The sequence below is a fragment of the [Mycobacterium] fortunisiensis genome (genome assembly GCF_019050325.1).
GTDB classification, from domain to species: domain Bacteria; phylum Actinomycetota; class Actinomycetes; order Mycobacteriales; family Mycobacteriaceae; genus Mycobacterium; species Mycobacterium fortunisiensis.
Map to the genome: position 1 here is coordinate 173015 of NZ_VOMB01000010.1, position 113102 is coordinate 286116.

A 113102-nucleotide genomic window follows, 5' to 3' on the forward strand; every position below is an offset into this window, starting at 1 on the left:
CCGCCTCGGCTACGACATCGTCGCCGACCATTGGTTGGAGCTGCTGCTGCAATCACGGTCCACCGCACTCGATGTGACGTGCCTCAGGCTCACCGAGACATTTGGCGAACAGCCGGAGATCCTGATGATCAGGTCCAGCTGTCGAGCCATGGCCGGTGACGACGTCACGGCCGCGCTGCTGTTCAACCGGGCGGCAGCGATGCCTTCATCGGTGACAACACCGGGGCGGCTGGAGTTCATCGCGGATCTGACCACGCTGCTGATCTCTGATGACCGCGACGCGATGGCGCAGGCGGCCGGTCGCGTGGAGACCGCGCTGACGAACCGGGAGCTGGTCGGGCCGCGCATCTACGCGTGTGCGCTGTTCGTGCTCGGCTGGGCGGATTCCCGATTGCGCCGGGGACCGACGCGCGGTGCCGCCTACCTGGAGGCAGCGGTGTCGGAGTGCGCCGTGTTGGGGCTTGCTGAGGTCGCCTGCCGAGCCCGGCAGAATTTGGCCTTCGCTCTCGGCCACGCCGGCGAATTCGGCCGAGCTCAGCACGCGCTCCAACTCGCGGTGGCGTCCGGAGCGCCGACGCCAGAACTGTGGTTGTCGCACGACGGAGACGGCATCGATCGCTTCACCGCCGGCTGGATCGAATTCTGGCATGGCGAGATCAGTTCGGCCAAAGAGCATTTCCTCGCCGCCAACACTGCGGCCGGCATCGGCTACCCGGATATGGCGCGAATGATGCTGGCGTTCAGCGCAGCGACACTGCGTGACCGGGACATGATGAACCTCGCCGAGGCCGCCGTGGCGCGCATGCCCGACACCGATACCCATGGTGTGCCGTGGGTCAGCTACAAGACGGCGGCCCGGGCCCGGCTCGCCGAAGCCCGGGGGGACCGCCGTCAGGCGCTCATGCTTGCCGATGCCGTGGTCGGCGCTGCGCACGTGCCGATGGTGTCAGCGGTACTGTCCGGGATGTGCCGACGCCTCGACGCACCGGAATTGGCCGAGCGCTTGGCCAACCAGGCGCTGGAGCCGCAGCTTCCGGGATACATCGGGGCCTACGCGCTGTGGACCCTGGCGTTGTTGGCCTGGCGGCGTGACGAGTCCGAATTGGCTCATCAGCGGATGGAACGACTGGTCAGCATCGCCGGTCCAGAGCGGGTGCGGTATCAGTTCGTCGACAATCCCGGCCCGGAAGGCAAGGAACTGCTCGCCGCGCACCTGTCGTACACGTCCTACCCGGACTTTGTCGAAGACGCCCTGGTGGCCTCCGACCGTGACCAGCCGGACCTCGGGCGGCTCACCCCGCGCGAGCGGGAGATCTTGGCCTTCCTGCGCACGCCGATGACGATGCAGGAGATCGCCGACAAGATGTCCATCTCGCTGAACACGTTCAAGACTCACCAGCGGTCGATCTACCGCAAGCTGGGTGCGGCGAATCGTCGCGAGGCCATCCGGCGAGCGGCCCGCTAGCGCGGCTGCTCGGCGAGGTAGGGAGGGACATGACCGACGAACTCGTCGCGGTGTACGACGCCGAGGGCAATGCCATTGGCGCCGCACCACGTTCACGGGTCTACGCCGAGGGACTGTGGCACGCCAGCGCCGGGGTGCTGGTGCGCTCGGTCGACGGCCGGGGTATCTATGTGCACCGGCGTTCGGACACCAAGGCGGTGTTCGCCGGGATGCACGATTGCCTGGCCGGTGGGGTCGTCGACCCGGGGGAGAGCGCGCTACAGGCGGCCACCCGGGAACTGTCCGAAGAACTCGGCATCGGTGCCGTTGCGCTGACACCGTTGGCCGCGGCGGCCTGGGACGGGCAGTGGGCCGGAAAACCGATGCGCTGCCATCTCTTTGCGTTCGAGGCGCGCTGGGATGGCGCGATCCGGCATCAGCCCGAGGAGGTCGTCGACGGCTGGTGGTGGACCGATGCCGAACTCGCCGCGCACCTGGCGGACCCGCACTGGCCGTTCGTTCCCGACACCCGGGTGCTGATCCCGCAGTTGCTCGGGCCGAGCGCGGCGGACGACAAAGCACCCGTATTCCCGGCAAGCACCGATCGGCGGGTGTAATCTCCGCCTCGATTGCTCCTGTCGGAGCCGAATCGCCAACCGGGAGTGAGGCTCAGCATGGCCAGCGAGTTCAACGGCAGGATCGAGTTGGACATCCGGGATTCCGAACCGGATTGGGGTCCCTACGCGGCGCCCACCGCCCCCGAGGACGCCCCGAATGTCCTGTACCTGGTGTGGGACGACACCGGCATCGCCACCTGGGACTGCTTCGGCGGACTGGTGGACATGCCCGCGATGAGCCGGATCGCCGAGCGTGGAGTTCGGCTGTCGCAGTTCCACACCACCGCGCTGTGCTCGCCCACCCGGGCCTCGTTGCTCACCGGCCGCAACGCCACCACGGTCGGCATGGCCACCATCGAGGAGTTCACCGACGGATTTCCCAACTGCAACGGGCGGATTCCGTTCGAGACCGCCCTGCTCTCGGAGGTCCTCGCCGAGCAGGGCTACAACACCTATTGCCTCGGCAAGTGGCACCTCACCCCGCTGGAGGAGTCGAATCTGGCTGCCACCAAACGGCATTGGCCGTGCTCGCGGGGGTTCGAACGGTTCTACGGATTCCTGGGCGGCGAGACCGATCAGTGGTACCCGGACCTGGTGTACGACAACCACCCGGTGGATCCGCCCGCCACCCCGGAGGAGGGCTATCACCTCTCGCAGGACCTGGCGGACAAGACCATCGAGTTCATCCGCGACGCCAAGGTGATCGCCCCGGACAAGCCGTGGTTCACCTACCTGTGCCCGGGGGCCGGCCACGCCCCGCACCACGTGTTCAAGGAATGGGCGGACCGGTACGCGGGGCGGTTCGACATGGGATACGAGGCCTACCGCGACATCGTGCTGGAGAACCAGAAGCGGCTGGGCATCGTGCCGCCCGACACCGAACTCTCCCCGGTCAACCCGTATGCGGAGGTCACGGGGCCCAACGGAGAACCGTGGCCCGCGCAGGACACCGTACGGCCGTGGGATTCGCTGTCGGCCGACGAGAAGCGGTTGTTCACCCGGATGGCCGAGGTGTTCGCCGGGTTCCTGTCCTACACCGACGCCCAGATCGGCCGGATCCTGGACTTCCTGGAGGAGACCGGACAGCTCGACAACACGATAATCGTGGTGATCTCGGACAACGGTGCCAGTGGCGAGGGCGGGCCGAACGGCTCGGTCAACGAGACCAAATTCTTCAACGGCTACATCGACACCGCTGAGGAAGGCCTGAAATTCCTCGACCGGCTGGGTTCACCGCAGACCTACAATCACTACCCGATCGGCTGGGCGCTGGCCTTCAACACGCCCTACAAGCTGTTCAAGCGGTACGCCTCGCACGAAGGCGGTATCGCCGACACAGCAATCATCTCCTGGCCCAACGGTATTGCTGCCCAGGGAGCGGTGCGCGACACCTACGTCAACGTCTGTGACATCACCCCCACGGTGTACGACCTGCTCGGCATCACCGTGCCGGCGAGCGTGCGGGGAGTTCCGCAGAAGCCGCTGGACGGCGTGAGTTTCAAAGTGGCGCTGGATGATCCGGACGCACCCACGGGCAAGGAAACGCAGTTCTACACCATGCTCGGAACCCGTGGCATCTGGCACAAGGGCTGGTTCGCCAACACCGTGCACGCGGCCACCCCGTCGGGCTGGTCGCACTTCGACTCCGACCGCTGGGAGCTGTTCCACATCGAGGCCGACCGCAGCCAATGCCACGATCTGGCGGCCGAACATCCGGACAAACTCGCCGAACTCACCGCGCTGTGGTTCAGCGAGGCCGAGAAATACCACGGGTTGCCGCTGGCCGATCTGACCATCCTGGAGACGATGGGCCGGTGGCGGCCCTATCTCGCCGGCGAACGCTCGCGCTACACCTACTACCCGCATACCGCCGAGGTCGGGCTGGGCGCGGCAGCCGAACTCCGCGGGCAGTCGTTCACGGTGCTCGCCGATGTCACGGTGGATACTGCCGACGCGCAGGGCGTGTTGTTCAAACAGGGTGGCGCCCACGGTGGTCACGTGCTGTTCATCGCCGACGGGCAGCTGCACTACGTCTACAACTTCCTCGGTGAGCACGAGCAGCACCTGGCTGCCCCCGATCCGATCCCGTTGGGGCGGCACATCTTCGGCGTGCAGTACCGTCGGACCGGCACGGTCGAGGGCAGCCACACCCCGCTGGGCGACACCAGCCTGTTCGTCGACGACACGGCGGTGGCCGAACTGGCGGACATGCAGACCCACCCCGGCATGTTCGCCCTTGCCGGCGGCGGCATCTGCATCGGCCGCAACCCAGGATCGGCGGTGTCACAGCAGTACCGCGCCCCGTTCGGTTTCACCGGCGGCACCATCGCCCAGGTGACCGTGGATCTGTCCGGCGAGCCGTATCAGGATCTCGAAGCCGATCTCGCCGCCGCGTTCGCCAAGGATTGAGCCAGGGATGGCGCCCAGGATCGACCAGTGCGGTGAGACCTCCGACTAACCTCGGTGCCGTGCTCACCGAACTCATCGAGCTGCCGGGCGGAACCTTCCGGATGGGCTCGACGGCGTTCTACCCCGAAGAGGCCCCCGTGAACACCGCGACGGTCGGGGCCTTCGCGATCGAGCAGCATCCGGTCACCACCGCCCAATTCGGCGCCTTTGTCGACGCCACCGGCTACGTCACGATCGCCGAACGTCCCATGGACCCGGCGCTCTATCCCGGAGTCGACGAGGCCGACCTGGTCCCCGGTGCGCTGGTGTTCACCCCGACGCCCGGGCCGGTCGACCTGCGGGACTGGCGGCAGTGGTGGGACTGGATGCCCGGGGCCCACTGGCGGCGTCCTTTCGGGCCCGATCGCGATCCGGCCGAACCGGACCATCCGGTCGTGCAGGTGGCCTACCCCGACGCCGCGGCATACGCGGCCTGGGCCGGCCGGCGCCTGCCCAGCGAGGCCGAGTGGGAGTACGCCGCGCGCGGGGGAGTCGAGGGCGCCTACGCCTGGGGTGACGAGCCCACCCCGGGCGGACGCCTGATGGCCAACACCTGGCAGGGCCGGTTCCCGTATCGCAACGACGGCGCGCTGGGCTGGCGCGGCACTGCACCGGTCGGCAGCTTCCCGGCCAACGGGTTCGGCCTGGCCGACATGATCGGCAACGTCTGGGAGTGGACCACCACGCGGTTCACCGGACACCACCGGCCGGGGACCGACGCCCCGGCGTGCTGCCCGCCGGCAGATCCGGATCCGGCGGTGAACCAGGTGCTCAAGGGCGGTTCACACCTGTGCGCGCCGGAGTATTGTCACCGCTACCGCCCGGCGGCCCGATCCCCGCAGTCCCAGGACAGCGCGACCACCCACATCGGATTTCGCTGCGCCGCCGGTTGACGATCGGCGGTGATTTGGTGCATTCGCCGTGCTCACCTACTATGTAGGGGTTGCCTTGGGCAGACCTCGGTTGACCGTGCGTTTTGGTCAGCCCCGCGTGCCCTTCGGAAACAAAGACCGCGCACGTCCAGGTCGGTATCTGGCGTGCATACAAAACCAGGTCAGGAGATCGAGTGATTCAGCAGGAATCGCGGTTGAAGGTCGCCGACAACACGGGCGCCAAGGAGATCTTGTGCATCCGCGTGCTCGGCGGCTCGTCGCGACGCTACGCCGGCATCGGTGATGTCATCGTCGCGACCGTCAAGGACGCCATCCCCGGCGGCAACGTCAAGCGCGGCGATGTCGTCAAGGCCGTCGTGGTGCGCACCGTCAAGGAGCGCCGCCGCGCCGACGGCAGCTACATCAAGTTCGATGAGAACGCCGCCGTCATCATCAAGCCCGACAACGACCCGCGTGGCACCCGCATCTTCGGGCCGGTCGGTCGCGAACTGCGCGAGAAGCGCTTCATGAAGATCGTTTCGCTGGCGCCGGAGGTTTTGTAAATGAAGGTCCACAAGGGCGACACCGTGCTGGTGGTCTCGGGCAAGGACAAGGGCGCCAAGGGCAAGGTCATCGAGGCCTACCCGACCCGCGACAAGGTCCTCGTCGAGGGCGTCAACCGGATCAAGAAGCACACCGCGCAGTCGCAGAACGAGCGCGGGGCATCGTCGGGCGGCATCGTCACCCAGGAGGCCGCGATCCACGTGTCCAACGTGATGGTCGTCGACTCCGACGGCAAGCCGACCCGCGTGGGTTACCGCGTCGATGAGGAGACCGGCAAGAAGGTCCGCATCGCCAAGACCAATGGCAAGGACATCTGATGACTGCACCAGAGAAGGTTCAGCCCCGGCTGAAGCAGCGCTACCGCGAAGAGATCCGTGAGTCGCTGCAGAAGCAGTTCGAGTTCGACAACGTCATGCAGATCCCCGGTGTGGTCAAGGTCGTCGTCAACATGGGTGTCGGCGACGCCGCCCGCGACGCCAAGCTGATCAACGGCGCGGTCAACGACCTGGCCCTGATCACCGGCCAGAAGCCCGAGATCCGCAAGGCCCGCAAGTCCATCGCCCAGTTCAAGCTGCGTGAGGGCATGCCCATCGGCGCCCGCGTCACCCTGCGCGGCGACCGGATGTGGGAGTTCCTGGACCGGCTGATCTCCATCGCGCTGCCCCGTATCCGCGACTTCCGCGGCCTCAACGCCAAGCAGTTCGACGGCACCGGCAACTACACCTTCGGACTCAACGAGCAGTCGATGTTCCACGAGATCGATGTCGATTCCATCGACCGCCCGCGCGGCATGGACATCACCGTCGTCACCTCGGCGACCAACGACGACGAAGGCCGTGCGCTGCTGAAGGCGCTGGGCTTCCCCTTCAAGGAGAACTGAGCACATGGCAAAGAAGGCGTTGATCCACAAGGCCAACAAGAAGCCCAAGTTCGCGGTGCGCGCGTACACGCGGTGCAACAAGTGCGGTCGCCCGCACTCGGTCTACCGCAAGTTCGGACTGTGCCGTATCTGCCTGCGCGAGATGGCGCACGCGGGCGAGCTGCCCGGCGTGCAGAAGTCCAGCTGGTAACAGACCCCACAACAACAGGTTGCGGAAGGCCTCCCCCAACAATTGGGCACGGGGAACCGCCGCGAGGAAGGTGAGCCGGTTGTCATGACGATGACTGACCCGATCGCAGACTTTTTGACACGTCTGCGCAACGCCAATTCGGCGTACCACGACGAGGTGACCCTGCCCCACTCGAAGATCAAGGCGAACATCGCCGAGATCCTCAAAAAAGAGGGCTACATCTCCGATTACCGCACCGAGGATGCCCGCGTCGGCAAGTCCCTGGTGGTGTCGCTCAAGTACGGCCCCAGCCGTGAGCGCAGCATCGCCGGCCTGCGCCGCGTGAGCAAGCCCGGTCTGCGGGTTTACGCAAAGTCCACCAATCTGCCTCGGGTGCTCGGCGGCCTGGGCGTGGCGATCATCTCCACGTCCTCGGGCCTGCTCACCGACCGTCAGGCGGCACGAAGCGGCGTGGGCGGCGAAGTCCTCGCCTACGTGTGGTGAGGGGATAGAAGACATGTCGCGTATTGGTAAGCAGCCGGTCCTGGTTCCCGCCGGGGTCGATGTGACGATTGACGGCCGCAACGTCTCGGTCAAGGGCCCCAAGGGCACCCTGACCCTCGATGTCGCCGAGCCGATCACCGTCGAGCGCAACGAGGATGGCGCCATCGTGGTCAGCCGTCCCGATGACGAGCGGCGCAGCCGCTCCCTGCACGGGCTCTCCCGCACCCTGGTGGCCAACCTGGTCACCGGCGTCACCGAGGGCTACACCCGCAAGATGGAGATCTTCGGCGTCGGCTACCGCGTCCAGCTCAAGGGTTCCAACCTGGAGTTCGCGCTCGGTTACAGCCACCCCGTGGTGATCGAGGCGCCCGAGGGCATCACCTTCGCCGTCGAGACGCCCACCAAGTTCTCGGTCTCCGGTATCGACAAGCAGAAGGTCGGTCAGATCTCCGCGGTCATCCGCCGCCTGCGCCGCCCCGACCCGTACAAGGGCAAGGGTGTGCGTTACGAGGGTGAGCAGATCCGCCGCAAGGTCGGAAAGACAGGTAAGTAAGTCATGGCTACAAAGACTGAAGCTGCCACCGCCCGTAAGCCGGTGGGGCAGAACATCTCTGAGACCCGCCGTAACTCCCGGCTGCGTCGGCACGCCCGGTTGCGCAAGAAGGTCTCCGGCACCGCGGCGACCCCGCGCCTGGTGGTCAACCGTTCGGCCCGGCACATCCACGTGCAGCTCGTCGACGACCTGCAGGGCGTCACGCTGGCGGCTGCCTCGTCGATCGAGGCCGACGTCCGCGCGGTCGAGGGTGACAAGAAGGCGCACAGCGTTCGGGTCGGTCAGCTGATCGCCGAGCGCGCCAAGGCTGCCGGCGTCGACACCGTGGTGTTCGACCGCGGTGGCTACACCTACGGCGGCCGGATCGCCGCGCTGGCCGATGCCGCGCGCGAGGGCGGGCTGAAATTCTGATGACTGTCAACGAGAGGACTGCATGATGGCCGAGCAGGCAACTGGTGCCGGCGGCCCAGGCGCTTCCGACAACCGTGGTGGCCGTGGCCGCCGCGACGACCGCGGTGGCCGTGGTGGCCGCGACAGCGGCGAGAAGAGCAACTACATCGAGCGCGTGGTGTCGATCAACCGCGTCTCCAAGGTGGTCAAGGGTGGTCGGCGCTTCAGCTTCACCGCACTGGTCATCGTCGGTGACGGCAAGGGCATGGTCGGCGTCGGCTACGGCAAGGCCAAGGAAGTTCCGGCCGCCATCGCCAAGGGTGTCGAGGAAGCTCGCAAGAACTTCTTCCGCGTCCCGCTGATCGGTGGCACCATCGTGCACCCGGTTCAGGGCGAGGCTGCTGCCGGTGTCGTGATGCTGCGTCCGGCCAGCCCCGGTACCGGTGTGATCGCCGGTGGCGCGGCCCGCGCGGTGTTGGAGTGCGCCGGGGTGCACGACATCCTGGCCAAGTCGCTGGGCAGCGACAACGCGATCAACGTGGTGCACGCCACCGTTGCCGCGCTGAAGATGATCCAGCGTCCCGAAGAAGTGGCGGCCCGTCGCGGTCTGCCGCTCGAGGATGTGGCGCCGGCCGGCATGCTGAAGGCCCGGCGCGAGAGCGAAGCGCTGGCTGCCGCAGCAGCGCGTGAGGGATCGGCATAACCATGGCAGAGCTCAAGATCACCCAGGTGCGCGGAACCATCGGCACACGCTGGAAGCAGCGCGAAAGCCTGCGGACGCTGGGGCTGAAGAAGATCCGTCAGTCCGTGGTGCGTGAGGACAACGCGCAGACCCGCGGCCTGATCAAGACTGTTCATCACCTCATCGAGGTGGAGGAGGTGAAGTCCTGATGTCCGTTATCAAGCTTCACGACCTGAAGCCCGCTCCCGGGGAGAAGAAGGCCAAGACCCGCGTCGGTCGCGGTGAGGGCTCCAAGGGTAAGACTGCCGGTCGTGGTACCAAGGGCACCAAGGCCCGCAAGAACGTCCCCGCGACGTTCGAGGGTGGCCAGATGCCGATCCACATGCGGCTGCCGAAGCTCAAGGGCTTCAAGAACCGCTTCCGGACCTCCTACGAGGTCGTCAATGTCGGCGACATCGCCAAGGCCTTCCCGCAGGGCGGCGCCATCGGTGTCGACGAGCTGGTGGCCAAGGGGCTGGTTCGCAAGAACAGCCTGGTGAAGGTTCTCGGCGACGGCAAGCTGGCCGTCAAGGTCGACGTGACCGCCAACAAGTTCAGCGGTAGCGCCCGCGAGGCGATCACCGCGGCCGGTGGCAGCGCCACCGAGCTGTAATTGGCGGCACCGCCGCCGTGCTGTAGTAATTTCTCTGCGCGAGCAGACGTAGAAGTGCCCCTTTTCGCTTGAAAAGGGGCACTTTTACGTCTGCTCGCGGACTCCGGGGACACAGGTAGGCTCGGGCCATGTTCGCCTTCCTCCCCGGACTTCCCGGCACCGACGATCTCAAGACGCTGGTCCGACGCGTCGATACGGCCCGACACAACGGCGTGCCCGACGGGTGCGTGCTGGAGCTGGATCTGCTGTCGATGCCGCCGGAGACCATCGGCTTCGACCCGCTGGCCATCGTCGCCGGCGGTGGTCGCCCGCTGGTGTTGCGTCAGGCCGTCGCGGCGATCCACCGTGCGGCCGAGGACGATCGGGTGGCCGGGCTGATCGCGCGGGTCCAGCTGCCGCCCACCGCTCCGGGCCCGGTGCAGGAACTGCGCGATGCCATCGCCGCGTTCGGCGCCGTCAAACCCACCCTGGCCTGGGCCGAAACCTACCCGGGCACACTGTCGTACTACCTGGCGTCGGCGTTCCGCGAGGTGTGGATGCAGCCGTCGGGCACGGTCGGTCTGGTCGGATTCGCCACCAACGCGATGTTCCTGCGCGACGCGCTGGACAAGGCCGGCATCGAGGCGCAGTTCGTCGCCCGTGGTGAATACAAGTCCGCGGCAAACCTTTTCACCGAGGACAGCTACACCGACGCCCAGCGCGAGGCCGACGGCCGGATGATCGAGAGCCTGCAGTCGCAGGTGTGGCAGGCCATCGCCGAATCACGCAACTTGACGCCCGAGGCCGTCAACGCGCTGGCCGACACCGCGCCGGTGCTGCGCGACGCCGCCGTCACCGGCGGTCTGGTGGACCGGATCGGTTTCCGCGACGAAGCATACGCGCGGATCGGGGAACTGTCCGGCGGCCCGACCGAACCCGGCGCCGACGCCGACAGCCACCCGGATGCCCTTCCGCGGCTTTATCTTTCGCGCTATGCCCGCACCACACCCAAGGTGCCGACACCGCCGATCCCGGGCCGCAAGCCCAAGCCCACCGTCGCGGTGGTGACCCTGCACGGCCCGATTGTCAGTGGCCGCGGCGGGCCACAGGTGCTGCCGCTGGGCAATTCCAGTGCCGGGGGCGACACCATCGCCGCGGCGCTACGCGAGGCGGCCGCCGATGACGACGTGTCGGCGATCGTGCTGCGGGTGGACAGCCCCGGCGGTTCGGTGTCCGGTTCGGAAACCATTTGGCGCGAGGTGCTCCGGGCTCGTGAGCGCGGCAAGCCGGTGGTGGCCTCCATGGGTGCGGTGGCCGCCTCGGGCGGCTACTACGTGTCGATGGCGGCCGACGAGATCGTGGCCAACGCCGCCACCATCACCGGATCCATCGGAGTGATCACCGGCAAGCTGGTGTCGCGTGAACTCAAGGACAAGCTCGGCGTCGGATCGGATTCCCTGCGCACCAACCCCAATGCCGACGCCTGGTCGTCGAACGCACCCTTCACCGACGAACAGCATGCCCAGATCGAAGCCGAGACCGACCTGATCTACACCGATTTCATCGAGCGGGTGGCGCACGGTCGCAAGCTCGCGGTCGAGCGGGTGGACGAGGTGGCCCGGGGCCGGGTGTGGACCGGCGCCGACGCCAGGGACCGCGGCCTCGTCGACGAACTCGGCGGCCTGCGGGCCGCGATCACCCGGGCCAAGGTGCTGGCCGGCGTGGACCCCGACACCAAGGTGCGGGTGCTGCATTACCCCGGCTCGTCCTGGCTGGACATGCTGCGGCCCAAGGCTTCCTCACAACCTGCGGCGGCGTCGCTGCCGCAGGCGCTGGGCGCACTGTTGGGCCAGTCGGTGGTCGGCGCCGTCCAGGGGATCGAACAGTCGATGACCGGGACGAGCGCGTTGTGGACAGGCACCCACCGATTTTGACGGGTCCGATGATAACGAGGCGGTAGCGGGCGGTGCGGGAGCAACCCCCGGGCTGTAACGTCAGGTCGCGACAACAGATGAATTGTCGACGAGACGACGGCCTGGCCCTGCGGTGTTCAACCCAGTCAGAGCAGCCGTAACAGAGCGCGCGGCGGGGAACGGTGTCGTCAGACACATGGAGGACTCGTGCCTGCGCATAAAAGCCCGATGAAGGGCTTTGGAGACAAACCCGAGATCGACCACCGCGAACCCCCCGAGGATCCGCCCGATCCCGGAGTGCTCAGGCGCGCCATTGCGGCATCGGCGATCGGCAACGCCACCGAGTGGTTCGACTACGGGATCTACGCCTACGGGGTGAGCTACATTTCCGCCGCCATCTTTCCCGGCGATGCGGCGCAGGCAACCCTGTTGGCGTTGGCCACGTTCGCGATCTCGTTCCTGGTGCGCCCACTGGGTGGGTTCGTGTGGGGTCCGCTCGGTGACCGTGTCGGCCGCAGACAGGTACTGGCGATCACCATCGTCCTGATGGCCGGCGCGACGTTCTGCGTGGGCCTGGTCCCGTCCTATGACTCGATCGGGGTGTGGGCGCCGGCGCTGATGGTGGTGCTGCGCATGGTGCAGGGATTCTCCACCGGCGGCGAGTACGGCGGTGCCGCCACCTTCATGGCCGAATATGCACCGTCACGGCGGCGCGGATTCCTCGGTAGTTTCCTCGAAGTCGGCACGCTTGCCGGATTCTCCCTCGGTGCGCTGTTGATGCTGGGCTTCTCGGTGTGGCTCAGCGACGACCAGATGGGCTCGTGGGGGTGGCGGCTGCCGTTCCTGGTCGCGGCTCCGCTCGGCTTGGTCGGTGTCTATCTGCGATCCAAGTTGGAGGACACCCCGGTCTTCCGTGAACTCGAACAGACCGGGGAGCGGGAAAGCGGCCCGGTGTCCGAACTCAAGGATCTCGTGGTCGAGTACTGGGGGCCGATCCTGAGATTGGCCGGACTGGTGATCGCGCTCAACGTCGTCAACTACACGCTGCTGACGTACATGCCGACCTACCTGGAACAGACCATCGGTCTGTCGAGCAGTCATTCGCTGATCGTGCCGATCATCGGCATGTTGACGATGATGGTGTTCCTGCCGCTGTCCGGACACATCTCCGATCGGGTGGGGCGTAAACCGATGTGGTGGTTCTCGCTGATCGGTCTGCTCATCGCGGGTGTGCCGATGTTCCTGTTGATGTCGACGAACATGGTCGGCGCGATCATCGCCTTCGCCGTTCTGGGACTGCTGTATGTGCCTCAGCTGTCGACGATTTCGGCGACCTTCCCGGCAATGTTCCCCACCCAGGTCCGTTACGCCGGATTCGCGATCGCCTACAACGTGTCCACCTCGCTGTTCGGTGGCACCGCTCCGGCGGTCAACGACTGGCTGGTGGGGCTGACCGGGGACAAGCTGGTGCCCGCCTACTACATGATGATCGCCTGTGTCATCGGGGCGGTGGCGCTCGTCAAGGTCCCCGAAACCGCCCGATGCCCGATCAGCGGCACCGAGATCCCCGGAACGCCAGAGGCTCCCGCCCAGCTGGATTACGAGCCCGGTTTCGAGGCCGATTCCGCGGAGGACATCGTCGTCGTTTCCGACCGGCCGACGGCCTCAACCGACACCTAACCGGGCGATCAGGCGCTCGACGGCGTCCTGCATGTGCTCGAGCATCAACTTGTCGGTCAGTGCTTCGTCGCCGGAGCGGATGCTGCAGGCCAGTGCCCGATGCTCACTGACCCGGTCGGACAGGGCGTCGTAGGTGTCGGCCAGGGCATGCACGCACATCCGCGTCTCGACCAGGAACGTCTGGTGCATGCGCGACAGCCGCGGGCTGCCTGCCAGCTCGACGAGAAGCTCGTGGAAGCGCATGTCGGCCTCACTCACCTCGTCCAGGTCGCCGGCCGTCGCCATCTCGTCGACCACCTCGAGCAACGCCTCACCGGCGGCGAGGTGGTCGCCCTCCAGGATCCGGCGGCTCGCCGTCCGCTCGATCGCTTCGCGGGCCACGTACATGTCGCGAATCTCGTCGACATCCATGGTGTTGACGAACACGCCCCGGTTGCGGATCGCGATGAGCAGCCCTTCCTGGGCCAGGCGCTGCATTCCCTCGCGCACGGGTCCGCGGCTGACCCCGAACTTGCGCGCCAGTTCGGCCTCGCCCAGTTGTGTGCCCGGCACGACTTCGCCGTAGGCGATGGCCTGCCGCAGCTTGTCGGCCACGATGCTCGCCGTCGACTCCTGCTCGACCGGTGCGATGAAGTCGGTCACCGTGCCGCCCCGAACAGCCGGCCCAGCCCGGGTATCGGTGGCACCGAACCGATCAGGGCCAGGCCCTTCCACACCGTGACCTGGTTCGCGGTGAGCACCGGCTTGCCGATGGCGGACTCCAGCTCATCGATGAAACCCAGTGTGTGCATGGCGGTGTCGGGCACCAGTACCGCATCGGCCTCGGGGTGATCGGCCGCGCGCACCATCGCGGTGACCGTCCCCGGCTCCAGCCGGCCCACTTCCGCGGCGGTGACGATGCCGTGGCTTCCCGCCGACACCACGTCCACACCGTCACCGGACAGGAACGCGACGAAGTGGGCCGCCACCTCCTCGGGGTAGGACGCGGCGACCGCCACCCGGCGTATACCCAAGTACTGCAACGCATCTACGAAGGCGATCGACGTGGAGGACGCGGGGACACCAGCGGCCGCGGCCACGTCGTCGGCCTGCCGTCGCGCCCCGTCCCGGCCGAACACGAAGCTGCCCGAGGTGCATGCCCACATCATCGAGTCCGGACGTGTGGGTCCCAGTCGCGCGACACCGTCGGTCAGGCGTTCGGTCCGGCCGAGATCCAGGAGCGCATCGACGCGATGCGCATCCTCACCGACCGTTGTGATCGCGACCGGAAGCCTCAGGGTGGGGTGGGCGTGTGATTCCAGGACGGCGAAGTCGTCCTCGGCGCTGTGGCCGGGATAGAGAATCCCTACCGTGGCCATGCAGTTGTCCTTTCGAGGTGCACCGTCAGGCTTCCAACAACCGTTGGCCGGCGCCGACGGCTTTGCGTCCGGCGACCGACAACGCCGCCCACATCGTCACCTGGTTGGCCGTGATCACCGGCTTGTCGAGCTCACGTTCGAGCCGGGTGATCAGGTCATAGGTGGGCAGGTTCGTGCAGCTGATCACGATCGCCTGCGCCTCGCGGCAGTCGGCGCTGCGGACCAGCTCGGCCGTCGTCTCGTAGGGGACCGACCAGATCCGCGATGTCATCCCCAAACCGGCGGTGGCCGCCACCTCGATCCCGGCTTCCATCAGATAGCTGGTCAGCCCGGTGGTCAGGTCGGCGGTGTAGGGGGTCACCGTGGTGACCGTGCTCGCCCCGAGATGCGCGAGTGCGGCCAGCATGGCGCCGCTGGTGGTCACCGCCGCCGGGGCGCCCGCCGCACGCATGGCCGCCACCAGGGCGGCCTCGCCCGCCATGCCTTTGACGAAACTTCCTGCGGTACAGGCATATGCGGTAACCAGCGGGGACACCGCCAGCACGTTGGCGGCGCCGGCCTCGACCTGGTCCGGCTCGGAGACGTGCACCGCCATGTCGACGGTCACCGGCAGCGGGGCGTAGCGCAGCCGGGTGACGTAGAGGCTGACGTCGTCGGGTACCCAGCGCCACAGTTCGCGGTCGAGCGCGAAGTCGTACGGTGTCACAACACCTATCCCCACCTGGTGCAACGGTGGGGGAGGAAGCACTTCCCCGAGTGTCATCTCCATAGTGTGAGGCCGAACGGCCCAACCGGCAACAGATTGTTGACAATCCTACGACAGCGTTCCTAGCCTCGAAGCGTGCCGCCTTCCGCTGCCAGACCGGTGATCGCGGTGTTGTGTGAGCGCCAGGCCGACCGGATACCGGGGTTGGCCGACCCCTCCGTCGAGTTCCGCTACTGCGACGCCGACGTTCTCGGCGCGGCCCTGCGCGGTGCCCACGCACTGCTGTTGTGGGACTACTTCTCCACCGCGCTACAGCGCGTGTGGTCCGATGCCGACACGCTGGAATGGATCCACGTGACCGCGGCCGGGGTCGACACCCTGCTGTTCGACGAATTGCGGGACTCCGATGTGGTGGTCACCAACGCCCGCGGCGTATTCGACCGCCCCATTGCCGAATACGTCCTGGCGGCAATACTGGCCTATGCCAAGGGAAGCCAGGCGAGTCACGACTTCCAGCGACAGCACCTCTGGCGGCACCGCGAGACCCGCAGTATCGCCGGGGCACGTGCCCTCGTGGTCGGCACCGGCGGCATCGGGCGGGCGACCGCTCGGCTGTTGCGCGCGGCCGGCCTGGACGTCCGTGGGGTGGGCCGGGTGGCCCGGACCGCAGATCCGGATTTCGGCGACGTGGTGGCACACACTGACCTGGCCGCCGCGGTCAGGTGGTGTGACCACCTGGTGCTGGCCGCCCCGCTCACCGACACCACCCGCGGGATGGTGGGCCAGGACGTGCTGACGGCGATGAAATCCGATGCGCACCTGGTGAACATCTCCCGGGGCCCGATAGTGGACGAGGCCGCGCTGCTGGCCGCGCTGGACTCCGGCAGCATCGGCGGTGCCACCCTGGACGTGTTCGACGTCGAGCCGCTGCCCACCGATCACCCGCTGTGGGATGCCCCCGGCGCCGTGATCACCGCGCACATGTCCGGCGACATCCGCGGGTGGCGCGACACTCTGGCTGCCCAGTTCACCGACAACCTGCAGCGGTGGCGTACCGGCCGACCCCTGCTCAATGTGGTGGACAAGAAGCTGGGCTACGTGGCAAGCGGCACAACGTGATTGCGCAAGCGGTCGAGTTGCGGTCGGCCTATTCCAGCGGGTCGCTGTCCCCGGTCGAGGTCACCAGGGCCTGTCTGGCCGCCATCGACCGGCACAACCCCGCAGTGAACGCGTTCGTGCTCCTCGACGCCGACGGCGCACTTCAGGCGGCCCGGGCGTCGGAGGCCCGGTGGCGCGCGGGCCGGCCGCTGGGCCCCGGCGACGGCATCCCCACCTCGATCAAGGATGCGCTGTGGACCCGTGGCTGGCCGACACTGCGCGGCAGCTGGCTCGTCGACGAGGCGGGGCCCTGGGAGTCCGACGCGCCCAGCGTGGCGCGACTACGTGATTCGGGCGCCGTCCTGCTCGGCAAGACCACCACACCCGAATACTCGTGGAAGGGCGTCACCGATTCACCGCGGTACGGGGCCACCGGCAATCCGTGGGATCCGGGCCGGACCGCGGGCGGGTCCAGCGGCGGCAGCGCCGCGGCCGTCGGCCTGGGCATGGGCGCCTGGTCGGTCGGCACCGACGGCGGCGGTTCGGTCCGCATCCCGGCGGCGTTCACCGGCACCGTGGCGCTCAAACCGACCTATGGACTCATCCCGCTGTACCCGCCCAGCCCGTTCGGAACCCTCTCGCACGCCGGCCCGATGGCACGATCGGTGGCCGATGTCGCGGCGCTGCTGGAGATCGTCACCGCATTCGATCCCCGCGACTGGTCGGCGATGCCGACGCCCGCGGTGGCCTGCAGCGCCGGCCTGGACCGGGGCATCGACGGGCTGCGGATCGCCTATTCCGCGGATCTCGGGTTCGGTGCCAACGATCCCGAGGTCGGCGCAGCGGTACGGGCCGCCGTGGGCGTCCTGGCGGAGGCGGGCGCCCACGTCGAGGCGGCCGACCCCGGCTTCGCCGACCCGGCGGAAGCATTTCACGTGTTGTGGTTCTCGGGTGAGGCAAAAGTATTGCAGGGCAAGCTCGATGGCCCTGATGCGCAGCGGCTCGACCCCGGCCTGCGGCGCACCGCCGAACTCGGGGCGACGTACACGGCATCGGATTACCTGGATGCCATGGCGGTGCGGATGGCGCTCGGCGAGCTGATGGGCCGCTTCCATCAGCGCTATGACGTACTCGTCACCCCGACGGTGCCGATGACCGCATTTCCCCTCGGCCGGGACGTGCCGGACGGTTGCGGCTCACCCGATTGGACGAGTTGGACGCCCTACACCTATCCGTTCAACCTGACTCAGCAGCCGGCCCTTTCGGTGCCGTGCGGGTTCAATGCGGATGGACTGCCGATCGGAATGCAGATCGTGGGCCCGAGGCACGCGGATGCGCTGGTGCTGCGGGTGGGGCAGGCTTATCAGAACGCCACGGATTGGCATCTGCGGGTGCCGTCGTTGTGCACAGAGGAGGTCGGATGAGCCGATTGATCACGGTGTCGCTCGCCAAGCGCGGGGTCACGTGTGTGGCGCGCCTGCTCGACGCGGAGGCGCCGCGCACCTGTGCAGCCGTGTGGGATGCGCTGCCCGATGGAAAAACACTGTCCGCACCGGTGTTCCACGGCAAGTACGCACGCAACGAGATCTACACACTGTTCCCGGCTTTCGGCCCCGACCCAGGCAGCGAGAACACCACCGTGACGCCGATCCCCGGCGACCTGTGCTGGTTCTCGTTCGACTCCGACGACCTGGGCAACCCAGCCTACGGCTACGAGAACACCACCGGGACCGGGACCACCGGCCGGATCGTGGACCTCGCGCTGTTCTACGGACGCAACAATCTGCTGATCAACGGCGACCAGGGCTGGGTGCCCGGCAACGTGTTCGGGACGATCACCGAGGGCCTGGAGGAGATGGCCGCGGCCTGTCAGGACCTCTGGATGGGCGGAGTCCGTGGCGAAACACTGAGTTTCGCCCGGGCCGCCTAATCCTTGTCTTCTTCCAGAGTTCCACTGACGTAGACGATCTCGCCCATCGGATCGTTCTCGTCGCGGTCCGGGACCGGCAGCTCGTGACGGACGAACAGCTCGGACCGGGAGGTACCGGTCATGTCCCAGCCCTTGGCGGCCAGATAATCCGCGGCCGAAGGCCTTTCGCCGTGATAGATCAGGGACGGCATGTCCATGTTCAGCCCGATCTGGCTGAACATGGCCGCGGCCGCCCGGGCTTTCTCCGGATCGAAATCCTTGAGCCCGGGCACAAACTCGGTGGCCACCATGCTTCCGGGTGCACTCAGAGCGGCGATGTGGTCGAACAGTTGATCCTGGGCCCGTGGCGGCAGATAGATCAACAACCCCTCGGCGCACCACGCCGTCGGCTTGGCCGGGTCGAAACCCGCCGCCTTCAGCGCCACCGGCCAGTTCTCGCGCAGGTCGATCGGCACGGTACGGCGCAGCGCCTTCGGCTCCGCGCCGAGCCCGGCCAGGGTGCGGGTCTTGAACTCGATCACCTCGGGCTGGTCGATCTCGTAGACCACGGTGCCCTCGGGCCAGGCCAGCCGGTAGGCCCGCGAATCCAGACCCGAGGCCAGGATCACCGCCTGGCGGATGCCCGCCTTGCCGGCGTCGGCGAAGAAGTCGTCGAAAAACCGGGTGCGCACCGCCATTTCGTCGATGTTGGCCCGGGCCCGCTCGGCGGCGTCGGGAGCCAGCTGGGCCATCGACGCCAGGTCCAGTTCACCGTCGACCATCTTGGTGAACACCTCGATGCCGACTGCGCGGACCAGCGGTGCCGCGAACGGATCGTCGATCAGGCCGTGGGAATCCTGGCTGGCGATCGCCCGCCCGGTGGCCACCAACGTTGCGGTTGCGCCGACACTGGAGGCCAGATCCCAGCTGTCGCCGTCGGTGCGTGCCATAGTGCGCCTTCCTGCTCGTGCAGACGGGGAGTGCAGACGGGTTGTCTAGTTCGCAGTCTTCAGGATCGCAGACAGGTACCCGGAGCCGGCAGCGAGATCGGCGAGTTCGGACGCCAGCGTGAAGCCGTGGGCCGCATACGCCTGCTCGGTGGGCTGCACCGTGACGTCCCAGCCGTGCCCGGCGAGGTAATCGCGGGCCGAGGCGCGCTCACCTGAATAGAACAGCTCCGTCAGATCCACGTCGGTGCCGACCTTCTTGGACCATTGGCTGACCCGCGCCGTCCAGTCCTTCGACACCACCTCGGCATCCATGTGCTCGGTGGCCAGCCGGCTGCCCGGGGCGCTGAGCGCGGTGATGTTGTCGAACAGCCGGTCCTGGGCTTCCGGCGGCAGGTAGATCAACAGACCTTCGGCGATCCAGGCGGTGGGTGCGCTGGGATCGAAGCCGTTGGCGCGCAAGGCGGCCGGCCAGTCGTCGCGCAGGTCGATCGGCACGGTGTGCAGTGCGGCCGCGGGCTCGGCGTCGAGCCCGGACAAGGTGCGGGTCTTGAACTCCAGAACCGCGGGCTGGTCCACCTCGAACACCGTGGTCCCGGCCGGCCAGGCCAGCCGGTAGGCGCGGGTGTCCAGACCCGAGGCCAGGATCACCGCCTGGCGGATGCCGGCCTCGGTCGCGGCGCGGAAGAAGTCGTCGAAGAATCGGGTGCGCACCGCGATCTGCTCGCACATGCGTTGCCGGTCCAGCATCGGGTCGCCCTCGACACATACCTCGCCGTCGGCGAGCCGGATGCTGTGTTCGACGCCGACCGCGCGTACCAGCGCATCGGCGTACGGATCGTCGATGAGGGGGTCGGGTTGCTTGGTGGCCAGTGCGCGCGAGGCCGCGACCCCGGTCGCGGTTGCGCCGACACTGGTGGCCAGGTCCCAGGTGTCACCTTCGGTGCGTGCCATGTCTTCTCCTAGTTTCGTATCGCGGTGACGGCCAGTGAATTACGCTGCGGCGCAGCGTCGTCGCCCGTCGGGAAGGCGCGCCCGTAGTCGGCGAACAGGTCGGGGCGCGGACGTGCGGTCACCGACCAGCCGCTGTCGGTGAGGTAGTCGACCACCGAGTTGCGCTCGCCGTCGTACCAGAGATCGGCCAGATCGAGGTCGAGGCCGTGGGCCCGCCACTGCGCGCTCAACACCTGGCCGCGCTCGCGCAGGTTCGCCGCCATGCCGGGGAGATGGAATTCGGTGGCCAGCCGGCTGGCCGGGGCGCTCAGTGCGGTGACGTTGTCGAACAACCGATCCTGGGCGTCCGGCGGCAGGTAGGCCAGCAGTCCCTCGGCGCTCCAGGCACTGGGCGCCGCCGGATCGAACCCGGCGGCGCCCAGGGCCGCGGGCCAGTCCTCGCGCAGATCAACTGCCACGGTGCGGCGTTCGGCCGTCGGGGTGGCACCGATCCGGGTCATCGCGGCCGACTTGGCGCCGATCACCTCGGGCTGATCGATCTCGTACACCACGGTGCCGTCCGGCCAGGGCAGCCGGTAGGCGCGCGAGTCCAGGCCCGAGGCCAGGATCACCGCCTGCCGGATCCCGGCATCGCCGGACGACACAAAGAAGTCGTCGAAGAACTTCGTCCGCACCGCCATCACGCCGGTCATCAGCGCGGCGCCGGTGGCCAACTCGCCGTCGAGCGGGATCTCGCCGTCGACGAGCTTGGTGAAGAACTCGAGCCCGACCGCGCGCACCAGCGCCGCGGCATACGGGTCGTTGATCAGCGGATCGGATTCGGCGGTGGCGATCGCCCGGGCCGCGGCGACCATGGTCGCCGTCGCGCCCACACTGGAGGCCAGATCCCAGGTGTCGCTGTCAGACCGTGCCATCGCGCGCCCCTACCGTTCGGCGCTGATGTAGAGCACCGAGGCCGCGTGCGCCTCATCCTCGACCGGCGGCAGGCCCGTACGGACCAAGAGGTCGTTCGACGAGATGCCGGTCGTCTGCCAGGCGTGGCCGGTCAGGTAGGTCATCACGTCGGCGCGGTCACCGAGGTAGATCAACTCGTTGAGATCGATGTCCAGACCGTGGGCGCGCCAGCGCTCGGTGAACTCCTGCATCTTGGCCCGGATCGACTCCTCGTCATTGGTCTCGGTGGCGGGCACGCCCTCGACACCGAGCCGGCTGCCGGGCGCACTCAGTGAGGTCACCTGATCGAGCAAACGATCCTGGGCCTCCGGCGGCAGGTAACCCAGCAGCCCCTCGGCGATCCAAGCCGTCGGCGCGGTGGGATCGAAGCCGGCCGCGGTCAGCGCGGCGGGCCAGTCGAAGCGGAGGTCGATGGCCACGGTGCGCCGCTCGGTGGTGGCGGCGGCGCCGAGATCGGCCAGCGCGCGGGTCTTGAACTCGACCACCTCGGGCTGGTCGATCTCGTAGACCACGGTGCCGTCCGGCCAGGGCAGGCGGTAGGCCCGCGAGTCCAGCCCGGCGGCCAGGATCACCGCCTGCCGGATCCCGGCGCGACACGCGTTCAGAAAGAAGTCGTCGAAGAAGCGGGTGCGGGCGGCCATGCTGTTGGCGAACCGGGTCAGCCCGGTCGCGGCTTCCTCGTCGAGACCCTCGGTGGTGAAGTTCTCGTCGACGAGCTTGGTGAAGAAATCCATGCCGACCGCGCGGACCAGCGGCGCGGCGAACGGATCGTCGATCACCGGGTCATCGGCGTTGGTGGCCATCGCACGCGCCGCCGCGACCATGGTCGCCGTGGCGCCCACGCTGGATGCCAGATCCCATGAATCATCAGCAGTGCGGACCATGGATACCCCTTTTGTTCAGTGAAAACATGCAGTGGAAAATGACGTGTTAGTTAGCTGGTGTAATGAGCTGGCGCCGACTGTACGCCGCGAATCTGAAGACCGCCTTAGTCCGGCCATCCGGCCATTCGGCGGAGGCGCCCGCACGGCCCTCCTCAGGGCCAACTGTTACTCTCGTAGACTGTTTGACGGCTGAGTTCGCAGGCTGTGCGCCTGCAGGCGGCCGGACATGACTTGACCATTGACGCTGGCTCCACCCAGCCCCGTTTGGCACGCCGCGCTGAGAGGTCGGCTGCGCAGGAGGAAGAGTGCTTTCGGCTTTCATCTCATCGCTGCGGACGGCCGACCTCAGACGCAAGATCCTGTTCACGTTGGGCCTGGTGATCCTGTACCGGGCCGGTGCATCGATCCCGTCGCCCGGGGTCAATTACCCGAACGTGCAGAAGTGCATCGAGCAGGTCAGCGGCGGAGATTCGGCGCAGATCTACTCGCTGATCAACCTGTTCTCCGGCGGCGCGCTGCTGCAGCTGACCGTGTTCGCGGTGGGCGTCATGCCCTACATCACCGCCAGCATCATCGTGCAGCTGCTGGTCGTGGTGATCCCGCGGTTCGAGCAGCTGCAGAAGGAAGGCCAGGCCGGTCAGGCCAAGATGACGCAGTACACGCGTTATCTCTCGATCGCGCTGGCGATCCTGCAGGCCACCAGCATCGTGGCGCTGGCCGCCAACGGTGGTCTGCTGCAGGGCTGCAATCTCGACATCATCCAGGACAGCTCGATCTTCGGCCTGATCGTGATCGTGCTGGTGATGACCGCCGGCGCCGCCCTGGTGATGTGGATGGGCGAGCTGGTCACCGAGCGCGGCATCGGTAACGGCATGTCGCTGCTGATCTTCGCCGGTATCGCCGCACGGATCCCGTCCGAGGGCCAGACCATCCTGGAGAGCCGCGGCGGCCTGGTGTTCACCGCAGTCGTCGCCGCGACGCTGCTGATCATCGTCGGTGTGGTGTTCGTCGAGCAGGGTCAGCGCCGCATCCCGGTCCAGTACGCCAAGCGCATGGTCGGCCGCAAGATGTACGGCGGCACGTCCACCTACCTGCCGCTGAAGGTCAACCAGGCCGGCGTCATCCCGGTGATCTTCGCGTCCTCCCTGATCTACATCCCGCACCTGATCACCCAGCTGATCCAGAGCGGAAGCTCCAACCCCGGCTCGGGCTGGTGGGACAAATTCGTCGCCGACTACCTGACCAACCCGGCAGACCCGGTGTACATCGCGATCTACTTCGCCCTGATCGTGTTCTTCACGTACTTCTACGTGTCGATCACCTTCAACCCCGACGAGCGTGCCGACGAGATGAAGAAGTTCGGCGGGTTCATCCCGGGCATCCGGCCGGGCAAGCCGACCGCGGACTACCTGCGGTACGTGCTCAGCCGCATCACCCTGCCCGGCTCGATCTACCTGGGTGTCATCGCCGTCCTGCCCAACCTGTTCCTGGAGATCGGAAACACCGGCTCGGTACAGAATCTGCCGTTCGGCGGAACCGCGGTTCTCATCATGATCGGTGTCGGCTTGGATACCGTCAAACAGATCGAGAGCCAGCTCATGCAACGTAACTACGAAGGGTTCCTGAAGTGAGAGTCGTCCTACTCGGACCGCCCGGAGCGGGCAAAGGCACGCAGGCAGAGAAGCTGTCCGAGAAGCTCGGCATCCCGCAGATCTCCACCGGCGACCTGTTCCGCAAGAACATCGGTGACGGCACCCCACTGGGCCTGGAGGCCAAGCGTTACCTGGACGCCGGCGACTTGGTGCCCGCCGAGCTGACCAACCGGCTCGTCGAGGACCGGATCGACCAAGAGGACGCGGCTGCTGGGTTTATTCTCGACGGCTACCCGCGCTCCGTCGAGCAGGCCGGAGCCCTGCGCGACATGCTCGCCGCCCGTAACACCAAGCTGGATGCGGTGGTCGAGTTCCAGGTGTCCGAGGACGAGTTGCTGACCCGGTTGAAGGGCCGCGGCCGCGCCGACGACACCGATGAGGTGATCCGCAACCGGATGAAGGTCTACCGCGAAGAGACCGAACCGCTGCTGGAGTACTACCGCGACGATCTGAAGACCGTGGACGCGGTGGGCGCGCTGGACGAGGTGTTCGCCCGCGCGTTGCACGCCCTGGGTAAGTGATCACTTTGCCGGGGTTGCGCAAGCGCAGGGTCGTCGCGCAGCGCAGTGCCGGAGAACTGGACGCGATGGCGGTGGCCGGGGCGCTCGTCGCCGCGGCGCTGCGCGCGGTCCGTGCCGCCGCGATACCCGGAGTCTCGACGCTGGAGCTCGACCAGATCGCCGAATCGGTGATCCGGGACGGCGGCGGGGTGCCGTCGTTCCTCGGGTACCACGGATTCCCGGCCAGTATCTGCGCCTCGGTCAACGACCGTGTGGTGCACGGTATCCCCTCGGCCGGCGAGATCCTGGCCGCCGGTGACCTGGTGTCGATCGACTGCGGTGCGATCGTCGACGGGTGGCACGGCGACTCGGCCGTCACCTTCGGCATCGGCACCCTGATCCCCGCGGACGACGCGCTGTCGGCGGCCACGAAAGCAGCTATGGAGGCCGGGATCGCCGCGATGCTGCCCGGTAACCGGCTCACCGACGTCTCGCACGCGATCGAGGTCGAGACCCACGCCGCCGAAGCCCGCGACGACCGGGCATACGGCATCGTCGACGGCTACGGCGGCCACGGCATCGGCCGCCAGATGCACATGGACCCGTTCCTGCCCAACGAGGGCGAGCCGGGACGCGGACCGTACCTGCAGCCCGGCTCGGTGCTGGCCATCGAACCGATGCTCACCCTGGGCACCACCAAGACCCGCATCCTCGATGACGACTGGACCGTCGTCACCACCGACGGCAGCCGCGCCGCGCACTGGGAGCACACCGTCGCCGTCACCGAGGACGGGCCCCGAATCCTCACCCAGTGACCCGGCGCGCCAAGGCTGGCGCGTTCGGCCGGGTAACGGTTGTAATGAACCGGATCACCACCATCGTCGTGTCACTGACGGAGGTAGGGAATGGACGATCCGGAAACGGCGATGATGCGGGCGCTCTACGACGAGCACGCTGCCGCGCTCTGGCGTTATGCCCTGCGGCTCACCGGGGACCGGGCCAGGGCCGAGGACGTGGTGCAGGAGACGCTGCTGCGGGCCTGGCGGCATCGGCCCGACGGTCTCCACGCAAGCGCTCAATCGCAGCCTGATGGTCTTCGCGCAAGCGCTCATCCGCAGCCTGATGGTCTTCGCGCAAGCGCTCATCCGGCCGACGCCGCGCCCGGATACGACCGATCCCCACGGGCCTGGTTGTTCACCGTGGCCCGCAACATGATCATCGATGAACGTCGCAGCGCCAGGTTTCGCAACGAAACCGGGGTGGCCGACCCCGAACAGGTGGCCGACCATGCCGGCACGTCCGGCGTACCGGACCAGGTGGACACCGCACTGGATCGAATCCTGTTGAGCACGGCCCTGGGGGAGCTCTCTGCCGAACACCGCGCGGTGGTCCGGCGGGCGTACTACCAGGGCTGGTCCACGGGGCAGATCGCCGAGGACCTACAGATACCCGAGGGCACCGTGAAGTCGCGGCTGCACTACGCGGTACGCGCACTGAGACTCAACCTGCAAGAGATGGGGGTGACACGATGACACAGTTCGGTGTGCCCCACCTCCCTGACCCGGTGGAATCCAACCGCTACCGGACCTGGGACGCGGCGTACGTGCTGGGATCGCTGGACGGCAGCGAGCGACGCGAGTACGAGGCCCATCTGGAGGGCTGCGAGCGGTGCCGCGCCGCGGTGGCCGAATTGAGCGGCATGCCCGCGCTGCTGGCCATGCTCGACCTCGACGACGTGCTCGCCCTGGAATCCGAGCAGCCCGATCCGCCGCTGCGGCCCGAGGTGCTGGAGTCCGTGCTGGCCACGGTGAGCTGGCGGCGGCGCCGGTCGCGGTGGGTGACCACGGCCGCGGTCGGGGTGGCCGCGGTGCTGCTGGCCCTCGGGGTGCTGATCGGGATCCGGCCCGAGGTGGTCGGTCTGCACCGCGGGACCGCAGCGCAGCAGAGCGCGCAGATGATGGCGATGTCGAAGGTGTCCGACACACCGATCAACGCCAGCATCGCGATGAGCAGCTATGCCTGGGGCACCCGCATCGACATGGCCTGCAGCTACGGCAACTGGGGCAAGCAGGACGCCCCGCCGCAGAACCTGGGCATGGTGGTGATCGGCCGCGACGGCAGCCGTGAGGAGATCGCCACCTGGCTGGGGCTGTCCGGGGCCACCGCGCTGCCCAGCGCCAACACCCAGAAGGCGATGGACGACATCGCCGCCGTACAACTGGTCACCTCGCCCGACGGCAAGGTGCTGCTGGAAAAGCAGCTCTGACTTTCCTTCTCCTGCGCCGAAACCGCATTCCAGCAGGTCGCCACTCGCACTTTGGCGGCCGGAATGCGGTTTCGGCGGTTTGGTTGAACCGTTCCCGACGTTCGGTCGTATCACTGGACAGAACGCGGAAGTGGGTGAGGCGATGGCCGGCCGGGGCAGGGTGGTGGACCACATCGTCGGCGTGCTGGCCGCCGAGAAGATCTCGCACATCTTCGGCGTGGACGGCGCGAACATCGAAGACCTCTACGATGCGGCGCACAGCCGTGACGACATCACCGCGGTGCTGGCCAAGCACGAATTCTGCGCTGCCACAATGGCTGACGGCTACAGCCGCAGTGGCGCCGGGATCGGCGTGGTGGCCGCGACCTCCGGTGGCGGCGCGCTGAACACGGTGGCCGGGCTCGGCGAGGCGCTGGCCAGCCGGGTGCCGGTATTGGCACTCGTCGGTCAGGCGCCGACGGCACTCGAGGGCCGCGGCGCCTTCCAGGACACCAGCGGAGCCAACGGCAGCCTCGACGCGCACGCGCTGTTCTCGGCCGTCTCGGTGTACTGCCGGCGGGTGTGTGCACCCGGCGACATCGTGACCGCGCTGCCCGAGGCAGTCGCCGCGGCACGCACCGGCGGCCCGGCGGTGCTGTTGTTGCCCAAGGACATTCAGCAGGCCGACCTCGCGGGCGTCCTCGACGGCGGCGGGTGTGTCATCCGGCGGCCGGTCCGCCACGGCGATCTGAGCCCGCTCGTGCAGGCACTGACCGAGGCTGACGGCCCGGTCACGATCATCGCCGGCGAACAGGTGGCCCGCGACGACGCCCGGGCCGAACTGGAACGCCTGCGGGCCGTGCTGCGGGCGCAGGTGGCGACGGTGCCCGATGCCAAAGATGTCGCCGGCGGCGCGGTCCCGACGCTCGGGGTCACCGGTGTGATGGGCCATCCCGGGGTGGTCGCCGCCGCGTCGCGCAGCGCGACGTGCCTGCTGGTCGGTACCAGGATGACGGTGACGGCCCGGGCCGGTCTCGATGCGACCCTGGAGCGGGTGCCGACGTATTCGATCGGCGCAGCGCTGCCCTACCCGTCGTGCACTCATGTGCACTCCGAGGATCTACGGGTGTCACTGGCCGAGGTGGCGCGGATGGTGTCCGGGTTGGGACTTGCCGCAACGGTGCCGGATCTGGTGGGGCACACGGAATTACGGCCCCCGGCGTATGACGGCCCCGGTATCCGCTACCGCGACGCGCTGAGTGCACTCGATGCGGCCCTGCCGGATGACACCGACATCGTGGTCGACGCGGGCAATGTCGGCGCGGCGACCATCCACTACCTGCCGGCCCGCCGGGACGGGCGTTTCCTGGTGGCGCTCGGGATGGGCGGGATGGGCTACAGCTTCGGTGCGGGAATCGGGATGACGTTTCACCGGGCCCGCACCCCGGGGACGGGTAGGCCCAGGCGCACCGTGGTGATCGCCGGGGACGGCTCATTCTTCATGCACGGCATGGAGATCCACACCGCGGTCCAGTACCGGCTGCCGATCACCTTCGTACTGTTCGACAACCACGCCCACGCCATGTGCGTCACCCGCGAGCAGTTGTTCTACGGCGACCGCTACTCCTACAACAGGTTCGGGCCGAGCCGGCTGGGGGCCGGGCTGGCCACGATGTTCCCCGGCCTGCCCGCCGTCGATGTCCTCGAGCTCCGCGCACTGTCACCCGCGGTGCGAGCGGCGCTGGCGGCCGACGGCCCGTCGGTACTGAGCATTGAATGCTCGGCCGACGAAATCCCGCCCTTCGCCGCCTTTCTCACCCAGCCCACGATTGCCGAGGAGCCCAGATCCCATGTCACTACCTGCGCTTGAAGACATCGCCATCCACCGCGGCAGCCGCACCCCGATCGACGGCCTGATCCGGATCGAGACCTCGCCGAAGGAGCAGGCCACCCCGCTCATCATGGACATGATGCGATCGGTCTACCCGCACGATCAGGTGTTCGGCCAGTACTGCACGGTCAACGACCTGATCGACTGCCCACCAGACGAACTGTTCGACTACCTGTCCGACACCCGCTGTCTGGAGGAGTGGACCTACAGCCTGCGGGGTTTCACCCAGACCGAGGAACCCGGACTGTGGCTGGCCCACGACCGACTCGGCGCCGGGCCGGCCGGCCCGGGCAGCGAGATCTACACCCGCACCGTGGCCCACCGCGACGCGCGGACCGTCGACTACCACTGCGCCTGGGATCAGGGCAAGCATCTGTGGATGATCTACCTGATGCGCGTCGTCGACGCGGAGGTGGTCCTGGACCGGCCGGGATCGGTTGTGCTGTGGACGAATTGCCATCATCCGTTCTACGACGAGAACCCCTATCCGGAGACCGCGCCGCCGGGACGGCCGGTTTGGGTGGGTGACTTCTGGGACATGTTCGGCCCCGGCCACCTGTTGGAGTTGCACAACCTCAAGGCAATCGTCGAGTACCGGCACCGAAACGGCCTGCCGGTCACCCCGGCCTGGATGAAGTAGACGCGCTCATGTCCGACGAGAACCGCCCCGTCAGCCTCATCGACGTGTCCACGTACCTGCCCGGTGATCCGGTCGGCGCCGACTACTACGCCGGTTTTGCCGAAACCGACGCGCTGGCCGAGAACGTGATGTTCCGGGCGCCACGTTTCCGGCATCATGTGGCACCCGACGAAACCGCGATCGACATGATCGAACGCGCCGCGGCCGGGTTGATCGAACGTCACGGCGCCGACGTCGTCACCGGCGCCGATGTGCTGATCACCCACACCCAACTGCCCGACATGCCGTTCCACGGCGGCGGGGGCGGGATGGCGCACCGCCTCGGGATGGCCCCGACCTGGGTGATCGACCTGCACAACGGTGGTTGCGCCGCGTTCATCCTCGGTCTCAAGGTGGCCCGCACCCTGTTGGGCGCGGGGGAGGGGCGAACCGCGCTGATCGCTGTCGCGCAGAACGCCGCGGGGACGGTCTTCGACCAACCTGACATCCGGCGCAAGGCGCAGGCCGCGGTGCCCGGTGACGGGGCCGCGGTGGGTCTGGTGACGGTGTCAGGCGCCGCACCGGTCCTCGACGTGGAATGCCGGACCTACGGCGAATACGCCGGGGATATGACGGTGGTGATGGACCCGCCGCGCAAGTGGTGGCAGGCCGGGCCCGGGCAGGCGTGCATCGGGTTCACCGAAAGCAAGATCACCAAGGTGCTGGCCCGGGGTAACCGGCAGGTGCCCGAGGTGTCCTATACGGTGTGCGACCGAATTGGGGTGGCGCCCAAGGACATCGACCTCTTCGTCACCAACCAGCCCAACCGGGTGTTCCTGCGCAATTGGCGTGAAGCCCTCGAGCTGGCACCCGAGCGACATGTCGACACTTTTGACGAGTGCGGAAACCTGTTCGCCGCAGGCGTTCCGGTCAACCTCGATCGGGCGGTGACGGCAGGGCGGGTGCAGCCCGGCGGCATCGTGCTCATGGCGGCCTTCGCCCACGCCGGCGACTTCGCGGCGGCGGCAGCGGTCCGCTGGGGTGGGCGCGCCGGAGAATGCAGTTGAGATGGCTGCACCACGCGCCGCACTCGTCGAGGCGGTCGACGCCCTGCCGCAGGCGGTCAACCCATTGGCGTTGTCGCTCAACGAGTGTCCGTTCCCGCCACTGCCCGCGGTGCGTTCGGCGCTGCGGGTGTGCGACGAGGCCGCCAACCGGTACCCGGAGTTCCTGCCGCAGCGGTTGCGCTCGCTGATCGCCGATCACGACGGCATCGCCGAGGAACAGGTGATCGTGGGCGCCGGGGCGACCGGGGTGATCATGCAGGTGTTGCATGCGGTCACCAGTCCCGGCGACACCATCGTGCTGGCGGCGCCCACCTTTGACGGATATCCGATCTTCGCGCAGTTGGCCCGGTTACGCACGGTGACGGTGCCACTCGACGGGCACGGCTGCCACGATCTGGAGGCGATGGCCGACGCCGGACGGGCAGCTCGGGTGGTGGTGCTGTGCCGGCCGCACAATCCCACCGGAACCGTGGAACCGGCCGCCGCGATCGAGCGCTTCCTGGCCCGGGTGGGCGCCGACACGATCGTGTTGTTGGACGAGGCCTACGTCGAGTTCCTGGACGCCCGGCATCGCATCGACGGGCCCAGCCTGGTCGAGCGGTGTGGCAATGTCGTGGTGGTGCGCACCTTTTCGAAGGCCTACGGGCTCGCCGGGCTGCGGATCGGCTACGGGTTCTGCGCCCGCGATCTGGGCCTGCGGCTGTGGCAGATGCAGCTGCCGTTCGGTATCGGGCTCAGCGCACAGGTGGCCGTCGCGGCCTCCTATGCCGCGGAAAGTCAGCTGCGCCAACGTATCCGGATGATCGCCGCGGAACGCCGCTATCTGCAGATGCGGTTGCGCGGCCTGGGCGTCTGCAGCACCGACGGACAGGCCAACTTCGTGTTCCTGCCCGGGGGAGCGATGCGGTGGCCAGACGTGTTCGACGGCACCGGACTTCAGCTGCGCCACTACGCCGACGGCGGGGTGCGGATCACCGTCGGATCGCGGCAGTCCACCCGCGCGGTGCTGGGTGCGGTGACGGCGGCCCGCGCCGCTGCCGGCTCCACGGCCCCCAGCGGGTAATGGCCACCGAATGCGCGGTCCCGGAGCGGTGATGCGGTAAGAAGAGGCGTGACCTCGCCACCGGACAAGCGTGACCCCATTGCGCAGGCCCGCGCCAACTGGGAGGCCGCGGGGTGGGGCGATGTGGCCGGCGGCATGGTCGCGGTGACCTCGGTGATGCGGGCCCATCAGATCCTGCTGGCCCGGGTGGAGACCGCGCTGCGGCCTTACGATCTGAGCTTCTCGCGGTTCGAGTTGTTACGGCTGCTGGCCTTCAGCCGGGCCGGGGCCCTGCCGATCACCAAGGCGTCGGACCGGCTGCAGGTGCACGTCACCAGCGTCACGCACGCCATCCGCCGGTTGGAAGCCAACGGCCTGGTGGAACGCATCCCGCATCCCACCGACGGGCGCACCACGCTGGTGCGGATCACCGATCTGGGGCGCTCCACGGTGGAGGACGCTACCGTGACGCTGAACCAGCAGGTGTTCGCCGACGTCGGGATGTCGGAGGAGCAGTCCCAGGCACTGGTGGCCTCGATCGAGACGCTGCGCCGCAACTCCGGCGATTTCTGAGTGACCGGTCAGTCGGCGATCTGCAGGCTGAGGAATTCCGGGGCCTTGATCACCCGGCGCAGCATGAACCGGATGAATGCCGGCATCTCGGTGGCGTTCTCGTCGCGGTAGACCTGCGGTGCGGTCAACCGGTACCGGTGGCCGCGGGACTCCAGCTCGCATCCGCCCGCGGCCAGGACGTTGCGTACCCAGTCGGCCTGCGGCCCGTAGGTCAGTGCGATGACGTATCCGTGGGGTCTGCGGAACGCCCACAGCGGGGTGCGGAACGTGCGGCCGGACTTGCGGCCTCGGTGGATGACGACGGCCCAGCCGGGCGCCCATGGGGCGATGAACCGGGTGAGCTTGTTCAGACCGAATTTGTTGGCTTGGGCGACCCAGCGGGGAGCGGGCATCAGAGATAACTCCTCGGTTGTGGAATTAATGTTCTGAGCGTAGCTCCGCCGCCCGGCAGAAGTCAACGACTGTAGAATTCCTGGGTATGCCGCCACGTGGACGACGGCCCGGCCGCCCCGACACCCGCGAACACCTGGTGGCCACCGCCCGGGCGATGTTCGCCGAGGGCGGCTACGACAAGACCTCGCTGCGCGACATCGCGGCCGCCGCCGAGGTGGACCCCGCCCTGATCCGGCACTATTTCGGCAGCAAAGCCGACCTGTTCCGGGCCACGGTGGGCTGGCCGTTCGACCCCGAGCAGTTCGGCGCCCGCATCCTCGACACCGACGGCGGCAGCCTGGCCGAACGCCTCACCCGGGTGTTCTTCGAACTCTGGGAACACCCCGACACCCGCGCGCCGCTGCTGGCGATCCTGCGCGGCGCGGCCACCCACGAGGAATCGGCCACCCTGGTCCGTCAGTTCATCGAGCAACGGATCTACCCGCAGATCGCCACCGCCCTGACCGGTACCGACGCAGAGTTCCGGGTGGACTTGGCCATGGGACAACTCCTCGGCATCGCCTACCTGCGCCACATCCTGCGGATCGAGCCCATCGCATCGCAGCCCACCGAGGAGCTCATCGCCCGCGCGGTGTCTGCCGTGCGGGTGCATCTCGACGGGCCCGGGCTCAGGTGAGGACGGCAGGCAGCGGGATGGCCGCAGTCACCGTGGTGCCCGCACCCGGGCGGGACCGGATGTGCAGCCGGCCGCCGACGATCTCGGCCCGCTCGGCCATCGACAACAACCCGTAACCACCCATCTCGTCGCTGCCCAACGGATGCTCGAAAGTGTCGAAACCCTTTCCGTCATCCACGATCTCGAGGCGGGCCACACCGTCGTCCACGCTGAAGGTCAGCTGGGCCCGATCGGCCTCGGCATGTTTGACCACGTTCTGCAGACACTCCTGGGCGATCCGGTACAACGCCAGCTCGATGTGATCAGGCAGCCGGGTCTCGGCCAGGTCGACGTCGATCGGTGGCCGCGGGATCGAGCGGGCCAGGCTGGCCAGCCCACCGGACAGGCCGAGATCGTCGAGCACCGGCGGGCGCAGCCCGCTGATCGCGGCCCGCGCCTCCTGCAGCGTCAGCGCGGCCAGCTCACGCGCGGCGGTCAGCTGCTCGGCCACCACGTGCGGCTCGGCCGCGCGCGCCGCGGCGTCGAGCCGGTAGGACAGCGTCACCAACCGCTGCGAGATGCCGTCGTGAATGTCGCCGGCCAACCGGCGTCGTTCGATCTCCTGCGCCTGGATCACCTGCTCGACGAAATTCTCGTGCGCCCGCTCGCGGGCCACCAGCTGGCGGTGCAGCCGGGCCTGGTGCAACGCGCCGGCGATCAACCGGCCGATCACCAACAGCAACTCCACGTCGCGCGGGGTGAACTCGCGCCGGTGCACGGTGTGCACGTTGAGCACGCCGACCAGACCGCCCGGTCCGGTCTCCATCGGCACGGACACCATCGAGGTGAAGTCACGCCCCCGCAGCGACTCGAACGGCTTGTAGCGCGGGTCGGATTCCTTGTCGTGGCTGATCACCACCGGCTGGCGATGGCTGGCCACCCACCCGGAGATGCCCTGGCCGAGCGGCAACCGGATCTTGCCGATCTCGGCGTCGAACGGGGGGGTGGCCCCGGCCAGCGTCAGGGACCGGTCCGAGTCGTCGAGCACGTGCACGAAGCACACGTCGGTGGCGGTGGCATCGGTGATCATCCGGGCTGCCGCGGCGGCCAGCGGTTCCACGCCCGGCCCACTGGAGGCGGCCTGGATGAGTTCGCGCAGCAGCGCCAGCTCCCGATCGGCGGTCAGGTCGATCGGGCCGAGTTCGCGCGCGGGCTTGTCGGTCATTGGTAGATGCCCTCGCGCAGCGCGGTGGCCACCGCGCCGGCCCGGTCGCTGACCCCGAGCTTGCGGTAGATGGACCGCAGGTGGGTCTTGACCGTCTCCTCGCCGATCACCAGTTTGTTGGCGATCCCGCGGTTCGACAGCCCGGCCACCACGAACGACAGGATCTCGCTCTCGCGCTGGGTCAGGCCCTGGCGCACCCCGGGCCAGAACTCGTCGCGCTGCAGCCGGGCCGCGGTGCCGGCCGCGCGGGCCGCCATGCCGGGATCGATCGCGGTCTGCCCGCTGTGGGCGAACTCGATCTGCCGCACCAGCTCGTCGCTGCTGATGCTCTTGAGCAGGTATCCGGCCGCGCCCACCCGCAGCGCCTGGAACAGGTACTGCTCGTCGTCGTACACCGACAGCATGACCACCTTGCGCTCGGGCTCGCGCTCTCGCAGTACCCGGCACAGGTCCAGGCCGCTGGAGCCCTCCATTCGCACGTCGCACAGCACGATGTCGGGATCGACCGCCTCGATCACGCCCAACGCGCGCTCGGCGCCGACCGCCTGACCGACCACCTCGACCCGGTCGCTGAACGCGGCAAGCATGGCCTTGAGACCCTCGATGACCATTTCGTGGTCATCGACCAGCACAAGGCGCACTGGACTGGAGGGCGCCATGAACATCACCCTAAAGGGGGTGAGGCGGCGGGTAGAGGAACTTGACCGGCTCAATCCCCCCTACGGGGGACGCGCAGCGGATGTGATGTAGGCCACTCTCATGGGGTGTCGTTACAAGAGAAGTCATGGCGGGCCGGTCGGTTCTGGTGGGACTGTGCGCAGGCCGATGCCGGCAATCATCCGCTGCGTGCCCTGATATTCGACCTTGATGCGCTGTCCGACCTCGACGTCGACGGGCATCGCGTCGTGTTCAACGCCGCCTTCGCCGCGCACGGCCTGCCCATCCACTGGAGTGTCGCCCGCTATCAACAGCTGCTGGCCCTGCACGACGAACGCCAGCGCGTCACCGCCGAGCTGCGCAAGCGGGGCGTGGGCACCGAGTGCGACGTGCTCACCGAGGTGCTCGCCGACGAAATCTGCATGACCAAGGACATGATGTTCGACGAGATGATCCTCGATGCCGGCCTGAGCCCGCGGCCCGGCCTGGAGGATCTGGTGAACGACGCGTTCCTCGTCGGACTGCCGGTCGGGGTGGTTGCCGCCGGCCGCCGGCGCTGGGCCGAGCCCCTGGTACGTCAGCTCGTCGGTGAGGGCCTGGTGGAGACCGTGGTGACCACCGACGACGCGACCACTTCCGGCCTGTACCAGCATGCGCTGGCCGAGCTGGGGGTCGCCGGTCCCGACGCGCTGGCCATGACGGGTTCGGCGGCGAGCCTGCGGGCCGCCAACCGCGGCGGGATGGCCGGCGTGCTCATCGACCCCGACGCCGGCCCGGGCGTGCCCGAGGCGATCACGGTGCGGCCCGACTACGACGGGGCCGACGCCCTGCGCCTGCCGGTCTGCCAGCGGCTGCACACCCAGTGGTGGGCGCAGCGCAGCCCGTCCGCGGCCTAGCTCCAGCGCGCAGACATCAGCCGCGCAGCGTCTCGATGACGGCGCTGAAATCCTTGTCCGCGTGCTCCTCGGCGAATGCGCGGTAGATCTCGGCGGCATGGGTACCCAGCGGCGCTGAGGAGCCCGTGGACTCGACCGCGGCCATCGCCAGCCCGAGATCCTTGTTCATCAGGGCAGTGGCGAAGCCCGGCTTGAAGTCGTTGTTGGCCGGGGAGGTCGGAACCGGGCCGGGCACCGGACAATTCGTGTGCACCGCCCAGCAGTTGCCGGTGGCACCGGTGATCACGTCGAACAGGGCCTGCTTGTCCAGCCCGAGCTTCTCGGCCAGCACGAACGCCTCACCGACCGCGATCTGCTGCACGGCCAGCACCATGTTGTTGCACACCTTGGCGGCCTGACCCGCGCCGGCCGCGCCGCAGTGGATGATCTTGCCCGCCATGGGTTCCAGGACCGGGCGGGCAGCGGCCACCGCGTCCTGGGAGCCGCCGACCATGAAGGCCAGCGTGCCGGCCACCGCGCCCTTCACGCCGCCGGACACCGGGGCGTCGAGCTGTGCGAAGCCCTTGCCGGCGGCCAGCTTGTGCACGTCGCGGGCGTCGTCGACCGAGATCGTGGAGCTGTCGATGAACAGCGCGCCCGGCGCCGCGGCCGGCAGCACCTCGTCGTAGCAGCTGCGCACCAACGCCCCGTTGGGCAGCATGGTGATCACCACGTCCGCGCCTTCGACGGCGTGCGCGCCGGTGTCGAACACGGTGACGCCGTTGGCTTTTGCCGCTTCCTGTGCGGCCGGCACCGGGTCGAAGCCGCGGACGGTGTGTCCGGCGGTCACCAGGTTGGCCGCCATCGGGCCACCCATGTTGCCCAGCCCCAAGAATGCGATCGTCGCCATTGACCCTCCCGGTTAAGACGCGCGGACGCGGGCCGATTCGGACCGGCCGATCACCACGCGCATGATTTCGTTGGTGCCCTCAAGGATGCGGTGCACCCGCAGATCCCGGACGATTTTCTCCAGACCGTACTCGCGCAGGTACCCGTAGCCGCCGTGCAGCTGCAGCGCCTGGTCGGCCACCTCGAAGCAGGTGTCGGTGACGTACAGCTTGGCCATCGCGCACAGTGTCACCTTGTCCGGGTGGTTGGAGTCCAGTGCGGAAGCCGCCCGCCACAACATGTTTCGCGACGTCTCCAGGCCGGTGGCCATCTCGGCCAGGGTGAACCGGATGGTCGGCTCGTCGAGTAGGGCGCCGCCGAACGCCTGACGGTCGGCCAGGTAGCTCAGCGTCTTGTCGTAGGCGGCCTGCGCGCCACCCAGCGAACAGGCGGCGATGTTGATCCGCCCGCCGTTGAGCCCGTTCATCGCGATCGGAAAACCGGTGCCCTCGGTGCCGCCCAGCAGGGCCTCGGCCGGCACCCGGGCGCCCTCGAAGACCACCTGTGCGGTGGGCTGGGCGTTCCAGCCCATCTTGGCCTCTTGGGTGCCGAAACTCAGTCCCGGCGTGTCCTTTTCGACGACGAAGGTGGAAATTCCACGGTGGCCCGGCTCGCCTTCTTGTGTGCCGGTGCGAGCCATCACGATGTACACGTCGGAGCTGCCGGCCCCGGAGATGAACTGCTTGACCCCGTCGAGGACGTAATCGTCACCGTCGCGCACGGCCCGGGTCCGCAGCGCCGCCGCGTCGGAACCGGCGCCCGGTTCGGTCAGGCAGTAGCTGGCGATGGCCTCCATCGAGGCCAGCTTCGGCACCAAGGTCTTGCGCTGCTCCTCGGTGCCGAAGCTGTCGACCATCCACGCACACATGTTGTGGATGGACAGGAACGCCGCCAGGGTGGGGTCGGCGGCCGCGAGAGCTTCGAAGATGCGCACCGCATCCAGTCGGCGCAGCCCGCTGCCGCCGGCGTCCTCACCGCAGTAGATGGCGCCCATACCGAGTTCGGCCGCCTCACGCAGTACGTCGGTGGGGAAGTGGTGCGTCTCGTCCCACTCCAACGCGTATGGTGCGATGCGCTTTTCGGCGAACGCGGCCGCCGTGTCGACGATCACGCGTTCGTCGTCGCTGAGACTGTAGGGGTCCATCTGCAACTGCCCGGCCTACTTGAAGGTCGGGATGACGAACTCGGCGCCATCCTTAATGCCCGACGGCCACCGCTCGGTGACGGTCTTGACCTTGGTGTAGAACTGGATCGACGCCGTCCCGTACTGGTTCAGGTCGCCGAAGCCGGACCGCTTCCAGCCGCCAAAGCTGTGGTAGGACACCGGAACCGGGATCGGCACGTTGACACCGACCATGCCGACCTGAACCCGCGAGACGAAGTCCCGGGCGGCGTCGCCGTCGCGGGTGAACACCGCCACGCCGTTGCCGTACTCGTGCTCCGAGGGCAGCCGCAAGGCTTCCTCGTAGTCGTGCGCCCGCACGATGCACAGCACCGGCCCGAAGATCTCGTCGGTGTAGATCGACATCTCGGGGGTGACGTTGTCGAAGAGGGTGGGCCCGATGAAGTAACCCCCGGAAAGATCCTCGTCACCGAAGGCGAGGTCGTCGCTGGCCCGCTCGCGTCCGTCGACCACCAGCTCGGCACCGGCCTCGACGCCCTGGCTGATGTAGTCGCGGACCCGCTCCAGGGCTGCCCCGGTGACCAGCGGGCCGTAGTCGGCCTTGGGATCCAGGCTGTGTCCGACGCGCAGCTGGTTGATCCGCTCGACCAGGCGGTTGCGCAGCCGTTGCGCTGTTTCTTCACCGACCGGCACCGCGACGCTGATGGCCATGCAGCGCTCGCCCGCGCTGCCGTAGCCGGCGCCGATCAGGGCGTCGACGGCCTGGTCCAGGTCGGCGTCGGGCAGCACCACCATGTGGTTCTTGGCGCCGCCGAAGCACTGGGCGCGCTTACCGTGGGCGGCCGCGCCGGAGTAGATGTACTGCGCGATGTCCGAGGAGCCGACGAAGCCGATGGCCTTGATGTCGGGGTGCTCGATGATCGCGTCGACGGCTTCCTTGTCGCCCTGCACCACCTGCAGCACGCCCGGGGGCAGGCCGGCCTCGGTGAACAGCTCGGCCAGCCGCAGCGGCACCGAGGGGTCCCGCTCGGACGGCTTGAGGATCAAGGCGTTACCGCAGGCCAGGGCCGGGCCGGCCTTCCACAGCGGGATCATCGCCGGGAAGTTGAACGGGGTGATGCCGGCGACCACGCCGAGCGGCTGGCGGATCGAGTAGACGTCGATGCCGGTGCCGGCGCCCTCGGTGAACTCGCCCTTCATCAGGTGCGGGATGCCGACGGCGAACTCGATGACCTCGATGCCACGCTGGATGTCCCCGTGGGAGTCGGCGACTGTCTTGCCGTGTTCCTTGGACAGCAGCTCGGCGAGTTCGTCGGCGTTGGCGTTGACCAGCTCGATGAACTTCATCAGGATGCGGGCGCGGCGCTGCGGGTTGTAGGCGGCCCATTCCTTCTGTGCCTTCACGGCCGAGGCGACCGCGGTGTCGACGTCGGCGGCCGAGGCCAGCAGCACCTGCGCCTGCACTTCGCCGGTACTGGGGTTGAGCACGTCTGCGGTGCGGGTCGATCCGGCGTCGGTGCGCTGGCCGTCGATGTAGTGCTGAATTTGTGTGGTCATGACATCCGTCCAAGAGATATGCGCGTGCTGGGGCCCCGGATACACCCGAGATACTTGGATATCCTAGTAATCGTCCGGATTGTTTGGCAAGGGTTTGCGGCGAGCCCGCATGTGGCAGGGCTTTTCTTTACGGAACCGTTTCGTTAATGTATTCGCATGGCTGCCGCCGATGTCGATGTCGTCGTGGTGGGTGCCGGGCCGACCGGCCTCACCCTGGCGTGTTCGCTGCGGCTGCACGGCCTTTCGGTGCGGGTACTCGACCGCGCGACGGGACCGGCCACCACATCGCGGGCCAACTTCCTGCACGCCCGCGGCTCGGAGGTGCTGGGCCGGATCGGCGCGCTGGGCACGTTGCCGGACGAGTCGCTGCGCGCCATGCGCATCACCAATTACCTGGGGGACCGGCCGGTGATGACGCTCGAATTCGGCGATCCGGGCATCGGGACGGCGGCACCGCCCATGGTGGTGTCGCAGGCCAGGGTCGAGGCCGCGCTGCGGGCGCGGCTCGCCGACCTCGGAGTCGTGCCGGAATGGGGGAGCGCGGTGCGCGGCGTTCGGCAGGAGGACGACACCGCGGTGGCCCAACTCGACGACGGTGCCGAGATCCGCGGGCAGTGGGTCGTGGGGTGTGACGGCAGCTCGAGTGTGACCCGGCAGCAGGCCGGTATCGGCTTTCCCGGCGTCAAGCTCTCCGAACGTTTCCTGCTGGCCGACGTTCACCTGGACTGGGATGTCGACCGCGGCGGCACCAGCGGATGGATCCACCCCGACGGGATCGTGGGCGCCATGCCGATGCCCGACCCGGCCGGTGGCGACAACCTGTGGCGCTTGTTCATCTACGACCCGACACTAGGGGAAAAGCCAAGTGACAGTGAGATTCTGGGCCGGGTGAAGCAGATAGTGCCGCACCGCACCGGTCGCACCGTCGCCATCGGCGACGCTGAGTGGCTGTCGGTGTTCACCGTGCGCCGCAGGCTCGCGGACACCTACCGCAACGGACGTATCCTCATCGCCGGCGACGCCGCGCATGTCCACGCCCCGTTCGGCGGCCAGGGCATGCTGACCGGTATCGGCGACGCCGAGAACCTGGCCTTCAAACTGGCGCTGGTGGTCCGAAACCTGGCCTCGGACAAGCTCATCGACACCTATGAGGCCGAACGCAGACCGTTGGCCACCGACGTGTTGCGCGGGACGAGCGCCGTCACGCGGGTCAACGTGGCCCGCAATCCGATCGGCCGGTTCCTGCGCGACCATGTGGCCACCCGGCTCTTCGGCCTGGCGTCCATCCAGAGATGGACGACGTACACCGCCTCGCAACTGTGGGTGAGCTATCACAACGGACCCCTTGGCGGCCGGGGCCGAAAACCGCGCGCCGGCGACCGGATCGAGGATCTTTGCTGCACCCGGGCCGACGGCTCGGAGACCCGATTGCACCGTGAACTCGGCGGGCGGTGGGTTCTGCTGCTGCCCGGCGGCGTCGAGGGCAGCGAACCGGCACGTCGGCACCTGGGTGTCTTCGTCGCGCCCCTGCACCACGACGGTGCCGAGGTGATGCTGATCCGCCCCGACGCCCACCTCGCGTGGCGGGGACGGCCGGGCGACATCGACGGGCTGGACCGCTGGCTGACAACGGCATTGCGCTCGGGGATGGCGCGGTGAGCATGCCCGGTCGTGGCCGGCCCCGGGATATGGCCGTCGACCGCGTGATCCTGCGTGCCGCGCTGGACCTGTTCATCGAACGTGGGGTCGAAGGTTTCAGCATCGAGCAGATCGCCAAGCGGGCCCGTGTCGGCAAACCCACCATCTATCGGCGATGGTCGAACAAGGAAGAGCTGATCGCCGCCGCCATGGAGACGTTGATTGCCGAGGAGGTGCACTGGGCCTCGGCCGAGGCGGTCGACACCGAGTCTCCCTACGCACTTGTGGAAGCGGCGATCGAGAGTGCCGCGGTCACCACCGCCGCACCGCACTACCGCGCATTGGTGGCCCGGGTTTACGGTTCAGCCGTCAGCTGTCCTGCGCTGATGGCGGTGTATTGGGACCATTACGTCCGGCCCCGCCGGGAGCTCGCGACGCGCCTGCTGGAACGTGCGCGCGACTGCGGAACGGTAGCTGCCGATGCCGATCTCGACGTGGCCATCGACATGATGGTCGGCGCGATCACCTACCGCGTGTTGCAACCCGACCCGCCCGGAGTCGACGACATGCGGCACTATCTGCGGGCGGTCTACCGTCAAATCGGTTTGTTGCCTTGAGCCTTGGTACTTCGTACCTGTCCGCCGACCCGACTCAGCGCTGGGCCAGGACGGCACGTTCGATCGGTGAGACGGTCGGATTGCGGCCCGCCGGAACGAGGTAGCGGGAGCCGTATTCCAGCGAGCCAACCTGTTCGATTTCGTGCCAGCCATATTCGTCGAGGAACGCCGCGACGTCGTCGGGATTCAGGCCGAACGTCCACAGCCCGCGCTTGACGACGAGATCGCGATAAGCCGGTTCGGCGCCGTACATTTCACGGCCGTCGAGGTAGTCCTTGCGCACATAGGTGAACACCAGTCTGCTACCGGGAGCGGCGCCGGCGAGGTGTTCCATCGTTGCGCGCACCGCCGACTCGCTCAGGTACTGCGTGACGGCCTCCCAGATGAAGAAGGTCGGTCTGTCGCCGTCGAAACCCGCGGCACCGAGCGCTGCGGTGAGGTCATCGGTTTCGAAATTCACCGGCAGCAGCGTGACGTTGGCCGGTACCCCGGCCGCGGCGCGTCGTAGTGCCGCGGTCTTGCGAGAGACGTTGGTCGGCAGGTCGACCTCGTATACCGGGATGTGGGCAAGCTCGGGTATGCGGTATGCCCGGGTGTCATAGCCGGCGCCGAGAATGACGACGGCCTCGATTCCGTCGGCCAGGGCGGCGACGAGTTGATCATCGATATAACGCTTGCGGCACAGGAAGCTCGACCAGCCACCGCGGAACCGCTTGTCGGTGGCCGACATCAGCATCCGTCGTACCGGCGCCCATCGTGCCGACTCGGCCACGATGCGGCCGCCCCAGGGCAGGACTCGTCGTGCCCAGTCGTCGCGAACCAGCGGTGACGCCTCATACTGATCGGCGGCAACGATGATCATCGGTCCGATAGCGGTCTGGGTGGCTTGAGCGCCCATGGTGTGAACTCCCTCGGTCGTCAAAACGGCACCGCGCGGGTTTCCGGAACGCCTGGCGCCAACGTGTCAACGGGACGGCTTCTTCCGCTGCCGGTGCCAGCGGTCCAGCACGGTTGGCACCTCGGCCATCAGAAACGCGTAGAAGTCCCGCATCTGGGTCAGCCGGTGATGTGCCGGACTGGTGCGGTCGGTGGCCGCGATTCCGGCGTCGGCGGCGGCTTGCATGGCCGCGATGGTCGCGTTCTGGCTGGTGAAAAGGGTCGCCCAGGCGTCGTCACGCAGGCGGAAGTGGTCGCGCCGGCTGGTCGGGGCGGGGGCACGCTCGGCCAGGCCCACCGTCGTCAGCATCTTCAGGGCGCTCGAGATCGATCCGGAGCTGGCCTGCAGGGTGTCGGCCAACTCGGTCATGGTGACACTCGGCTGGTCGGTGAACAGCAGCGCGGCGAGCACGCGCGCGGGCATCCGCTGCATGCCGTGGCTGCTGAGCACCAGGGCGAGTCGCTCGGCTCCATGCTGCTCATCTGCGGATCTCACCAACCCGAATCCTCCTCGGCCGGAATATCCTTCAATAATTTCTGAAAGTTTAGTACAGTTGTGCCCGGTGTTCCGGGAAGCCTGGTCGGAGATTGGTTTTTCGTCTGCAGGAAGGGCACTGATGCACACCGCGGCCGATGTCATCGACGTTCGGGGCTTGACATACACCTATCCGCGTTCGGCCGAACCCGCCGTGCGGGGCATGGACTTCGCCGTCGGGGAGGGAGAGATTTTCGGCTTTCTCGGGCCCAGTGGCTCGGGGAAATCCACCACACAAAAACTGCTCATCGGTCTGTTGCGCGGGCACGGCGGGCAAGCCACGGTGTGGGGCCGCGACCCGGTGGCCTGGGGACCGGACTACTACCAACGGGTCGGCGTGTCCTTTGAACTGCCGCACAACTATCACAAGCTCACCGGCCTGGAGAACCTCCGGTTCTTCGGCTCGTTGTACGACGGATCCACCAATGACCCGATGGAGCTGCTGCACGCGGTCGGCCTCGGCGATGCCGCCGACACCCGAGTTGCCAAGTACTCCAAGGGAATGCAGATGCGGCTCACGTTCGTGCGCTCGCTGATCAACAACCCCGCGCTGCTGTTCCTCGACGAACCCACATCGGGTCTGGATCCGGTCAACGCCCGCAAGGTCAAGGACCTCATCCTGGACGCGAAGGCGCGCGGTCGCACAGTTTTTCTCACCACACATGACATGTCCACCGCCGACGAACTGTGTGACCGGGTGGCCTTCGTGGTCGACGGCGCCATCGTCGCGCTCGACAGCCCGACCGAACTGAAGCTCGCCCGGAGTCGGCGCCAGGTCCAGGTGCAGTACCGCACGCCCGAGGGGCTCGTCGCGGCCGAGTTCCCGATGGACAGCCTGGCCGACAATCCCGAGTTCCACGCCACCCTGCGCGATCACCAGGTCGAGACGATCCACAGTCGCGAAGCCAGCCTCGACGACGTCTTCGTCGAGGTCACCGGGCGGAAGCTGTCATGACCAGGTTGCGCACCGCGATCCGGCTGGAGGTGACCGTCGCGGCCCGGCAGAAGTTCCTGCACGCCGGGGTTTTCTCGGGTCTCATCTGGTTGGCCGTGCTGTTGCCGATGCCGCATACCCTGCGTCCGGTCGCCGAACCCTATGTCCTGGTCGGCGACATCGCGATCATCGGGTTCTTCTTCGTCGGCGGATCGGTGTTCTTCGAGAAGCAGGAACGCACCCTCGGGGCCATCATCTCCACCCCGCTGCGGTTCTGGGAGTACCTGTCCGCCAAACTGATTGTGCTGGTGTCGATCTCACTGTTCGTGGCGATCGTGGTGGCGACCGTCGCCGACGGATTCGCCTACCGCCCGGTGCCGCTCGTCCTCGGCGTGCTGCTCGGCACGCTGTTGATGCTGATCGTCGGGTTCATCACGTCGTTGCCGTTCGCCTCGGTCACGGACTGGTTCCTGGCCGCCACCATCCCGCTGGCGATCATGCTCGTCCCGCCGCTGATCCATTACTCGGGACTGTGGCCGCATCCAGTGCTCTACGTGTTTCCGACGCAGGGCCCGCTGCTGCTCCTGGGGGCCGCGTTCGGCCAGGTCGCACTGACGGCTTGGCAAAGTGTCTATGCGGTGGCGCACCCGGTGGTGTGCCTGGCCGTCCTGTGGCGCACCGCCCAGCTGCTCTTCGTCCGCTACGCCGTCGAACGGTCGGGTGCGCTGTGACCCCGATCTTCACAGCCACCACCCGCAGGGCGGTGACGGCATTCGGCCGCAATGACATTCATGGCACCTACCGGGATCCGCTGCTGGTCATGCTGGTGCTCGCGCCGGTGATCTGGACCAGCGGCGTGGCGTTCCTGACACCGCCGGTCACCGCGCTGCTCGCGCGACGTTACGGTTTCGACCTCGTGCCCTACCACCCGCTGGTGCTGACCGCGTTTCTGCTGTTGACGAGCATCATCATCGCCGGCGGCCTCGGCGCGTTCCTGGTCCTCGACGAGGTCGACGCCGGCACCCTGACGGCGCTGCGGGTGACCCCGGTTCCGATGTCGACGTTCTTCGCCTACCGCGCCGTCACCGTCATGGCCGTCACCACAGGGTACGTGATCGTCACGCTCTCGTTCAGCGGGCTTCTCGAGCCGGGACTGGTCCCGGCGCTGATCCCGATCGGGATGGTCGCCGGACTGTCCGCCGTGGTGACGCTGTTGTTGATACTTGCCCTGGCAAGCAACAAGATCCAGGGCATCGCGATGCTGCGCGCGCTGGGCATGCTCATTGCCGGGCTGCCGTGCCTGCCGTGGTTCATCGACTCGGGCTGGAACCTGGCCTTCGGGGTGCTGCCGCCCTATTGGGCGGCCAAGGCGTTCTGGGTCGCCAGCGCGCATGGCACCTGGTGGCCGTATCTGGTGGGCGGTGTGGTCTACAACCTGGCCGTCGGATGGCCGTTGTTCCGCCGGTTCCTCGCCAAACACTGCTGACACCGGGAACCGGGCACCGGGTCCGGCCGCCCACATATTTGCCGGATGGTTTGACTCCGGAGGTCCTCCGCCGTCATGATTTTCCAATCTTGAAGAAAATCTCGCGCTCGACCCCCGAAGGATGCACGCCCGACTGCTCCTCGCGTCCGCGCGCCCGCGACATCGGCGTCGTCATCGGTGAGCACCCCACCGGCCCAAACAACGCGATCACCGACGTGGCCGGCGTGCGCGTCGGCCATGCCACGATCCAGCGGCCCGGCCCCGATCCGGTCAACACCGGCGTCACCGTGGTGGTGCCCCATGCCGGGATCTTCACCGAGCCGGTGTTTGCCGGCGCGCATCGACTCAACGGCAACGGGGAACTCACCGGCCTGGAGTGGATCCGCGAATCCGGCGAGCTCACCACCCCCATCGGGCTGACCAACACCCACAGCGTGGGAGTGGTCCGCGACGCCCTGGTGCAAGCCCAGGTGCAGGCCCGCGGAGACGGCATCGTCTGGTCGCTGCCGGTGGTCGGCGAGACCTACGACGGGCTGCTCAACGACGTCAACGGCCACCACGTCGGCGCCGATCACGTGGCCACGGCGCTGGCCGACGCCGCAGGCGGCCCGGTGGCCGAAGGCAATGTCGGTGGCGGGACCGGCATGATCTGCCACGGCTTCAAAGGCGGGATCGGCACCGCCTCGCGGATCACCGAAACCGTGGCCGGCCGCTACACCGTGGGTGTCCTGGTCCAGGCGAATCACGGCCGGCGCGAACGCCTTCGGGTCAACGGGATCCCGGTCGGGGAGTTGGTCGGCCCCGAGCTCGTGCCGACGCCGAATCTGCCGATGCCCTACCCGCCGGGGTCCGGTTCGATCATCGTCATCGTCGCCACCGACGCTCCGCTGTTACCGCATCAGTGCACCCGGCTGGCCCAGCGCTCGGCGTTGGCTGTCGGCCGCGTCGGCGGAACGGGAGAGCAGTACAGCGGCGACATGATGCTGGCCTTCTCCACCGGAAACCGGGGCATCCCGCCCTATGGGTGGGACGAGAACCCGGACGCCAACCGGCCCGAGATCCCGGTGCGCATGGTGGCGCCACAGCTGATGAACCGACTGTTCGACCTGGCCATCGAGGCCACCGAGGAAGCGATCGTCAACGCCCTGGTGGCAGCGGAAACCATGACCGGCCGCGGCGGGCTGACCGCCCACGCGCTGCCCCACAACCTGCTCCACACCGCACTGCTGCTCGAAGGTCACTGACGGGCGCGCAACTCGTCGGCGAACGCGCGGGTTTCCTCCCACGTCGGCAACAGCCCTCGGGCCCGCACCTGCTCCAGCGTCGGGGCCGCGGCGTCCCGCTCGGACAGCACCGGGTCGCCCTCGATCGGCCAGTCGATCCCCAGGTCGGTGGCCAGGATGGTGTGTTCGCGGTCCGGGTTGTAGGGCGCCGAACACAGGTACATGACGGTCGAGTCGTCCTGAAGCGCCAAGAACGCATGGCCCAACCCCTCGGACAGGTAGACCGAGCGCCGACTGTGTTCGTCGAGCAGCACCGAGTCCCACCGCCCGAAGGTCGGTGAACCCACCCGGATGTCGACCACCACGTCGAGCACCGCACCGCGCACACACGTCACGTACTTGGCCTGTCCGGGCGGCAGCTGGGCGAAATGCACGCCGCGCAGCACCCCGGCGGCCGACACCGAGCAGTTGGCCTGACGCACGTCGAAGCGGTGGCCGGTCAGCTCGGCGAACCCTGCCTCGGTGAACCATTCGAAGAACAGCCCCCGCGCGTCACCGTGCAGCCTCGGCGTGATCTCCCACGCGCCCGGGATCGTCAGTTCGCGGGTGGTCATCGGCCGCGCTCGGTGTAGGCGTCTTCCACGGCCTTTTTCAAAGGGCCCCACCAGGATTCGTTGTGGCGATACCAGTCGATGGTGGCCGCCAGACCTTCCTCGAAATCGGTGTGCTTGGGCGCCCAGCCCAGTTCGTCGTGCAGGGCCGACGGGTCGATGGCATAACGCAGATCATGCCCTTCGCGGTCGGTCACGTGGTCGAAGTCGTCGGGATCGCGGCCCAGCAGCCGCAGCAGGGTGCGCATCACCGTGAGATTGCTGCGCTCGCATTCGGCGCCGATCAGATAGGTGCGGCCGGCGCGGCCACCGGTGAGGATCTGCCAGACCGCCCGGTTGTGATCGTCGACGTGGATCCAATCACGCACGTTGGCCCCGGTGCCGTACAGCTTGGGGCGGCGGCCGGTGAGCACGTTGGTGATCTGGCGCGGAATGAACTTCTCGACGTGCTGGTAGGGGCCGTAGTTGTTGGAGCAGTTCGAGATCGTCGCGCGGACCCCGTACGAGCGCACCCAGGCGCGCACCAGCAGATCGGCGGCGGCCTTCGTCGACGAATACGGGCTGGACGGGTTGTACGGGGTGTCCGTGGTGAACCGGGCCGGATCATCGAGCTCAAGATCGCCGTACACCTCGTCGGTGGAGACGTGATGCAGCCGCACCCCGTGCGCCCGCACCGCCTCCAGCACCGTGAACGTGCCGATGACGTTGCTGTGCAGAAACGGCCGCGGATCGGCCAGGGCATTGTCGACGTGGGTTTCGGCGGCGAAGTGCACGACGACGTCTGCCTCGCCGACCAACTGGTTCACCAGATCGGTGTCGGCGACGTCGCCCTGCACCAGCCGGACCTGGTCGGCCACCGGCGCCAGGGATTCCCGGCTGCCCGCATACGTCATCGCGTCGAGCACCGTCACCGACGTGGTCAGCGGCTCACCGACGGCCAACCGCACGAAGTTGGCGCCGATGAACCCGGCGCCGCCGGTAACCAGTAGCCGCATGGGCCAACCCTAACCGGCTGCCCGGTCAGTCCTTCAGGCCCAGCGGTCCCGCCAATGCGGTCAAGGTGGGCAGCAGCTTGTCCCAACCGCCGAGCACCTGGATCGCGACATGGTCGGCACCGTTGGCGATGTGTTGCTGCAGACGTGCGGCGATGGCCTCGGCGGTGCCGTGCGCGACGACCGCGTCGATCAACTTGTCGCTGCCCGGCTTGGCGACGTCCTTCTCGGTGAAACCGAGCCGGAGCCAGTTGTTGCGGTAATTGCTCAGGCCCAGATAGAAGTCGACCGTCTCGCGCCCGATCTCCCGGGCCGCCGCACTGTCGGTGCTCAGCACCACCTTGTGCTCGGGCGCCAGGAACACCGAGTCGCCCAGCACGTCGCGGGCGTGAGCGGTGTGCTCGGGCGTCGTCAGATACGGGTGCGCACCGGCGCTGCGCTGCGCCGCCAACTTGAGCACCTTGTCGCCCAGCGCGGCGAGCACCAGTCGGCTCGTCGGGACCTTGGCCGCATCGAGGACGTTCAGGTATTCGACCAGCGCCTCATAGGGGTTGCGATATTCCTCGGTGTGCTCGGGATGCCCCACCCCGATGCCGAGCAAGAACCGGCCCGGGTAGGCCGCTTCGATGCGGTGAAACGACTCGGCGACCGCGTCGGCCTCCGCCGTCCAGATGTTCACGATGCCGGTGGCCAGCTGCAGGGTCTGCGTGCTCTCCAGGATGGGTTCGGCGAACGCGAGGTCGGCCGCCGGGGATCCGCCCACCCACACCGCGCCGTAACCCAGCTTCTCGATTTCGACGGCCTGTTCGGGCTTCACCTTTCCGAACGTCCACACCCCGTAACTACCGAGATCCGGTTTCAGCGAGAGTGATTCGGTCATCTGCGAGTCCTGTCTGTCGGGGTGCCGGTGGGCGCTAGGTCAGGCCGAGGGGCCCGGCGAGCTCGGTCAGCGCCGGTACCAGTTTGTCCGGTGAGGTCAGTACTTGTACAGGCACATGGTCGGCGCCGGCGTCCCGATGCTGTCGCAGCCGGGCGGCCACCTCATCGGCGGTGCCGTAGGCGACGACGGCGTCGATGAACCGGTCACTGCCCGGTTTTGCCAGGTCCTCGTCGGTGAAACCGAGCCGTTTGAAGTTGTTGAGGTAGTTGGTCAGACCCAGGTAGACGTCGAGTGCCCGGCGCCCCACCGACCGGGCTTTGTCCACGTCGGTGGTGAGGATGGCTTTGTGCTCGGGGGCCAGGAACGCGCCGGGGCCGATCAGCTCGCGGGCCCGTGCGGTGTGCTCCGGCGTGGTCAGGTACGGATGCGCGCCCGCCGACCGCGTCGCCGACAACCGCAGCGCCTTGGGGCCCAGCGCGGCCACCACCCGGCGATGCCGCGGCACCCCGTACTCGTCGAGCTTGTCGAGGTAGTCCGACAGCGCGTCGAGCGGCTTGCGGTATTCCCCGATGGCCTCGCGGTGCCCCACCCCGATGCCGAGCAGGAACCGGCCCGGGTAGGCCGCGTCGATGCGATGGAACGACTCGGCGACCGGCCCGGCCGCCGCACTCCAGATGTTCACGATGCCGGTGGCCAGCTGCAGCGTGGTGGTGGCGGCCAGGATCGGGTCGATCCAGTCCAGTTCGGCCGGCGGCGAGCCACCGGCCCAGATCGCGCCGTAACCGAGTCCCTCGATGTCCTGCAGCTGCCGGTCGGACAACTGCCGGAACTGGGAGTAGTGGCCAAACGCGCCGAAGGTGCCGAGGTCGGGTTTGGCGCCGGGTGTGGTCTGGGTCATGTTGTTCTCAACTCGGCGGTGCGAGGAGGCTATTCCGGGCGAATCACGCTGATTCCGGATCCGGCCGGGCTGTCATGCGCGGCCCGTCGCCGGCGCTCCGTTGTTTGCGCTTGGCGCTCCGGCCGTCCTGCCCGCCGTTTGTCACGCCCTCCGTTTGTCACGCCCTCCTTTGTCACGCTAGCGTGACGCTGGAGGTCGACGGCCACTCCAGCGTGACAAACCGGGGTGACGTGCCACACCAGCCTGCCAAAACGGCGAATTACTCCGACGCTTGACCGTCCGCGCCCAGAGACTCGGGTGCGGGAGCCTGCAGCGGCAACAGCACGATGAATCGGGTGTTGCCCGGCTCAGACTGCACCCGCAGGTCTCCGTGGTGCTTTTCCACCACGATGCGCCAGGCCAGGTCCAGGCCCAGCCCGGTGCCCTCGCCGAACGGCTTGGTGGTGAAGAACGGGGTGAAGATCCGGCTGATGTCCTCTTCGGGGATTCCCGGCCCGTCGTCGCAGATCTCCACCCGGATCATCTCGTCGGTTTCGCGGCAGGTGCGCAGCGTCAACGTGCCGTGGCCGTCCATCGCCTGGACGGCGTTGTCGATGATGTTGGTCCACACCTGGTTGAGATCGCCTGGGTAGCAATGCAATTCGGGTAGCGATCGGTCCAGGTCCTTGCACAGGCTGACCGACTTGTCCTTGCCGATCTTGTCGCCGAACATCATCAGGGTGCTGCGCAACAGCTCGTGGACGTCGGCGCTCTGATACGAGCCGCGGTCCATCTGCGAGTACTGCTTGGCGTCGGCCAGCAGCGCCGAGATGCGTCGGCTCGCCTCGGCGATCTCGTTCATTCGCAACTCGTTGTCGATGGTGTACTTCAACCAGCCCAGGGCGGCCTGCAGGGTGGCCGAGGTGTCGCCGTCGCGCAGGGCATCGTCGACCGACGCCGAGATGCGTTCGAGCCAGTCGATGTCGAGCCCGGCCTCGACGAAAGTCGGCGCGTAGTCCCAGGCGCCCACGATGTCGTGATCTTCGAGCCAGTCGCCCATCTCGTCTTCACGATCGGAGGTCTCCAGGGCGGTGAGTTCCAGCCCGCGGTTCTTGGCCACCTGCTCGGCCACCTCGTCCTGGATGGTCACCAGCATCCGCAGCGCTTCGGGGGTGAACTTGCCGTCAGCCAGCATCGCCAGCTTGTGCCGCATCTTGCCGGCGCCCTCGCGCAGATCGGCGACGGCCCGGGCGGTGGCGGCGGCCGGGTTGTTGAGCTGATGGGTCAGGCCGGCGGTGATGTTGCCCAGGGCCAGCAGCTTCTCCCGGTGGCCGATGATCTGGCTCTGCCGCCGACCGCCAACCTTGTGGCCCTCCAGCAGGTGTACCGCCATCGGGAACTGGGACTGCATGAAACTCGCGAACGCGTTGGCGTCGAGCACGAACACCCGCGACGGCGTCGTCAGCCGCACCGAGGCTTCGTAGACGTGCTCCTCCCCAGGGATGTAGGCCGACCAGGCGCCGAAGTACACCCCGCGCATCGAGGTGCGGTTGGTCTGGATGTCGACGCCGCCGGAGCGCTTCGACATCACCAGCTCGCCGTCGAGCAGCACGTAGAAACAGGTGGCCGGTTCACCCTCGGTGACGATCGGACCGGCCGGGAACGTCTCGATGCTGCCGGCCTGACACAACGTGTCGAGCTGCGCATCGGACAGGTGCTCGAACAGGAACAGGGTCCGCAGTTCGTCCCGCACGCAGGTCTCGCCCATCTCCGTCATCAACTCCTCAGACTTCGCCGTGCCGGCCGTCACGCCTCTGCCAGGTAGCGGTGCACGAGCATGACCGCCATCGAGCCTTCACCGACAGCAGCCGCCACCCGCTTGGCGGACTCGGCGCGCACGTCTCCTGCAACAAACACACCGGGCACACTTGTTTCCAGGTGGTGCGGCGGACGCTCCAGGCCCCAGCCGCACACGTCGCGCAGATCCGGCCCGGCCAGGATGAATCCGTGGTCGTCGCGGGCCACCACACCGTCGAGCCAGTCGGTGCGCGGCGTGGCGCCGATGAAGCAGCACAGCCGGGTGGCGACCACATCCTCGTGCTCACCGGTCTGCCGGTCCACCAACTCGAGGCCGACCAGATGGTCGGCCGCCCCGTCGTCGCTGCCGATGGCCTTGACCACCTCGGTGCAGGTGCGCACCGAGATGTTGGGGGTCTGCTCGATCTGCTGGATCAGGTAGTGCGACATCGACGCCTCCAGCGACGGGCCCCGCACCAGCAGCGTCACCGACTTCGCTTCGCGCGACATGAACATCGCCGCCTGCCCGGCCGAGTTGGCACCGCCGACGATGTAGACGTCCTCGCCGGCGCATTCGGAGGCGTCCGACACCGAGGCGCCGTAGTACACGCCGCGGCCGACGAAATTCGACGGGTCGGCCGGGTCGTTGAAGCAGCCCGGCACCGGCAGCTCGCGGTACTCGACGCCGGTGGCCAGGATGACCGCGCGGGCGCCGATGGTCTCGCCGTCGGCGAACGTGATGGTGCGGGCTGCGCCCGCGATGTCGAGGCCGACGGCTTCGCGGGTGGTGATCACCTCGGCGCCGAACCGTTCGGCCTGCCGCCGCGCCGCGGTGGCCAACTCGGCGCCGGACACCCCGGTGGGGAAGCCCAGGTAGTTCTCGATCCGGGAGCTGCGTCCGGCCTGCCCGCCGGTGGTGGTGCCCTCGATCAGGACCGTCTTGAGGCCCTCGGAGGCGCCGTACACCGCGGCGGCCAACCCGGCCGGGCCGCCGCCGATCACCGCCAGGTCGTACATCGTCAACGACGGTGACGTGGACAGGCCCAGCATGTCGGCCAGCTCGCCGTCGGACGGCTCGACGAGCGTTTCGCCACCCTCGGTGATCACCACGGGCAGCTGTAGGCCGTCGAGCCCGGCGGCCTCCAGCAGTTGCCGGCCCTTGGGCTCGTCGGCGGTGAACGCGCGATAGGTGTGCTGGTTGCGGGCCAGGAACTGGCGCACCTCCCAGGACCGGGAACTCCACTGGTGGCCGATCACCTTGGTGTGCGGAATGGCCCGGTCACCGACTGCGGCCCAGGCCTCCAGCAGACCGTCGATCACCGGATACAGCTTTTCCTCCGGCGGGTCCCACGGTTTGAGCAGGTAGTGGTCGAGGTCGACGACGTTGATGGCGTCGATCGCCGCAGTGGTGTCGGCGTATGCGGTGAGCAGCACACGGCGGGCCATGGGGTAGAGGTCCATCGCGGCTTCGAGGAACTCGATGCCACTCATCTGCGGCATCCGGAAGTCGGCGACGAACACCGCGACGGTGTCGCCGCGCAGCTTCAGCTCGTTGAGGGTTTCCAGGGCGTCGGGGCCGGATTCGGCGCGGACGATGCGGTAGCGCTCACCGTAGTGACGACGCAGGTCGCGGGCGACGGCGCGGGACACCGCGGGGTCGTCGTCGACGGTGAGGATCACGGGTTTACGGGGCTGTGAGGCGGGGCCGGTCATCGGGATCAATTATGCGCGGGTGGGCGGCCCGCCGCAGCGGCGCTGGGTACCGTGGACCCGCAGCCAGGATCCGGAGGTGTCAGGCGCCCAAACCGCAACGCCGGTATGTGGTGATCGGTGCGCGTGCCGCCGGCGCGGTACTGACCCGCAAGCAGCCGATTTCGCGGCTACGCGAGTCAACACTGTGGGCGCCGGCCAACGAGTCAGAGGCCTGGCACGGCATGCGAGAATGTCGCCGGTAAGGCGATGACGACAGTGAGGAAGCCGGTGCGAATCCGGCGCGGTCCCGCCACTGTTATCGGGGAAGTGACCCTCATCAGCCACGGCCCGCTTTCTGTGGGGCTGGAAGGCGAGGCGAACGGTGATCCGAAAGCCAGGAGACTCAGGTCATCGCGTCCTGCGATCCGGGGCGGTGTACCCCGAGGAAGCTGATGCACGCCCATGTCCCGTGCGCTGCGGGTAGCACTTACGTTGACCACGTCGCTGGTCACAATTGTGGTCGCGGCGCTGGCCGGCTGCTCGGCTGAGCGCGCCGCCATCACCGACGGCGCGCGTCCGGGTTGCATCACCGACTTCGATCCGGCCGCCGACTACTTCCCGGACAAATCGACCCTGTCCGAGGCCACCAACTTCCGCCTCGAATACCACCGCAGCTATCAGATCCTGACCGTGGAGCGCCCCTACCTCGGTGGCCAGCCGGTGTCCTATGTGCTGGTGCGCTGCGGCGCCCCGGCCCCCAAGCTGACCGGCGAACTCGCCCACGCCCAGCAGGTCACCGTCCCGGTGCGCAGCCTGTATTCGGGCTCCACCACCCATCTGGCGATGATCACCGAACTCGGCCAGGCCGACGTGGTCGCCGGCGTGGCCAGTCCGCCCGCGGTCGCCGACCCGCAGATCCGCAGCCGTATCGATGCCGGCGCGATCACCGGCTACGCCCCGGGCGGGCAGGTCAACACCGAGACGGTGCTGCAGGCCGGTCCCGATGTGCTGGTCACCCAGGGCACGGAGGACTCCGGATATCCGAAGCTGCGTGAGGCCGGAATCCCGGTGGTCGCCGACGCCGAATGGCTGGAGCCCACCCCGCTGGGCCGCGCCGAATGGATCAAAATGTTTGCGGCGCTTACTGGTACCGAACATCAGGCCGAGCAGACTTACCGCCGGATCCGTGATGACTACCATGCGCTGAGCGCCCGGGCCGCCGCGGCCACGCCGGTCGACGTACTGGTGGGCACCATGTCTTCGGGCAACTGGTCGATGCCCACCGGTGCCAGCTACTCGGGCCGGCTGGTCGCCGACGCCGGCGGGACCTACCCTTGGCTCAGCGACACCGGCGCGCAGAGTCGGCAGCTGAACTTCGAATCGGTCTACGCCCGGGCCGGACAAGCGCGACTGTGGCTGGTCACCGACGACTGGAAAGCCGTGAGCGACGCGGTCTCGCAGGACAGCCGGTACGACGAGATCGCCGCCGTCCGCGGCGGTCAGGTGTGGTCGGCAACCAAGGCCGTCGACCAGAGCGGGCGCAACACCTACTGGGAGCGCGGCACGGTGCGGCCGGATCTGCTGCTCGGCGACCTGGTGGGGATCCTGCACCCCGAGTTGGCACCCGGCCACGACTTCGCCTTCTACCGCGAGGTCCCGCGGTGAGGGCTCGCACCCCGCTGGTTTTGGCGGGTCTGGCTGCCGCGGTTGTTGTGCTGGCTCTGCTGGGCCTGGCCCTCGGCCCGGTCCGAGTGCCGCTCGCCGACACCGTGCGGGTACTGCTCGGCGCTGAGGCCTCCGACCCGCGCTGGCAGGTGATCGTGGCGAACCTGCGGCTGCCCCGCGTGCTCACCGCGCTGGCTGCCGGGGCCGCGCTCGGAGTCGCCGGACTGCAACTGCAGACGCTGTTCCGTAACCCCCTCGCTGACCCCTACATCCTCGGCGTCAGTTCCGGCGCCAGCCTCGGTGTGGCGATGGTGGTGCTGCTCGGCGGCGCCGTCGGCGCCGGGTTCGGAACCGGTATGGCCGGGGCCGGCCGCATCGGGGCGGTGATCGCGGCCGCGCTCGGCGCCGCCGCGATGCTGACGCTGGTGCTGACGCTGTCGCGCTGGACCCGCTCGGCGGCCACGCTGCTGCTGATCGGTGTGATGCTGGGCGCGGCCAGCACCGCACTGGTGAGCCTCGCGATGGTCTATGCCGACCCGCAACGGGTGCAGCAGTTTCTGCTGTGGGGACTGGGCAGTTTCGCCGGAACCGGCTGGGGCGACCTGCGACTGCTGCTGCCGCTGGTCGGGGTCGGGCTGGCCGCTGCCGCTATGACGATCCGGCCGCTCAACGCACTGCTCCTCGGTGAGAGTTACGCGGTAACCATGGGTATCAACGTTCGCCGGGCCCGGATGGTCACGATCGGATCGGCATCATTGCTGGCGGGTGTGACGACAGCATTCTGTGGGCCGATTGCGTTCCTCGGCCTGCTGGTGCCACACGTGTCCCGCATCGCCGTCGGCACCTCCGATCACCGCGTGGTGGTGCCGGCGGTGACGTTGATGGGTGCCGTCGCCGCCCTGGCCTGCGGGATCGTCAGCCAGGTGCCGGGCAGTGATCTGGTGATTCCGGTCAACGCGGTCACCGCGCTGGTTGGGGCGCCCGTGGTGATCACCGTGCTGCTGCGGGCCCGGCGAGGCTCGGGGATGCCGTCATGACGACCCGCATCACCCCCGCAGTCGAGTTGGCCGGCCTGAGCATCGGATACCGCCACCGTCGGCGCACCACCACCGTGGCCACCGGACTTGATGCACAGGCCCGCCGCGGCGAACTCACCGTACTGATCGGCCCTAACGGCGCCGGCAAATCCACCCTGATCCGGACACTGGCCGGGCTGCAGCCCGCGCTCGGCGGCCAGGTTCGCCTCGATGGGACCGACCTGACCGAGCTGCCCCGTGACGAACTGGCCCGACGGGTCGGTGTGGTGCTCACCGAACGGATCGACCCGGGCTTGCTGTCGGCGCGGGAACTGGTGGGGCTGGGCCGAATTCCGCACTTGGGCCTGGCCGCCCGGCTGGGTCGCGCCGACGAGGAGATCGTGGACTGGGCACTGGCGGCCACCGGCGCCGGGCACCTGGCGTCGCGGTCGGCCGCGGAACTGTCCGACGGCGAGTGCCAGCGGGTGCTGACCGCGCGCGCGTTGGCTCAACAACCCGGCCTGCTGATCCTCGACGAGCCGACCGCGTTCCTGGATGTGTCCTCGCGGGCCGGGCTGTTCGGGCTGCTGCGCGAGCTGGCCCGTGACCAGCAGCTGGCGGTGGTGCTGAGCACCCACGACCTGGAATTGGCGTTGCGGGTGGCCGACCGGGTGTGGCTGATGGATCCGTCGGGCACCCTCACCGACACCATCGGCGAGGAGCTGATGGTGTCCGGACGCATCTCGGCGATGTTCGGGAACGACACGCTGCACTTCGATCCGGTCAGCGGCATGTTCACGATCGTCGACGACGGCGACCAGCGCATCGCTCGCATCGATATCGACGAGCCATTGCGTTCCGCAGTGACGCGCGTGCTGTCCCGGGAGGGCTGGCGGGGCGGCGACAACGCCGAGATCGTGGTCACCGCAACCGATGTCGACACCATTGCCGTGCGCACCGGGGCCGGAGCGGAGGTCGCCGCGCTGCGGGACCTGCCGCAGCTGCTGCGCAGTGTGCCCGCCGGCCCGCACCGCTGCGCGCAGGCGGATCAGGTGGCGTCGGCACTGGCGCAGCTGTCGACGGTCAGCTCCTATTTCGCAGTGTCCACGGGGGCGATCCCGGACGGCGACTGGCGCCCGGTCGCCCAGCTCTACACCGATGAGCAACTGCTCGCCGGAATGGTCGACCGGGTCAGAGACCGCATCGGGGCACCGGATGTGCGCGTCGCGGTGTCGACGTTCTTCCTCGGTTTCGCCGCCCGGCTGTGGTCGATCGGCCTAGGCGGGCTCGCCGAACACGGAATGCTGGTGGACTTGGCCCCTGATCAGCTCTGGTTCAGTGAATCCGGCGGCACGTTGCGGCTGTACCTGCGGAGTCCGATCGCCTGGCAGGGAACCGGTTCCGAACAACTGCTGGTCGACATGGTCTTGGGTGGCCACCTGACACCGCTGGCCGCCGCGGTTCGACGGCTCGGCCCGATCTCGCAGCGACTGCTACTCGGCAATGCCGCCTCTGCGCTCCTGGGCGCCGCCCGTGCGCTGAGCTGGCATCGCGGCGGTGAACTCGCGGCCGACCCGGGCTGGAGTCTCGCACGCAGCCTGTTTGATGATGAACGCCTTAGCGGCACAATATGTTTCAACGAATCAGAGATCGATTATCGGCGCACCAGTTGCTGTCTGTTCTATCGCACGCCCGATGCCGGGTTGTGCGTTGACTGCGCGCTGACCCACAAACCCGAGGCTGGTACACGTTTGAACGAGAAGGGATCCACATGACCGATACCACCACCGAGATCGTCGCCGACCCCCCGATTGTCGATACCGAAGACCGTGGCCGCGAACAGTTGTGGCCGTTGCCCACCGACCGGGAGAGCCTGCTGGATCTGCTGCACCTGTGCTTCGACGAGTACTGGGACGAGATCTGGTTCGGCATCATCATGCAGGGCGCCGCCTGGGAGGTGGTCGCGCCCAACGCGCCGCGGAAGATCGCGATGCTCGACGGTTATGCCACCATCGATTTCGGTCGCTGGCACTTCCACCTGTGCATCGGCAAGCACCGCGCCAGCGGCTCCGAGCTGGGCCGGATCCGCCGCTGCAGCCGCGCCGAGTTGTACCGCTCGATTGGCAAGCAGGGTAACCCGATGTCGTGGGGGGTGCGGCTCTACAACGGGCGCGACGAGCAGATGATGACGTTGATGCTGCCCAACCCGTTCCTCACCAACGACCAGCAGATCCGCGACGAGCCCGAGTGGGGCCAGCTGGAACTGTGGGACAAGCTGCGCGACAAGTACCTCGGGCTGGGCCCAGATCCGTTGGACCGCAGCGGAAATCAGATCCGCTGCCGGGGCTGATCACCGCTTAGCCGTTGTCCCCGTCGGCCAGCCAGGTGTTCGGAAGCATTGGAGTGACGGCGCCGCTGCCGAACTCGTCCCCGGCCAGCGTGGCGAGCCCGGCCGGAGGCGCGGTGCCCTCCCGCGGGGCGGAACCGGCGAAGCCGAGCCTTCCGGTGCCGCGGTCCGAGGGCATGGCCACCGGATCGGGCACCAGGTCCTGATCCAAGTACATGTACTTGTGCCCGCGCCCGTGCATCCCGACTTTCTCCCGGCGTCGGCGATGACGCGGCTCCGCAGCATCTTCCACAGGCTCGGCAATATCAGTCTCGTCGGCGGCCGGCTTGGAGGCCGTCTTCTTGCGGGTTCTGCTTCCCGCCGATCGACGGGCACCCATGTCCAAGCCGCCGACCAGGTACCCGTAGGCAGGCATGGACACCGACGGCGGACCAGCCGGCGTCGGCGGCGGGGCAGGCGGCGGTGCGGGGGCTGGGGTAGCTGTCGGCGTCGGTGTCGGCGCGGGTGCGGGGGCTGGCGCAGGGGCAGGTGCAGAAGGCGACGGCTGAGCCATTGCCAGGCCGGCTGACGGCGCGGGCGGAGGTGGCGGCGCTACCACGGCCTCCGTCGTGGCATGGTGCGCCAGCGCCCCGATTCCCAGGCCGCCGACCACTCCGACCGGGGCCAGCGCGGTCGTGGCGGCCAGCGCCGGCACCAACGCGGGGAGCAAGGCCGTCTGGGTGATCGTGTAGTTGAGCACCTGGATGGTGTTGCCGATCGTGGACCCGATGATCTCCACCATCGCCAGCGGGATGACCACACCCAGGGCCTGGGGATTGAACAGCGCGGTGTACAGGACCGCGATCAGGTCGTCGATGATCACCTTGCTGGTGAACACGATGTAGGACACCGGGTCCAGTGGCACCGAGAAGATATAGGCCAGGGTGGCGGGGTTGAGATAGCTCAACGGGTTGCCGGTCCAACCCAGCCACGACCCCGGCACCCCGATTGGCGGCAGCAGATTCGATCCGTTCTGCAGCCCGGCAAAGAAATCGGCCAGCGGATCCGGGATACCGGTGTAGCCGATCTTGTTGAAGAACTCCTGCAGCTCGACGTAGAGCGGATACTGGCTGCTGTCGGGATAAGGCGCTTGGGGGACAAGGCCTTCGAGCCAGTTGGCGAAGTCGGTGAACCACTGCGGGGGCTCCGGCGCGGCTTCCGGGGCCGAGTCCGCACTGTCCAGCGTCTTGAGCATCGCGGACTCTACCTTGAGCATCGGTGGCGCCGCCTCGAGCTGTGGCACCGAGGTCACCGAGACGTCCGCCGTCGCCTCGTAGGTGGCCATCACCGTGGCGGCCTGTGCCCACATCCGGGCATAGTCGGCCTCGTTCAGCGCTATCGGAATGGTGTTGACACCAAAGAAATTCGTGCCCACCAGCACCGCGCGCGCGGCGTGGTTGGCGGCCAGCTCAGCCATGGTCGGCATGGCCGCCAGTGCGCTGGCATAGGCCCCCGCGGCGGTCTGCAGCGCGGCGGCCGTCGACGTGGCCTGGGCTCCGGCGCGCAGTAGCCACGCCAGATAGGGGCCGTTGGCGGCCACGTACGCTTCCGCGGATGGACCCATCCAGGTCTCGGACTGGACTGCGCCGAGTACTGCGGTCAGCTCTTCTGCGGTGGAGTTGTATTCCGCCGCCAACGTGGTCCACGCTGCGGCGGAGGCTAGCAGTGGGCCGGCGCCGGGGCCGGTGGACAACAGGGACGAATGGACCTCAGGCGGCGACGCCGCCCAGACAGAGGCAGGCAAGGGGACCAGCTCTCTTCGGGGTACACCGCCCCGAGACGAAGGACGCGACGATGTGAGTGTCCTGACTCTCGGATCAACGCTCGCCTCGCCTTCCAACTCCGTTAAGAGCCGTGGCTTTTGAGGGTCGCTCCCCGATCACAGTGGCGGGACCGTGCCGGATTCGCACCGGCTTCCTGCACCATCGTTGCCGTACGGCCGCATTATCGCACGTCACTGGAAGACGCAATAACTGACGCTCGCGTCGCCCGACCGCCCACGCAGAGGAAGCCGAGTAGCGCCGTGCCTCAACCGAATCAACGCACAGTCGCTGCCTGAACGCTGAATCAGTCCTGCGCGTCGCCCTTCCGGTTGAGCATGGACGCCACGTCGATGCCCGACGCCTTCAGCGACTCCAGAATGTTGGCCACCGCCAGCGGGCTGACGCCGAGCAGGCCGCCGACGGCGTCCTGGGTGTCGCGGGACCCGCCGATGATGGACAGTCGCTCGATCTCGGCCAGCGGGGAGGCGGCCGCCTCGGTCGCCTTGACCACCGAGGCCAGCACGTCGGGCAGCATCAGCAGGCGCGCGGCCTCGGCCGTGTAACCGTTGAGCGCGGCCGCGATCTCCTTCTTGCCGTTGGCCTCGGCCAGCAGCTTGGCTTCGATGCCGGCGGCCTCGGCCTGCTGCTCCACCCGCAGCGCGTCGGCCAACTCTTTCTTACCGGCGGCCTCGGCGACCAGCTTGGCCTGCAAGCTGTCGGCCTCGGCTTGCTTCTCGACCCGCAGCGCGTCGGCGGCCGCTTTGCGGGCATCGGCCTCGGCCTGGCCCTTGCGCCGCTCGGTCTCGGCGGCGGCCTCGGCGGCCAGGATCGAGGACTGGCGCGCACCTTCGGCGATCGCGATGTCAGCCTGTCGTTTCGCCTCGGCAGGTGCGATCACATCGGCCTGCAGTGCGGCTTGCGCCTGCTCGGCGCGACGCTGTTCCACCTCGATGCGGGCCTGCACCCGGGCCGCCTCGGCCTGCTCGGTGGCGATGCCGACATCCTTCTGGGCGCGGGCGTTGGCGAGCGGTCCGGCCTGGTCGGCCTGGGCGTTCTCGGCCTCGGTCTGGGCGCGCAGCCGGGCCAATTCGACATCGCGGCGCTGGTTGGCGGTGGCGATCGCGGTGTCGGCCTCGGCCTGCGCGATGGACCCCTCCTGGCGGGCCTTGGCCGACTGGATCTGGGCGTCGCGCTCGGCCTCGGCGGTGCCGACCGTGGCGTCCCGCTTGACCTCGGCGATGCGGCGCTGGCCGAGGGACTTCAGGTAGTCGTTGGCGTCGGAGATCCCGGCGATCTTGAGGACGTCGACCTCCATACCGATTCGGGCCAGGTCACCGCCGGCCTCCTCGACCACACTGCGGGCCAGGCTGTCGCGGTTGGAGTTGAGGTCCTCGACGGTCATGGTCGCGGTGATGCCGCGCAGCGAACCGGCCAGGATCTCGTTGATCTGCCGCTGCAGCTCGTTGAGGTCGGAGGTGAGGAAGCGCTGCACCGCGGTCTGCACGGCCTCGTCGGCCGAGCCGATGCGCACCAGCCCCACCGCCTCGACGTTGACCGGCACCCCGTTGTTGGACAACGCGTTCTGCAGGTTGATGCTGACGTTGAACGGCTCCAGGCTCATGATGTCGACCCGCTCGATGCCGGGCATCCGGAACCGGGCCCCGCCGCGGACCACCTTGGGGGTGCCGCGCCCGGTGAACACGGCCACCTCGTTGGGCGGCACCTTGATGTAGTTCTTGACGTAGACCAGGGGCAACACCACCAGGATCAGGATCGCGGCGATGGCGACGAGGACGACGATGAGCAGCAGGGACACGGCAGTGCCTTTCTCGGTGGGTCAGTGCTCGGGTACGGCTCGGGTTTGGAACTCGGGTTTCTGGAGCTCAGGTTTCCGGTACGGCGACGACGTGGACGAAATCCGGGTCGATATCGGCGATGTAGACGCGGGTGGCCTTGGGCAGCGCGTCGGCTTCGTCGCTCTTGGCCCGGGAGAACACCCGGTTGCCGTCGGCGTCGAGGAACGAGACCTCGCCCCAGCCGCCTGCGGGGACCTCGAGGGTGACGGTGCCGAGCAGCCCGACGTAGGAGGACCGACCCCGGTGCGAGTTGGCCTGTTGACGGCGCATGTAGGGCAGCAGCAGGCCGTTGAGGCTGAACACCAGCACGATGGCGCAGGCCGCGGCCGCCACGGCCGACCAGACGGTGCCCAGGCCCAGCCAGGTACCGATCAGGCCGCCGGTGCCGGCACCCAGCAGGCCGACCGACAGCCCGGTCAGACTCAAGAACGGCATCCCGTCGCCGTGCCCGACATCGGCGAGCAGCAGGGCGGCCAAGACGGCGACGCCGCCGACGACGAACGCAGCCAGGTACACAGCCATCACGAGCTCGTCGTCTCCGTTCCCCGGGTGCGTGGATCAGTCGTACTATTCTGACCTGCGTCGGGCTGTTGCGGTGCACCAATCTTCGGTGCTGAGATTCGGTGGCCAAGAGCTGCTCAGCCGTGATTTTGGTACAGGACGCCGAGCGGGTATTGTGGACCAACGGTGCGGCTATCGCGCCGACTTTTTGCGTGCCCCGTCTTGGAACTGCTGAATTTCTGCAACTTCGCCTCGATCTGGCCCACGTCTTGAAGTTGGCCGGTCGCAGCATCACGACGGGCTGCATTGAGACTGATGAAGCTACGAAACGAAAGCAAGGATCGCCGAAAAGTATGGCCAAGAAAGACGGTGCCATCGAGGTCGAGGGTCGCGTGGTCGAGCCTCTGCCCAATGCGATGTTCCGCATTGAGCTGGAGAACGGACACAAGGTCTTGGCCCACATCAGCGGCAAGATGCGGCAGCACTACATCCGCATCCTGCCCGAGGACCGGGTAGTGGTGGAGCTCTCGCCCTACGACCTGTCCCGGGGCCGCATCGTGTACCGGTACAAGTGACCCGATAGAAGCCCGACCAGATAACGACGAGAACCGGTGGCATGTAAGCGCGCGTCACCGATTGAGCCAGAAGGATCGAAACAGCCGTGAAGGTGAACCCGAGCGTCAAGCCCATCTGCGATAAGTGCAGGGTGATCCGCCGGCATGGGCGGGTCATGGTGATCTGCAGCGATCCCCGCCACAAGCAGCGGCAGGGTTAGTCAGGCCCCTTTCGGACCTGACCGACCACGTTGGATCACAACCACAACTGAATGATGAACTCCCAGCACCACTGAACGGATACGCCGTTCAGCTGCGATGAAAGCCAAGTGCACTCATCCACGTCCGGTACGGAGGCCGGACCCCGTCAGAGCCCTTAGGGGCTGGAGGGAACGGGCTGGGACCAGACCTCCGCAGAGAAAAGGAAACCGCCACATGGCACGGCTCGTGGGCGTTGATCTTCCGCGCGACAAGCGCATGGAGATCGCGCTGACCTACATTTTCGGCATCGGCCGTACCCGTTCGAACGAGATTCTCGCCGCGACGGGCATTGACAAGAACATGCGCACCAAGGACCTGACGGACGATCAGGTGTCGGTTCTGCGCGAATACATCGAAGGCAACCTCAAGGTTGAGGGTGACCTGCGCCGCGAGGTGCAGGCCGACATTCGCCGCAAGATCGAGATCGGCTGCTACCAGGGCCTGCGGCACCGCCGTGGTCTGCCGGTGCGTGGCCAGCGGACCAAGACCAACGCGCGTACCCGCAAGGGCCCCAAGCGCACCATCGCCGGCAAGAAGAAGGCTAGGTAACCCCGATGGCACCACCGAAGAAGGCCGCAGGCGCCAAGCGCGGTAAGACCACCCGGCGCCGGGAAAAGAAGAACGTCCCGCACGGCGCTGCTCACATCAAGAGCACGTTCAACAACACGATCGTCTCGATCACCGACCCCCAGGGCAACGTCATCGCCTGGGCCTCGTCGGGTCACGTCGGCTTCAAGGGTTCGCGTAAGTCGACCCCGTTCGCCGCGCAGCTGGCCGCCGAGAACGCCGCCCGCAAGGCGCAGGAGCACGGCGTCAAGAAGGTCGACGTGTTCGTGAAGGGCCCGGGCTCGGGCCGCGAGACCGCCATCCGTTCGCTGCAGGCCGCCGGCCTGGAGGTGGGCGCGATTTCCGACGTCACTCCGCAGCCGCACAACGGCTGCCGTCCGCCCAAGCGGCGCCGGGTCTAGGAAGGATCTAGAAAATGGCTCGTTATACCGGACCCGCCACCCGCAAGTCGCGCCGTCTCGGCGTCGACCTGATCGGTGGAGATCAGTCGTTCGAGAAGCGCCCCTACCCGCCCGGTCAGCATGGCCGCGCGCGGATCAAGGAGAGCGAATACCGCACCCAGCTGCAGGAGAAGCAGAAGGCTCGCTTCACCTACGGCGTGCTGGAGAAGCAGTTCCGCAAATACTACGAAGAGGCCAACCGCCAGGCGGGCAAGACGGGTGAGAACCTGCTCCAGATCCTGGAGAGCCGGCTGGACAACGTGGTGTACCGCGCCGGCCTGGCGCGCACCCGCCGGATGGCCCGTCAGCTGGTCAGCCACGGCCACTTCACCGTCAACGGTGTCAAGGTGAACATCCCGAGCTACCGGGTGTCGCAGTACGACATCATCGACATCAAGGAGAAGTCGCTGAACACCCTGCCGTTCGAGGTTGCTCGGCAGACCGCGGGTGAGCGTCCGATCCCGTCGTGGCTGCAGGTCGTCGGGGAGCGTCAGCGCATCCTGGTGCACCAGCTGCCCGAGCGCGCGCAGATCCAGGTGCCGCTCACCGAACAGCTCATCGTCGAGTTCTACTCGAAGTAATAAGGACACCGGCCCACACGATCGGTGGGCCGGGTCACCCAGACGGCATCAAATAGCGGGTGCCGAGAAGGAGATAGAAAAAAGATGCTGATCTCTCAGCGACCCACACTGTCCGAGGAATCCCTCGCCGAGAACCGCTCGAAGTTCGTCATCGAGCCGCTGGAGCCCGGTTTCGGTTACACCCTGGGTAACTCGCTGCGGCGCACGCTGCTGTCGTCCATTCCGGGCGCGGCGGTCACGAGCATCCGCATCGATGGTGTGCTGCACGAGTTCACCACCGTCCCCGGGGTGAAGGAAGACGTCACCGACATCATCCTGAACCTCAAGGGCCTGGTCGTGTCCTCCGAGGAGGACGAGCCGGTCACCATGTACCTGCGCAAGCAGGGCCCGGGAGCGGTCACCGCCGGTGACATCGTCCCGCCGGCCGGTGTGACGGTGCACAACCCGGACATGCACATCGCGACGCTGAACGACAAGGGCAAGCTGGAGGTCGAGCTCGTCGTCGAGCGCGGTCGCGGCTACGTCCCGGCCGTGCAGAACAAGGCCTCGGGCGCTGAGATCGGCCGGATCCCGGTCGATTCGATCTACTCGCCGGTCCTCAAGGTCACCTACAAGGTGGAGGCCACCCGCGTCGAGCAGCGCACCGACTTCGACAAGCTGATCCTGGACGTCGAGACCAAGAACTCGATCAGCCCGCGGGACGCCCTGGCCTCGGCCGGCAAGACCCTGGTCGAATTGTTCGGTCTGGCACGGGAACTCAACGTCGAGGCCGAGGGCATCGAGATCGGCCCCTCGCCGGCCGAGGCAGACCACATCGCCAGCTTCGCGCTGCCGATCGACGATCTGGACCTGACCGTCCGTTCGTACAACTGCCTCAAGCGCGAGGGTGTGCACACGGTGGGCGAGCTGGTGGCCCGCACGGAGTCCGACCTGCTGGACATCCGTAACTTCGGCCAGAAGTCCATCGACGAGGTGAAGATCAAGCTGCACCAGCTGGGTCTCGCGCTCAAGGACAGCCCGGCCACGTTCGATCCGTCCGAGGTCGCCGGCTACGACGCCGCCACGGGCACCTGGACCAGCGATGCGGGTTACGACCTGGACGCTGACCAGGACTACGCCGAAACCGAACAGCTCTAACCAGCTCTGAAGAAGAACAGTCGTCCCGGTCCTACCTGATACGGGGACCGGCCCCATTTAGGAGATAGTCGCAATGCCCAAGCCTACGAAGGGTCCTCGCCTCGGCGGGTCGTCCTCACACCAGAAGGCGCTCCTGGCCAACCTGGCCACGTCGCTGTTCGAGCACGGCCGGATCAAGACGACCGAGCCGAAGGCCCGGGCGTTGCGCCCGTACGCCGAGAAGCTGATCACCCACGCCAAGAAGGGCGAGCTGCACAACCGGCGCGAGGTGATGAAGAAGATCCGCGACAAGGACGTCGTGCACGTGCTGTTCGCCGAGATCGGCCCGTTCTTCGCCGACCGCAACGGTGGCTACACCCGGATCATCAAGGTCGAGAACCGCAAGGGCGACAACGCTCCCATGGCGGTCATCGAGCTGGTCCGGGAGAAGACCGTGACCTCTGAAGCGGATCGGGCCCGCCGGGCTGCCGCCGCGCAGGCCAAGGCCGCTGACGAGGCCCCGGCCGAGGCGGAGGCTCCCAAGGCTGAAGAGGCCGAAGAGGCTGCCGCTGAGGAGGCTCCGGCCGACGAGGCGTCCGCCGACGAGGCAGCTTCTGAGGATGAGACCAAGTCCTAACCAGGCGTTGAACGACATGCCCGCCACCGAGTCCGGTGGCGGGCATGTCGCTTTGATCCGCCTGCGCCTCGACATCGCCTACGACGGCACCGATTTCGCGGGCTGGGCGGTGCAGATCGGTCAGCGCACGGTCGCCGGGGTGATCGACGAGGCGCTCTCCACGGTGTTCCGCACCCCCGTGGTGACCCGCACCGCGGGCCGCACCGACACCGGTGTACATGCCACCGGTCAGGTGGCCCACGTCGACATTCCGGTCGACGCCGTGGCACACGCCCACCCGCGCACGACCCGCCTCGGTGACGCCGAATTCACGCCGCTGGTGCGGCGATTGGCGCGGCTGCTGCCGACCGACGTCCGGATCCGCGACGTCGTGCGGGCGCCTGCGGGCTTCGATGCCCGGTTCTCGGCGCTGCGCCGGCACTACACCTACCGGCTGAGCCTGGCGCCCTACGGTGTGGAGCCGGCCGAGGCGCGGTTCGTCACACCGTGGTCAAAGCCGCTGGATCTTGACGCGATGACCCTTGCGTCTCAGGAACTGTTGGGGCTCAACGACTTCGCCGCCTTCTGTCGACATCGGCCGGGCGCCACCACGATTCGTGATCTGCAGCGGCTGGACTGGGTGCGTGACGGGCACTACGTGACGGCCCATGTCACCGCGGATGCCTTCTGCTGGAACATGGTCCGATCGCTGGTCGGTGCGCTGCTCGCGGTGGGGGAGGGCCGACGCTCACCCGATTGGACTGCGGGGCTGCTCGGCGAGTCGAGTCGGTCCAGTGATTTCGCCGCGGCCCCGGCCCGGGGGCTGACCCTGGTGCGGGTCGACTACCCGCCGGATGACGAGCTCGCGGCGCGCAACGAGGTGACGCGCGACGTGCGGACCCGCTGACTCACAGCCACCGAGGATTTCAGAGCCGGCCGGCCACGAAGTCCGCGGCCTGGTTCACCATGCCGCCATCGATGTAGGCCCCGGCGAGGTGATCGGGCCAGTTGTTCTTCCAGGTGTTCGGATCGGCCGGGTTGCAGATCGGATCGGCACCATGGCACAGCTCGATGGTCCGGTCGGCGTAGACCGGGCTGAAGTTGCTGATCGGTCCGACCCACGCGGCGCCGTTGCCGAACAGGGCGATCGCGGCGATATGGCTGTCGGCACCGGCGGGCAGCGGGTTCTTGAAGCCCATCGCGGTGAACGGTACGGCCAGCACCACGTCGGCCACCGCGGCGCCGAGTGAGTAGCCGCCGACCACCAGTCGGGTGTCGGGACAGCTGTTCATCATGTACTGGATGTGGTTGCTCATGTCGTTGGCGCCGATGTCGACCTCGGTGTCGGCCGGGTACCGGACGGCGTAGACGCCGATGTTCTTGTTGGTCTTGGAGCGCAGCGCGTTCACGAAGGCGTTGCCCAGCGTGCCGACGCCGGCGGGCTCGGTGCGGCCACGGGCGAACACCACCTCGACCGGCGGGCAGGGGGCGGCGTTGGCCACGGCCGGCGAACCCGGTGTGACGGCGGGCGTGATCAACAGCGCGGCGGCCACCGCCGCCGTGATTGCCCCAACAGAGATCCATCGCCGAAGGAGTCGGCCAGCTGAAAGTTTGACCACCTAGGCGATCGTAGCGGATGCGGGCTACAACAGACCGGCGACGAAGTTTGCAGCGTCATTGGCCGGACCCTCGTAGTTGCGGTGCGCCGCAACGCTGTCGCCGTCGCCGCAGACCGGATCGCCCGGGTTGCACAGGTCGATGGCGCGCGATCCCCACACCGGGCTGGCGGTCAACGGCAGGCCGACCTTGGCGGTCGGGTTGCCGAACACCGCGACCGCGGCCACATGGTCGGGCACATTCGGCGGCAGCGGGGCGGTGAAGCCGACGGCGGGGAACGGAACGGCGGCGATCACGTCGATCACCGCGGCGCCCTGTGAATAGCCGCCGAGCACCATTCGGGTGTTGGGGCAGTTGTCCACCATCCACTGGATGTGTCCGCTGGCATCATTGGCGCCGCCCGCCGCGGCCAGGAAGTCGTAGCTGGCCGGGTAGTTGACCGCGTAGGCGCCGACGGAGCGCCCACCGACCTTGTTGCGCAGTGCGCTGACGAAGGCGTTGCCGATCCGGCCGATGCCCGGGCTGTCGTTGGTACCGCGGGCGAACACCACCTCGATGTCGGGGCAGTCGGCGGCCGCGGCGACCGGGACCGGTGCGACGAGGACGGCAGCGGCTGCGGTGAGCAGCGCCGCCACGTACAGCGAGCAGCGACGAACAAGATCAATGGCCACGCCAAATCCTAGCGCGCGGCCGATCAGACCAGTCCGGCGATGAACCCGGCGGCCTGCTGAATGAAAGGTGAGCTCTCATAGTGCGTGTGCGCGAAGGGGTTGCGACCGCCTGAGCAGATCGGGTCACCGTCACTGCACAGGTCGATGGCCCGGCCGCCGAACCGGCTGGCGGTCACCGGGATCCCGAACTTGGCCGACGGGTTGCCGAACACCGCGATCGCGGCGATGTTCTGGTTCAGGTCCGCGGGCAGCGGTGGAGCCGAGCCGACCTCACCGACCTTGTTGCCCAGCGGGGGTACGCCGATCAGCATGTCGACGATCGCGGCGCCCTGGGAGTAGCCGCCCAGCACCACGCGGGTGGACGGGCACTGCTCGGCGAGGGCGGCCACCCGGTTGGTGGCGTCGTTGGCGCCGTCGGCCGCGGCCATGAAGTCGTAGGTGGCCGGGTAGTTGACCCCGTAGGTGCTCACCGTGCGGCCGCCGAGCTGAGCCTGCAGCGCGTCGGCGAGTGCCTGGCCGACGCGTCCGACGCCGGGCGGCTCGCTGGTGCCGCGCCCGAACACCAGTTCGACGTCTGAGCAGGGCTCCGCACCGGCGACCGGGGTGGTGGGTGCGGTGATGGTGGCCAGGGCGGCGGTGCAGAAGATGGCTGAGGCGAGGGCGGCGAGCCGGACCGGCTTCCACAGAGAAATCACGACGGTCATAGTCACATAAAATGGTTAGCCACGGCTAATCGTTTGCCCGGGGGACGGCTCGGAGGTGGGGAAATCGGACGGGCCGGCCGGCTCGATGGGCAGGGCCGGCTCGGTCGGCAGGGCGGCGCGCTGCTCGCTGCGATCGCCCAGGCGGGTCACCGCCAGGCCCAGCAGCACCACCGCGCCGCCGATCGCCTGACGTACCGTCATGGCCTCGCCCAGCATGATCCAGGCGATCACGACGGCGAACAGCACCTCTGACAGGCCGACGAGCGAGGCGAAGCGTGGCTTGAGCCGGGCGATGCCGAGGATGCCCAGGGTGTAGGCCAGCGCGGTGGGGATCAGGCCGAGCGCGATCACCGGCACCAGCCAGGCGGTGGGGTGGCCGGCGATGGTCACCGGATGGGTGGTGAAGGCCAGCGGCATGCTGCCGCTGACGCCGAGGAGTGCGACGGCCGCGGTACCGACGATCAGGCCGCCCGCGGCCAGGCTGATCGGGCTGAGCCCGTCGCTGCCGATGCCGGCCCGGCCCGACATCATGAAGTAGCAGGCTGCGCACACTGCGGCGGCCAGACCCCAGCCCACCCCGATCAGGTTGACGTGGGCGCCGCTGAACACGTCGAGCACGAGCACGATCCCGGTGATCGCCAGGGTGACGCCGACGAAGGTGATGGCGCCGGGCCGACGCCGGCTGGTGGCCCACACCCAGCCCACGACCAGGATGGGCGCGGCGTATTCGAGCAGCAGGGCCACACCGACGGACAGGTGCGCGACGGCGTTGTAGTAGCAGAGCTGTGCGCCGGCGATCGGGAACAGGCCATAGCCAAGCACGGTCCGGGCGTGCCGGCGCACCTCGCGGACCCAGCCGGGGCGGACGAGGGAGGCGAATGCGGCCATCATCAGCGCGCCGCCGGCCAGGCGGGCGGTGACGGCCGCGGTCGGGCTCCAGCCCGACTCCATCAGGGCTTTGGCGAATGGGCCGGATGAGCCGAACGCCAGCGCGGAGCTGATGGCGAACAGCAGGCCCAGCCGGAAGTGGTTGTCGGCGGCCACGCGGTCGAGCTGGGTTGCGGCCGGCATCGCTACACCTCCCCGGATGGCGTCAGGAGTAAAATTGATTACGGTAATGACATTGGGATCGACGCTAAAGCCACTGGGGGTCATGAGTCAAATGCTTTTTACCTATGACACGGAGCTCACCCTCCGGGCCGCGATGGTGTTGGTGAACACCGATCGGGTAGACGGCGAGCGACTCACCGGCCAGCCCGCCCTGAACGCGTACCTGGATGAGTTCGGGTGGACCGGTCGCCGGGACCGCGACGACGCCGAGGTGGCGGCGGTGCGCGCGCTGCGCGGCCGGCTCGGGGGGATCTGGTCCGTCGCCGACGACGAGGAGGAGGCCGTCCGGCTGGTCAACGCCCTGCTGAGCGACACCAGGGCGGCGCCCTGGCTGACCCGGCACCCGGAAATGCCGGACTGGCACCTGCACCTGGCGTCGGTCGACGATCCGCTGGCGCAGCGCATGGGTGCCGAGATGGCCATGGCGCTGGCCGATCTGATCCGCGGCGGCGAACTCCGGCGGCTCAAGACCTGCGCGGCGCCCGACTGTACGGCGGTGCTGACCGACCTGTCGCGCAACCGCTCGCGCATCTTCTGCGACACCGGTAACTGCGGCAACCGGCAGCACGTCGCGGCTTACCGCAAGCGCCGGCGCGCGGAGTAGACCGCTGCTCAGATGAGGTAGCAGTAGACCAGCACGGCGACGGACAGTCCGAGCATGCCGAGGCAGTTCAGCCAGAACTCCTGCTTGAGAAACCGCGCGCGGTAGTGGGCGTAGGAGGCGCAGAGGAAGTAGGCGATCACCGCGACATTCGTGGCAAACCCGATGCCGGGATACTTCAGCCCCGCGAGCAAACCCGCCGTGGCCAGCAGTTTGACGACGACGAGGACCCACCACCAGTCTCGCGGAAACCCCACGCCGTCAAGGCATTTCCGGATGAACGCGGGTGGCCTGATCGACATCAGGGCATCGCCGAACAGCACCAGGGCGAGCAGGGCGGTGGGCCACCATGGGTGTGCAATGTTGGTCACTGTGTTTCTCCTGACTGTGAGACAACGAAATTGACGACTTCGCGGAGTTGATCGAGGGCGGACTGTTGTGCGGCTGCACCGCCGCCGGACATGAGGATGCCGAGGTAGGTGAAATAGACCACCCGTGCCCCGCTGGGAGCGCGCGACGGACTGATCCCGGATTCCCGTAGCGCCTGGTCGATCTCGGCGACCAGGGACAGCCCGAGGGTCCGGAAGATCTCGGATTCGTGATCGCCGCGCACGATGATCGCCGCGTACTCCCGCGAGAGCTTGGGATCGCGGCCGAAGTAGGTGATGAACGGTTCGAGCACGTTCATCACCAGCTGAACCGCGCTGGCCCCCGCTGTGCGGTCGCGACCGGCGGCGGACTCGGATTGCCGTTCGTGGTGAACGGCGGCGATCCACTCGTCGAAGATGGCGATGAGCAGCGCGTCCTTGTCGCCCACCGCCATGACGGTGCCGGTGCTGACCTGGGCGTCTGAGGCGATCTGCCTGATCGTGGTCGCGCCGAATCCTTGCTCGCGAAACAGGTGGTCGGCCGAGGTCAACACCCGTTGGCGGGTCGACTCCCGCCGGTCCGCCCTTGACTGAACACGTTCAGTGAACATGTTCAGCAGCATAGGTCGGGGGCCTGCGCCGCGGCAAGAGCGTCGAGGAGGCAGGTCCGGTTATTGGTGCGCGCCCGGCGCTTCGGGCCGGGTTACGGTGATCGCGGGGGACATATGGCAGGTCGAACGGCCACTCGGCTACAGCTCAGCGGTCACCGATTCCTGTTGCGGCGCATGGCGCACGCACTGGTGCGCGGCGACGCCAGGATGCTCGACGATCCAGTGCGAGCGCAGGCGGTGGCCTACGGCGTGGGCGGTGGGCTCGCAGCCGTCGTCATCGCGGTGGGGGCGGTGCTCGCACTGGTGCGCCCGGATACCGTGCCCCGAGATGCGCCGATCCTGATGGTGCGCGACACCGGTGCGCTGTATGTCCGTATCGACGACGCCGTGCACCCGGTGCTCAACCTGGCCTCGGCCCGACTCATCGTCGGCCGGTCGGCCGATCCGGTGGTGGTCAGCGCCAAGGCGCTGGCCGAGCTCCGGCCTGGACCGCTGGTCGGCATCGCCGGTGCCCCCGCCCAGATCGGCCGTCCGCTGGATATCGACGAAACCGGTTGGGCGATTTGCGATCTCGACGAGAACGCCGAGACGGTGCTGCGGACCGGCGCGGGCGGCGACGGGACCACCCCGCTGCCCAGCGGTGCGGCGCTGCTGGTGTCGGCGCGGACGGCAGGGGCGCCGACCTACCTGCTTCTCGACGGTCGTCGGGCCCGGATCGACATCCGCGACACCGCGGTGGTGCGTGCGCTGCACTTGGAAGGCGTGCGGGCGCAGCCGGTTTCGCAGGCCCTGCTGGATTCGGTGCCTGAGGCGCCCGCCGTACGGGCGCCGGTGATCACCGGCGTGGGTGCTGAGGGGCCGGCAGCGTTGCACGGTCTCACGGTGGGCACCGTGGTGCAGGTGTCGCGCAGTGGCCCCGCCGAGTTGTACGTGGTGCTCGTTGACGGATTGCAACGCGTCGGCCGGGTGGCAGCCGACGTGATCCGGTTCAGCGTGCCCCAACCCGGTGACGAACCGCCGGTCGTGGCCGCCGACGTCGTGGCCGATCTGCCGATCGCCGAGGACCTCACCGCGGCCCGGTTTCCGGAACGGGTACTCGGCCGGGGCCGCGCCGTGGTGTGCGCGCACTGGGATCCGAGCAGCGCAGGGGAGGCGGCCAATACCACTGTGACCATGTCTGATTCGATATCGGAAGGCGGGGTGCGCCTCGCCCAGGCCGACGGTGCAGCCCCGAACATCGACCGGGTGCAGATTCCGCCGGGCCGTAGTGTGCTGGTTCAGGCCGACGGCGTCCTCCGCGGTGCCCCGGTCGACGGGCCGCTGTATCTGCTGAACGACCGCGGTGTGCTGTTCGGTGTTCGCGACGGCCAGACTGCTGAGCATCTCGGGTTGGCGGCCGGGCCCGTTCCCGCGCCATGGCCGATGCTGGCCAGGCTGCCGCGCGGTCCGGCACTGAGCCGCGACGCGGCCGCCGTCATGCGCGACGCGCTACCCGGTGTCCGGATGGCGCCGGCGTAACCAGTTGGCCGACAGCAGCACTGCGATCAGGATGGTCAGCGCAACACACACCGCCGCCCCGCCGAACGCGATACGGCGCGGCGCGTCGTCCGTCGCCCCCGGCATCGGCGCGGCCATGGCGACCGGCACGGCCGGTGCAGCCGAGGGGCCGACGCCGCCGGTACTGACTGCGGCAAGCGCGTCGATCACTCCGTGCCCGACGAACGGGTTCCAGCCCTCGGACGGCGTGCGGGCGGTGTCCTCGATGTGGCGCATCACCTCCCGTGCGCTCAGTTGCGGGAAGCGGGACCGCACCAGCGCCGCGAGCCCGGCCACCGCGGGTGCGGCATAGTTCGTCCCCGAGATCGTGGCATCGCGGCCGATGGTGTCGATCAACTGTTCCCCGTCGGGGTGAAGGGACACCAGGTTCTCGCCGAGCGCGGCCACGTCCAGCCACGGCCCGGCCAGGCTGAAATCCGATGCCGCACCGTCGGGTCCGACCGAACCGACACACAACACCACGTCGTCGTACCAGCACGGGCTGGATACCGAGCGGATGTTGTCCCAGTCGGCAGCGGTCGCTGCAGACTCGGTGTTCTGTTGCGCGCAGCCCGCGCCCACGTTGCCGGCCGCGGCGACCACCACGACGTTGCGCTCGTCGACCGCGTAGCTCAGGGCAGCGCCGAGGGCGCGGTCATCGGGTGCGTCGGCGGCGGCCAGACATGCCGGCGAGGAGATGTTGATGACCGTGGCACCGAGGTCGGCGGCGGTGCGCACCGCCTTGGCCAGGGTGGTGACGTCACCGATGCCGGTGGAACCGCCTACCGCACCGAACTTCGTGCTCGACTGCCGGATCGCCAGGATGGCGGCCTCGGGTGCCACCCCGCTGAAACCGCCCGCCGGTGCGGCAGCGGCGATTCCGGCGACGATGGTGCCGTGGCCGTCGCAATCTGCGGTGCCGTCGCCGTGTGCCACGTAATCGCCGCCACCGATCAGATGCGGCAGCAACCGGTGCCGCGTGACCCCGGTGTCGATCACCGCGATCGTCTGCCCCGCACCACGGCTCAGCGGCCACACCGCGTCCAGACCCAACGGGTTGTCCACCGCGGTGGTGACGCCGGACGGCGGCCGATAACACGGCTCGCGTTGTTCGGTCCGTCCGGCCGGGCCCGGCGGCGCGGGAGCGGGCAACTGGGTGGCATCGATTGCCGCCGGGACGACGGCAGCCGCCGGTGCGGGCCACCCCACCGCAAGCCCGGCCACCAGGACAGTGGCCAGCCGGCCGGCCCGGATCACGACAACCCCAGGCCGGGAACCAGATCGAAGGCACCCGTGAGCCAAACGCCCAGCGGCAGCACCGCGGCCAGGGTGGCGTACTCGAGTGTGTCGGCGAGGCGGCCGGCCCGCGGATGCCGCACCGTGACGGGCGAGAGCAGGCCGATCCCGGCGCCCACCACGAGCATCCCCACCAAATTGCCGTGGTGCGGGAGCCAGGTCACCACGAGCGCGAAAGTCGCGGTGAGAACCCAGAATCCACCGACCAGCAGCCCGGTCTGGCATCGCCGGCAAGCGTAGCCGCGGGCCCGCAGCAGCAATGCCACCCCGACGACCGCGGCGAACGCGATCTCGACGGTCCGCGCCCGCGCGGCGGCGCAGGCAAGCACGACGCTGCCGAGCGCGGCCGCTGCCGCACACCCCCACACCAACCCGGCGAGGTTCCGTCGACAGCGGTCCACCGCCGCGTCGACATCGGGGACATGCCGATCCATCCCGGTGCCCGCGTCCACCGGCTCACCGGGCATCGGAGGCGTCAGGCCGGCCAGCGCGAGCGACAGCCGTGGCGTCACGGGCAGCAGCCCCACCGCGAGTGCGGCCAGGAATGCGCCCACCGAGGATGTGTCCAGTGGCCACCACACCGCAGCACCGGTCGTCACTGCCACCAGCGCGGCCGCCGTCACGATGGCCAACAACACTTCGGTGCCACAACCGGACACCCGCAGCAGAACCACGCCCAGTGAGCCCGCGGCCACCGCGGCCAGGAACGCGTTGGCCGCGGCCGGTCCCGCCGGAACCACGAGAAATCCCAGGATCGCGCCCTGCAGCACCGCAGTGACGTTGAGTGCGGTGACGACGCCGGCCTCGACACCTCGGCGTGACGCCACTGTCGCGGCGACAGTGGCGACGAGGAACATCGCCGCGGCCGCGGCGATACGTCCCCATCCGTGACTGCTTGAGCCGGTCCAGGCCAGTGCCGCCACGCCCAGCCCGCCCAGCCAGAGGCAACCGACGATGCGAAGCCCGGTGGGTACGCCGTCCTGAGGTGCGCCCACCGTCAGCGTCGTGACCGGCGGTTGCTCGAAGCTGGGACCCTCCTCGACCGAGGACAGAACCAACAGGTCACCATCACGAATGTCGTTCTGCGCCAGGGTTGCCGACTCGTCGAGGCGGCGGCCGCCCAGATCGGCCAACTGCCATCGACGCGGCGTGGCGTCCCCCACCCCGAATTCGTCGACGATCCAGGGCAGCAACTCGCCCACGGTGAGGGCGGCCGGCAGGGACACGTCGACGGTCGGACCGGGCTCCGCCCGGGGCGGCACCGCACAGTGAATCGACACGTGGCGCAACGAATCCGGCATCGCCTCACCCCCCGGTAGACGCCGATACCGGTTACGCTAACCGACCCGGCGCCGGTGTGCGCGCACCAAATTTTTCTGCTGTGTACCGGGAACCTGAACGGCTCGGCGTGCGTCCAAACGTCGATGGAACCGATCTGTGGGCCCTCGGGTGCGGCCGGGCCGAGGACTGGCGACGTGATGATCGACGCGCCGCCGGCATTGCCGCGCCACAGCCCGGTCAGCCGGCTGACCCGGTTGCTGCCCGTCGTCATGGTGGTGGCGATGGTCGGTATGTTCACCGTCTACCTGACCTCGGGTGCGGCCGCCGCGCGTGGCCCGACATCGATGATGTTTCCGATCATGATGGTGCTGTCGGTGATCGGGACGGCGGCCTACGGTCTCAAGGCCGGTGGTTCCGGCGGCGAGTTGCACCGGGATCGATGCGAGTACCTGCGCTATCTGGACGGGATCGACGCCGCGGCCGGCGAAACCGCCCGCCGCCAGTGGCTGACGCGGCATGCCGCTCACCCCGATCCGGCGCGGCTGTGGACGCTGGCCGGCGGCAGCCAGATGTGGTACCGCACGCCAGAGCACCCGGAGTTCGGTGCCGTGCGGATCGGGGTGGGCGAGCAGCCCTTGTGCACCCGGCTGACCGCAGCGGATTCCAATGCCGGCCGCGAGTCCGATCCGGTCACCACATCGGCTCTCGCGCAACTGATCCGGCGCCGCTCCACGGTGGCCGGGATGCCCGTGACCGTCAATCTGCCAGAGCTGGGCCGGCTGCGGGTGGGCGGGCCGGCCGACGCGGCGCGAGCCCTGCTGCGGGCGGTGATCTGTCAGCTGGCCACCACGCACAGCCCGTACGACCTGCGGATCGCCGCGGTGTTGGACGGCGCGGCCACACCGGACTGGGACTGGCTGAAATGGCTTGATCACCACTGGCATTCCGGGGACGAGGGCGAGCGGTCCGCCCTGCGGTTACGCACCCTGGCGGAGCTGCCCGGGGGATCGACGCCGGTACACACGGTCGTGATCGTCGATACCGCCGACGCCGGCGCCGTAGGCGCGCGCGAGGCCGGCGCCACCCTGCTGACGGTGGCGGCCCGCGGCCCGGCCGGCCCCGCCGACCTGGATCTCGGCGCTGACGTGGTGCGCTGCGATGGTGTCGCGGTGCGGCCCGATCAGCTGACCCTGGCGCAGGCCCGCACCTGTGCGCGCCGGTTGGCCCGGCACCGGGCGGCGGCCCGGCCCGAGCGCTCTGGATGGCCAGAGCTCATCGGTGTCGAGGACCCAGGCCGCCTCGACCCGCCCGGTCGATGGGCGTCGGCCGACCCGCAGCAGTTCCTTCGGGTCCCGGTGGGCCGGCGTGCGGACGGCCGTCCGCTGCACCTGGATCTCAAGGAGGCGGCGTACGGCGGGATGGGACCGCACGGGCTGTGCGTCGGCGCCACCGGATCGGGAAAATCGGAGTTCCTGCGCACCCTGGTGTTGGGTTTGATCACCACTCATCCGCCGGAACAGCTCAACCTCGTCCTGGTGGACTTCAAGGGCGGTGCAACGTTTCTCGGCCTGCAGGATGCCCGCCATGTCAGTGCGCTGATCACCAACCTGGCCGAGGAGGCCCCGCTGGTGGCCCGGATGGCCGATGCGTTGGCCGGCGAGATGACGCGGCGCCAGGAGTTGCTGCGGGCTGCTGGAAACCTGGCCGGCATCGCCGAATATCGGCGCCGCACCGACCTGCCGGCGCTGCCGGCGCTGCTGATCGTGGTCGACGAGTTCTCCGAACTTCTGCAGCAGCACCCGGATTTCGCCGAGCTGTTCGTGGCGATCGGCCGGCTCGGGCGGTCACTGGGGATGCATCTGCTTCTGGCCAGCCAACGGCTCGACGAGGGCAGGCTGCGGGGACTGGAAAGTCACCTGTCGTACCGTGTGTGCCTCAAGACGTTCTCACCCAACGAATCCCGAGCGGTGCTGGGCATACCCGATGCCTATGAACTTCCCACCGCGCCGGGTGCGGCGTATCTCAGGACGCCGGCCGGCGAGGTGATTCGGTTCCAGTCCGCGTTCGTCTCCGGCCCGGCTCGGCCGACCGCATCGGCCGACCGTTCCGAACCCGTGCCCCGGGTACCGCGGCGGTTCACCGCGAACGCGATTCCGGCCGTGAACCGCCGGTCGGCGCCGGCCGGGACGACGATCCTGCACCAGGTCGTCGACCGGCTGGCCGGGCATGGCACACCGGCACATCAGGTGTGGCTGCCACCGTTGCCCCGGTCGGTCGCGCTGAGCGACGTGTTGTTGTCCGGCACCGCCGCGCTGTCAGTGGCGATCGGGCTGGTGGACCGACCGTTCCACCAACGCCGTGACCGGCTGGTGCTGGCGCTGGATGCCGGTCACGGCAACGTCGCGATCGTCGGTGGCCCACAGTCGGGAAAATCCACGGCCATCCGGACGGTGGCGGTGGCGCTGGCCGGAACCCATCACCCACGCGACGTCCAGCTGTACTGTCTGGATCTCGGCGGCGGCGCGTTGAGTGGGTTGCAGGCGCTGCCCCACGTCGGCGTCGTCGCCGGGCGTGCGGACCAGGACCTGGTCCGCCGCACCATCGCCGAGCTGACCGCATTGGTGAGCGCCCGGGCGACGCGGTTCGGCGCACTCGGTGTCGACTCGATGCCGGAATACCGGCGGCTCCGCGAAGCGGGCGACATCGATGACCCGTTCGGAGACGTGTTCCTGCTCATCGATGGCTGGGCGACGTTGCGCACCGAGTTCGAATCTTTGGAGCCGACGGTCACCGCGCTTGCAGTGCAAGGCCTTTCGGTCGGGGTGCACGTCGTGCTCACGGCATCGCGATGGGCCGAGTTCAGGCCGGCGCTCAAGGACCAGCTGGGCACCCGGATCGAGTTGCGGTTGGGGGATCCGGCCGAGTCGGAGATGGATCGCCACCGGGCGGCTCAGCTCGGGCAGTGCCTGCCCGGGCGCGGGCTGACCCGGGACGGTTGTGAACTGTTGATCGCCCTGCCGCGGCTGGACGGCAGGCCGGAGGTCGCCGGCCTGGGCTCGGCACTGTGCCGGGTCGGCGAGACCTTGCGGGCCGACTACGGCGGGACCGCGGCGCCGGGGATCCGGTTGCTCCCGGCGCGGGTGCACTCGCACGAGCTGGTGACGGCGCCCCGGCAGCCCCACGCGACGCAGGTGCTGCTGGGCGTGGGTGAGCGCGAACTCGCCCCGGTGCTGGTCGATTTCGCCACCCAGCCCGATCTGCTGATCTTCGGCGACACCGGCTGCGGCAAGTCGACCGCGCTGCGCACGCTGTGCCGCGACCTGGTGAGCGGCAACAGCCCCGGTGACGTGCAACTGCTCATCGTGGACTTCCGCCGGGCCCTGTTGGGCACCGTCGAATCCGACCATGTGAGCGGGTACGCGGCCTCGGCCGGTGCGCTGGACGCGGCGTTGCCGAGTGTGCTCGCGGTACTGCGGGACCGGATGCCCGGTCCCGACGTCACCCAGCGTCAGCTTCGCGACCGTACGTGGTGGACCGGGCCCGAGTTCTATCTGGTGGTGGACGATTACGACCTCGTCGCCGGTGGCGGGGTGAATCCGCTGGCGCCTCTGCTGGATTATCTGCCGCATTCCCGCGACCTCGGTCTGCATGTGGTGCTGGCCCGCCGCAGCGGTGGTGCGGCCCGGGCGATGTTCGACCCGGTGCTGGGCACGGTCCGAGAACTCGGGGCCATGGGGCTGATGATGAGTGCCGGTCCGGACGAGGGTGTGCTGCTGGGATCGGCCCGGCCGGTACGGCTTCCGCCCGGGCGGGGCACCCTGATCACGCGCGCGGCGCCGGACCAGCTCGTCCAGGTGGCGTGGTCGGAGAGCGACGATCCGCCGTGACAGCGGCGGTCATCGAGGTGGGACCGGTGACGGTGCTAGGCCCGGCACCGGTGTCGGCTGACCTCGCGACCGGTTTGGTGGCGGGGATCGACGACGCGACGGTCCTGATCGATGACGAGCCCGTCGAGGTGGCGGCGCTGTGCGCCGACGTGCTGGCCACCGCGGCCGCGGGGGCACGCCACCTCACCCTGGTGTGCCCGACCTGGTGGACGGCCGAGCAACGGGAACGGCTCCGCCGGGCCGGGGCGGTGGGCAGCGCCGAAGTGGCTGTGGTGTCACGTGTTACGGCTCTGAGTGCACCGCTGACAGGTGGCTGGGTGATCGTCGAGATCGCCGACGAAGTCGTCATGGTGTCGTGGGCCGGGCCGGGCGTCGAGACCGAATCGGTGACACTGCCCCGGCACCCGGACACCGATGTGGATCCGGCGGCCCTGGTACGCCTGGTGGTGCCCCGCGCCAACCCGGGGGACGAGATAATCCTCGACGCCCCCGTGGAAGTCGGCGGCGCCGAGGTGCTGGGTCGTGCGGTGACGGCGGGGTTGCGCGACCACGGCCTGGCGACGTCCCGGGCCGACCCTCGGCGCTCGGGCCCCGCCCGCACCGCGCCGCCGGCACCGGCCGTCGACCACACCGGTTCCCCGGCCGCCGGTAGCCGGGTCCGCCGGCACCGGGTGGCCACGTGTGCGGCAGCGGTGCTCGCGGTCATGCTGGCCGGGATCGCCGCCACCGGAGCCGGCCGGCCCGCTGGTGAGTTGGCGATGACCGTGGTGGTGGAGGGCCGGGTCGGAATGCAGATCCCGGCCGGGTGGGTCGTGCACCGGGTTACCGATGGGCCGGGATCGGCTCGGGTGCAGGTGGTTTCGCCGTCGGATCCGCAGCTGATGATTCACCTCACCCAATCGGGTCTCGGCGATGGCGCGGTGGCCGACACCCTGCGCCGCGCGCTGCGGGAGCAGCCGGCCGGGGTGTTCGTCGACTTCGAACCGGTGGCCGTGGTCGCCGGGCGCGAGGTGGTCGGCTACCGCGAGTTGCGTCCCGGCCGGGAGATCCGCTGGGTGGTGTTCGCCGACGGCCCGGTGCGGATCGCGATCGGATGCCAGAGCCGGCCGGGCCAGGCTGCGGGCATCCGGCCCGCGTGTGAGGTGGCGACGCGGTCGGCGCACGCGGTGTTCTGAAATCGGATGGAACCGAACCCGGCTGCGCTGCGTCGAATTGGTATACCGCACAGCACACCCACCGGAAGGCGGAGGACATGCCACCAGGACTGACAGGCCCGTTGGGCACCGACTTCGACGTGATGACGCGCGTGGCCGGCCGGATCGACGTGCTCAACGACGACGTCCGGGCCATGCTGCAGACCTTCATCGGGAAGATGAGCAGTGTGCCGCCCTCGGTGTGGGGCGGGGTGGCGGCGGTGCGGTTCCGCGATGTGGTGGACCGGTGGAACCGCGAATCATTGGTCCTGCACACCACGTTGGGGCGGATCGCCGAGACCATCCGCAGCAACGAGCGTACGTTGCGCACTGCTGCCGACGTCCACGCGCAGCGGCTCGGCGCTGTCGGCGAGACCATCTGAACGGGATCTGTGATGAATCACGTGCTGTCATACGACTTCGGTGCGATCGAGTACTCGGTGCGTCAGGAGATCCACACCACCTCAAGCCGGTTCAACGCCGCGCTGGATGAGCTGCGGGCCCAGATCGCGCCACTGCAACAGGTCTGGACCCGAGAGGCCGCGCAGGCCTACGCCGTCGAGCAGGCCCGGTGGAACCAGGCCGCGGCCGCGCTCAACGAGATCCTGTTCGCGCTCGGCAATGCGGTGCGCGACGGGGCCGACGAGATTGCCGCCACCGACCGCAGTGCCGCCAATGCCTGGGGAGTCTGAGTTTCTCGGTCCCCACTGAGCTGGTGCGGTCCTGCTCGGAACTGGAGAGGCGAGCGGGACCGCACCACTTGCGGGCTAGCGGCCCGCGCTGGAGTCGCCGGCCCGGCGGGCCCGACGACGGGTGCCTTGCTGACCGCCGCGCTGCTGTCCGGCCGTGCCGGTACGGCTCGTCGGGTTGCCGCCGGCGTTGCGACCGGCCCCGCTCGGTCGGTTATGGCGCTGCTGCTGACCCGATTTGGCGCCCTGACCGGACTTGGCGCCGTGCCGGCGCGGGGCCGGGGCCTGGGCCACCGGCTCGGGGCGGATCGGATCGCCGAACACCCGGTCCCCGGGCGCGATCTCGCGCAGCACCGGATGATCGATACCCTGTACCCGGGTGATCGTCGGCTTGACCCCGGCCTTCTTGGTCAGGCTGCGTACATCGGACACCTGCGCGTCGTGCATCAGGGTCACCACGGTGCCCTCGTTGCCGGCCCGGGCGGTGCGCCCGGACCGGTGCAGGTAGGCCTTGTGCTCGACTGGCGGGTCGGCGTGCACCACCAGGTTGACGTCGTCGACGTGGATACCGCGGGCGGCGATGTCGGTGGCCACCAGCACGGCCGCCGAGCCGTCCGAGAACGCGGTCAGGTTGCGGGTGCGGGCATTCTGGGACAGGTTGCCGTGCAGTTCAACCGCCGCGACACCGCGTGAATTGAGTTGGCGGGTGAGGTTTTTCGCGCCGTACTTGGTGCGGGCGAAGACGATGGTGCGTCCGGGTGCGGCGGCCAGGTCGGCTACCACGTTGATCCGCGTCGAGTTGTCCACGTGCAGCACGTGATGCACCATCGCGGCCACCGGGGACTGCGCCGAGTCGACACTGTGCACCACCGGGTCGTGCAGGTAGCGCTTGACCAGCACATCGACCCCGGAATCGAGGGTGGCCGAGAACAGCAGGCGCTGGCAGTTTTTCGGGGTGCGGTCCAGCAGCCGTTTCACCCCGGGCAGGAAGCCGAGATCGGCCATGTGATCGGCCTCGTCGAGCACGGTGATCTCCACCGCGGACAGGTCGGCGTGACCGGACTTCATGTGGTCCTCGAGCCGGCCCGGGCAGGCGATGACGATGTCGACGCCACCCCTGAGCGCGGAGATCTGCGGGTTCGGGCCCACACCGCCGAAGATGTTGACCGAGCGCAGGCCGGTGGCCTTGGCCAGCGGGGCCAGCGAGGCCTCGATCTGGGTGACGAGCTCGCGGGTGGGGGCCAGGATCAGCGCGCGGGGCCGGTTCGCCGAGCGGCGGGTGCCGCTGGTCGACAACCGTGCCACCAACGGCAGCAGGAAGGCATAGGTCTTGCCCGATCCGGTGCGGCCGCGGCCGAGGACATCGCGTCCGGTCAGGGAATCGGGAAGGGTCGCGGCCTGGATCGGGAACGGGCTCTGGACCCCGTTGCTCGCGAGGGTGGCGACGATCTCGGCAGGCAGGCCGAGCTCAGCGAACGTGGGCACAGCGGTGCCACGGGTTTCTTGGACAGACAAAATGAAAGCTCCGAAAATAGAGGGCGGTCGTCCTGCCCGGCGCGAGTGAGATCTCGCGGCGCTCGGTGTGACGATCGAGAAGGCGGCAAAGGCAGAACAGACAAGCCGCCGTGCACCAACCATACCGGTAGCTGCCCGGTTTCCCCGATTTCTGGTGGCTGACCTGCGGGTGGTATCCATCACAGGCCGGTCCGGTCAACTATCCTGACGGGTACGCGTGAATGCCATGTCCATGGCCCGACGCCGGGAGAGATGATCGCCGTGGCCGCATCGAGAAACGCGGGAGGCCGGACGTCTGCCCGGGCACACCCGGCGAAGGTGCGCGCCATCCACGACCTGTTCGTCGAGGGCCGGGTGGATGCCGATTACCTGGACACCAGCCCGGTGCGGCGGATCATCGCCGAGAGTTGGCAGCGCAGCCTGGCCACCGGTGTGGACCCCGATCTGGGTGCACGGGCGACGGCGGCGGCCACCGCGCTGACCGAGTTGCGCCGCGCCCATCCGCTGGCGCCCACGCTGCCGCTTATCCGGCGGTTGCTGATCGAGGATGCCGTCGACTCCGGGGTGCTGGTGGCGATCACCGCCGCCGACGGCACCCTGCTGTGGGTCGAGGGAGACCCGGGCGTCCGGCGCAAGGCCGAGGCGATGAACTTCGTGCCCGGTTCGGACTGGAGCGAGCGGGCGGCGGGGACGAATGCGCCCGGCACCGCGCTGGCCCTGGATCGGGAATTGCAGATCCTGGGCTCCGAACACTTTTCCCGCGCGGTACACCCCTGGAGTTGCACCGCGGTACCCGTGCACGACCCGGCCACCGGCGTGCTGCTGGGTGCCATCGACCTGACCGGCGGCTCTGCCGTCGCGTCCCCGCAGACGTTGGCCCTGGTCCGGGCTACTGCGGCGGCCGTGGAGAACCAACTTGCCCTGCTCCGGCTCACCGGGCCGGCAGCCCCGGTGGCGGCCGAGGGCGCCCGGTTGCGTGTGTTGGGCGCCGACCGACCCCGCTGGCAGGCCGGCGACGGGCCGCCCAGTGTGCTGACCGGGCGTCACGCCGACATCCTGGTGCTGCTGATCCGGCACCCGGAGGGGCTCAGCGCCGATCACCTGGCGATGCTGCTCGACGACAAGGACCTCGATGTGGTCACGGTGCGGGCCGAGGTGTCGCGGCTGCGCCGGGTGATCGGCACCAGCTACCTCGCCTCGCGGCCCTACCGGTTGGCGGCGCCGGTGGCCAGCGACATGGGCGACGTGTATGCCGCGCTGCAGGCCGGCAACGTGTCGGCCGCCCTGGACGCGTACGGCGGGGCATTGCTGCCGCAGTCGGTGTCACCGGCCATCGCGCGACTGCGCACCGAGCTCAGTGCCGGCTTGCGGGAAGCGGTGCTGTCCGGCGACAGCCTGCCGCTGCTGCGGCGCTGGCTGGAATTGCCCGACGGCCGCGACGACCGGCAGGCCTGGCGGGTGCTGCACGAGCACGCCGAGGCCGACCCGGTGGCCCGCGCCACCGCGCGTGGTCACCTGGCCGGGATCGACGCCGAGCTGGGCTGAATTTGTCGGCCCGCCGACGTGCTGAATTTGTCGGCCCGCCGACGTGCTGAATTTGTCGGCCCGCCGACGTGCTGACCCACTGCTTCGAAAGTGACGCAAAGATCGTCATCCTCGCCTGGAAGCGGCCTCTGCGTCACACTCGGCGCAAAAGTGTGCAACTGTGCTGCAACGTACAGCTGACTACCTTTGGTGATGACCGACACATTTCGGTGTCGAGAGTGCAGGAGATTGCCATGACTGTTTATGCGCGTCCGGGTGCCGATGGCGCCGCGATGGCGTTCGAGTCCCGCTACGACAACTACATCGGCGGCCAGTGGGTGGCGCCCGTCGAAGGCCGCTATTTCGAGAACCCGACGCCGGTGACGGGCCAGGTGTTCTGTGAAGTGGCCCGCTCCACCGAGGCCGATGTCGACAAGGCACTCGATGCCGCCCACGCCGCCGCGCCGGCGTGGGGCAAGACCTCGCCGGCCGAGCGAGCCGTCATCCTCAACAAGATCGCCGATCGGATCGAGGAGAACCTCGAAGCCGTCGCGCTCGCCGAGTCGTGGGACAACGGCAAGCCGATCCGGGAGACGCTGAACGCCGACATCCCGTTGGCCATCGACCATTTCCGGTACTTCGCCGGGGTGCTGCGGGCACAGGAAGGGTCGCTCTCACAGATCGACGAGGACACCGTCGCCTACCACTTCCATGAACCACTCGGTGTCGTCGGCCAGATCATCCCGTGGAACTTCCCGATTCTGATGGCGGTGTGGAAGTTGGCGCCGGCGCTGGCCGCGGGCAACGCGGTGGTGCTGAAACCCGCTGAGCAGACCCCGGTTTCGGTGCTGTTCCTGATGTCGCTGATCGGTGATCTGTTGCCCGCCGGGGTGGTCAACGTGGTCAACGGGTTCGGTGTGGAGGCCGGCAAGCCGCTGGCCTCGAGCAACCGGATCGCCAAGATCGCGTTCACCGGTGAGACCACCACCGGCCGGTTGATCATGCAGTACGCCAGCCAGAACCTGATCCCGGTGACCCTCGAACTCGGCGGCAAGAGCCCGAACATCTTCTTCTCCGATGTGCTGGCCGCCGCCGACGATTTCCAGGACAAGGCCCTGGAAGGGTTCACCATGTTCGCGCTGAACCAGGGTGAGGTGTGCACCTGCCCGTCGCGGTCGCTGATCCAGGCCGACATCTACGACGAGTTCCTGGAGCTGGCTGCCATCCGCACCAAGGCGGTGCGCCAGGGCGACCCGCTCGATACCGAGACGATGATCGGCGCGCAGGCCTCCAACGATCAGCTGGAGAAGATCCTGTCTTACATCGAGATCGGAAAATCCGAAGGCGCCCAATTGATCACCGGTGGTGAGCGGGCCGATCTCGGTGGCGATCTGGGTGGCGGCTTCTATGTGGCGCCGACGATCTTCACCGGCAACAACGCGATGCGGCTGTTCCAGGAGGAGATCTTCGGCCCGGTCGTTGCGGTGACCTCGTTCCAGGATTACGACGAGGCCATCTCGATCGCCAATGACACCCTTTACGGGCTGGGTGCCGGGGTGTGGAGCCGCAACGGCAACACCGCCTACCGGGCCGGACGTGACATCAAGGCGGGCCGGGTGTGGACCAACTGCTACCACGCCTATCCGGCGCATGCCGCGTTCGGCGGCTACAAGCAGTCGGGTATCGGCCGGGAGAACCACAAGATGATGCTCGACCACTACCAGCAGACCAAGAACCTGTTGGTGAGTTACAGCAGTAAAGCGCAGGGGTTTTTCTGATCAACGCCGAATGTGAACTTGTGTGCGAAGAATCCCGAAAATCTGGCACACAAGTTCACCTTCGCTGCCTACTCGGTCAGCGCACAATCGCCGCAGTAGCCGCCGCCGGGAAACTGATAGAACAGGCAGCAGTTGCGTCGCCGGAAGCGTTGTCCCACAACGTCCGCGGTGCCGCTCAAGAGGTCGGTGGCGATCAGGGCCGCCACGAGGTCCCGACCGGCGACTCGGCGATGACACCCGCGGCCCGGTGCACGTCGGCTACGGTCACCCAGGGGGCACCACACGTACCGAGCCTCGGCCGGTGGGTGGAATCGTCTTGCCAGAACAAAGAATCCATGGTCAACAGCGGCACCGACCCCAGGAATGCCGCGGCGCGCGGAAGGCCGACACTGTCGCGGCCCGGGTCCGCATCGTGTACTCGCCCAGTGCGGCGATCGGGCCGAACTCTCCAGCATCCATTGGCGACCAGGCTAGCCGCATTGACCTGGGGCGCAACGTCAGGTGCGCTGCTGGCCGGTGCCGTGCGCAGATCTGTTGCCCGAGTTGGATTCTGGTGGGAGCTTCCCGACGGCGGCCCAAATTCGCCGTTGGGGTAGACAGAGCCGCGCCGGGCGGCGATACTCTTCCATCAAAGGTCGAGTTTCATACCTTTTAGTGCGGGCGCAGGGTTCGGCGTCGAGGCCGGTGGAGTTGCACACGAAAATTATTGTCAATTAAGGAGTTTGACATGGCGGGTGTGGAAGAACACCTGGAGAGCGCTGACTATCTCAGCAAACGTCAGCTCAGATCCGGCAGTGCCGGCTGGCTCCTCCTGGCCGGGCTCGGCGTCAGTTATGTGATCTCCGGCGACTTCTCCGGCTGGAACTTCGGCCTGCAGCAGGGCGGCTTCGGCGGGCTGCTGATCGCCGTGGTCATCATTGCCGCCATGTACTTCTGCATGGTGCTGGGTTTGGCCGAGTTGTCCTCGGCGCTGCCCGCGGCCGGCGGCGGCTACACCTTCGCCCGGCGCGCGTTGGGCCCGTGGGGCGGTTTCGCCACCGGAACCGCGATCCTGATCGAGTACTCGATCGCCCCGGCGGCCATCGCCACCTTCATCGGCGGGTACGTCGAATCGCTGGGCCTGTTCGGCATTCACAAAGGCTGGTGGGTCTATCTGGCGGCGTTCGTCATCTTCATCGGCATCCACCTCGCCGGCGTCGGTGAGGCGCTGCGGCTGATGTTCGTCATCACCGCGATCGCCATCCTCGGCTTGATCATCTTCGCGGTCAGCGCCATCGGCAGCTTCGACGTCGCCAACCTGACCAACATCGCCCCGGATGCCGCAGCCCTCGGTGCCAGCAGCTTCCTGCCCCACGGCTACCTGGGTATCTGGGCGGCCATCCCGTTCGCCATCTGGTTCTTCCTGGCCGTCGAGGGTGTCCCACTGGCCGCCGAGGAAACCGCCAACCCGGAGCGCAACGTGCCGCGCGGCATCATCGCGGCAATGACCGTCCTGATCATCACCTGCGTGACGGTGTTGTTCCTGACCACGGGAGCCGGTGGTGCAGAAGCGATGTCGACGGTCGACGATCCGCTGGTGCAGGCGCTCGGCGGTGACGGCACGGCCGCCAAACTGGTCAACTACATCGGCCTGGCCGGCCTGATCGCCAGCTTCTTCTCGATCATCTACGCGTACTCGCGGCAGACGTTCGCGTTGTCGCGGGCCGGGTATCTGCCCACCCAGCTGTCGGTGACGAACACGCGCAAGGCGCCCACCCTCGCCCTGATCGTCCCCGGTATCGTCGGCTTCCTGCTCTCGCTGACCGGCCACGGCGACCTGATCCTGAACATGGCGGTCTTCGGCGCGGCACTGAGCTACGTGTTGATGATGGTCAGTCACATCGTGCTGCGGGTCCGGGAGCCGGAGATGAACCGGCCGTACCGCACCCCGGGCGGCATCGTCACCACCGGCTTCGCGCTGATCGTGGCCGTGGTGGCGGTCATCGCGACCTTCCTCGTCGACCCGGTGGCCGCGGGTCTGTGCCTGGCGGTGTTCGCCGCGTTCATGCTCTACTTCGCGCTCTACAGCCGGCACCGCCTGGTGGCCAACTCGCCCGATGAGGAGTTCGCGATGCTCGCGGAGGCGGAGAGCGAACTGAAATGAAGTACCACCAGCAGGTTTCGGGGGTGACCTACAGCTTCGATGGCCTGGTCGAAGTGATGGCCAAGGCCACCCCGCTGCGTTCCGGCGATCAGCTCGCCGGCTGCGCGGCCGAGCACGACGGCGAACGCGCTGCGGCCGCCTGGGTGCTCGCAGACCTGCCGCTGGAGATCTTCCTCAACGAGGAGTTGGTGGCATACGACACCGACGAGGTGACCCGGCTGATCATGGACAGCCATGACCGCCAAGCCTTTTCGGAGGTTTCGCACCTGACCGTCGGCGGGTTGCGGGACTGGCTGATGGATGTCGCGGCCCACGATCACAGCGCCGAGCGGCTGGCCGCCGTCGCCCCGGGGCTCACCCCGGAGATGGTGGCGGCGGTCAGCAAGATTATGCGCAATCAGGATCTGATCGCGGTGTCGGCGGCCGTGGAGGTCACCGCGGCGTTCCGCACCACCGTCGGTGCCCGCGGCACGCTGGCCACCCGGCTGCAGCCCAACCATCCCACCGACGACCCGCGCGGTATCGCCGCGGCGGTGCTCGACGGGCTGCTGCTGGGTTGTGGCGACGCGGTGATCGGGATCAACCCGGCCACCGATTCGCCCCAGGCCACCGCGGACCTGCTCTACCTGCTCGACACGATCCGTACCCGTTACGCCATTCCGGCCCAGTCCTGCGTGCTGTCGCACGTCACCACCACGATCGGGTTGATCGAGGCCGGAGCGCCGGTGGATCTGGTCTTCCAGTCCATTGCGGGCACCGAAGCCGCCAACTCGGCGTTCGGCGTGAACCTGCAGTTGCTGCGGGAGGGCAACGCGGCCGCGCGCAGCCTGCGTCGGGGCACCGTCGGTGACAACGTCATGTACCTGGAGACCGGGCAGGGCTCGGCGTTGAGTTCGGGTGCGCACCTCGGTGTCGGCGGCAAGCCGGTGGACCAGCAGACCTTGGAGGCCCGCGCCTACGCGGTGGCCCGCGATCTGCAGCCGCTGCTGGTCAACACCGTCGTCGGGTTCATCGGGCCGGAGTACCTCTACGACGGCAAGCAGATCATCCGGGCCGGGCTCGAAGACCACTTCTGCGGCAAGCTGCTCGGCCTGCCGATGGGCGTGGATGTCTGTTACACCAATCATGCCGAGGCCGACCAGAACGACATGGACACCCTGCTGACGCTGTTGGCGGCGGCGCAGGTGGCCTTCGTGATCACCGTGCCCGGCGCCGATGACGTGATGCTGGGCTACCAGAGCCTGTCGTTTCACGACGTGCTGACCACCCGACGCACGCTGGGGCTGCGCCCGGCGCCGGAGTTCGAGGCCTGGCTGCGCAGCGTCGGGATGGTGGATGACTCCGGCAAGCTGACCCCGTTCGACCTGGAGCGCTCGGCGCTGCGGTCGTTGACTTCGGGGGAGGTGCGATGAGCCCGAACGAGGTTGCGGTTCAAGAGTTCTGGGATGAGCTGCGCAAAACCACGCAGGCCAGGATCGGGCTGGGCCGGGCCGGCAACGCGTTGCCCACCCGCCGGGTGCTCGAGCTGGCCGCGGCGCATGCCGTCGCGCGTGATGCCGTGCATGTGCCGCTGGACACCGATCGACTGGTGACGGCCGTGCGCACCGTTGGCATCGGGGAGCCGACCGTGGTGACCAGTCGGGCCGCCTCGCGCGACGAGTACCTGCGCCGGCCCGACCTGGGCCGGCTGCCCGCCGACGGAATGTCGGTGCCCGACACCGGAGCCGACATCGGCTTCATGCTGGCCGACGGTCTGTCGCCGACCGCGTTGGATCGTCACGGTGCGGCGCTGCTGACGGCGTTGGTGGCAGCGCTCAAAGACCGGCACAGCCTGGCCCCGCCGGTCATCGCGACGCAGGCTCGGGTGGCGCTCGGCGACCATGTCGGAGCCTTGGCGCGGGTGCGGACCCTGCTGGTCATCATCGGGGAGCGGCCCGGCCTGAGCGTCGCCGACAGCGTCGGCATCTACCTGACCCACCAGCCGAGGCCCGGTCGCGCCGATGCCGAGCGCAACTGCATCTCGAACATCCATCCGCCCGAGGGGCTGGGCTATGCCGATGCCGCGCGGGTGGCCGCGAGCCTGGTCGACGGCGCGCTGGCGTTGGGCCGTTCCGGCGTCGACCTGAAGGACACCTCGCCGAGGCTCTCCGAGCTCACCTAGATGCCGAGTGTGAACAAGATGGCGAGATTTCTCGACAATCTCGCGATCTTGTTCACGTTGGGCACTCGAGGGGTCCCGCCAGGCGCGTTTTGACCTGCGAGGACGCCCGCAGGTAAGCTGCTCCGTTGGTGTGCGCTGCCCTTGTGGGCGAGCGGGTCCCGGGTCAACGTCGGTCGCCGGGACATCGTAGTGGCGCTCACCTGACCGGCATCCCGGCCAGCCCGGGGTCCAACCGAGATAGATAGAGGTAAGCGCTGTGCCTACGTACACGCCGAAGGCAGGTGACACCACGCGTCAGTGGTATGTCATCGATGCCCAGGACGTGGTGCTCGGCCGGCTCGCCGCGGCAGCTGCAACTCTGCTGCGCGGCAAGCACAAGCCGACATTCACGCCGAATGTCGACGGTGGCGACTTCGTCATCGTCATCAACGCTGACAAGATTTCCGTCAGCGGCAACAAGCTCACGAACAAGTTCGCTTACAGCCACTCGGGTTACCCGGGCGGTCTGCGCAAGCGCACCATCGGTGAGCTGCTGGAGAAGCACCCGACGCGCGTCGTCGAGAACGCCATCCTCGGCATGCTGCCCCACACCAAGCTGGGTCGGCAGATCCAGAAGAAGCTGAAGGTCTACGCCGGCCCGGATCATCCGCACGCCGCGCAGCAGCCGATTCCGTACGAGATCAAGCAGGTGGCCCAGTGACTGAAGCGACTGAAGTGACTGAGACCGAGGTTGTGACCGAGGCCGTCGAGGTGGAGCAGGAGCACCGCGAGCCGGTCATCATCGACCGCCCCATCCAGACTGTCGGCCGCCGCAAGGAGGCCGTGGTGCGGGTGCGCCTGGTCCCCGGCACCGGCCAGTTCAACCTGGACGGCCGCACCCTGGAGAACTACTTCCCGAACAAGGTGCACCAGCAGCTGATCAAGGCCCCGCTGGTCACCGTCGACCGCCTCGAGCAGTTCGACATCTTCGCCCACCTCGATGGTGGCGGCCCCTCGGGTCAGGCCGGCGCGCTGCGTCTGGCGATCGCCCGTGCGCTGATTCTGGTGCAGCCGGAGGACCGGCCCGCACTGAAGAAGGCGGGCTTCCTGACCCGTGACCCGCGTGCCATCGAGCGCAAGAAGTACGGCCTCAAGAAGGCCCGCAAGGCGCCTCAGTACAGCAAGCGCTGATCTGTCGCCATTACGGCCGAACGAACCCGCCGGGTGTGTCATGTACACACCCGGCGGGTTTGTTTTTGTCTCCGGACGAGCCCCAGTTTTCTACGTTTGGGCTGTTGAGAGCGGGCGATCACGACCCAGGCGCAGAAACCGGCGCGACGGCCGCACAATTTTCTTCGCGATTCGGGGTTTGAAGATCAGCGGACCGTGGAAGCCCTCTGCACGGAGAGCAGGGGGCCGCTTTGTGTCAGCAGATCGTGCCCGCAGGACCTTCCTGCCATCCCGTCGCGTGACGTCGGGGGGACCGGGTGCCGCTTCCACACCGGAAGGAGTAATTGTGGGGAACTTCGTGAAGACAGCGACCGCGGGCGCGATGCTCGGTGGATCGTTGCTGTTTACCGTCGGCCTTGGGATCGCGAACGCGGCACCGAACACCATCGGCGACGGCAAGGTCAACCTCGCGCTGGGCAACGTCTCGGTGCTGGAGAACGTCGACACCGCCGCGGCCGCGCAGATCGCCGCCGGGGTGTGCGAGTCGACCGATACCGCGTCGCTGACCACCGCCGTGCAGGGCGTCGACGCCAACGGCACCGACCATGTGGTCTGCACCAACAACTTGGGGACCATCTCGTTCAGCCAGAACGGCCCCGCCGAGCGGTCCGACGACGTTGCGCGGGGCGCTGGGCCACACACCGTGGCACCCACGACGGAGCCCGGTGACACCGACTCCTCGTCGGACGACGTCGGCCGCTAGCCGCGATGACGCCGGTCACCGCCCGCGGATGGACCCGCGGGCGGTGCGCCGTGTATCTCGAACAGGTCTCGATTGGGCCGCGGCATGATCGCTGACCTCGTCGGTTGTGTTTCCAGCGGCCAATTATGAGAAGTTTAAGGGCATGGCTCGACTGTTCGGCACCGATGGCGTGCGTGGGGTCGCCAATCGCGATCTGACTGCCGAACTGGCAGTGGCACTCGGTTCGGCGGCCGCGCGGCGCCTCGGCAACTCCGCGGGGCATGCCCGCCGGGTGGCGGTGGTGGGGCGCGACCCGCGGGCCAGCGGCGAGATGCTGGAAGCCGCGGTGATCGCCGGCATCACCAGCGAAGGCGTCGACGTGCTGCGGGTCGGGGTGCTGCCGACACCGGCCGTGGCCTATCTGACCAGCGCCTATGACGCGGATTTCGGCGTGATGATCTCCGCCTCGCACAACCCGATGCCCGACAACGGCATCAAGATCTTCGGTCCCGGCGGACACAAGCTCGACGACGCTGCCGAGGACCGCATCGCCGAACTCGTCAACACGGGACCGGGGCCACGCCCGACCGGGGCCGGGATCGGTCGCGTGCTCGATGCCGAGGACGCGCTCGACCGCTATCTACGGCACGCCGGCAAGGCCATGACGACGCGGCTCGACGGGCTGACCGTCGTGGTCGATTGCGCGCACGGCGCGGCGTCGGCCGCGGCCCCGCGCGCCTACCGCGCGGCGGGCGCCAATGTCATCGCGATCAATGCCGAGCCCAACGGTCTCAACATCAACGACGGCTGCGGCTCCACCCACATGGAGGCGCTGCAGGCGGCGGTCGTCGAGCACAAGGCCGATCTCGGACTCGCCCACGACGGCGACGCCGACCGGTGTCTGGCGGTGGATGCCGCAGGACGAGTGGTCGACGGCGACGCGATCATGGTGGTGCTCGCCCTGGCCATGCAAGACTCCGGCGAGCTGGCCTCGAACACGCTGGTCGCCACCGTGATGAGCAACCTGGGCCTGCACCTGGCGATGCGCGCGGCCGGGATCGAGGTCCGCACCACCAGCGTCGGGGACCGCTACGTCCTGGAGGAGTTGCGGGCCGGCGAGTTCTCCCTCGGCGGTGAGCAGTCCGGTCACATCGTGCTGCCCGGCTTCGGCACCACCGGTGACGGCATCGTCACCGGCCTGCGGCTGATGTCGCGGATGGCCCAGACCGGCGCCGCGCTGGCTGCCCTTGCCGAGCCGATGCGCACCCTGCCGCAGGTACTGATCAATGTCGCCGTGGCGGACAAGGCGGCAGTGGCTGAGGCGCCGTCGGTGCAGACCGCGGTCGCTGCGGCGGAAGCCGAGCTCGGCGACACCGGTCGAATCCTGTTGCGGCCCTCGGGAACCGAACAGGTGGTGCGGGTGATGGTCGAGGCGGCCGACGAGGACACGGCCCGCATGCTGGCGGTGCGGGTGGCCGATTCGGTCAGCGGCCAGTCGGCCTGACGAGGGCTTGCGCGAGGAACATTCAAACGCGAGGGAACCGGATGGCGCCCGGCTGCGTCTAAACCGGGCATGGGACAAGTTGACCTGGCCCGCGTAGACGTCGCGGCGGTGTTCGCCGTCGCGCAGCAATTCGATGCGATCGCCGACCTTTTGGAGGGTAGCGCCCGGGCCCGGCTGAGCCGGCCGATGTTCGGCGGATCCACCGCAGGCCGAGAGCACGTCGGGCCTGGCGAAGCGGTCCGGTCTGCCACCTCCGAGCTTGCCGACGCGCTACGCCAGTGGGCCCGGGCGGCGGGCGAGATCGCCGCGGTGCTTCGACTCTCCGCCGACCGCTACGTCGTCGCCGATGGGCATGCCGCCGATCGGGTGGGCTGAGCGATGGCCCAAAGCCGGGACGTCACAACATATCTGGCGCGGGGGATGCCCGCGGTGGACACTCTCGCCGAGTACGTCGCGGCGGCACATCTGCTCGGCTTTCAGCATCCGGATCTCACCGCGCAACCCGGTGCGATGTACGACCGCTACCGCACCGAGGAGGGCCTGGATCTGGGCGCGCTCGAAGCCGACCGGGCTGCGCTTGTGGCGGCCGCGGCCGTTGCCGAACAGGCGTTGCGGCTCCAACACGATCAGGTTGATGCGCTGAGCGCGGCGTGGCAGGGCGCCGGGGCCGCGGCCTCGCAGACTTTTTTGACGCACCACGCCGCGGCCTCCGAGCAGACGGTCGCGGCGTTGCGGACTGCCGCCGATGCCCTCGGGACGCTCGGTGAGCGGCTGTGGCAGGCGATCGAGGACAAGGTCGCGGCCGCCATCGACATCGAACAGAGCTGTGCGTCCCACCGTGAGCTGTGGCTGGCCGCGGCACGCACGGTGCGCAGCGGGGTAGGGGAGCGTGACACCGCCGCCGAACTGGTCGACCAGCAGGTCAAGCCGTTCGTCGCCGAACATGTCGGTGGGGAGTGGTTGACCGCCATGCGCACCGCCACCGCGACGGTGGCCGACGCCTACGCGGCAGCCCTCGGCATGATCAGGGGCGCGCCGGTGCCGGTCTTCGCGGTGCCGGGTCAGCTCGGTCCACTGGTGTCGCCTCAGGCTCGGCCCGCACCGGCTCCGGAGTCGACGGCCGTCCGACCGGCAGCCGCGCAGCTGCCGGAGCACTCTGTCCCGCCGTACTTTTCACCGACCGCCCCGTCCGCGCCTGCGGGCGCGCCGGCCGCTCCGGCCGGTTACCTTGGCGGAGCTGCGCCGGCGGCGCCGGCACCTGTTGCTCCGGCAGCGGCGCCCGCGGGCCTGGCAGCGGCCAGTCCGCCGGGCACATCGATGCCATCGGTCGATCCGGGAGCCGGCGGCTTGAGCTCCGGTCTTGCCGGGGCCGGCAGTGGGTTGGCGGGCTTGGGAGGGTTGGGGCAGCGGCTGGCCGACATGTTCGGCGGACTGGTCGGCGCGGACAGCGGCGCCGACGGCGGATACGAGGACAACCCGTTCCGTCGTGAGGGCCTCGGTGACGACGAGCCCGAAAAGCTCTTCGACGACGACGACGACGAGGCCGAGGACGACACGGGCGACGAGGATGACGAGGACGACGTCATAGACGAAGGCGACGAAGGCGAGGACGACGAGGCGGCCGTAGCCGAAGGCGAGGCAGCGGACGAAGAGGGCGAGCCCGACGAGCCCGAGGGGCAGGAGCGGCAGGAAGCTGAATCGCCTGAGACGCGAGCAATTCCACTGGAACCGCCGGCGCCGACACCCGTGCCGGCATCACCGTCACCGCCGGCCGCCACACCGCAGTCCGCGCCGGTGCCGGACCCGCAGACCCCGTGCGAAATTGCCGCCGACGAGTTGCCGCAGGTCGGTGGCTAGACCACGGCCGGCGCTACCACGCCGGCCTAGCTGGTCAGTGACACCAGCTCTTCGCAGAACTTCACGGTCTCGGCACTGTCGGTGGCCATCGGGTGCACCAGCATGGTGGTCACCCCGGCTTCGGCGTAGGCGGCCAGCCGCTCCTTGACGAATCCTTTTGGTCCGACCAGGGATACGTTGCGCACCAGGTCGTCGGGTACCGCGGCGATGGCCTCTGCCTTCTTGCCGGCCAGGAACAGGTCCTGGATGTGATCGGCGACCTCACCGTAGCCGTACCGGGTGGCCAGGTTGTGGTAGAAGTTCTTGCCTCGGGCGCCCATGCCGCCGATGTACAGCGCCAGTTGGGGTTTGGCCCAGGCCAGCCGGTCCTCCACGTCGTCCCCGATGGCCAGGGCGGCGCTGACCATGACGTCCAGCGGCCCCAGCGCGGCGTCGCGTTTGGCCGCCCCGGCGCGCAGCGCGTCGCCCCACACGTCGTCGGCCTTCTCCGGGAGGTAGAACACCGGCTGCCAGCCCTCGGCGATCTCGGCGGTCAGCTCGACGTTCTTCGGTCCGAGTGCCGCGATGGTGATCGGAATACGTTCGCGCACTGGGTGATTGATCAGATGCAGGGATTTGCCGAGGCCGGTGCCGCGATCGGCGGGCAGCGGCAGCTGGTAGTACTTGCCGTCATAGTCCAGGTTCTCGCGGCGCCATACCTGTCGGCAGATCTCCACCACCTCGCGGGTGCGGCCCAGCGGTGCGTCGAATGGCACGCCGTGGAAGCCCTCCACCACCTGCGGCCCGGAGGTGCCGATGCCCAGCCGGAACCGGCCGTCGGAGACGTAGTCCACCCCGGCGGCGCTCATGGCCAGCAGGGCCGGGGTGCGGCTGTAGATCGGCACCACGCCGGTGCCGAGTTCCATGGTGGAGGTCTTGGCGGCCAGGTAGCCCAGCTGGCTGATCGCGTCGTAGGAGTAGGCCTCGGCCACCAGGGCGATGTCGATGCCCACCTTCTCCAGTTCGACGACCTGATCGGCCGCTTCCTTGAAGCCGCCGGCGTAGCTCAGAAAGATTCCTGTCCGCATGCCGGAACCCTACCACCAACCAGTTGGTTGGCTAACTTGCGGGTGGCTCGGAATTTGTCGCGGTCGCCGGACAATTTCTCCGGATACGCCAATTATGACGTGGCATAATTCGCAGTAATGGTGAAACGTGGGGAATTGACTCAAGGCGGGGGATGAAATGTTGGTACGAATTCTGGGGACCGTCGCGGTAAGTGTCGCCATCGGGACTGCGGCCGCGATCCCGGGAACCGGCGACGCCTCGGCGGCACCCGAATCACCCTGTGCGCCCTACCTTCCGGTCGCCGACACCATCGCCGGAACAAGTCCAGATCAGTTGGGCAACTGGGTAGTTCACTACGAACGGGTGGGTGCGGGTGACCCGGGGGTCGCCGAGGAGATCAACGGGGTGATCGACGCCGAGGCGCGCGGGCAGGTGGCCACCTACGAGCCCAGCGCGACCAAGACCAACCCCTGGACATTGAATGTCGACGGCCGCCTGATGAAACGTCCGGTGACCATTTCTGCATTGTTCACCGGAAAATACAATACCGATCAGCCGAATATGCCGTTCCATACCGTGGCGACCCGGGTTTTCGACTGCCGAAGCGGAATTCTGATCGATTGGGACAATCTCTTTACCGACAAAAAGGCGGGTCTGGCCCGCCTCGCCGAGCAGACGAAGCGGATCATCCCCACCGTCTACGCGCCGCCCAAGCGTCCTGGCGTGTGGCAGTTCGGCAGCGAGGTCGCCCCGGTCGATGACAACTACCGTTTCTGGATCCCCACCGACGAAGGTGTCGAGCTGCATTTCGGCGACTGGCAGTTCGGCCGCGGGCTGCCGGTGATCACCGTCGGCTGGTCGGAACTCCAGGACCTCATCGCCCCGGAGTTCCAGGCGATCACCGGGTAGCGGCCGGTGAATGCGGCTGGGCGATCCGCGGGGTGTAGCAGCCGTGGAAGCTCAGCGGCAGGTGGTGTCGTAACCGGCCGACGTACACCGGTCCGGCTTCGATGTCCTTGGCGTCGAACACCGACAGGTTGGCGGTGTTGTTCACCGCATCCAGCACCGGTCCGATCAGCCAGCCGTCATCCTCGTCGGTGGCGCCGGGCCGGGCGGCGAAGATCGCCTCGTGCGGCAGGTGCCCGTCGGCGAACTGGAACACGGTCTCCTTGCCGGTGTCGTTGTCGATCTTGGACAGCGCGTTGGGGAACAGACTGCCCCCGGTGGCCGCCGACATGTAGAAGTAGCGGTTCGGCCTGGCCATCTTGAACACGTTGATCATCGGGAATTCGCCGTGCACACCGGAGAACTCGTCGATCGTGACGGCTCCCGAGCCGGAGATCCGGACCCGCGTCGGCAGCCCACCGAACGGCATCGTGGAGGTTTCCATCAGGGTCTCCACGCCGGCCAATTGCCCGTTGAGTTGTTCCCACGTGGCGTGGTAGTTCAGCACGTCCACCACGACATCGCCGTTGTCGTCGTCGTAGGCATTGGCGAAATGCAGATGCAGCATCGGATCGGTGTGGAAGATCCGCGGTTTGCCGCCGTCGCGCGGCACCAGCGCGATCGTGGTGCCCAGTGAGGCGTCGTACTCGATGGCGTCGATGTAGTTGAGCAACCCGAATGCCGCACCGAAGAACTTCTTGAGCGGGAACACCAGCGGCGGGATCACGAACACCAGGTACCGCTTGGTCAGACCCATGTCGTGGTTGAACATCGGCCCGGGCAACCGGACATGGCCGAGCTTGTTCATCGTGCCGTTGCGGTCCACCCGGTAGCAGATCAGCTTCGGCACCGGCGCCATGGCCATCCCGAAGTTGAACATCTCACCGGTGTCCCAGTCCCACTTGGGATGTGCCGAGAACGCGCCCAGCCACTTGAGCTCGCCGTCGAAGTCGTACTCGCCCTTGGTGCGCAGGGTGTCGGGGTCGAGTTCTGTGGGCCGCCCACCTTCCCACAGCGCCAGCAGCTTGCCGGCGCTCATCACGACGGCGGTGTTGGCGACACTGGTGGGGAACCGCAACGCGTTGGCCAGCAGGCCGCCGTCACGCATGGTGCCCAGCGCGCGGAATGGTGCGCCCTCGGCGACGATCGAGCGCTGGTAGTGCTTGGTCTGGATGAACCGGTTGCGGAAATGGACCTTGCCGTCGGCCATCGAGTACATCGTCAGCATGCCGTCGCCGTCGAAGATGTGCCCGAGCGGGGTGCCGCCGGCCTCCATCTTGCCGGGGCCGTTGCGGTACACCGTCCCGCGTAACTCGGCGGGCAGTTCCCCGGTCACATCATCGATCGGGTAGTCGTACTCCTCGTAGAGCGGGGCGTAGGTCTGGATGGGATCGTTGTCGACGCTGGTCATCAGGGATTCCTCGGTCGTTTGGTAGGGATTCAGTGGGCAGGGTGGACACGCAGGGTGCAGCCCAGGCCGGGCAGGTGCGGATCGAATTCCAGTGGCATGGGCCCGCCGGCGTGAAAGACCTTCTCGCAGGCCGCTTTGCAGCCCATCTGGCAGGAGTTCTCTTGCGCCGATTGGGTGCCGACCACCACGTGCATGGCGCATTCCGGGATCTCGTACACCAAGGTGCCGTCGGCCTCTTCGCCGGTGCGGTGGATGGGGCCGACCAGGAAGGTGGACACGCCGACGCCCATGTCCATCACGGCTGCGTACCACCCTTTCGGCACGATCCTCACAGCGCCGAACATCGGCAGCAGGAACCGCAGCCAATGCCGCAGCCTGCCTGCCACGGCGTCGGATACCAGCTCCTCCACGGTGGCGAAGGGCAGATCCCGCAGCAGTTCGGCGGTGACCCATTCGAGTTCGGCGACGAACTGACCGTACTGGCGCTGCCAGGAGCGCTGTGGCGGCTCGAACAGCCCACGTCGACGGCGCTTGGCCACCAAGGCCTTCCACTGTGACTCGACGTCTTCGCGGTCATCGGTGACGATTCGCAACACGGGCAGGAACACCGTCTGGGGCAGATCGCCGACCCGCTTGAGCATGGAGTGGATCAGCCACTCGTCGCGCAGCCCGGTCACGGCAGCTCCACCTTCGCGGCCTTCCACCGGCCGTCGACGTGGTGCATGGTCATCACCATGCGGCTGCGATCCACCCGCGGATCGGGCACCTCGGTGTTGGTCACCGTCTGGTCGACGAACAGCAGCACCACCACTTCGTCGGGGGAGGCCGACTTGACGGCAGAGTCGACGACGGTGCCGTGCCCGGTCGCCTTGTGGTCGATCAGCAGCTTGCGCAGCTCGCTGCTGGATTTGGCGTACATGTCCTGGAATTCGCCGGTGGAGCCGTCGAGTACGGCTGCGAAGTTGGCGTCGAGGTTGTTGGTGTCCACCGACGTCAGCGTCACCGCGTAGGAGTTCGCAGTGTTCAGCGCAGCGGCACCGGCATTCGCGATCTGCCGGTCTTTGCCATAGTGCCAGCCGAAGAATCCGCCCGCCGCGGCCATTGCCGGCACCAGTACGGCCAATCCGCCGACCGCCACCCAGCGCAACCACTTCCGTTGCGAAGCAATGGGTTCGGCGAAATCGGACGCATCGTCCTCGCCGAGGTCGGTGTCACCGGACTCGGTGGGATCCCCGTCGTCGAGGGGTTCAGCCAGCTCGTGGCGGTCAGCCAATTTGATGCTTGCCATGGTGCTCCTCATCTCTTACCACTGTCCACCCTGGCGGTGTGGCTGCGACTCCGGAGGCAGAGCCGGACCGCCGTAGGGCGTGCGGATGGTGTGGTCGGTTATCGGTGTCGGATCGGCGCGGCGCAGCGGATCCAGTCCCGGCGCAGGTGTGGCGGTGTCGTCGCCGGGCGGCCGCGGGGCGTTGCGGGCGCCCCGCACCAGCAGGTTGGGGTCCTGGTTCTGGCAGTACGTGTACAGATACGGCTCGGGATAGTTCGGGATGAACGGCACGTCGCGCTGATGCGGGTAGTCACACACCGGCCGGGGGTAGATGTCGGCGATCGCCCAGATGGCACCGTCGTGCATCAGGGAGCGGATGCCGTCGAGCAGGGGTTGCCGCTCGTCGTTGAACATCCGGTCCAGTGCGGGTACCCGGACCTGGGACAGCTGGGCCACCGTGGTCAGGTCGCCGAGCAACTGCACCATCGTGGGGGAGTTGTCGTCGATCACCGCGTCCATGCTCGTGAGCAGGTTCGGCGTCTTGTCGAGCAATGTTCTGATGCCGGTGTCTTTTTCGCTGATCCCGCCGAGGGTCGAGGACAGGTTGTCCGACATCGTGGTCAGTCCGGCCGACGAGTCGTCGAAGATCTTGAACACCGTCCGGCTGCCCCGCAGCAGCGTCATGGTCTGCGGCAGCACCCTGTCTAGGGTGTTGAGCAGCACCTGCGAACCGTTGAACAGGGCGCGCAGTTTCTCCGGCCCGGCCTCGCTGACCCCGAGTTCGTCGATCACCGATTCGATCTGCCTGGGGTCGGCCTGGGCCAACACGCCGTCCACGTTGGTCAGCAGGCGCCACAGCGGCACCGGGATCTCGGTGTGGGCACGGTCGATCACCGCACCATCGGACAGGAACGGTCCGTCGGTGTGCCGCGGCGCGAAATCCAGGTACTGCTCACCGGCCGGGGACAGCGCGGACACCCGAACAGTGGTGTCGGCCACCGGAATATGCGCATCGTGGTCGATCTTGGCGGTGGCCACCACCCCGTCGCCGGATATCGCGACCGATGCCACCCGCCCGACCGGGATACCCCGGACGGTGACGTCCTGGCCCGGCAGCAGGCCGCCGGATTCGGCGAGGTTCACCGTGACGCTGATCTGCCGGTCGAACGCGTTGACCCGCAGCGCACCGAACGCCAGGTAGGTCACGCCCACCACCACCAGCAGCAGCTGACCGACCACCGACAGCACGAGCTTGCGGGCGGCGACGAACTGGACCGTGCGAATGGCCAAGGCCGCCAAGGGGTTCAGCACGGTGCGCGGACTCATTGCGGCGGTCCCCAGATCTGGCCGCGATCCGGACCCCACACCCGGTCACCGAGCTGGGTCAGCACGAAGCGGATCGATCCGACCATGTTGTCCCAGTTGGCCCACTTGGGGCCGGTGAATCCCGGGTCGGCGTAATGGTTCATGTCCGGGATGTGCCCGATCGCGACCTGCTGCAGGTCCACGTCGGCGGCGGCGGCGTTGCTGCCGAACAGCTTCAGCGCCGGCGGCAGGAAGCGCAGGAAGTTCGCCATCGTCACCCTCGGGTCGACGGAGGCTTCGTTGAAGGCCGCCGACAGCGTGTTGAGGTCGTGGATCCAGCTGCGGGTGTCGGTGCCGGCAATGGCCGGGAACTTCTGCAGCTGCGTGGTCACCGCACCGATCTCATCGACCAGGTCCACGATGGCCGACGTGTTGTCGGCCAGGGTCAGCAGGGCCGGCGAGGCCGAATCCAGGAGGTCGTTGACGGTGCCGCGCCGGGCGTTGAGTTGGTCGGCCAGCCTGGCCGTCGTATCCAGCATGGCCCGGATCTCGTCCGAGCGGTCGGCCATCGTGGAGACCAGGGCCCGCGACTCGTGGATCAGGCTGGTGAGGCCCTCGCCCTGGTTGCCGAGCGCACCGCCGACCCCGTTGAGCATCCGGGTCAGGTTCCGGATCACGCCGCCGTTGACGATCATCGACGTGGTGGCCAGTACCTGCTCGACGGTGGCGGCCGCGGTGGTGGACTGTTGGCCGATCCGGTCCCCGTCCCCGAGCACGGCCGTGTCGGATGAACCCGCGGCCGGCGGGGTCAGCGAGACGAACACGTCACCGAGCGGTGTGGCCGAACGCAATTCGGCGGTGGTTCCCTTGGGCAACCGGATCCCGTCGAGGATGCGCATCTGCACCACGGCGGTGTAGTCCTTCGCCGTCATGCCGACCACTTCGCCGACATCGGCGCCACCGACGCGGACCTTCGCCCGGTCGGGCAGGTTGAGCGCATTGGAGAACTCGGCGTTCAGTTGGTAGGTCGGCCCGCTGAGTCCGGGGGCGGGAAGCGGCAGTTCTTCCACTCCGGCCGAGCACCCGGCGACCGTGATCGCCAGCAGAGCGGCGGCGGCGACGCACCTGCCGGTCGTCATCGATCCTCCAACTTCGTCATCGCATCGAGCATGCTGGTCATCCCGAAGTCGGGGCCGAGGTCGCGAATGGACCCGGTGCGGCAGCCCAATTGGCGCAGGCCGAGGATGTTGCAGACTTCTTTGGTCATCGAGCTGTCGAAGAACACATTGTCGAAGTGGGCGCCGACGCGCAGCATCCCGTTCTGCATGTCGATGGCGGCGGCGGCGTTGTCGATCGCCAACGGTGCCACGTCGAACACCTCGGCGAGTTCGCGGCGGTAATCCACCAGCGCCCGGCTGAGCTTGGCACTGCTGGCGATGCTGTTGTGCAGCGCATCGCCATTGTTGTCCAGGAGCCCGTTGAGCTCGTCGACCAGCCCGTTGAGCTGCCGGCCGGTGTCGCCGCGGCCCACGCTCTCCGATGCCAGCAGGTCGGTGAGTTGCCGTACGTAGGTGCCGAATTCACGGACCTGGCCCTCGTTGCGGGCGGCGCTGTCGGTGAGCTTGCTGAGGTTGGTGATGATGGCGTCGAGGTTCTGCTTGGTCGCCGCCCCGCCGTCGGCCCCGGTGCGCAGCGCATCGGACATCCCGGCCAGGGCCTCCTTGATCTGGGGCCCGCTGGTGGAGGTGATCGCGGAGGTGGACGACATCAGGTCGGCCAGTGGGCCGTTGCCCTTGCCGTCGCCGCCCATGGCGCCGCCGAGTTTGTCCACCATCTTCAGCACCCGGTCGAATTCGACTGGGGTTCTGGTGTTCTGCGGACCCAGCACGGCGTCATTGGCGAGCAGCGGCCCACCCGAATAGGCGGGGGTGAGCTCGATGTGTCGGTCGGTGAGGATCGAGGTTCCGACGGTGACCGCTGAGACGTCGGCGGGGATGCTGGTGCCCGGATCCACCTCGATGGCCACGTCGACGTGGTCGCCGCGGTTGTCGATCGCACTCACCTGCCCGACCGGCATGCCCAGCACCGACACGTCGTTGCCGACGTACAGACCGATGGCGTTGTCGAACTGGGCGGTGAACCGCAGCGGTTCGGTAGGGCCCGGGCGCAGTAGATAGGCGCCCGTGACGGCGATCGCCACGGCGCTGATCAGTACCACCACCAGTGCGGTCTTGCGAGTCATCTGCAGTCCCGGCTTCATTCGCAGTCCTTGAAATATTGGTAGCGCTCCGGCCATTTCCATTGCTCGGCACGGCCGCTGATGGCGCACATCCAGGAATCCACCATCAGCCCGCCGGGGAGCATGAAGTCGAGGAACGGTCCCGATCCGGTGGCGTTGGCGGCATTGCGCATGGCCACCGGCATGATCTGGAACAGGTTGCGCAGCAAGGCGTCGTGGTCGCCGAGCATCGAGGTGACCTGCTGCAGATCCGTCAACATCTTGTCGATCTGGGCCCGGTCGGTTCCCACCACGCCCTGGGCGGTGGTGATCAACGCGGTGGCCGCCTGCAACAGACGTTCCACGCTTTGGCGGCGCCGGATGATCTCTCCGGTGAGTTCGCGCCCCTGGGATACCAGGGCGGCCAGGTCGTCGTGTTGGTCGCCCAGGATCTTGGCGACACTGGCGGTGTTGCGCAGCAGATCCGAGATCTGGTCGCGGCGTGCCGCGATGATCGCCGACAGGTTCTTGACGTTGGTCAGCGCGTCGGGGAGCACCTCGGGAACTCCGGTGAGTTGCTGCGACAGGGTCTGCATGGAGGTGGCGAACTTCTCGGCGTCCACGTCCTCGAACGTCGTCGTCGAATCGGACAGCAGCTTCTGCAGGTCGTAGGGAACGGCGGTGTTCGCCAGGGGAATTCGGTTGTCGACCAGCGCGCCACCGCCTTTGGGACGCAACTCGACGTAGCGCGACCCGAGCACGGTGGTGAGCTTGATCGCGGCTTTGGTCTCGGTGCCCAGGCGGACGTTGTTGTCGAGCTTCATGGTCACGATGACGCGGTGGACGGCCAGTTTGGTGGCGGCGACCACCCCGACCGGCACCCCGGCGATGCTGACCTGGTCGCCGGGTCGCAGGCTGGCCGCCTGCAGGAACTCGGCGGTGTAGGTCCGTTTGCCGAGGTGCAGTGAGCTCAGGGCCGTGCTGGCGACGATCACGACCGTCAGGGCGAGCAGCGCGAGGGTACCGATCACCGCGGTGTTGCGGTCTTCGAGTGTGCGGGGCCGCCGAGACCGGTGCGTCGGAGTCTGCTGTCGCAGCATTCTCATCTGGTTTTTCACCTGCACTTCGCGGAGTACTTGCGCTGCCCGCCCGGGGTGGCCGCGTTGACGATGCTCGGAATGATCGGCTTGAGGAAGTTGAACAGGGTGAAGTTGAAGTCGCACGGCATCGCGCTCATGGCAGTGGAGTCACCGGTGATGCGCGAGAGTCCCTTGAGTATCGCGGGCAGATTCGAGCCGAGCGTGGCCCACCCGTCGTGGTTGGCCACCATGGTCGACAGCATCCCGGGCTCGCGGCTGAGCAGATCGTGCAGGTCGGGTTGGGTGGCGGTGGCGATCTCCGACAGCCGTGACACCGTCGTCGTGATGGAACCGGTCGATCCCACCAACTCGTCGCGGCGCGCGTTGAGCCCGGCGATCACCGAACGCATCTGGACCAGCGTGGTCTGCAGCTGATTGCCGCGGGCGGCCAGGTTCTCGGTGACGGCGTTGAGGCTGTCGATCACCCGGCCCAGAACCTGGTCCGGCCCGGCCATCGACTGGGCCAGCTCCGAGGTCTGGGCGACCAGCACCACCACCGAATCCGAATCTCCTTGCAGCGCATTGATCAACGCGTTGGAAAGGTTCCCGCGGTTAGTCGGGTCCAGCAGGGTGAACATGGGCTCGAACCCGTTGAGCAGGTTGGTGACGTCAAAGGACGGCTCGGTGTGCTGCACCGGGATCGTCGCGCCGTCGGCGAGCCGCTCGGGTCGGCCGAAGTCGGCGAGGGTCAGGCCGAGGTAGCGCTGGCCGATGATGTTCTGGTAGACCACCGAGGCCTTGGTGTTGCCGTACAGCGGCTGGTCGCGCTGGACCCGGAACCGGACGGTGGCCAGCGAGCTCTCACCCGAGCCGGGATCGTCGAGCGCCACGTCGTCGACCCGGCCGACCCGCACTCCGGCCACCCGCACATCCGAGCCTTCCCGCAGGCCGGTGACATCGGTGAATTGTGCGATGTAGGTGAAGGTGTCGCCGTGCACTTCCCGGCGCAGCGTCACCAGGATCGTCCAGGTCAGCGCCAGGCAGACGGTCATGAATCCGGCGAGCCAGATCAACATGCGGGCGCGGGTTCTCATGGTGCTCCCGAGGGCTGTTCGGCGGGCAGTGGGGCAGGGGTGGGAGCGGGTCCGGGGTTGGGGCCAGGTTCCGGAGCGGGCACGAATTCCACTGGGTCCGGCGGGATCTCCAGTGTGTTCTGGAGCACCGCATCGGCCGGGGTGGCCGGGTCGGGCAGGGTGATGCCTTCTGGCGGGACGTAGGTGCGGGGGTCGGGCAGCCCGTGGGTGTCCACGATCGGGATGCCCTCGGGTGCGGTATCGCAACTCGGGCCGCGCAGCTCGCCGTACACCGGGCAGTCCGCGCGGTTGTAGAGCCGCAGCGGGGCGAGGGAGACGACGAGCTTGAAGGTGAACGTGACCTTCTGATTGGTGCGGGTCCACATTTCGTCGAAGAATCCGTTGACCACGTTGTTCAGCCCGACGGCGACGGCCGGGAACTTTCCGGAGCGGTCGGCGAGCACCCCGACCACCGGGGTCAGGTTGGTGGTGATGCCCACCAGCTCGTCGGTGTGATTGTCCATGGCGGTGCGCACCGTTCCGACGGTGTGGTTGGCACCGGTCAGCAGGTTCTCCAGGGCCGCGCGTTGTTCGGCGACCGTGCGCATCGGCTTGACCGCGTTCTGCAGCGAGTCCAAAAGTTCGGGGGCGGTGCTGGACAGCGCGCTGAGCGCGGAGTTCCAGGTCTGCAGCGTGGGCGGGCCCGAGCCGTCGGTGCGCAGCGCATTCATCTCGGTCACGATCCGGTTGAGACCCTGTGCCGCCGAGGTCAATTCGGGTCCCTTGCCGGCGGTGGCGTCGGCGATGGCGCGCATCACGCCCAGGGTGTGGTCCGTGCTGGGCCGGCCCACCGCCTCGACCAGCTCGCGCAGCTTGGCCAGCGTGGTCTGGAACAGCTGGGTCGGCAGGGCGGTGTCCTGTTCGATGACGTCGCCGGATCGGATCGGTCGGCCGCCACCGTTGTCCACCAGTTGCACCGTGGACACCGCGAAGGCGTTGCCGGGGACGATGCGGGCGGTCACCGTGTTGGCGATGCCGGCGACGTGGTCGGGACGCAGGTCGATGTCGACGATGTTGTCGCCGCCGCCCAGCGCGGGTTCGACGGAGCGCACCGCACCGACGAGGACTCCGCGGTATTTGACGTCGGACTTGGGCGGCAGCCCGTCTCCGACGCTGGGCAGCCGCGCGATGATCTGCACCCGGCGGTCCAGTGCCCCGGTGGACTTGGCGAACATCAGGGTTCCGACGATCGCGCACACCACCAGGAACACCAGACAGGTGAGGACCAGCGCGCGCTCGGTGGGCCCGCGGCCGTCGAGTTCGAACTGGTTGGGCATCAGCCACCGAGCCTTCCGCCGGTGTCGACGCCCCAGAACGCCATGGTGAGCATCATGTTCGTGACGACCATCAGGGTGATGGACAGCCGCATGGCACGTCCGGCGGCGATGCCCACACCCTGCGGACCGCCGGCGGCGTAGAAGCCGTAATAGCACTGCACCGTGGACATGATCGCCACGAACACCGCCACTTTGATCACCGCGAAGAACATGTCGCGGCCCGAGAGCATCAGGGCGAAATAGTGCAGATAGGTGCCCGAGGCCTGGCCGCTGGCCAGGTAGACCACCAGCTGGCACACCACGAAGTTCAGCGCGAGGCACACCACGAACAGCGGGATGACCGCCATCGCCGACGCCAGCACCCGGGTGGTCACCAGGTAGGGGATCGGGCGGATGGCAACGGATTCCAGCGCGTCGATCTCCTCGGAGATCCGCATCGAACCGAGTTGCGCGGTGAATCGGCAGCCGGCCTGGATCGCGAAGGCCAGCGCGGCCATCATCGGGGCCAGCTCCCGCACGGTCGCCAGTGCGGTCAAGAGTCCGGTCGCCGGCCCCAGCCCGAGCAGGTTCAGCGCGTTGTACCCCTCGATCGCCACCACCGCCCCGGCCGCGGCGCCGACCACCAGCACCACCCCTGCGGTGCCGCCACCTACCACGATCGATCCGTTGCCCCAGGTGACATCCGAAGACAGCCGCAGGAATTCGCGCGGGTACTTCTTGATCACGATCGGGATGCCGGCCAGGGTGCGGAAGAAGAACGCCACGATGTGGCCGCCTCGGGCCATCTGGTATTCGGTGGCGCGCACGGCGGCGACCAGTGGGCGGGTGCCGGCGGGCAGGTAGGTGGTGGCTGCCATGTCAGAAACTCGTCTTCGGGAAGAGCACCAGGTACATCTGGCTGATCAGCGTGTTCGCCAGCAGTAGGAGCAGGATCGATTGCACCACAGCGGCATTCACCGAGTTCGCGACGCCGGCTGGGCCGCCGCGGGTGTCCAGGCCCTTGTAGCAGGCGATGACGGCGACGATGACACCGAACACCACGGCCTTGAGCAACGTCAGCACCAGATCGTCGACCGTGGCGAACGAGGAGAACGTCGTGGTGTAGCTGCCCGGGGTGCCGCCTTGCAGCATGACCGTGAAGGCGTAGCCGGCCAGGAACCCGATGAAGCAGGTGAACCCGGTCAGGGCCACGGAGACGATCACGGCCGCGGCCAGCCGCGGGACCACCAACCGCTGGATCACCGAGATGCCCATGACCTCCATGGCGTCGGTTTCGTCGCGGATGGTCCGGGCGCCGAGGTCCGCGCTCATCGCCGACCCGACGGCGGCGGCCATCAGGATTGCCGCGACCAGCGGTGCGCCCTGCTTGATGACGGCCAGCCCGTTGGCTGCGCCGGCCAGCGCGGTGGCACCGAGTTGTCCTGCCAGCAAGCTGAATTGGACGGCCAGGGTGACGCTGATCGGGATCGCGATGAACAGGGTCGGCACCACGGCGGTGCGTGCCATGAAGACCGCCTGCTCGACGAATTCCCAGAACGGGAAGCGGCCCCGCACCAGATCGCCACACAGATACTGCACCGCGCGGACGGCCAGGACGCACTGACCACCGACGGTGCGCAGCGCGGCGAGCGGGTGGCGGGTCAGGTATCCCCGCCACCACCGCACGACCTGATCGGTCGCCTCGGCGTCGATCTCCACCGGCTCCGTCGGCTGCGTCGGCACGGTCAGCGAGCCCGGAAGGTCACGTTGAGCTTCTTGAGCCCGCGCAGCATGAAGCTGGGCTCGTACTCGTAGTCGTTACCTGCGGCAAGCTCGATCGCACTGAACCGTTGTGCCATGTCCGCCAAGGCGATTCGGGCCTGCAGCCGGGCCAGTGAGGCGCCCATACAGGAGTGGATGCCCTGCCCGAAGGCCAGGTGGGTCCGGGCGTTCGGGCGGTCGGGGTTGAACTCTTCGCCGTCGTCGTACTGCTCTTCGTCCCGGTTGGCCGAACCGAACACCAGCACCACCAGCGAGCCGGCCGGAATCGTGTACTCGCCGAGTTGCGCTTCGGTTTTGGTGATGCGGAACATCGACTGCACCGGGGTGAGGAAGCGCAGTGCCTCCTCGACCAGCAGCTCCGACCGGGGCTCCGGATCCTCCTGCAGCCAGCGCCACCACTTGGGGTTGCGCCCGAGCTGGTGCAGTGTGCCGGTCATCAGCTTGCGCGAGGTCTCGTTTCCGGCGATCAGGATCTGCTGGATGATGCTCAGGGCCGCACCGGTGGTCAGCGGCTCGTCGTCGTTGGCGTTGGACGCCTGCACCAGACCGGTGAGCAGGTCGTCCTGCGGGTTGGTGCGGCGATCCTCCAGCTCGGCAGCGAAGTAACGCTGGTACTCGAGCAGGCTGTGGGCCTGCTCGAGGGCGCCGGCCTCGTCGATCTCGGCGCCGATGGTCAACGCGAACTGATCCGACCAGCGCCGGAAGTCGTCGATCCGATCGTCGGGCACGTTGAGCGCCTGGGCGATGATCCGCAGCGGCAACGGCGCGGCGAACCGCTCGACGATCTCCACCGGCTGGTCGGTGGGCAGCGTGTCGAGCAGGTCGCCGACGATCGAGCGGATCCCTGGCTCGCGCTGGGCGACGAAGCGCGGGGTGAACGCGCGGGCGACCATCCGTCGGTAGTAGTGGTGGTCGGGCGGATCGGCGGTCAACAGGGTCGGGATCATGTCCCAGCCCTGGCCCTTGAGTTCCTCGATCTCGGCGGCCACCGATTCCGGTGGTGGCAGCTGTGGCAGACCGAAGGCCGAGGAGAACACCTCGTGGTTGGTCAGCGCCGCGGAGACCAGTTCGCGTGATGTCACGAACCACATTCCCCGCTCGGCGACGAAGTGCACCGGCGCTTGGCTGCGCAGCGCTTGGTACCACGGGTGCGGCGACTGCATCGTCTGCGGATCCAGCGGATCGAACGAGGCGATCGGGCAGCTGGCGGGCGGGCTGGTGATGTCGGTCAAGGCCGTCTCCAGGGTTGATGGGCAAGGGCTGCCCGGGGTTTCGAATGTCCGCTTGACTAATTGGTGGACCAATATAATAGTGAGTTGGGTCATAATCAAGGCTCGATAAACCGGCCGGGAAAGCGAGGGAACGGTGCCCATAGCAGTGGTGACGGGAGCCGGCAGAGGCATCGGACGCGCGATTTCGGAACGGCTCGCGGCCGACGGGATGGACGTGGTGGCAGTCGACGTGGATGCCGCCGCCGCCGACGACGTTGCCGCCGCGATCGGCGGACGGGCCGTCGCGTGCGATGTCACCGTCGAGGGGTCGGTGGCAGCGCTCGCGGGGGCCGTGCAGCGCCTCGGCCCCATCGATGTGCTGGTCAACAACGCCGGGATCTGGCGTTCGCACACCCTGGCCGACAGCACCGTCGACGAGGTCGACGCGGTGTTGCGGGTCAACGTGCTCGGCAGCTGGCTGGTCACCCGCGCGCTGCTCGACGCGTTCGCCCCCGGCGGCGGCGCGATCGTCAACCTGACCTCGGTGCTGGCCGAACTCGGGGGAGCCGGGCGCGGGATCTATCCGGCCTCGAAGGCCGCGCTCGTCGCGCTCACCAAACAGATGGCGACCGAGTACGCCCCGCGCGGCATCCGGGTCAACGCCGTCGGCCCCGGCCTGGTCCTCACCGACGGCACCGCCGGTGAGTTCGCCGACCCCGGACTGCGGGCGGCCGTCGGCGAGTCGATGCCGTTGGGGCGGCTCGGTGAACCCGCCGATGTCGCGGCCGCGGTGGCCTTCCTGGCGTCGGAACAGGCCGGCTACATCACCGGTCAGGTGCTCTACGTCGACGGCGGATGGGGCATCAACGGATCGGCCTTCATCGGTACCGCCGTGCAGAACTACATCGCGGGACTGACCGCGGTGGCAGAGGAGGCAGTGTGACCCGGGCGAGCGACAGAACTGACAGTGGGCTGAGCAAGCCGGGGGAGGCCCGGTCCGTGGGGCCGACGGTACAGAGCCTGCTCGCCGACGACACCCGGGAGGTGCCGCCGCCGCTGCTGGAAGAGTCCTATGAATTTCTCGGCTCGGCCGACATCGACAAGGACCGCTACCTCACCCCGGAATTCCACCAGCTCGAGGTGGAACGGATGTGGAAGAAGGTGTGGCAGTTCGCCTGCCGCGAGGAGGATATCCCCGAGCCCGGCGATTACCACGTCTACGACCTGGCCGACATGTCGTTGATCGTGGTACGCACCGCGGCCGGCGAGATCAAGGCGTTCCACAATTCCTGCCTGCACCGCGGTACCCGGTTGTGCGACGACGCCGGCCGGGCGAACCAGCTGCGCTGCCCGTTCCACGGGTTCACCTGGAGCCTGGAGGGAGCGCTCACCGATGTGCCGGGGCGCTGGGATTTCCCGCATCTCGACGATGCGACATTCGCCCTGCCGCAGGCGCAGACCGGGGTGTGGGCCGGGTTCGTCTTCGTCAACCCCGATCCCGCCGCCGGTCCGCTGTCGGATTACCTGGGCGACCTGGAAAAGCATTTCGCGCCGTTCAAACTGCAGGACCGATTCAAGGCGATCCACGTCGCCAAGGTCATCGACTGCAACTGGAAGGTCGGGATGGAGGCCTTCCTGGAGTCCTACCACGTGATCGCCACCCACCCGCAGCTCCTCGAATACCTCGGCGACGACAACACCCAGTACGACATCTACACCCGCTCGGACGGTCTGCCCGGGTTCAACCGGATGATCACGCCGCAGGCCACCAGCAGCCCGCACCTGGAACCGT

General features: G+C 68.1%; 116 protein-coding genes and 2 riboswitches (2 of these 118 running past the window's edge). Of the genes, 69 read left to right on the top strand and 47 right to left on the bottom strand.

Translation table 11 applies throughout. The annotated features are described in order from the left end of the window. The 16 genes from FR943_RS26755 to FR943_RS07570 all read left to right on the top strand — a co-directional run. Positions 1-1465, top strand: the 3' portion of a protein-coding gene (locus FR943_RS26755; RefSeq protein ID WP_217155715.1) for a LuxR C-terminal-related transcriptional regulator. Its footprint begins 1121 nt before the window's first position; 1465 of the gene's 2586 nt are visible here — the last part of the coding sequence; its start codon lies beyond the left edge, outside the window; it ends in the stop codon at positions 1463-1465. 29 nt (positions 1466-1494) lie between these two features. Next, positions 1495-2061, top strand: coding sequence for an NUDIX hydrolase (locus tag FR943_RS07500; RefSeq protein WP_217155716.1), 567 nt, complete (start codon positions 1495-1497; stop codon positions 2059-2061). Positions 2062-2118: 57 nt separating this feature from the next. Further along, a complete protein-coding gene (locus FR943_RS07505) occupies positions 2119-4470 on the top strand; it encodes an arylsulfatase (RefSeq protein ID WP_217155717.1) in 2352 nt (783 codons plus the stop codon). 59 nt (positions 4471-4529) lie between these two features. Next, on the top strand, positions 4530-5402 hold the full coding sequence (locus tag FR943_RS07510) for a formylglycine-generating enzyme family protein (protein WP_217155718.1): 873 nt from the start codon (positions 4530-4532) through the stop codon (positions 5400-5402). A gap of 173 nt (positions 5403-5575) precedes the next feature. Beyond that, on the top strand, positions 5576-5944 hold the full coding sequence (gene rplN, locus FR943_RS07515) for a 50S ribosomal protein L14 (RefSeq protein ID WP_067091049.1): 369 nt from the start codon (positions 5576-5578) through the stop codon (positions 5942-5944). Beyond that, a complete protein-coding gene (rplX, locus tag FR943_RS07520; protein WP_003883431.1) occupies positions 5945-6262 on the top strand; it encodes a 50S ribosomal protein L24 in 318 nt (105 codons plus the stop codon). Beyond that, positions 6262-6825: a 50S ribosomal protein L5 gene (gene rplE / locus FR943_RS07525; RefSeq protein ID WP_217155719.1), complete on the top strand. Its 564-nt coding sequence runs from the start codon at positions 6262-6264 to the stop codon at positions 6823-6825. Before rplX ends, rplE begins: the two co-directional genes overlap by 1 nt. Positions 6826-6829: 4 nt before the next feature. Beyond that, positions 6830-7015: a type Z 30S ribosomal protein S14 gene (locus tag FR943_RS07530; protein WP_003883429.1), complete on the top strand. Its 186-nt coding sequence runs from the start codon at positions 6830-6832 to the stop codon at positions 7013-7015. Positions 7016-7099: 84 nt separating this feature from the next. Further along, positions 7100-7498 carry a 30S ribosomal protein S8 gene (gene rpsH / locus FR943_RS07535; protein WP_029106887.1) on the top strand — a complete coding sequence of 133 codons (399 nt, stop codon included), beginning with the start codon at positions 7100-7102 and terminating at the stop codon, positions 7496-7498. A 13-nt stretch (positions 7499-7511) separates the two neighbouring features. Next, positions 7512-8051, top strand: a complete 540-nt coding sequence (rplF, locus tag FR943_RS07540; protein WP_066901384.1) for a 50S ribosomal protein L6 — start codon at positions 7512-7514, stop codon at positions 8049-8051. A 3-nt stretch (positions 8052-8054) separates the two neighbouring features. Continuing rightward, a complete protein-coding gene (gene rplR, locus FR943_RS07545; RefSeq protein WP_218045397.1) occupies positions 8055-8462 on the top strand; it encodes a 50S ribosomal protein L18 in 408 nt (135 codons plus the stop codon). Positions 8463-8487: 25 nt separating this feature from the next. Then, the gene (gene rpsE / locus FR943_RS07550; protein ID WP_076192879.1) at positions 8488-9144 is read left to right on the top strand and encodes a 30S ribosomal protein S5; all 657 of its coding nucleotides are present in this window, start codon (positions 8488-8490) and stop codon (positions 9142-9144) included. Positions 9145-9146: 2 nt separating this feature from the next. Then, on the top strand, positions 9147-9332 hold the full coding sequence (rpmD, locus tag FR943_RS07555) for a 50S ribosomal protein L30 (RefSeq protein ID WP_217155720.1): 186 nt from the start codon (positions 9147-9149) through the stop codon (positions 9330-9332). Continuing rightward, a complete protein-coding gene (gene rplO / locus FR943_RS07560; protein WP_217155721.1) occupies positions 9332-9775 on the top strand; it encodes a 50S ribosomal protein L15 in 444 nt (147 codons plus the stop codon). Before rpmD ends, rplO begins: the two co-directional genes overlap by 1 nt. 128 nt (positions 9776-9903) lie before the next feature. Beyond that, complete coding sequence (gene sppA, locus FR943_RS07565) at positions 9904-11688, top strand: signal peptide peptidase SppA (RefSeq protein ID WP_217155722.1); 1785 nt, start codon at positions 9904-9906, stop codon at positions 11686-11688. A 207-nt stretch (positions 11689-11895) separates the two neighbouring features. Continuing rightward, positions 11896-13347, top strand: coding sequence for an MFS transporter (locus tag FR943_RS07570; protein WP_217155723.1), 1452 nt, complete (start codon positions 11896-11898; stop codon positions 13345-13347). Here the strand turns inward: FR943_RS07570 and FR943_RS26760 are convergent. From FR943_RS26760 to FR943_RS07585, 3 genes are read right to left on the bottom strand one after another with little or no spacing between them, the layout of a single operon-like run. After that, positions 13333-13989 carry a GntR family transcriptional regulator gene (locus tag FR943_RS26760; protein WP_217155724.1) on the bottom strand — a complete coding sequence of 219 codons (657 nt, stop codon included), beginning with the start codon at positions 13987-13989 and terminating at the stop codon, positions 13333-13335. The genes FR943_RS07570 and FR943_RS26760 overlap by 15 nt on opposite strands. Further along, entirely contained in the window at positions 13986-14705 is a 720-nt protein-coding gene (locus tag FR943_RS07580; RefSeq protein WP_217155725.1) for a maleate cis-trans isomerase family protein, read from the bottom strand. Before FR943_RS07580 ends, FR943_RS26760 begins: the two co-directional genes overlap by 4 nt. 25 nt (positions 14706-14730) lie before the next feature. Then, positions 14731-15411: a maleate cis-trans isomerase family protein gene (locus FR943_RS07585; protein WP_308170492.1), complete on the bottom strand. Its 681-nt coding sequence runs from the start codon at positions 15409-15411 to the stop codon at positions 14731-14733. A 135-nt stretch (positions 15412-15546) separates the two neighbouring features. On the opposite strand from FR943_RS07585, the gene FR943_RS07590 reads away from it, so the two are divergent. From FR943_RS07590 to FR943_RS07600, 3 genes are read left to right on the top strand one after another with little or no spacing between them, the layout of a single operon-like run. Then, positions 15547-16530, top strand: a complete 984-nt coding sequence (locus tag FR943_RS07590) for a D-2-hydroxyacid dehydrogenase (RefSeq protein ID WP_308170493.1) — start codon at positions 15547-15549, stop codon at positions 16528-16530. Beyond that, on the top strand, positions 16527-17933 hold the full coding sequence (locus FR943_RS07595; RefSeq protein WP_217155727.1) for an amidase: 1407 nt from the start codon (positions 16527-16529) through the stop codon (positions 17931-17933). Before FR943_RS07590 ends, FR943_RS07595 begins: the two co-directional genes overlap by 4 nt. Then, on the top strand, positions 17930-18439 hold the full coding sequence (locus tag FR943_RS07600; RefSeq protein ID WP_217155728.1) for a DUF3830 family protein: 510 nt from the start codon (positions 17930-17932) through the stop codon (positions 18437-18439). The genes FR943_RS07595 and FR943_RS07600 overlap by 4 nt, the downstream gene beginning before the upstream one ends. Here FR943_RS07600 and FR943_RS07605 read toward each other — a convergent pair. From FR943_RS07605 to FR943_RS07620, 4 genes are read right to left on the bottom strand one after another with little or no spacing between them, the layout of a single operon-like run. Next, on the bottom strand, positions 18436-19368 hold the full coding sequence (locus FR943_RS07605) for a class I SAM-dependent methyltransferase (protein ID WP_217155729.1): 933 nt from the start codon (positions 19366-19368) through the stop codon (positions 18436-18438). The genes FR943_RS07600 and FR943_RS07605 overlap by 4 nt on opposite strands. 45 nt (positions 19369-19413) lie before the next feature. Next, complete coding sequence (locus FR943_RS07610) at positions 19414-20319, bottom strand: class I SAM-dependent methyltransferase (RefSeq protein WP_217155730.1); 906 nt, start codon at positions 20317-20319, stop codon at positions 19414-19416. Positions 20320-20327: 8 nt separating this feature from the next. After that, positions 20328-21233 (bottom strand): SAM-dependent methyltransferase, encoded by a 906-nt coding sequence (locus FR943_RS07615; protein ID WP_217155731.1) that lies wholly within the window; start codon positions 21231-21233, stop codon positions 20328-20330. A gap of 9 nt (positions 21234-21242) precedes the next feature. Next, positions 21243-22157 (bottom strand): class I SAM-dependent methyltransferase, encoded by a 915-nt coding sequence (locus FR943_RS07620; RefSeq protein WP_217155732.1) that lies wholly within the window; start codon positions 22155-22157, stop codon positions 21243-21245. A gap of 305 nt (positions 22158-22462) precedes the next feature. Here FR943_RS07620 and secY point away from each other — a divergent pair, with 305 nt between their 5' ends. From secY to FR943_RS07670, 10 genes are all read left to right on the top strand, one after another. Then, entirely contained in the window at positions 22463-23788 is a 1326-nt protein-coding gene (gene secY, locus FR943_RS07625) for a preprotein translocase subunit SecY (RefSeq protein ID WP_217155733.1), read from the top strand. After that, positions 23785-24330: an adenylate kinase gene (locus tag FR943_RS07630; protein ID WP_217155734.1), complete on the top strand. Its 546-nt coding sequence runs from the start codon at positions 23785-23787 to the stop codon at positions 24328-24330. The genes secY and FR943_RS07630 overlap by 4 nt, the downstream gene beginning before the upstream one ends. Continuing rightward, a complete protein-coding gene (gene map, locus FR943_RS07635) occupies positions 24327-25124 on the top strand; it encodes a type I methionyl aminopeptidase (protein ID WP_217155735.1) in 798 nt (265 codons plus the stop codon). Before FR943_RS07630 ends, map begins: the two co-directional genes overlap by 4 nt. 90 nt (positions 25125-25214) lie before the next feature. Then, complete coding sequence (locus FR943_RS07640; RefSeq protein WP_217155736.1) at positions 25215-25841, top strand: sigma-70 family RNA polymerase sigma factor; 627 nt, start codon at positions 25215-25217, stop codon at positions 25839-25841. Continuing rightward, the gene (locus tag FR943_RS07645) at positions 25838-26575 is read left to right on the top strand and encodes a zf-HC2 domain-containing protein (RefSeq protein WP_217155737.1); all 738 of its coding nucleotides are present in this window, start codon (positions 25838-25840) and stop codon (positions 26573-26575) included. The genes FR943_RS07640 and FR943_RS07645 overlap by 4 nt, the downstream gene beginning before the upstream one ends. Before the next feature lie 142 nt (positions 26576-26717). After that, complete coding sequence (locus FR943_RS07650; protein WP_217155946.1) at positions 26718-28424, top strand: thiamine pyrophosphate-binding protein; 1707 nt, start codon at positions 26718-26720, stop codon at positions 28422-28424. Beyond that, positions 28405-29085: an SRPBCC family protein gene (locus FR943_RS07655; RefSeq protein WP_217155738.1), complete on the top strand. Its 681-nt coding sequence runs from the start codon at positions 28405-28407 to the stop codon at positions 29083-29085. Before FR943_RS07650 ends, FR943_RS07655 begins: the two co-directional genes overlap by 20 nt. Positions 29086-29093: 8 nt before the next feature. Then, a complete protein-coding gene (locus FR943_RS07660) occupies positions 29094-30131 on the top strand; it encodes a 3-oxoacyl-ACP synthase III family protein (protein ID WP_217155739.1) in 1038 nt (345 codons plus the stop codon). Position 30132: 1 nt separating this feature from the next. Then, positions 30133-31194: a pyridoxal phosphate-dependent aminotransferase gene (locus FR943_RS07665; protein WP_217155740.1), complete on the top strand. Its 1062-nt coding sequence runs from the start codon at positions 30133-30135 to the stop codon at positions 31192-31194. Positions 31195-31242: 48 nt separating this feature from the next. Then, on the top strand, positions 31243-31746 hold the full coding sequence (locus tag FR943_RS07670) for a MarR family winged helix-turn-helix transcriptional regulator (protein WP_217155741.1): 504 nt from the start codon (positions 31243-31245) through the stop codon (positions 31744-31746). An 8-nt stretch (positions 31747-31754) separates the two neighbouring features. On the opposite strand, the gene FR943_RS07675 is transcribed toward FR943_RS07670, so the two are convergent. Next, entirely contained in the window at positions 31755-32138 is a 384-nt protein-coding gene (locus FR943_RS07675) for a nitroreductase family deazaflavin-dependent oxidoreductase (protein WP_217155742.1), read from the bottom strand. Between the two features lie 86 nt (positions 32139-32224). Between FR943_RS07675 and FR943_RS07680 the strand changes: the two genes are divergently transcribed. Continuing rightward, positions 32225-32815, top strand: coding sequence for a TetR/AcrR family transcriptional regulator (locus tag FR943_RS07680; protein WP_217155743.1), 591 nt, complete (start codon positions 32225-32227; stop codon positions 32813-32815). On the opposite strand, the gene FR943_RS07685 is transcribed toward FR943_RS07680, so the two are convergent. Beyond that, the gene (locus tag FR943_RS07685) at positions 32808-34019 is read right to left on the bottom strand and encodes a GAF domain-containing sensor histidine kinase (protein ID WP_217155744.1); all 1212 of its coding nucleotides are present in this window, start codon (positions 34017-34019) and stop codon (positions 32808-32810) included. The two genes, FR943_RS07680 and FR943_RS07685, sit on opposite strands and share 8 nt — an antisense overlap. Continuing rightward, positions 34016-34678, bottom strand: coding sequence for a response regulator (locus FR943_RS07690; RefSeq protein ID WP_217155745.1), 663 nt, complete (start codon positions 34676-34678; stop codon positions 34016-34018). The genes FR943_RS07685 and FR943_RS07690 overlap by 4 nt, the downstream gene beginning before the upstream one ends. 105 nt (positions 34679-34783) lie before the next feature. Between FR943_RS07690 and FR943_RS07695 the strand changes: the two genes are divergently transcribed. Further along, on the top strand, positions 34784-35572 hold the full coding sequence (locus tag FR943_RS07695) for an HAD family hydrolase (protein WP_217155746.1): 789 nt from the start codon (positions 34784-34786) through the stop codon (positions 35570-35572). 16 nt (positions 35573-35588) lie between these two features. Here the strand turns inward: FR943_RS07695 and mmsB are convergent, their stop codons facing one another. Genes mmsB through FR943_RS07710 form a run of 3 tightly spaced genes read right to left on the bottom strand, consistent with a single transcriptional unit; the run spans position 35589 to position 39179 of the window. Continuing rightward, positions 35589-36461, bottom strand: coding sequence for a 3-hydroxyisobutyrate dehydrogenase (mmsB, locus tag FR943_RS07700; protein ID WP_217155747.1), 873 nt, complete (start codon positions 36459-36461; stop codon positions 35589-35591). Positions 36462-36473: 12 nt separating this feature from the next. Further along, a complete protein-coding gene (locus FR943_RS07705; protein ID WP_217155748.1) occupies positions 36474-37643 on the bottom strand; it encodes an acyl-CoA dehydrogenase family protein in 1170 nt (389 codons plus the stop codon). 15 nt (positions 37644-37658) lie between these two features. Beyond that, the gene (locus FR943_RS07710) at positions 37659-39179 is read right to left on the bottom strand and encodes a CoA-acylating methylmalonate-semialdehyde dehydrogenase (RefSeq protein WP_217155749.1); all 1521 of its coding nucleotides are present in this window, start codon (positions 39177-39179) and stop codon (positions 37659-37661) included. A 156-nt stretch (positions 39180-39335) separates the two neighbouring features. Between FR943_RS07710 and FR943_RS07715 the strand changes: the two genes are divergently transcribed. After that, positions 39336-40838 (top strand): FAD-dependent oxidoreductase, encoded by a 1503-nt coding sequence (locus FR943_RS07715; RefSeq protein ID WP_217155750.1) that lies wholly within the window; start codon positions 39336-39338, stop codon positions 40836-40838. Beyond that, positions 40835-41434: a TetR/AcrR family transcriptional regulator gene (locus tag FR943_RS07720; RefSeq protein WP_217155751.1), complete on the top strand. Its 600-nt coding sequence runs from the start codon at positions 40835-40837 to the stop codon at positions 41432-41434. Before FR943_RS07715 ends, FR943_RS07720 begins: the two co-directional genes overlap by 4 nt. Before the next feature lie 34 nt (positions 41435-41468). On the opposite strand, the gene FR943_RS07725 is transcribed toward FR943_RS07720, so the two are convergent. Together FR943_RS07725 and FR943_RS07730 are read right to left on the bottom strand one after the other, a co-directional pair. After that, positions 41469-42332: an SAM-dependent methyltransferase gene (locus FR943_RS07725; RefSeq protein ID WP_217155752.1), complete on the bottom strand. Its 864-nt coding sequence runs from the start codon at positions 42330-42332 to the stop codon at positions 41469-41471. A gap of 66 nt (positions 42333-42398) precedes the next feature. Then, positions 42399-42803 carry a GbsR/MarR family transcriptional regulator gene (locus FR943_RS07730; protein WP_217155947.1) on the bottom strand — a complete coding sequence of 135 codons (405 nt, stop codon included), beginning with the start codon at positions 42801-42803 and terminating at the stop codon, positions 42399-42401. 184 nt (positions 42804-42987) lie between these two features. Here FR943_RS07730 and FR943_RS07735 point away from each other — a divergent pair, with 184 nt between their 5' ends. The 4 genes from FR943_RS07735 (at position 42988) to FR943_RS07750 (ending at position 46569) form a co-directional block, all read left to right on the top strand. Then, positions 42988-43860: an ABC transporter ATP-binding protein gene (locus FR943_RS07735; protein ID WP_217155753.1), complete on the top strand. Its 873-nt coding sequence runs from the start codon at positions 42988-42990 to the stop codon at positions 43858-43860. Next, complete coding sequence (locus FR943_RS07740) at positions 43857-44570, top strand: fluoroquinolone export ABC transporter permease subunit (RefSeq protein ID WP_217155754.1); 714 nt, start codon at positions 43857-43859, stop codon at positions 44568-44570. Before FR943_RS07735 ends, FR943_RS07740 begins: the two co-directional genes overlap by 4 nt. Beyond that, on the top strand, positions 44567-45325 hold the full coding sequence (locus FR943_RS07745) for an Rv2686c family ABC transporter permease subunit (RefSeq protein WP_217155755.1): 759 nt from the start codon (positions 44567-44569) through the stop codon (positions 45323-45325). The genes FR943_RS07740 and FR943_RS07745 overlap by 4 nt, the downstream gene beginning before the upstream one ends. Positions 45326-45414: 89 nt before the next feature. Then, positions 45415-46569 carry a DmpA family aminopeptidase gene (locus FR943_RS07750; protein ID WP_246584902.1) on the top strand — a complete coding sequence of 385 codons (1155 nt, stop codon included), beginning with the start codon at positions 45415-45417 and terminating at the stop codon, positions 46567-46569. Here the strand turns inward: FR943_RS07750 and rfbC are convergent. The 6 genes from rfbC to FR943_RS07780 all read right to left on the bottom strand — a co-directional run bounded on the left by rfbC (position 46563) and on the right by FR943_RS07780 (position 53418). After that, entirely contained in the window at positions 46563-47162 is a 600-nt protein-coding gene (rfbC, locus tag FR943_RS07755) for a dTDP-4-dehydrorhamnose 3,5-epimerase (protein ID WP_217155757.1), read from the bottom strand. The genes FR943_RS07750 and rfbC overlap by 7 nt on opposite strands. Beyond that, positions 47159-48154: a dTDP-glucose 4,6-dehydratase gene (gene rfbB / locus FR943_RS07760; protein ID WP_217155758.1), complete on the bottom strand. Its 996-nt coding sequence runs from the start codon at positions 48152-48154 to the stop codon at positions 47159-47161. The genes rfbC and rfbB overlap by 4 nt, the downstream gene beginning before the upstream one ends. Before the next feature lie 25 nt (positions 48155-48179). Then, a complete protein-coding gene (locus FR943_RS07765; protein WP_217155759.1) occupies positions 48180-49031 on the bottom strand; it encodes an LLM class F420-dependent oxidoreductase in 852 nt (283 codons plus the stop codon). 34 nt (positions 49032-49065) lie between these two features. Then, positions 49066-49929 (bottom strand): LLM class F420-dependent oxidoreductase, encoded by an 864-nt coding sequence (locus FR943_RS07770; RefSeq protein ID WP_217155760.1) that lies wholly within the window; start codon positions 49927-49929, stop codon positions 49066-49068. A 259-nt stretch (positions 49930-50188) separates the two neighbouring features. Next, a complete protein-coding gene (locus tag FR943_RS07775) occupies positions 50189-51676 on the bottom strand; it encodes an ATP-binding protein (protein WP_217155948.1) in 1488 nt (495 codons plus the stop codon). Between the two features lie 38 nt (positions 51677-51714). Beyond that, on the bottom strand, positions 51715-53418 hold the full coding sequence (locus tag FR943_RS07780) for an NAD(P)/FAD-dependent oxidoreductase (RefSeq protein WP_217155761.1): 1704 nt from the start codon (positions 53416-53418) through the stop codon (positions 51715-51717). A 210-nt stretch (positions 53419-53628) separates the two neighbouring features. After that, a riboswitch (cobalamin riboswitch) is annotated at positions 53629-53824 on the top strand. A gap of 35 nt (positions 53825-53859) precedes the next feature. Between FR943_RS07780 and FR943_RS07785 the strand changes: the two genes are divergently transcribed. From FR943_RS07785 to FR943_RS07800, 4 genes are read left to right on the top strand one after another with little or no spacing between them, the layout of a single operon-like run. After that, complete coding sequence (locus FR943_RS07785; RefSeq protein WP_217155762.1) at positions 53860-55062, top strand: ABC transporter substrate-binding protein; 1203 nt, start codon at positions 53860-53862, stop codon at positions 55060-55062. Next, the gene (locus FR943_RS07790; RefSeq protein ID WP_217155763.1) at positions 55059-56099 is read left to right on the top strand and encodes a FecCD family ABC transporter permease; all 1041 of its coding nucleotides are present in this window, start codon (positions 55059-55061) and stop codon (positions 56097-56099) included. Before FR943_RS07785 ends, FR943_RS07790 begins: the two co-directional genes overlap by 4 nt. Next, positions 56096-57853: an ATP-binding cassette domain-containing protein gene (locus FR943_RS07795; protein ID WP_217155764.1), complete on the top strand. Its 1758-nt coding sequence runs from the start codon at positions 56096-56098 to the stop codon at positions 57851-57853. Before FR943_RS07790 ends, FR943_RS07795 begins: the two co-directional genes overlap by 4 nt. Beyond that, entirely contained in the window at positions 57850-58428 is a 579-nt protein-coding gene (locus FR943_RS07800; RefSeq protein ID WP_217155765.1) for a DUF7676 family protein, read from the top strand. The genes FR943_RS07795 and FR943_RS07800 overlap by 4 nt, the downstream gene beginning before the upstream one ends. A gap of 7 nt (positions 58429-58435) precedes the next feature. On the opposite strand, the gene FR943_RS26640 is transcribed toward FR943_RS07800, so the two are convergent. The 3 genes from FR943_RS26640 to FR943_RS07815 all read right to left on the bottom strand — a co-directional run bounded on the left by FR943_RS26640 (position 58436) and on the right by FR943_RS07815 (position 62605). Next, complete coding sequence (locus tag FR943_RS26640) at positions 58436-60208, bottom strand: PPE family protein (protein ID WP_275957433.1); 1773 nt, start codon at positions 60206-60208, stop codon at positions 58436-58438. Between the two features lie 34 nt (positions 60209-60242). Beyond that, positions 60243-60426: riboswitch (cobalamin riboswitch) on the bottom strand. A gap of 105 nt (positions 60427-60531) precedes the next feature. Beyond that, positions 60532-62043, bottom strand: coding sequence for a flotillin family protein (locus FR943_RS07810; RefSeq protein ID WP_217155766.1), 1512 nt, complete (start codon positions 62041-62043; stop codon positions 60532-60534). A gap of 67 nt (positions 62044-62110) precedes the next feature. After that, positions 62111-62605, bottom strand: coding sequence for an NfeD family membrane protein (locus FR943_RS07815; RefSeq protein WP_217155767.1), 495 nt, complete (start codon positions 62603-62605; stop codon positions 62111-62113). Between the two features lie 332 nt (positions 62606-62937). Between FR943_RS07815 and infA the strand changes: the two genes are divergently transcribed. From infA to truA, 8 genes are all read left to right on the top strand, one after another. After that, on the top strand, positions 62938-63159 hold the full coding sequence (gene infA, locus FR943_RS07820) for a translation initiation factor IF-1 (protein WP_003418601.1): 222 nt from the start codon (positions 62938-62940) through the stop codon (positions 63157-63159). An 86-nt stretch (positions 63160-63245) separates the two neighbouring features. Then, on the top strand, positions 63246-63359 hold the full coding sequence (gene rpmJ, locus FR943_RS07825) for a 50S ribosomal protein L36 (RefSeq protein ID WP_003879483.1): 114 nt from the start codon (positions 63246-63248) through the stop codon (positions 63357-63359). A 214-nt stretch (positions 63360-63573) separates the two neighbouring features. Then, on the top strand, positions 63574-63948 hold the full coding sequence (gene rpsM, locus FR943_RS07830; RefSeq protein ID WP_217155768.1) for a 30S ribosomal protein S13: 375 nt from the start codon (positions 63574-63576) through the stop codon (positions 63946-63948). Positions 63949-63953: 5 nt separating this feature from the next. Next, complete coding sequence (rpsK, locus tag FR943_RS07835) at positions 63954-64367, top strand: 30S ribosomal protein S11 (RefSeq protein ID WP_004571524.1); 414 nt, start codon at positions 63954-63956, stop codon at positions 64365-64367. A gap of 14 nt (positions 64368-64381) precedes the next feature. Continuing rightward, entirely contained in the window at positions 64382-64987 is a 606-nt protein-coding gene (rpsD, locus tag FR943_RS07840; RefSeq protein ID WP_217155769.1) for a 30S ribosomal protein S4, read from the top strand. Between the two features lie 84 nt (positions 64988-65071). Beyond that, on the top strand, positions 65072-66124 hold the full coding sequence (locus tag FR943_RS07845) for a DNA-directed RNA polymerase subunit alpha (RefSeq protein WP_217155770.1): 1053 nt from the start codon (positions 65072-65074) through the stop codon (positions 66122-66124). Positions 66125-66197: 73 nt separating this feature from the next. Beyond that, the gene (gene rplQ / locus FR943_RS07850) at positions 66198-66740 is read left to right on the top strand and encodes a 50S ribosomal protein L17 (protein ID WP_217155771.1); all 543 of its coding nucleotides are present in this window, start codon (positions 66198-66200) and stop codon (positions 66738-66740) included. A 16-nt stretch (positions 66741-66756) separates the two neighbouring features. Further along, entirely contained in the window at positions 66757-67626 is an 870-nt protein-coding gene (gene truA, locus FR943_RS07855; RefSeq protein WP_217155950.1) for a tRNA pseudouridine(38-40) synthase TruA, read from the top strand. Between the two features lie 19 nt (positions 67627-67645). Here the strand turns inward: truA and FR943_RS07860 are convergent, their stop codons facing one another. From FR943_RS07860 to FR943_RS07875, 4 genes are all read right to left on the bottom strand, one after another. Next, positions 67646-68299 carry a cutinase family protein gene (locus tag FR943_RS07860; RefSeq protein WP_308170502.1) on the bottom strand — a complete coding sequence of 218 codons (654 nt, stop codon included), beginning with the start codon at positions 68297-68299 and terminating at the stop codon, positions 67646-67648. 63 nt (positions 68300-68362) lie between these two features. After that, positions 68363-69007 carry a cutinase family protein gene (locus FR943_RS07865; protein ID WP_308170494.1) on the bottom strand — a complete coding sequence of 215 codons (645 nt, stop codon included), beginning with the start codon at positions 69005-69007 and terminating at the stop codon, positions 68363-68365. A 23-nt stretch (positions 69008-69030) separates the two neighbouring features. Further along, positions 69031-69711: a cutinase family protein gene (locus FR943_RS07870; RefSeq protein WP_217155773.1), complete on the bottom strand. Its 681-nt coding sequence runs from the start codon at positions 69709-69711 to the stop codon at positions 69031-69033. Between the two features lie 15 nt (positions 69712-69726). Next, positions 69727-70782, bottom strand: a complete 1056-nt coding sequence (locus tag FR943_RS07875; protein WP_217155774.1) for an EamA family transporter — start codon at positions 70780-70782, stop codon at positions 69727-69729. A gap of 91 nt (positions 70783-70873) precedes the next feature. Here FR943_RS07875 and FR943_RS07880 point away from each other — a divergent pair, with 91 nt between their 5' ends. Beyond that, positions 70874-71425: a CGNR zinc finger domain-containing protein gene (locus tag FR943_RS07880; RefSeq protein ID WP_217155953.1), complete on the top strand. Its 552-nt coding sequence runs from the start codon at positions 70874-70876 to the stop codon at positions 71423-71425. 8 nt (positions 71426-71433) lie between these two features. On the opposite strand, the gene FR943_RS07885 is transcribed toward FR943_RS07880, so the two are convergent. Continuing rightward, complete coding sequence (locus tag FR943_RS07885) at positions 71434-71793, bottom strand: DoxX family protein (RefSeq protein ID WP_217155775.1); 360 nt, start codon at positions 71791-71793, stop codon at positions 71434-71436. After that, on the bottom strand, positions 71790-72401 hold the full coding sequence (locus tag FR943_RS07890) for a TetR/AcrR family transcriptional regulator (protein WP_217155776.1): 612 nt from the start codon (positions 72399-72401) through the stop codon (positions 71790-71792). The genes FR943_RS07885 and FR943_RS07890 overlap by 4 nt, the downstream gene beginning before the upstream one ends. A gap of 114 nt (positions 72402-72515) precedes the next feature. Here FR943_RS07890 and eccB point away from each other — a divergent pair, with 114 nt between their 5' ends. Then, positions 72516-73919 carry a type VII secretion protein EccB gene (gene eccB / locus FR943_RS07895; protein ID WP_217155777.1) on the top strand — a complete coding sequence of 468 codons (1404 nt, stop codon included), beginning with the start codon at positions 72516-72518 and terminating at the stop codon, positions 73917-73919. Here the strand turns inward: eccB and mycP are convergent. Together mycP and eccD are read right to left on the bottom strand one after the other, a co-directional pair. Further along, on the bottom strand, positions 73890-75194 hold the full coding sequence (mycP, locus tag FR943_RS07900) for a type VII secretion-associated serine protease mycosin (protein ID WP_372448091.1): 1305 nt from the start codon (positions 75192-75194) through the stop codon (positions 73890-73892). The two genes, eccB and mycP, sit on opposite strands and share 30 nt — an antisense overlap. Beyond that, positions 75191-76534: a type VII secretion integral membrane protein EccD gene (gene eccD, locus FR943_RS07905; protein WP_217155778.1), complete on the bottom strand. Its 1344-nt coding sequence runs from the start codon at positions 76532-76534 to the stop codon at positions 75191-75193. The genes mycP and eccD overlap by 4 nt, the downstream gene beginning before the upstream one ends. Before the next feature lie 177 nt (positions 76535-76711). On the opposite strand from eccD, the gene eccCa reads away from it, so the two are divergent. The 4 genes from eccCa to FR943_RS07925 all read left to right on the top strand — a co-directional run bounded on the left by eccCa (position 76712) and on the right by FR943_RS07925 (position 82286). Further along, a complete protein-coding gene (gene eccCa, locus FR943_RS07910) occupies positions 76712-80401 on the top strand; it encodes a type VII secretion protein EccCa (protein WP_275957438.1) in 3690 nt (1229 codons plus the stop codon). Next, positions 80398-81576 carry a type VII secretion-associated protein gene (locus tag FR943_RS07915; protein WP_217155780.1) on the top strand — a complete coding sequence of 393 codons (1179 nt, stop codon included), beginning with the start codon at positions 80398-80400 and terminating at the stop codon, positions 81574-81576. The genes eccCa and FR943_RS07915 overlap by 4 nt, the downstream gene beginning before the upstream one ends. 77 nt (positions 81577-81653) lie before the next feature. Beyond that, positions 81654-81977 (top strand): WXG100 family type VII secretion target, encoded by a 324-nt coding sequence (locus FR943_RS07920; protein ID WP_217155781.1) that lies wholly within the window; start codon positions 81654-81656, stop codon positions 81975-81977. A gap of 12 nt (positions 81978-81989) precedes the next feature. Beyond that, complete coding sequence (locus FR943_RS07925; protein ID WP_217155782.1) at positions 81990-82286, top strand: WXG100 family type VII secretion target; 297 nt, start codon at positions 81990-81992, stop codon at positions 82284-82286. A 75-nt stretch (positions 82287-82361) separates the two neighbouring features. Here FR943_RS07925 and FR943_RS07930 read toward each other — a convergent pair whose 3' ends face one another. Then, on the bottom strand, positions 82362-83768 hold the full coding sequence (locus tag FR943_RS07930) for a DEAD/DEAH box helicase (RefSeq protein ID WP_217155956.1): 1407 nt from the start codon (positions 83766-83768) through the stop codon (positions 82362-82364). Between the two features lie 282 nt (positions 83769-84050). Between FR943_RS07930 and FR943_RS07935 the strand changes: the two genes are divergently transcribed. After that, a complete protein-coding gene (locus tag FR943_RS07935) occupies positions 84051-85343 on the top strand; it encodes a helix-turn-helix domain-containing protein (RefSeq protein WP_217155783.1) in 1293 nt (430 codons plus the stop codon). A 233-nt stretch (positions 85344-85576) separates the two neighbouring features. Further along, positions 85577-87100, top strand: a complete 1524-nt coding sequence (adh, locus tag FR943_RS07940) for an aldehyde dehydrogenase (RefSeq protein ID WP_217155784.1) — start codon at positions 85577-85579, stop codon at positions 87098-87100. 68 nt (positions 87101-87168) lie between these two features. Here adh and FR943_RS26845 read toward each other — a convergent pair whose 3' ends face one another. Then, the gene (locus FR943_RS26845) at positions 87169-87555 is read right to left on the bottom strand and encodes a (2Fe-2S)-binding protein (RefSeq protein WP_217155785.1); all 387 of its coding nucleotides are present in this window, start codon (positions 87553-87555) and stop codon (positions 87169-87171) included. A 272-nt stretch (positions 87556-87827) separates the two neighbouring features. Here FR943_RS26845 and eat point away from each other — a divergent pair, with 272 nt between their 5' ends. The 9 genes from eat (at position 87828) to FR943_RS07990 (ending at position 96656) form a co-directional block, all read left to right on the top strand. Continuing rightward, positions 87828-89243, top strand: coding sequence for an ethanolamine permease (gene eat / locus FR943_RS07950; RefSeq protein WP_217155786.1), 1416 nt, complete (start codon positions 87828-87830; stop codon positions 89241-89243). Next, positions 89240-90655: an ethanolamine ammonia-lyase subunit EutB gene (locus FR943_RS07955; RefSeq protein ID WP_217155788.1), complete on the top strand. Its 1416-nt coding sequence runs from the start codon at positions 89240-89242 to the stop codon at positions 90653-90655. Before eat ends, FR943_RS07955 begins: the two co-directional genes overlap by 4 nt. Beyond that, positions 90652-91404 (top strand): ethanolamine ammonia-lyase subunit EutC, encoded by a 753-nt coding sequence (eutC, locus tag FR943_RS07960; RefSeq protein ID WP_217155789.1) that lies wholly within the window; start codon positions 90652-90654, stop codon positions 91402-91404. The genes FR943_RS07955 and eutC overlap by 4 nt, the downstream gene beginning before the upstream one ends. A gap of 256 nt (positions 91405-91660) precedes the next feature. After that, complete coding sequence (rplM, locus tag FR943_RS07965; RefSeq protein WP_217155791.1) at positions 91661-92104, top strand: 50S ribosomal protein L13; 444 nt, start codon at positions 91661-91663, stop codon at positions 92102-92104. Then, positions 92101-92574, top strand: a complete 474-nt coding sequence (gene rpsI, locus FR943_RS07970; protein WP_082941946.1) for a 30S ribosomal protein S9 — start codon at positions 92101-92103, stop codon at positions 92572-92574. Before rplM ends, rpsI begins: the two co-directional genes overlap by 4 nt. A gap of 325 nt (positions 92575-92899) precedes the next feature. Then, complete coding sequence (locus tag FR943_RS07975) at positions 92900-93316, top strand: hypothetical protein (RefSeq protein WP_217155792.1); 417 nt, start codon at positions 92900-92902, stop codon at positions 93314-93316. A gap of 142 nt (positions 93317-93458) precedes the next feature. Beyond that, positions 93459-94799 carry a phosphoglucosamine mutase gene (gene glmM, locus FR943_RS07980; RefSeq protein WP_217155794.1) on the top strand — a complete coding sequence of 447 codons (1341 nt, stop codon included), beginning with the start codon at positions 93459-93461 and terminating at the stop codon, positions 94797-94799. A gap of 69 nt (positions 94800-94868) precedes the next feature. Continuing rightward, positions 94869-95174, top strand: coding sequence for a type VII secretion target (locus FR943_RS07985; RefSeq protein ID WP_217155796.1), 306 nt, complete (start codon positions 94869-94871; stop codon positions 95172-95174). A gap of 54 nt (positions 95175-95228) precedes the next feature. After that, on the top strand, positions 95229-96656 hold the full coding sequence (locus tag FR943_RS07990; protein ID WP_217155797.1) for a hypothetical protein: 1428 nt from the start codon (positions 95229-95231) through the stop codon (positions 96654-96656). Between the two features lie 26 nt (positions 96657-96682). Here FR943_RS07990 and FR943_RS07995 read toward each other — a convergent pair whose 3' ends face one another. Further along, positions 96683-97723, bottom strand: a complete 1041-nt coding sequence (locus FR943_RS07995) for an LLM class F420-dependent oxidoreductase (RefSeq protein WP_217155799.1) — start codon at positions 97721-97723, stop codon at positions 96683-96685. A gap of 343 nt (positions 97724-98066) precedes the next feature. Between FR943_RS07995 and FR943_RS08000 the strand changes: the two genes are divergently transcribed. Then, complete coding sequence (locus FR943_RS08000; RefSeq protein ID WP_308170495.1) at positions 98067-98612, top strand: DUF3298 domain-containing protein; 546 nt, start codon at positions 98067-98069, stop codon at positions 98610-98612. Here FR943_RS08000 and FR943_RS08005 read toward each other — a convergent pair. From FR943_RS08005 to FR943_RS08060, 12 genes are read right to left on the bottom strand one after another with little or no spacing between them, the layout of a single operon-like run. Beyond that, positions 98602-100059, bottom strand: coding sequence for a carotenoid oxygenase family protein (locus FR943_RS08005; RefSeq protein WP_217155802.1), 1458 nt, complete (start codon positions 100057-100059; stop codon positions 98602-98604). The two genes, FR943_RS08000 and FR943_RS08005, sit on opposite strands and share 11 nt — an antisense overlap. 29 nt (positions 100060-100088) lie before the next feature. Further along, entirely contained in the window at positions 100089-100736 is a 648-nt protein-coding gene (locus tag FR943_RS08010; RefSeq protein WP_217155803.1) for a hypothetical protein, read from the bottom strand. Further along, a complete protein-coding gene (locus FR943_RS08015; protein ID WP_246584904.1) occupies positions 100733-101347 on the bottom strand; it encodes an Rv1363c family protein in 615 nt (204 codons plus the stop codon). The genes FR943_RS08010 and FR943_RS08015 overlap by 4 nt, the downstream gene beginning before the upstream one ends. Before the next feature lie 15 nt (positions 101348-101362). Beyond that, positions 101363-102652, bottom strand: coding sequence for an MlaD family protein (locus tag FR943_RS08020; protein WP_217155807.1), 1290 nt, complete (start codon positions 102650-102652; stop codon positions 101363-101365). Further along, positions 102649-103770: an MlaD family protein gene (locus FR943_RS08025; protein WP_217155809.1), complete on the bottom strand. Its 1122-nt coding sequence runs from the start codon at positions 103768-103770 to the stop codon at positions 102649-102651. Before FR943_RS08025 ends, FR943_RS08020 begins: the two co-directional genes overlap by 4 nt. Next, positions 103767-104891 (bottom strand): MCE family protein, encoded by a 1125-nt coding sequence (locus FR943_RS08030; RefSeq protein WP_246584905.1) that lies wholly within the window; start codon positions 104889-104891, stop codon positions 103767-103769. Before FR943_RS08030 ends, FR943_RS08025 begins: the two co-directional genes overlap by 4 nt. After that, the gene (locus tag FR943_RS08035; protein WP_217155811.1) at positions 104888-105949 is read right to left on the bottom strand and encodes an MCE family protein; all 1062 of its coding nucleotides are present in this window, start codon (positions 105947-105949) and stop codon (positions 104888-104890) included. Before FR943_RS08035 ends, FR943_RS08030 begins: the two co-directional genes overlap by 4 nt. A gap of 14 nt (positions 105950-105963) precedes the next feature. Further along, positions 105964-107022: an MCE family protein gene (locus FR943_RS08040; RefSeq protein WP_217155812.1), complete on the bottom strand. Its 1059-nt coding sequence runs from the start codon at positions 107020-107022 to the stop codon at positions 105964-105966. Next, on the bottom strand, positions 107019-108338 hold the full coding sequence (locus FR943_RS08045) for an MlaD family protein (protein WP_217155814.1): 1320 nt from the start codon (positions 108336-108338) through the stop codon (positions 107019-107021). Before FR943_RS08045 ends, FR943_RS08040 begins: the two co-directional genes overlap by 4 nt. After that, positions 108338-109195: an ABC transporter permease gene (locus tag FR943_RS08050; protein ID WP_217155815.1), complete on the bottom strand. Its 858-nt coding sequence runs from the start codon at positions 109193-109195 to the stop codon at positions 108338-108340. Before FR943_RS08050 ends, FR943_RS08045 begins: the two co-directional genes overlap by 1 nt. A gap of 1 nt (position 109196) precedes the next feature. Next, on the bottom strand, positions 109197-110030 hold the full coding sequence (locus FR943_RS08055; RefSeq protein ID WP_217155960.1) for an MlaE family ABC transporter permease: 834 nt from the start codon (positions 110028-110030) through the stop codon (positions 109197-109199). A gap of 32 nt (positions 110031-110062) precedes the next feature. Further along, the gene (locus FR943_RS08060; RefSeq protein ID WP_217155817.1) at positions 110063-111331 is read right to left on the bottom strand and encodes a cytochrome P450; all 1269 of its coding nucleotides are present in this window, start codon (positions 111329-111331) and stop codon (positions 110063-110065) included. Positions 111332-111464: 133 nt separating this feature from the next. Here FR943_RS08060 and FR943_RS08065 point away from each other — a divergent pair, with 133 nt between their 5' ends. Further along, entirely contained in the window at positions 111465-112253 is a 789-nt protein-coding gene (locus FR943_RS08065; protein ID WP_217155819.1) for an SDR family NAD(P)-dependent oxidoreductase, read from the top strand. Next, a protein-coding gene (locus FR943_RS08070) for an aromatic ring-hydroxylating oxygenase subunit alpha (RefSeq protein WP_217155821.1) crosses the window boundary here: on the top strand, positions 112250-113102 show its 5' portion. It continues 557 nt past the right edge of the window; 853 of the gene's 1410 nt are visible here — the first part of the coding sequence; its start codon is at positions 112250-112252; the stop codon falls past the right edge of the window. The genes FR943_RS08065 and FR943_RS08070 overlap by 4 nt, the downstream gene beginning before the upstream one ends.

What these genes read in the sequence shown, in the direction of transcription:
- FR943_RS07730 (WP_217155947.1), bottom strand. Translation starts at nt 42,803, where the DNA reads ATGCAGCGGATGCCCGCGCGCGTGCTCGCCGCGCTGCTGTTCACCGAC.
- FR943_RS07690 (WP_217155745.1), bottom strand. Translation starts at nt 34,678, where the DNA reads ATGGCGCCCTCCAGTCCAGTGCGCCTTGTGCTGGTCGATGACCACGAA.
- rplO (WP_217155721.1), top strand. Translation starts at nt 9,332, where the DNA reads ATGTCCGTTATCAAGCTTCACGACCTGAAGCCCGCTCCCGGGGAGAAG.
- rplQ (WP_217155771.1), top strand. Translation starts at nt 66,198, where the DNA reads ATGCCCAAGCCTACGAAGGGTCCTCGCCTCGGCGGGTCGTCCTCACAC.
- FR943_RS07785 (WP_217155762.1), top strand. Translation starts at nt 53,860, where the DNA reads ATGTCCCGTGCGCTGCGGGTAGCACTTACGTTGACCACGTCGCTGGTC.
- rfbC (WP_217155757.1), bottom strand. Translation starts at nt 47,162, where the DNA reads ATGACCACCCGCGAACTGACGATCCCGGGCGCGTGGGAGATCACGCCG.
- FR943_RS08015 (WP_246584904.1), bottom strand. Translation starts at nt 101,347, where the DNA reads ATGGCAAGCATCAAATTGGCTGACCGCCACGAGCTGGCTGAACCCCTC.
- FR943_RS07505 (WP_217155717.1), top strand. Translation starts at nt 2,119, where the DNA reads ATGGCCAGCGAGTTCAACGGCAGGATCGAGTTGGACATCCGGGATTCC.
- FR943_RS07875 (WP_217155774.1), bottom strand. Translation starts at nt 70,782, where the DNA reads ATGCCGGCCGCAACCCAGCTCGACCGCGTGGCCGCCGACAACCACTTC.
- rpsM (WP_217155768.1), top strand. Translation starts at nt 63,574, where the DNA reads ATGGCACGGCTCGTGGGCGTTGATCTTCCGCGCGACAAGCGCATGGAG.
- FR943_RS07665 (WP_217155740.1), top strand. Translation starts at nt 30,133, where the DNA reads ATGGCTGCACCACGCGCCGCACTCGTCGAGGCGGTCGACGCCCTGCCG.
- FR943_RS07815 (WP_217155767.1), bottom strand. Translation starts at nt 62,605, where the DNA reads ATGGCTGTGTACCTGGCTGCGTTCGTCGTCGGCGGCGTCGCCGTCTTG.
- FR943_RS07655 (WP_217155738.1), top strand. Translation starts at nt 28,405, where the DNA reads ATGTCACTACCTGCGCTTGAAGACATCGCCATCCACCGCGGCAGCCGC.
- FR943_RS07530 (WP_003883429.1), top strand. Translation starts at nt 6,830, where the DNA reads ATGGCAAAGAAGGCGTTGATCCACAAGGCCAACAAGAAGCCCAAGTTC.
- FR943_RS07955 (WP_217155788.1), top strand. Translation starts at nt 89,240, where the DNA reads ATGAAGTACCACCAGCAGGTTTCGGGGGTGACCTACAGCTTCGATGGC.
- FR943_RS07770 (WP_217155760.1), bottom strand. Translation starts at nt 49,929, where the DNA reads ATGACCCAGACCACACCCGGCGCCAAACCCGACCTCGGCACCTTCGGC.
- FR943_RS07880 (WP_217155953.1), top strand. Translation starts at nt 70,874, where the DNA reads ATGCTTTTTACCTATGACACGGAGCTCACCCTCCGGGCCGCGATGGTG.
- rpsE (WP_076192879.1), top strand. Translation starts at nt 8,488, where the DNA reads ATGGCCGAGCAGGCAACTGGTGCCGGCGGCCCAGGCGCTTCCGACAAC.
- FR943_RS07660 (WP_217155739.1), top strand. Translation starts at nt 29,094, where the DNA reads ATGTCCGACGAGAACCGCCCCGTCAGCCTCATCGACGTGTCCACGTAC.
- FR943_RS07765 (WP_217155759.1), bottom strand. Translation starts at nt 49,031, where the DNA reads ATGACCGAATCACTCTCGCTGAAACCGGATCTCGGTAGTTACGGGGTG.
- FR943_RS07735 (WP_217155753.1), top strand. Translation starts at nt 42,988, where the DNA reads ATGCACACCGCGGCCGATGTCATCGACGTTCGGGGCTTGACATACACC.
- FR943_RS26845 (WP_217155785.1), bottom strand. Translation starts at nt 87,555, where the DNA reads ATGCTGGAGAGTTCGGCCCGATCGCCGCACTGGGCGAGTACACGATGC.
- FR943_RS07725 (WP_217155752.1), bottom strand. Translation starts at nt 42,332, where the DNA reads ATGGGCGCTCAAGCCACCCAGACCGCTATCGGACCGATGATCATCGTT.
- rplX (WP_003883431.1), top strand. Translation starts at nt 5,945, where the DNA reads ATGAAGGTCCACAAGGGCGACACCGTGCTGGTGGTCTCGGGCAAGGAC.
- FR943_RS07780 (WP_217155761.1), bottom strand. Translation starts at nt 53,418, where the DNA reads ATGACCGGCCCCGCCTCACAGCCCCGTAAACCCGTGATCCTCACCGTC.
- FR943_RS07740 (WP_217155754.1), top strand. Translation starts at nt 43,857, where the DNA reads ATGACCAGGTTGCGCACCGCGATCCGGCTGGAGGTGACCGTCGCGGCC.
- FR943_RS08030 (WP_246584905.1), bottom strand. Translation starts at nt 104,891, where the DNA reads ATGAAGCCGGGACTGCAGATGACTCGCAAGACCGCACTGGTGGTGGTA.
- FR943_RS07710 (WP_217155749.1), bottom strand. Translation starts at nt 39,179, where the DNA reads ATGACCACACAAATTCAGCACTACATCGACGGCCAGCGCACCGACGCC.
- FR943_RS08050 (WP_217155815.1), bottom strand. Translation starts at nt 109,195, where the DNA reads ATGGCAGCCACCACCTACCTGCCCGCCGGCACCCGCCCACTGGTCGCC.
- FR943_RS07640 (WP_217155736.1), top strand. Translation starts at nt 25,215, where the DNA reads ATGGACGATCCGGAAACGGCGATGATGCGGGCGCTCTACGACGAGCAC.
- FR943_RS07605 (WP_217155729.1), bottom strand. Translation starts at nt 19,368, where the DNA reads ATGGCACGCACCGACGGCGACAGCTGGGATCTGGCCTCCAGTGTCGGC.
- FR943_RS07925 (WP_217155782.1), top strand. Translation starts at nt 81,990, where the DNA reads ATGAATCACGTGCTGTCATACGACTTCGGTGCGATCGAGTACTCGGTG.
- FR943_RS07800 (WP_217155765.1), top strand. Translation starts at nt 57,850, where the DNA reads ATGACCGATACCACCACCGAGATCGTCGCCGACCCCCCGATTGTCGAT.
- FR943_RS08020 (WP_217155807.1), bottom strand. Translation starts at nt 102,652, where the DNA reads ATGAGTCCGCGCACCGTGCTGAACCCCTTGGCGGCCTTGGCCATTCGC.
- FR943_RS07620 (WP_217155732.1), bottom strand. Translation starts at nt 22,157, where the DNA reads ATGGTCCGCACTGCTGATGATTCATGGGATCTGGCATCCAGCGTGGGC.
- rplF (WP_066901384.1), top strand. Translation starts at nt 7,512, where the DNA reads ATGTCGCGTATTGGTAAGCAGCCGGTCCTGGTTCCCGCCGGGGTCGAT.
- FR943_RS07705 (WP_217155748.1), bottom strand. Translation starts at nt 37,643, where the DNA reads ATGGACCCCTACAGTCTCAGCGACGACGAACGCGTGATCGTCGACACG.
- FR943_RS07500 (WP_217155716.1), top strand. Translation starts at nt 1,495, where the DNA reads ATGACCGACGAACTCGTCGCGGTGTACGACGCCGAGGGCAATGCCATT.
- FR943_RS07995 (WP_217155799.1), bottom strand. Translation starts at nt 97,723, where the DNA reads ATGCGGACAGGAATCTTTCTGAGCTACGCCGGCGGCTTCAAGGAAGCG.
- FR943_RS07845 (WP_217155770.1), top strand. Translation starts at nt 65,072, where the DNA reads ATGCTGATCTCTCAGCGACCCACACTGTCCGAGGAATCCCTCGCCGAG.
- rplE (WP_217155719.1), top strand. Translation starts at nt 6,262, where the DNA reads ATGACTGCACCAGAGAAGGTTCAGCCCCGGCTGAAGCAGCGCTACCGC.
- FR943_RS07795 (WP_217155764.1), top strand. Translation starts at nt 56,096, where the DNA reads ATGACGACCCGCATCACCCCCGCAGTCGAGTTGGCCGGCCTGAGCATC.
- FR943_RS07890 (WP_217155776.1), bottom strand. Translation starts at nt 72,401, where the DNA reads ATGTTCACTGAACGTGTTCAGTCAAGGGCGGACCGGCGGGAGTCGACC.
- FR943_RS07775 (WP_217155948.1), bottom strand. Translation starts at nt 51,676, where the DNA reads ATGGGCGAGACCTGCGTGCGGGACGAACTGCGGACCCTGTTCCTGTTC.
- FR943_RS07675 (WP_217155742.1), bottom strand. Translation starts at nt 32,138, where the DNA reads ATGCCCGCTCCCCGCTGGGTCGCCCAAGCCAACAAATTCGGTCTGAAC.
- rplR (WP_218045397.1), top strand. Translation starts at nt 8,055, where the DNA reads ATGGCTACAAAGACTGAAGCTGCCACCGCCCGTAAGCCGGTGGGGCAG.
- glmM (WP_217155794.1), top strand. Translation starts at nt 93,459, where the DNA reads ATGGCTCGACTGTTCGGCACCGATGGCGTGCGTGGGGTCGCCAATCGC.
- rpmD (WP_217155720.1), top strand. Translation starts at nt 9,147, where the DNA reads ATGGCAGAGCTCAAGATCACCCAGGTGCGCGGAACCATCGGCACACGC.
- eccB (WP_217155777.1), top strand. Translation starts at nt 72,516, where the DNA reads ATGGCAGGTCGAACGGCCACTCGGCTACAGCTCAGCGGTCACCGATTC.
- FR943_RS08005 (WP_217155802.1), bottom strand. Translation starts at nt 100,059, where the DNA reads ATGACCAGCGTCGACAACGATCCCATCCAGACCTACGCCCCGCTCTAC.
- FR943_RS07600 (WP_217155728.1), top strand. Translation starts at nt 17,930, where the DNA reads ATGAGCCGATTGATCACGGTGTCGCTCGCCAAGCGCGGGGTCACGTGT.
- FR943_RS07645 (WP_217155737.1), top strand. Translation starts at nt 25,838, where the DNA reads ATGACACAGTTCGGTGTGCCCCACCTCCCTGACCCGGTGGAATCCAAC.
- FR943_RS08035 (WP_217155811.1), bottom strand. Translation starts at nt 105,949, where the DNA reads ATGCTGCGACAGCAGACTCCGACGCACCGGTCTCGGCGGCCCCGCACA.
- eat (WP_217155786.1), top strand. Translation starts at nt 87,828, where the DNA reads ATGGCGGGTGTGGAAGAACACCTGGAGAGCGCTGACTATCTCAGCAAA.
- FR943_RS07985 (WP_217155796.1), top strand. Translation starts at nt 94,869, where the DNA reads ATGGGACAAGTTGACCTGGCCCGCGTAGACGTCGCGGCGGTGTTCGCC.
- eccD (WP_217155778.1), bottom strand. Translation starts at nt 76,534, where the DNA reads ATGCCGGATTCGTTGCGCCACGTGTCGATTCACTGTGCGGTGCCGCCC.
- FR943_RS07650 (WP_217155946.1), top strand. Translation starts at nt 26,718, where the DNA reads ATGGCCGGCCGGGGCAGGGTGGTGGACCACATCGTCGGCGTGCTGGCC.
- rpsK (WP_004571524.1), top strand. Translation starts at nt 63,954, where the DNA reads ATGGCACCACCGAAGAAGGCCGCAGGCGCCAAGCGCGGTAAGACCACC.
- rpsD (WP_217155769.1), top strand. Translation starts at nt 64,382, where the DNA reads ATGGCTCGTTATACCGGACCCGCCACCCGCAAGTCGCGCCGTCTCGGC.
- FR943_RS08025 (WP_217155809.1), bottom strand. Translation starts at nt 103,770, where the DNA reads ATGACGACCGGCAGGTGCGTCGCCGCCGCCGCTCTGCTGGCGATCACG.
- adh (WP_217155784.1), top strand. Translation starts at nt 85,577, where the DNA reads ATGACTGTTTATGCGCGTCCGGGTGCCGATGGCGCCGCGATGGCGTTC.
- rpsH (WP_029106887.1), top strand. Translation starts at nt 7,100, where the DNA reads ATGACGATGACTGACCCGATCGCAGACTTTTTGACACGTCTGCGCAAC.
- infA (WP_003418601.1), top strand. Translation starts at nt 62,938, where the DNA reads ATGGCCAAGAAAGACGGTGCCATCGAGGTCGAGGGTCGCGTGGTCGAG.
- FR943_RS07870 (WP_217155773.1), bottom strand. Translation starts at nt 69,711, where the DNA reads ATGACCGTCGTGATTTCTCTGTGGAAGCCGGTCCGGCTCGCCGCCCTC.
- mmsB (WP_217155747.1), bottom strand. Translation starts at nt 36,461, where the DNA reads ATGGCGACGATCGCATTCTTGGGGCTGGGCAACATGGGTGGCCCGATG.
- FR943_RS07610 (WP_217155730.1), bottom strand. Translation starts at nt 20,319, where the DNA reads ATGGCACGCACCGAAGGTGACACCTGGGACCTGGCCACCAGTGTCGGC.
- FR943_RS08045 (WP_217155814.1), bottom strand. Translation starts at nt 108,338, where the DNA reads ATGCCCAACCAGTTCGAACTCGACGGCCGCGGGCCCACCGAGCGCGCG.
- eutC (WP_217155789.1), top strand. Translation starts at nt 90,652, where the DNA reads ATGAGCCCGAACGAGGTTGCGGTTCAAGAGTTCTGGGATGAGCTGCGC.
- FR943_RS07935 (WP_217155783.1), top strand. Translation starts at nt 84,051, where the DNA reads ATGATCGCCGTGGCCGCATCGAGAAACGCGGGAGGCCGGACGTCTGCC.
- rfbB (WP_217155758.1), bottom strand. Translation starts at nt 48,154, where the DNA reads ATGCGGCTACTGGTTACCGGCGGCGCCGGGTTCATCGGCGCCAACTTC.
- FR943_RS07570 (WP_217155723.1), top strand. Translation starts at nt 11,896, where the DNA reads ATGAAGGGCTTTGGAGACAAACCCGAGATCGACCACCGCGAACCCCCC.
- truA (WP_217155950.1), top strand. Translation starts at nt 66,757, where the DNA reads ATGCCCGCCACCGAGTCCGGTGGCGGGCATGTCGCTTTGATCCGCCTG.
- eccCa (WP_275957438.1), top strand. Translation starts at nt 76,712, where the DNA reads ATGATCGACGCGCCGCCGGCATTGCCGCGCCACAGCCCGGTCAGCCGG.
- FR943_RS07685 (WP_217155744.1), bottom strand. Translation starts at nt 34,019, where the DNA reads ATGACCGACAAGCCCGCGCGCGAACTCGGCCCGATCGACCTGACCGCC.
- FR943_RS07615 (WP_217155731.1), bottom strand. Translation starts at nt 21,233, where the DNA reads ATGGCACGGTCTGACAGCGACACCTGGGATCTGGCCTCCAGTGTGGGC.
- FR943_RS07580 (WP_217155725.1), bottom strand. Translation starts at nt 14,705, where the DNA reads ATGGCCACGGTAGGGATTCTCTATCCCGGCCACAGCGCCGAGGACGAC.
- sppA (WP_217155722.1), top strand. Translation starts at nt 9,904, where the DNA reads ATGTTCGCCTTCCTCCCCGGACTTCCCGGCACCGACGATCTCAAGACG.
- FR943_RS07680 (WP_217155743.1), top strand. Translation starts at nt 32,225, where the DNA reads ATGCCGCCACGTGGACGACGGCCCGGCCGCCCCGACACCCGCGAACAC.
- FR943_RS07920 (WP_217155781.1), top strand. Translation starts at nt 81,654, where the DNA reads ATGCCACCAGGACTGACAGGCCCGTTGGGCACCGACTTCGACGTGATG.
- FR943_RS08040 (WP_217155812.1), bottom strand. Translation starts at nt 107,022, where the DNA reads ATGAGAACCCGCGCCCGCATGTTGATCTGGCTCGCCGGATTCATGACC.
- FR943_RS07715 (WP_217155750.1), top strand. Translation starts at nt 39,336, where the DNA reads ATGGCTGCCGCCGATGTCGATGTCGTCGTGGTGGGTGCCGGGCCGACC.